This is a genomic window from Lelliottia jeotgali, from assembly GCF_977070485.1.
In genome coordinates this window covers 167,509-281,578 of sequence record NZ_CDRVFO010000006.1, presented here as the reverse complement: position 1 = coordinate 281,578, position 114,070 = coordinate 167,509, and the positions used below count along the sequence as shown (strand labels likewise).

Annotated in this window: 113 protein-coding genes (2 of these 113 running past the window's edge); 55 read left to right on the top strand and 58 right to left on the bottom strand. The window is 56.9% G+C overall.

What is annotated here, in order from left to right:
• The 3 genes from uvrD to ACW4TB_RS11735 all read left to right on the top strand — a co-directional run.
• Positions 1-190, top strand: the 3' portion of a protein-coding gene (gene uvrD / locus ACW4TB_RS11745) for a DNA helicase II (protein ID WP_012316882.1). It extends 2,000 nt beyond the left edge of the window; only the last 190 of its 2,190 coding nucleotides appear in the window; the start codon falls outside the window, past its left edge; it ends in the stop codon at positions 188-190.
• Positions 191-310: 120 nt separating this feature from the next.
• The gene (locus tag ACW4TB_RS11740; RefSeq protein ID WP_012316883.1) at positions 311-1,165 is read left to right on the top strand and encodes a Tim44 domain-containing protein; all 855 of its coding nucleotides are present in this window, start codon (positions 311-313) and stop codon (positions 1,163-1,165) included.
• Positions 1,166-1,279: 114 nt separating this feature from the next.
• Positions 1,280-1,687 (top strand): SMI1/KNR4 family protein, encoded by a 408-nt coding sequence (locus ACW4TB_RS11735; RefSeq protein WP_012316884.1) that lies wholly within the window; start codon positions 1,280-1,282, stop codon positions 1,685-1,687.
• 92 nt (positions 1,688-1,779) lie between these two features.
• Here the strand turns inward: ACW4TB_RS11735 and ACW4TB_RS11730 are convergent, their stop codons facing one another.
• Complete coding sequence (locus ACW4TB_RS11730; RefSeq protein ID WP_279932390.1) at positions 1,780-3,540, bottom strand: cation:proton antiporter; 1,761 nt, start codon at positions 3,538-3,540, stop codon at positions 1,780-1,782.
• Positions 3,541-3,861: 321 nt separating this feature from the next.
• Between ACW4TB_RS11730 and ACW4TB_RS11725 the strand changes: the two genes are divergently transcribed.
• Entirely contained in the window at positions 3,862-4,347 is a 486-nt protein-coding gene (locus ACW4TB_RS11725) for an acyl-CoA thioesterase (protein ID WP_012316886.1), read from the top strand.
• Here the strand turns inward: ACW4TB_RS11725 and pdxY are convergent.
• Positions 4,344-5,216 (bottom strand): pyridoxal kinase PdxY, encoded by an 873-nt coding sequence (gene pdxY, locus ACW4TB_RS11720; protein WP_012316887.1) that lies wholly within the window; start codon positions 5,214-5,216, stop codon positions 4,344-4,346. The genes ACW4TB_RS11725 and pdxY overlap by 4 nt on opposite strands.
• Positions 5,217-5,336: 120 nt before the next feature.
• Between pdxY and ACW4TB_RS11715 the strand changes: the two genes are divergently transcribed.
• Positions 5,337-5,729 (top strand): DUF3301 domain-containing protein, encoded by a 393-nt coding sequence (locus ACW4TB_RS11715; RefSeq protein WP_012316888.1) that lies wholly within the window; start codon positions 5,337-5,339, stop codon positions 5,727-5,729.
• Here ACW4TB_RS11715 and ACW4TB_RS11710 read toward each other — a convergent pair whose 3' ends face one another.
• The 3 genes from ACW4TB_RS11710 to zigA are packed head-to-tail and all read right to left on the bottom strand — an operon-like array spanning position 5,730 to position 8,572.
• A complete protein-coding gene (locus tag ACW4TB_RS11710; protein ID WP_254466879.1) occupies positions 5,730-6,701 on the bottom strand; it encodes a CobW family GTP-binding protein in 972 nt (323 codons plus the stop codon).
• Positions 6,702-6,740: 39 nt separating this feature from the next.
• Complete coding sequence (locus ACW4TB_RS11705; protein WP_012316890.1) at positions 6,741-7,367, bottom strand: DUF1826 domain-containing protein; 627 nt, start codon at positions 7,365-7,367, stop codon at positions 6,741-6,743.
• The gene (gene zigA, locus ACW4TB_RS11700) at positions 7,364-8,572 is read right to left on the bottom strand and encodes a zinc metallochaperone GTPase ZigA (protein WP_012316891.1); all 1,209 of its coding nucleotides are present in this window, start codon (positions 8,570-8,572) and stop codon (positions 7,364-7,366) included. The genes ACW4TB_RS11705 and zigA overlap by 4 nt, the downstream gene beginning before the upstream one ends.
• A gap of 111 nt (positions 8,573-8,683) precedes the next feature.
• Between zigA and ACW4TB_RS11695 the strand changes: the two genes are divergently transcribed.
• Both ACW4TB_RS11695 and folE2 read left to right on the top strand, forming a co-directional pair.
• Positions 8,684-9,064 (top strand): glutamine synthetase, encoded by a 381-nt coding sequence (locus ACW4TB_RS11695; protein ID WP_254466880.1) that lies wholly within the window; start codon positions 8,684-8,686, stop codon positions 9,062-9,064.
• Positions 9,065-9,088: 24 nt separating this feature from the next.
• A complete protein-coding gene (gene folE2, locus ACW4TB_RS11690; protein WP_279932396.1) occupies positions 9,089-9,976 on the top strand; it encodes a GTP cyclohydrolase FolE2 in 888 nt (295 codons plus the stop codon).
• A 4-nt stretch (positions 9,977-9,980) separates the two neighbouring features.
• Here the strand turns inward: folE2 and ACW4TB_RS11685 are convergent, their stop codons facing one another.
• Complete coding sequence (locus ACW4TB_RS11685) at positions 9,981-10,508, bottom strand: DUF3617 domain-containing protein (protein ID WP_012316894.1); 528 nt, start codon at positions 10,506-10,508, stop codon at positions 9,981-9,983.
• 130 nt (positions 10,509-10,638) lie between these two features.
• Here ACW4TB_RS11685 and cls point away from each other — a divergent pair, with 130 nt between their 5' ends.
• Positions 10,639-12,078, top strand: a complete 1,440-nt coding sequence (gene cls / locus ACW4TB_RS11680) for a cardiolipin synthase (protein ID WP_279932398.1) — start codon at positions 10,639-10,641, stop codon at positions 12,076-12,078.
• Between the two features lie 35 nt (positions 12,079-12,113).
• On the opposite strand, the gene cfaB is transcribed toward cls, so the two are convergent.
• Positions 12,114-13,298, bottom strand: a complete 1,185-nt coding sequence (cfaB, locus tag ACW4TB_RS11675; RefSeq protein ID WP_012316896.1) for a C17 cyclopropane fatty acid synthase CfaB — start codon at positions 13,296-13,298, stop codon at positions 12,114-12,116.
• Positions 13,299-13,497: 199 nt separating this feature from the next.
• On the opposite strand from cfaB, the gene lpdA reads away from it, so the two are divergent.
• The 7 genes from lpdA (at position 13,498) to arsJ (ending at position 20,488) form a co-directional block, all read left to right on the top strand.
• Positions 13,498-14,898, top strand: a complete 1,401-nt coding sequence (lpdA, locus tag ACW4TB_RS11670; protein ID WP_012316897.1) for a dihydrolipoyl dehydrogenase — start codon at positions 13,498-13,500, stop codon at positions 14,896-14,898.
• Positions 14,899-15,435: 537 nt separating this feature from the next.
• Entirely contained in the window at positions 15,436-15,792 is a 357-nt protein-coding gene (locus ACW4TB_RS11665; RefSeq protein ID WP_012316898.1) for a metalloregulator ArsR/SmtB family transcription factor, read from the top strand.
• A 19-nt stretch (positions 15,793-15,811) separates the two neighbouring features.
• Positions 15,812-16,282 (top strand): arsenate reductase ArsC, encoded by a 471-nt coding sequence (locus ACW4TB_RS11660; protein ID WP_012316899.1) that lies wholly within the window; start codon positions 15,812-15,814, stop codon positions 16,280-16,282.
• Between the two features lie 18 nt (positions 16,283-16,300).
• Complete coding sequence (gene arsB / locus ACW4TB_RS11655; protein WP_279932402.1) at positions 16,301-17,362, top strand: ACR3 family arsenite efflux transporter; 1,062 nt, start codon at positions 16,301-16,303, stop codon at positions 17,360-17,362.
• A 3-nt stretch (positions 17,363-17,365) separates the two neighbouring features.
• Entirely contained in the window at positions 17,366-18,082 is a 717-nt protein-coding gene (arsH, locus tag ACW4TB_RS11650) for an arsenical resistance protein ArsH (protein WP_012316901.1), read from the top strand.
• 159 nt (positions 18,083-18,241) lie between these two features.
• Positions 18,242-19,246, top strand: coding sequence for an ArsJ-associated glyceraldehyde-3-phosphate dehydrogenase (locus ACW4TB_RS11645; RefSeq protein ID WP_279932405.1), 1,005 nt, complete (start codon positions 18,242-18,244; stop codon positions 19,244-19,246).
• 9 nt (positions 19,247-19,255) lie between these two features.
• The gene (gene arsJ, locus ACW4TB_RS11640; protein ID WP_279932407.1) at positions 19,256-20,488 is read left to right on the top strand and encodes an organoarsenical effux MFS transporter ArsJ; all 1,233 of its coding nucleotides are present in this window, start codon (positions 19,256-19,258) and stop codon (positions 20,486-20,488) included.
• A 57-nt stretch (positions 20,489-20,545) separates the two neighbouring features.
• Here the strand turns inward: arsJ and ACW4TB_RS11635 are convergent, their stop codons facing one another.
• The 3 genes from ACW4TB_RS11635 to ACW4TB_RS11625 all read right to left on the bottom strand — a co-directional run bounded on the left by ACW4TB_RS11635 (position 20,546) and on the right by ACW4TB_RS11625 (position 24,151).
• A complete protein-coding gene (locus tag ACW4TB_RS11635) occupies positions 20,546-21,454 on the bottom strand; it encodes an isocitrate lyase/PEP mutase family protein (protein WP_279932409.1) in 909 nt (302 codons plus the stop codon).
• Positions 21,455-21,571: 117 nt separating this feature from the next.
• Complete coding sequence (gene dctA / locus ACW4TB_RS11630) at positions 21,572-22,879, bottom strand: C4-dicarboxylate transporter DctA (protein ID WP_012316905.1); 1,308 nt, start codon at positions 22,877-22,879, stop codon at positions 21,572-21,574.
• A 102-nt stretch (positions 22,880-22,981) separates the two neighbouring features.
• Positions 22,982-24,151 (bottom strand): mandelate racemase/muconate lactonizing enzyme family protein, encoded by a 1,170-nt coding sequence (locus ACW4TB_RS11625; protein WP_012316906.1) that lies wholly within the window; start codon positions 24,149-24,151, stop codon positions 22,982-22,984.
• Between the two features lie 99 nt (positions 24,152-24,250).
• Here ACW4TB_RS11625 and ACW4TB_RS11620 point away from each other — a divergent pair, with 99 nt between their 5' ends.
• A complete protein-coding gene (locus ACW4TB_RS11620) occupies positions 24,251-25,144 on the top strand; it encodes a LysR family transcriptional regulator (protein WP_012316907.1) in 894 nt (297 codons plus the stop codon).
• Positions 25,145-25,862: 718 nt separating this feature from the next.
• On the opposite strand, the gene arsN2 is transcribed toward ACW4TB_RS11620, so the two are convergent.
• Positions 25,863-26,312 (bottom strand): arsenic resistance N-acetyltransferase ArsN2, encoded by a 450-nt coding sequence (arsN2, locus tag ACW4TB_RS11615; protein ID WP_023048556.1) that lies wholly within the window; start codon positions 26,310-26,312, stop codon positions 25,863-25,865.
• A 177-nt stretch (positions 26,313-26,489) separates the two neighbouring features.
• On the opposite strand from arsN2, the gene ACW4TB_RS11610 reads away from it, so the two are divergent.
• Genes ACW4TB_RS11610 through ACW4TB_RS11580 form a run of 7 tightly spaced genes read left to right on the top strand, consistent with a single transcriptional unit; the run spans position 26,490 to position 31,532 of the window.
• Positions 26,490-26,846, top strand: a complete 357-nt coding sequence (locus ACW4TB_RS11610) for a metalloregulator ArsR/SmtB family transcription factor (RefSeq protein WP_049695271.1) — start codon at positions 26,490-26,492, stop codon at positions 26,844-26,846.
• A 29-nt stretch (positions 26,847-26,875) separates the two neighbouring features.
• Positions 26,876-28,159: an arsenic transporter gene (locus ACW4TB_RS11605; RefSeq protein ID WP_049695270.1), complete on the top strand. Its 1,284-nt coding sequence runs from the start codon at positions 26,876-26,878 to the stop codon at positions 28,157-28,159.
• Positions 28,160-28,173: 14 nt separating this feature from the next.
• Positions 28,174-28,644, top strand: a complete 471-nt coding sequence (locus tag ACW4TB_RS11600) for an arsenate reductase ArsC (RefSeq protein ID WP_023048558.1) — start codon at positions 28,174-28,176, stop codon at positions 28,642-28,644.
• A gap of 23 nt (positions 28,645-28,667) precedes the next feature.
• Positions 28,668-29,381, top strand: a complete 714-nt coding sequence (gene arsH, locus ACW4TB_RS11595) for an arsenical resistance protein ArsH (protein WP_023048559.1) — start codon at positions 28,668-28,670, stop codon at positions 29,379-29,381.
• Between the two features lie 10 nt (positions 29,382-29,391).
• Positions 29,392-29,889 carry a phosphatase domain-containing putative toxin gene (locus ACW4TB_RS11590; protein WP_031312160.1) on the top strand — a complete coding sequence of 166 codons (498 nt, stop codon included), beginning with the start codon at positions 29,392-29,394 and terminating at the stop codon, positions 29,887-29,889.
• Between the two features lie 25 nt (positions 29,890-29,914).
• The gene (locus ACW4TB_RS11585) at positions 29,915-30,997 is read left to right on the top strand and encodes an ArsO family NAD(P)H-dependent flavin-containing monooxygenase (protein ID WP_023048561.1); all 1,083 of its coding nucleotides are present in this window, start codon (positions 29,915-29,917) and stop codon (positions 30,995-30,997) included.
• Positions 30,990-31,532, top strand: a complete 543-nt coding sequence (locus ACW4TB_RS11580; protein ID WP_125924296.1) for an arsinothricin resistance N-acetyltransferase ArsN1 family B — start codon at positions 30,990-30,992, stop codon at positions 31,530-31,532. Before ACW4TB_RS11585 ends, ACW4TB_RS11580 begins: the two co-directional genes overlap by 8 nt.
• A gap of 166 nt (positions 31,533-31,698) precedes the next feature.
• Here the strand turns inward: ACW4TB_RS11580 and ACW4TB_RS11575 are convergent, their stop codons facing one another.
• The 9 genes from ACW4TB_RS11575 to ACW4TB_RS11535 form a co-directional block, all read right to left on the bottom strand.
• A complete protein-coding gene (locus tag ACW4TB_RS11575) occupies positions 31,699-32,382 on the bottom strand; it encodes a hypothetical protein (RefSeq protein WP_172439589.1) in 684 nt (227 codons plus the stop codon).
• A 657-nt stretch (positions 32,383-33,039) separates the two neighbouring features.
• Complete coding sequence (locus ACW4TB_RS11570; RefSeq protein WP_371263243.1) at positions 33,040-33,366, bottom strand: four-helix bundle copper-binding protein; 327 nt, start codon at positions 33,364-33,366, stop codon at positions 33,040-33,042.
• A gap of 160 nt (positions 33,367-33,526) precedes the next feature.
• Positions 33,527-33,880: a copper-binding protein gene (locus ACW4TB_RS11565; RefSeq protein WP_023048565.1), complete on the bottom strand. Its 354-nt coding sequence runs from the start codon at positions 33,878-33,880 to the stop codon at positions 33,527-33,529.
• Entirely contained in the window at positions 33,877-37,035 is a 3,159-nt protein-coding gene (locus ACW4TB_RS11560; RefSeq protein WP_125924297.1) for an efflux RND transporter permease subunit, read from the bottom strand. Before ACW4TB_RS11560 ends, ACW4TB_RS11565 begins: the two co-directional genes overlap by 4 nt.
• Positions 37,032-38,492: an efflux RND transporter periplasmic adaptor subunit gene (locus ACW4TB_RS11555; RefSeq protein ID WP_023048567.1), complete on the bottom strand. Its 1,461-nt coding sequence runs from the start codon at positions 38,490-38,492 to the stop codon at positions 37,032-37,034. The genes ACW4TB_RS11560 and ACW4TB_RS11555 overlap by 4 nt, the downstream gene beginning before the upstream one ends.
• A complete protein-coding gene (locus tag ACW4TB_RS11550) occupies positions 38,489-39,739 on the bottom strand; it encodes a TolC family protein (protein WP_023048568.1) in 1,251 nt (416 codons plus the stop codon). Before ACW4TB_RS11550 ends, ACW4TB_RS11555 begins: the two co-directional genes overlap by 4 nt.
• An 86-nt stretch (positions 39,740-39,825) precedes the next feature.
• On the bottom strand, positions 39,826-40,173 hold the full coding sequence (locus ACW4TB_RS11545; protein ID WP_023048569.1) for a hypothetical protein: 348 nt from the start codon (positions 40,171-40,173) through the stop codon (positions 39,826-39,828).
• 36 nt (positions 40,174-40,209) lie between these two features.
• Entirely contained in the window at positions 40,210-41,610 is a 1,401-nt protein-coding gene (locus ACW4TB_RS11540; protein ID WP_125924308.1) for a heavy metal sensor histidine kinase, read from the bottom strand.
• Positions 41,610-42,287 carry a heavy metal response regulator transcription factor gene (locus tag ACW4TB_RS11535; protein WP_012316925.1) on the bottom strand — a complete coding sequence of 226 codons (678 nt, stop codon included), beginning with the start codon at positions 42,285-42,287 and terminating at the stop codon, positions 41,610-41,612. Before ACW4TB_RS11535 ends, ACW4TB_RS11540 begins: the two co-directional genes overlap by 1 nt.
• A 165-nt stretch (positions 42,288-42,452) precedes the next feature.
• On the opposite strand from ACW4TB_RS11535, the gene ACW4TB_RS11530 reads away from it, so the two are divergent.
• The 6 genes from ACW4TB_RS11530 to ACW4TB_RS11505 all read left to right on the top strand — a co-directional run bounded on the left by ACW4TB_RS11530 (position 42,453) and on the right by ACW4TB_RS11505 (position 47,363).
• Positions 42,453-42,659 carry a co-regulatory protein PtrA N-terminal domain-containing protein gene (locus ACW4TB_RS11530; RefSeq protein WP_053868003.1) on the top strand — a complete coding sequence of 69 codons (207 nt, stop codon included), beginning with the start codon at positions 42,453-42,455 and terminating at the stop codon, positions 42,657-42,659.
• A gap of 181 nt (positions 42,660-42,840) precedes the next feature.
• Complete coding sequence (locus ACW4TB_RS11525; protein WP_279932427.1) at positions 42,841-44,682, top strand: copper resistance system multicopper oxidase; 1,842 nt, start codon at positions 42,841-42,843, stop codon at positions 44,680-44,682.
• A gap of 14 nt (positions 44,683-44,696) precedes the next feature.
• The gene (locus ACW4TB_RS11520; RefSeq protein ID WP_125924299.1) at positions 44,697-45,020 is read left to right on the top strand and encodes a hypothetical protein; all 324 of its coding nucleotides are present in this window, start codon (positions 44,697-44,699) and stop codon (positions 45,018-45,020) included.
• The gene (locus ACW4TB_RS11515; protein WP_012316929.1) at positions 45,010-46,125 is read left to right on the top strand and encodes a copper resistance protein B; all 1,116 of its coding nucleotides are present in this window, start codon (positions 45,010-45,012) and stop codon (positions 46,123-46,125) included. Before ACW4TB_RS11520 ends, ACW4TB_RS11515 begins: the two co-directional genes overlap by 11 nt.
• A 10-nt stretch (positions 46,126-46,135) precedes the next feature.
• On the top strand, positions 46,136-46,918 hold the full coding sequence (locus tag ACW4TB_RS11510; protein WP_012316930.1) for a c-type cytochrome: 783 nt from the start codon (positions 46,136-46,138) through the stop codon (positions 46,916-46,918).
• Positions 46,908-47,363: a DUF411 domain-containing protein gene (locus tag ACW4TB_RS11505; protein ID WP_023048571.1), complete on the top strand. Its 456-nt coding sequence runs from the start codon at positions 46,908-46,910 to the stop codon at positions 47,361-47,363. Before ACW4TB_RS11510 ends, ACW4TB_RS11505 begins: the two co-directional genes overlap by 11 nt.
• A gap of 105 nt (positions 47,364-47,468) precedes the next feature.
• On the opposite strand, the gene ACW4TB_RS11500 is transcribed toward ACW4TB_RS11505, so the two are convergent.
• The 3 genes from ACW4TB_RS11500 to ACW4TB_RS11490 all read right to left on the bottom strand — a co-directional run bounded on the left by ACW4TB_RS11500 (position 47,469) and on the right by ACW4TB_RS11490 (position 48,785).
• Positions 47,469-47,657: an AbrB/MazE/SpoVT family DNA-binding domain-containing protein gene (locus ACW4TB_RS11500; protein ID WP_016489899.1), complete on the bottom strand. Its 189-nt coding sequence runs from the start codon at positions 47,655-47,657 to the stop codon at positions 47,469-47,471.
• Between the two features lie 137 nt (positions 47,658-47,794).
• On the bottom strand, positions 47,795-48,127 hold the full coding sequence (locus ACW4TB_RS11495) for a DUF2790 domain-containing protein (protein ID WP_012316932.1): 333 nt from the start codon (positions 48,125-48,127) through the stop codon (positions 47,795-47,797).
• Between the two features lie 145 nt (positions 48,128-48,272).
• The gene (locus ACW4TB_RS11490) at positions 48,273-48,785 is read right to left on the bottom strand and encodes an antitoxin Xre/MbcA/ParS toxin-binding domain-containing protein (RefSeq protein ID WP_023048572.1); all 513 of its coding nucleotides are present in this window, start codon (positions 48,783-48,785) and stop codon (positions 48,273-48,275) included.
• Positions 48,786-48,922: 137 nt separating this feature from the next.
• Here ACW4TB_RS11490 and ACW4TB_RS11485 point away from each other — a divergent pair, with 137 nt between their 5' ends.
• A complete protein-coding gene (locus ACW4TB_RS11485) occupies positions 48,923-49,846 on the top strand; it encodes a TniQ family protein (RefSeq protein WP_125924300.1) in 924 nt (307 codons plus the stop codon).
• On the opposite strand, the gene ACW4TB_RS11480 is transcribed toward ACW4TB_RS11485, so the two are convergent.
• The 25 genes from ACW4TB_RS11480 to rpmH all read right to left on the bottom strand — a co-directional run bounded on the left by ACW4TB_RS11480 (position 49,818) and on the right by rpmH (position 76,352).
• Positions 49,818-51,296 carry a TnsD family Tn7-like transposition protein gene (locus tag ACW4TB_RS11480; protein ID WP_031312166.1) on the bottom strand — a complete coding sequence of 493 codons (1,479 nt, stop codon included), beginning with the start codon at positions 51,294-51,296 and terminating at the stop codon, positions 49,818-49,820. The genes ACW4TB_RS11485 and ACW4TB_RS11480 overlap by 29 nt on opposite strands.
• 24 nt (positions 51,297-51,320) lie before the next feature.
• Positions 51,321-52,769, bottom strand: a complete 1,449-nt coding sequence (locus tag ACW4TB_RS11475) for an ATP-binding protein (RefSeq protein WP_023048574.1) — start codon at positions 52,767-52,769, stop codon at positions 51,321-51,323.
• Positions 52,766-54,934: a Mu transposase C-terminal domain-containing protein gene (locus ACW4TB_RS11470; protein WP_103435499.1), complete on the bottom strand. Its 2,169-nt coding sequence runs from the start codon at positions 54,932-54,934 to the stop codon at positions 52,766-52,768. Before ACW4TB_RS11470 ends, ACW4TB_RS11475 begins: the two co-directional genes overlap by 4 nt.
• Positions 54,927-55,841: a TnsA endonuclease N-terminal domain-containing protein gene (locus ACW4TB_RS11465; protein WP_455842973.1), complete on the bottom strand. Its 915-nt coding sequence runs from the start codon at positions 55,839-55,841 to the stop codon at positions 54,927-54,929. Before ACW4TB_RS11465 ends, ACW4TB_RS11470 begins: the two co-directional genes overlap by 8 nt.
• 254 nt (positions 55,842-56,095) lie before the next feature.
• Positions 56,096-57,931 carry a glutamine--fructose-6-phosphate transaminase (isomerizing) gene (gene glmS, locus ACW4TB_RS11460; protein WP_012316942.1) on the bottom strand — a complete coding sequence of 612 codons (1,836 nt, stop codon included), beginning with the start codon at positions 57,929-57,931 and terminating at the stop codon, positions 56,096-56,098.
• A gap of 2 nt (positions 57,932-57,933) precedes the next feature.
• Entirely contained in the window at positions 57,934-58,710 is a 777-nt protein-coding gene (locus tag ACW4TB_RS11455) for a DeoR/GlpR family DNA-binding transcription regulator (RefSeq protein ID WP_012316943.1), read from the bottom strand.
• Positions 58,711-58,922: 212 nt separating this feature from the next.
• On the bottom strand, positions 58,923-60,290 hold the full coding sequence (gene glmU, locus ACW4TB_RS11450; RefSeq protein ID WP_042111845.1) for a bifunctional UDP-N-acetylglucosamine diphosphorylase/glucosamine-1-phosphate N-acetyltransferase GlmU: 1,368 nt from the start codon (positions 60,288-60,290) through the stop codon (positions 58,923-58,925).
• A gap of 120 nt (positions 60,291-60,410) precedes the next feature.
• On the bottom strand, positions 60,411-60,830 hold the full coding sequence (locus tag ACW4TB_RS11445; RefSeq protein WP_012316945.1) for a F0F1 ATP synthase subunit epsilon: 420 nt from the start codon (positions 60,828-60,830) through the stop codon (positions 60,411-60,413).
• Between the two features lie 44 nt (positions 60,831-60,874).
• Positions 60,875-62,251, bottom strand: coding sequence for a F0F1 ATP synthase subunit beta (gene atpD, locus ACW4TB_RS11440; protein ID WP_012316946.1), 1,377 nt, complete (start codon positions 62,249-62,251; stop codon positions 60,875-60,877).
• A gap of 27 nt (positions 62,252-62,278) precedes the next feature.
• Complete coding sequence (gene atpG / locus ACW4TB_RS11435) at positions 62,279-63,139, bottom strand: F0F1 ATP synthase subunit gamma (RefSeq protein ID WP_012316947.1); 861 nt, start codon at positions 63,137-63,139, stop codon at positions 62,279-62,281.
• 48 nt (positions 63,140-63,187) lie between these two features.
• Positions 63,188-64,732 (bottom strand): F0F1 ATP synthase subunit alpha, encoded by a 1,545-nt coding sequence (gene atpA / locus ACW4TB_RS11430; RefSeq protein ID WP_012316948.1) that lies wholly within the window; start codon positions 64,730-64,732, stop codon positions 63,188-63,190.
• Between the two features lie 21 nt (positions 64,733-64,753).
• Positions 64,754-65,290 (bottom strand): F0F1 ATP synthase subunit delta, encoded by a 537-nt coding sequence (locus tag ACW4TB_RS11425; protein ID WP_012316949.1) that lies wholly within the window; start codon positions 65,288-65,290, stop codon positions 64,754-64,756.
• 12 nt (positions 65,291-65,302) lie between these two features.
• A complete protein-coding gene (locus tag ACW4TB_RS11420) occupies positions 65,303-65,773 on the bottom strand; it encodes a F0F1 ATP synthase subunit B (RefSeq protein WP_003260032.1) in 471 nt (156 codons plus the stop codon).
• 56 nt (positions 65,774-65,829) lie between these two features.
• On the bottom strand, positions 65,830-66,087 hold the full coding sequence (gene atpE / locus ACW4TB_RS11415; RefSeq protein ID WP_003097235.1) for a F0F1 ATP synthase subunit C: 258 nt from the start codon (positions 66,085-66,087) through the stop codon (positions 65,830-65,832).
• 143 nt (positions 66,088-66,230) lie between these two features.
• Positions 66,231-67,100, bottom strand: a complete 870-nt coding sequence (gene atpB, locus ACW4TB_RS11410) for a F0F1 ATP synthase subunit A (RefSeq protein WP_003260030.1) — start codon at positions 67,098-67,100, stop codon at positions 66,231-66,233.
• A 16-nt stretch (positions 67,101-67,116) separates the two neighbouring features.
• On the bottom strand, positions 67,117-67,524 hold the full coding sequence (locus ACW4TB_RS11405; protein ID WP_012316950.1) for a F0F1 ATP synthase subunit I: 408 nt from the start codon (positions 67,522-67,524) through the stop codon (positions 67,117-67,119).
• A gap of 149 nt (positions 67,525-67,673) precedes the next feature.
• A complete protein-coding gene (locus ACW4TB_RS11400; RefSeq protein ID WP_012316951.1) occupies positions 67,674-68,546 on the bottom strand; it encodes a ParB/RepB/Spo0J family partition protein in 873 nt (290 codons plus the stop codon).
• Positions 68,547-68,555: 9 nt separating this feature from the next.
• Positions 68,556-69,347, bottom strand: coding sequence for a ParA family protein (locus ACW4TB_RS11395; RefSeq protein ID WP_012316952.1), 792 nt, complete (start codon positions 69,345-69,347; stop codon positions 68,556-68,558).
• Between the two features lie 18 nt (positions 69,348-69,365).
• Positions 69,366-70,016, bottom strand: a complete 651-nt coding sequence (rsmG, locus tag ACW4TB_RS11390; protein ID WP_254466893.1) for a 16S rRNA (guanine(527)-N(7))-methyltransferase RsmG — start codon at positions 70,014-70,016, stop codon at positions 69,366-69,368.
• Entirely contained in the window at positions 70,013-71,905 is a 1,893-nt protein-coding gene (gene mnmG / locus ACW4TB_RS11385) for a tRNA uridine-5-carboxymethylaminomethyl(34) synthesis enzyme MnmG (protein ID WP_012316954.1), read from the bottom strand. Before mnmG ends, rsmG begins: the two co-directional genes overlap by 4 nt.
• Before the next feature lie 514 nt (positions 71,906-72,419).
• A complete protein-coding gene (mnmE, locus tag ACW4TB_RS11380) occupies positions 72,420-73,790 on the bottom strand; it encodes a tRNA uridine-5-carboxymethylaminomethyl(34) synthesis GTPase MnmE (protein ID WP_115273205.1) in 1,371 nt (456 codons plus the stop codon).
• A gap of 86 nt (positions 73,791-73,876) precedes the next feature.
• Entirely contained in the window at positions 73,877-75,559 is a 1,683-nt protein-coding gene (gene yidC / locus ACW4TB_RS11375) for a membrane protein insertase YidC (RefSeq protein WP_012316956.1), read from the bottom strand.
• A 2-nt stretch (positions 75,560-75,561) separates the two neighbouring features.
• Positions 75,562-75,807, bottom strand: coding sequence for a membrane protein insertion efficiency factor YidD (gene yidD, locus ACW4TB_RS11370; protein WP_080516506.1), 246 nt, complete (start codon positions 75,805-75,807; stop codon positions 75,562-75,564).
• A complete protein-coding gene (rnpA, locus tag ACW4TB_RS11365; protein WP_196997242.1) occupies positions 75,800-76,201 on the bottom strand; it encodes a ribonuclease P protein component in 402 nt (133 codons plus the stop codon). The genes yidD and rnpA overlap by 8 nt, the downstream gene beginning before the upstream one ends.
• A gap of 16 nt (positions 76,202-76,217) precedes the next feature.
• Positions 76,218-76,352: a 50S ribosomal protein L34 gene (gene rpmH / locus ACW4TB_RS11360; protein ID WP_003253163.1), complete on the bottom strand. Its 135-nt coding sequence runs from the start codon at positions 76,350-76,352 to the stop codon at positions 76,218-76,220.
• A gap of 582 nt (positions 76,353-76,934) precedes the next feature.
• Here rpmH and dnaA point away from each other — a divergent pair.
• From dnaA to ACW4TB_RS11285, 15 genes are all read left to right on the top strand, one after another.
• The gene (dnaA, locus tag ACW4TB_RS11355; protein ID WP_279932453.1) at positions 76,935-78,470 is read left to right on the top strand and encodes a chromosomal replication initiator protein DnaA; all 1,536 of its coding nucleotides are present in this window, start codon (positions 76,935-76,937) and stop codon (positions 78,468-78,470) included.
• A gap of 40 nt (positions 78,471-78,510) precedes the next feature.
• Entirely contained in the window at positions 78,511-79,614 is a 1,104-nt protein-coding gene (gene dnaN, locus ACW4TB_RS11350; RefSeq protein WP_012312006.1) for a DNA polymerase III subunit beta, read from the top strand.
• Between the two features lie 33 nt (positions 79,615-79,647).
• Positions 79,648-80,733 carry a DNA replication/repair protein RecF gene (recF, locus tag ACW4TB_RS11345; protein WP_455842972.1) on the top strand — a complete coding sequence of 362 codons (1,086 nt, stop codon included), beginning with the start codon at positions 79,648-79,650 and terminating at the stop codon, positions 80,731-80,733.
• A gap of 4 nt (positions 80,734-80,737) precedes the next feature.
• A complete protein-coding gene (gene gyrB / locus ACW4TB_RS11340) occupies positions 80,738-83,158 on the top strand; it encodes a DNA topoisomerase (ATP-hydrolyzing) subunit B (RefSeq protein ID WP_046786790.1) in 2,421 nt (806 codons plus the stop codon).
• A gap of 837 nt (positions 83,159-83,995) precedes the next feature.
• Complete coding sequence (locus ACW4TB_RS11335) at positions 83,996-84,634, top strand: TnsA endonuclease N-terminal domain-containing protein (RefSeq protein ID WP_011953077.1); 639 nt, start codon at positions 83,996-83,998, stop codon at positions 84,632-84,634.
• Complete coding sequence (locus tag ACW4TB_RS11330; RefSeq protein WP_016497347.1) at positions 84,615-86,573, top strand: DDE-type integrase/transposase/recombinase; 1,959 nt, start codon at positions 84,615-84,617, stop codon at positions 86,571-86,573. The genes ACW4TB_RS11335 and ACW4TB_RS11330 overlap by 20 nt, the downstream gene beginning before the upstream one ends.
• Entirely contained in the window at positions 86,570-87,529 is a 960-nt protein-coding gene (locus ACW4TB_RS11325) for a TniB family NTP-binding protein (RefSeq protein ID WP_010951429.1), read from the top strand. Before ACW4TB_RS11330 ends, ACW4TB_RS11325 begins: the two co-directional genes overlap by 4 nt.
• A 75-nt stretch (positions 87,530-87,604) precedes the next feature.
• On the top strand, positions 87,605-89,521 hold the full coding sequence (locus ACW4TB_RS11320) for a TniQ family protein (protein ID WP_010951430.1): 1,917 nt from the start codon (positions 87,605-87,607) through the stop codon (positions 89,519-89,521).
• Positions 89,522-89,577: 56 nt separating this feature from the next.
• Positions 89,578-89,937 carry a histone-like nucleoid-structuring protein, MvaT/MvaU family gene (locus tag ACW4TB_RS11315; protein WP_010951431.1) on the top strand — a complete coding sequence of 120 codons (360 nt, stop codon included), beginning with the start codon at positions 89,578-89,580 and terminating at the stop codon, positions 89,935-89,937.
• Between the two features lie 645 nt (positions 89,938-90,582).
• Positions 90,583-91,425, top strand: a complete 843-nt coding sequence (locus tag ACW4TB_RS11310; protein ID WP_010951432.1) for a TIGR04255 family protein — start codon at positions 90,583-90,585, stop codon at positions 91,423-91,425.
• Positions 91,422-92,105 (top strand): transcriptional regulator, encoded by a 684-nt coding sequence (locus tag ACW4TB_RS11305; protein WP_126404318.1) that lies wholly within the window; start codon positions 91,422-91,424, stop codon positions 92,103-92,105. The genes ACW4TB_RS11310 and ACW4TB_RS11305 overlap by 4 nt, the downstream gene beginning before the upstream one ends.
• A gap of 2 nt (positions 92,106-92,107) precedes the next feature.
• The gene (locus ACW4TB_RS11300) at positions 92,108-92,977 is read left to right on the top strand and encodes a hypothetical protein (RefSeq protein WP_016497350.1); all 870 of its coding nucleotides are present in this window, start codon (positions 92,108-92,110) and stop codon (positions 92,975-92,977) included.
• 310 nt (positions 92,978-93,287) lie between these two features.
• Positions 93,288-94,211 (top strand): hypothetical protein, encoded by a 924-nt coding sequence (locus ACW4TB_RS11295; RefSeq protein ID WP_010951435.1) that lies wholly within the window; start codon positions 93,288-93,290, stop codon positions 94,209-94,211.
• A 220-nt stretch (positions 94,212-94,431) separates the two neighbouring features.
• Complete coding sequence (locus ACW4TB_RS11290; protein ID WP_003298409.1) at positions 94,432-94,641, top strand: hypothetical protein; 210 nt, start codon at positions 94,432-94,434, stop codon at positions 94,639-94,641.
• A 14-nt stretch (positions 94,642-94,655) separates the two neighbouring features.
• Entirely contained in the window at positions 94,656-94,862 is a 207-nt protein-coding gene (locus ACW4TB_RS11285) for a hypothetical protein (RefSeq protein ID WP_003298411.1), read from the top strand.
• A gap of 143 nt (positions 94,863-95,005) precedes the next feature.
• Here ACW4TB_RS11285 and ACW4TB_RS11280 read toward each other — a convergent pair whose 3' ends face one another.
• Positions 95,006-95,134 carry a hypothetical protein gene (locus tag ACW4TB_RS11280; RefSeq protein ID WP_003253468.1) on the bottom strand — a complete coding sequence of 43 codons (129 nt, stop codon included), beginning with the start codon at positions 95,132-95,134 and terminating at the stop codon, positions 95,006-95,008.
• Positions 95,135-95,256: 122 nt separating this feature from the next.
• Positions 95,257-96,954, bottom strand: coding sequence for a phosphoethanolamine transferase (locus ACW4TB_RS11275; RefSeq protein WP_003298414.1), 1,698 nt, complete (start codon positions 96,952-96,954; stop codon positions 95,257-95,259).
• 490 nt (positions 96,955-97,444) lie between these two features.
• Between ACW4TB_RS11275 and ACW4TB_RS11270 the strand changes: the two genes are divergently transcribed.
• The 3 genes from ACW4TB_RS11270 to ACW4TB_RS11260 all read left to right on the top strand — a co-directional run bounded on the left by ACW4TB_RS11270 (position 97,445) and on the right by ACW4TB_RS11260 (position 99,251).
• On the top strand, positions 97,445-97,783 hold the full coding sequence (locus ACW4TB_RS11270; RefSeq protein WP_079732563.1) for a zinc ribbon domain-containing protein: 339 nt from the start codon (positions 97,445-97,447) through the stop codon (positions 97,781-97,783).
• 54 nt (positions 97,784-97,837) lie between these two features.
• Complete coding sequence (locus tag ACW4TB_RS11265; RefSeq protein WP_010951438.1) at positions 97,838-98,743, top strand: cation diffusion facilitator family transporter; 906 nt, start codon at positions 97,838-97,840, stop codon at positions 98,741-98,743.
• A 157-nt stretch (positions 98,744-98,900) separates the two neighbouring features.
• Positions 98,901-99,251: a DUF3147 family protein gene (locus ACW4TB_RS11260; protein WP_011953105.1), complete on the top strand. Its 351-nt coding sequence runs from the start codon at positions 98,901-98,903 to the stop codon at positions 99,249-99,251.
• Between the two features lie 32 nt (positions 99,252-99,283).
• Here the strand turns inward: ACW4TB_RS11260 and ACW4TB_RS11255 are convergent, their stop codons facing one another.
• Positions 99,284-99,610, bottom strand: coding sequence for a DUF2790 domain-containing protein (locus ACW4TB_RS11255; protein WP_010951440.1), 327 nt, complete (start codon positions 99,608-99,610; stop codon positions 99,284-99,286).
• 689 nt (positions 99,611-100,299) lie between these two features.
• Between ACW4TB_RS11255 and ACW4TB_RS11250 the strand changes: the two genes are divergently transcribed.
• Together ACW4TB_RS11250 and ACW4TB_RS11245 are read left to right on the top strand one after the other, a co-directional pair.
• Positions 100,300-100,974, top strand: coding sequence for a heavy metal response regulator transcription factor (locus ACW4TB_RS11250; RefSeq protein ID WP_003253457.1), 675 nt, complete (start codon positions 100,300-100,302; stop codon positions 100,972-100,974).
• The gene (locus tag ACW4TB_RS11245; RefSeq protein WP_010951441.1) at positions 100,971-102,389 is read left to right on the top strand and encodes a heavy metal sensor histidine kinase; all 1,419 of its coding nucleotides are present in this window, start codon (positions 100,971-100,973) and stop codon (positions 102,387-102,389) included. Before ACW4TB_RS11250 ends, ACW4TB_RS11245 begins: the two co-directional genes overlap by 4 nt.
• 57 nt (positions 102,390-102,446) lie before the next feature.
• Here the strand turns inward: ACW4TB_RS11245 and ACW4TB_RS11240 are convergent, their stop codons facing one another.
• Positions 102,447-103,034 (bottom strand): hypothetical protein, encoded by a 588-nt coding sequence (locus ACW4TB_RS11240; RefSeq protein ID WP_010951442.1) that lies wholly within the window; start codon positions 103,032-103,034, stop codon positions 102,447-102,449.
• A gap of 266 nt (positions 103,035-103,300) precedes the next feature.
• Between ACW4TB_RS11240 and ACW4TB_RS11235 the strand changes: the two genes are divergently transcribed.
• Complete coding sequence (locus ACW4TB_RS11235; RefSeq protein WP_010951443.1) at positions 103,301-103,522, top strand: hypothetical protein; 222 nt, start codon at positions 103,301-103,303, stop codon at positions 103,520-103,522.
• An 82-nt stretch (positions 103,523-103,604) separates the two neighbouring features.
• On the opposite strand, the gene ACW4TB_RS11230 is transcribed toward ACW4TB_RS11235, so the two are convergent.
• Genes ACW4TB_RS11230 through ACW4TB_RS11220 form a run of 3 tightly spaced genes read right to left on the bottom strand, consistent with a single transcriptional unit; the run spans position 103,605 to position 106,421 of the window.
• Positions 103,605-105,059, bottom strand: a complete 1,455-nt coding sequence (locus tag ACW4TB_RS11230; RefSeq protein WP_010951444.1) for a phospholipid carrier-dependent glycosyltransferase — start codon at positions 105,057-105,059, stop codon at positions 103,605-103,607.
• Complete coding sequence (locus tag ACW4TB_RS11225; RefSeq protein WP_010951445.1) at positions 105,053-106,036, bottom strand: glycosyltransferase family 2 protein; 984 nt, start codon at positions 106,034-106,036, stop codon at positions 105,053-105,055. The genes ACW4TB_RS11230 and ACW4TB_RS11225 overlap by 7 nt, the downstream gene beginning before the upstream one ends.
• Positions 106,002-106,421 (bottom strand): GtrA family protein, encoded by a 420-nt coding sequence (locus ACW4TB_RS11220; RefSeq protein WP_010951446.1) that lies wholly within the window; start codon positions 106,419-106,421, stop codon positions 106,002-106,004. Before ACW4TB_RS11220 ends, ACW4TB_RS11225 begins: the two co-directional genes overlap by 35 nt.
• Positions 106,422-106,678: 257 nt before the next feature.
• Between ACW4TB_RS11220 and ACW4TB_RS11215 the strand changes: the two genes are divergently transcribed.
• The 4 genes from ACW4TB_RS11215 to ACW4TB_RS11200 all read left to right on the top strand — a co-directional run bounded on the left by ACW4TB_RS11215 (position 106,679) and on the right by ACW4TB_RS11200 (position 110,841).
• A complete protein-coding gene (locus ACW4TB_RS11215) occupies positions 106,679-107,647 on the top strand; it encodes a LysR family transcriptional regulator (RefSeq protein ID WP_010951447.1) in 969 nt (322 codons plus the stop codon).
• A 210-nt stretch (positions 107,648-107,857) separates the two neighbouring features.
• Positions 107,858-109,165: an OprO/OprP family phosphate-selective porin gene (locus ACW4TB_RS11210; RefSeq protein ID WP_009395904.1), complete on the top strand. Its 1,308-nt coding sequence runs from the start codon at positions 107,858-107,860 to the stop codon at positions 109,163-109,165.
• 298 nt (positions 109,166-109,463) lie between these two features.
• Complete coding sequence (locus ACW4TB_RS11205) at positions 109,464-110,489, top strand: hypothetical protein (RefSeq protein ID WP_010951450.1); 1,026 nt, start codon at positions 109,464-109,466, stop codon at positions 110,487-110,489.
• A gap of 127 nt (positions 110,490-110,616) precedes the next feature.
• On the top strand, positions 110,617-110,841 hold the full coding sequence (locus ACW4TB_RS11200; protein WP_010951451.1) for a hypothetical protein: 225 nt from the start codon (positions 110,617-110,619) through the stop codon (positions 110,839-110,841).
• A gap of 92 nt (positions 110,842-110,933) precedes the next feature.
• Here ACW4TB_RS11200 and ACW4TB_RS11195 read toward each other — a convergent pair whose 3' ends face one another.
• The 3 genes from ACW4TB_RS11195 to ACW4TB_RS11185 form a co-directional block, all read right to left on the bottom strand.
• Positions 110,934-112,931, bottom strand: a complete 1,998-nt coding sequence (locus ACW4TB_RS11195) for a heavy metal translocating P-type ATPase (RefSeq protein ID WP_041476521.1) — start codon at positions 112,929-112,931, stop codon at positions 110,934-110,936.
• Positions 112,932-113,133: 202 nt separating this feature from the next.
• Positions 113,134-113,457, bottom strand: coding sequence for a DUF2790 domain-containing protein (locus ACW4TB_RS11190; RefSeq protein ID WP_003253432.1), 324 nt, complete (start codon positions 113,455-113,457; stop codon positions 113,134-113,136).
• 162 nt (positions 113,458-113,619) lie between these two features.
• On the bottom strand, positions 113,620-114,070 hold the end of the coding sequence (locus ACW4TB_RS11185; protein ID WP_010951454.1) for a CusA/CzcA family heavy metal efflux RND transporter. Its footprint extends 2,711 nt past the window's final position; 451 of the gene's 3,162 nt are visible here — the last part of the coding sequence; its start codon lies off the right edge, out of view; it ends in the stop codon at positions 113,620-113,622.

Sequence of the window (114,070 nt, the reverse complement as noted above, 5' to 3'; positions counted from 1 at the left end):
CAGCCTGTTCGCCAATGCCAACATTCCCCAGACCGCTTTCAATCTGGGCCAGCGGGTACAGCATTCGGTATTCGGTGAAGGTGTGATCCTCAACTTCGAGGGTTCCGGCGCACAGGCGCGCGTGCAGGTGAACTTTGCCGAAGGCAGCAAGTGGCTGATGCTGGGCTATGCCAAGCTCGAAGCTATCTGAAGCCTGCAGGGCACGTTGAAATATTCAGGCAAAAGCTGGAAACATTATGTCGCTGGTCATGTGCACAGGAACCTGTGCAACATGACGCGCGTGCAATCCACAACAGGGGAAATCCCATTTATGCAACGTTTTCTTAGCATCGCACTGGCGCTTTGCGTCGGCTTGACGCTGAGCCTGGACGCCAACGCCAAGCGCTTCGGCGGCGGCAAGAGCTCGGGCTCCGCGCCTATCCACCAGACCCGCCAGGCTACGCCAACCACGCCTGCCGCTGCACCGACCGCTCCTGGCCGTGCACCGGCCGCCGCCAGCGGTGCTTCGCGCTGGCTGGGCCCACTGGCCGGCCTCGCCGCCGGTGGCCTGCTGGCGTCCATGTTCATGGGTGACGGCTTCGAGGGCCTTCAGATCATGGACTTCCTGATCGTCGCCCTGATCGCGTTCCTGGTGTTCCGCTTCATCGCCGCACGGCGCCGCCAGCAGCAGCCGCAGATGGCCGCTCCGGGCCACGCACCGTTCCAGCGTGAAGCCCACGGCCAGCCTGCCCAGCCGTCGATCTTCGGTGGTTCGGCTGCACCTGCAGCGCCAGCCGCACCGGTCATCAACGCCCCGGCCTGGTTCAACGAGCAGAGCTTCCTGGCCGCAGCCCGTAGCCACTTCCAGTCGCTGCAGCAGCACTGGGATGCCAACGAGATGGACAAGATCGCCGAGTTCGTCACCCCGCAGATGCTTGAGTTCCTCAAGCGTGAGCGTGCAGACCTGGGTGATGGTTTCCAGGCCACCTACATCGATAACCTCGACGTGCAACTGGACGGTGTCGACGATCGCGCCGACCGTACCGACGCCACCCTGACCTTCCGTGGCGTGTCGAAGACCTCGCGCTTCGACCAGGGCGAACCTTTCAGCGAAAGCTGGCACATGGTTCGTGCCCCGGGCGAGAACCAGCCTTGGCTGGTCGCCGGTATCCGCCAAAACGGTTAACCGCCGCACGTTGCACAAAAAACCCCGGGCTAGCCCCGGGGTTTTTGCTTTTGCCACACCGCCCTACTAGGGTATAACGCGCAGCGATGTCATCAAGGTTGGAGGAAAAGAACCGTGGAAGAAGTGATCGAACAACTCCGTGAAGCCAATGAGCCGGTACCGGTGCCCCTGGAGCTTCCCGATGAGGACCAACTGGTCGAGATCGAGGAACAACTGTTCATCAACATTCCGTTCGTGTTCAAAGAGTTCCTTTTGACCGTCAGCGACGTGGTGTACGGCTCGCTGGAGCCGGTGACCGTCACCGATCCGCAGTCACACACCTACCTGCCCGACGTGGCAGCCAATGCATGGGACGCGGGCGTACCGCGTGACCTGATCCCGCTGTGCCAGGACGGTGACAACTTCTACTGCGTCGAGGAAGACGGCACGGTAGTGCTGTGGGATGGCGACGAGGAAGGGGTTGGCGAAGACAGCTGGGAATCGGTCTGGCACTGGGCACGGGACGTCTGGCTGGAAAGCTGATCACTCGCACAGTCGCCAGGCTTTAAGCGCCTGGCGACATCGTTACCGCCCTTTTTTCTCGCACGTTGACGGAATCTCCCGTAGAGAGCCCCTCAGTGCGTATTTTCCCGGCTGTTTTCCAGCGTCTCCAGCAGGGCGATCTGCATCCGCGAATGCACACGGATGAACCAGCGCCACAACACCGCCACCACTATCGCGGCCACCACGGCGATGATCAGCAGCAATTCGTTGGTCGGCAGGATGCTTGCCGACAACGCCGACAGCAGCAGGAAGATGACCAGCAGTGACAGCAGCGGGATCACTTCGGCCACTACACGGCGAACGCGCTGGGTATGGCGCCCTGCCATTTCCGGTTTGACACCCATCTCCGCCAACAACATCGACAGCGCTTTAAGCTTGCGATAGGCAGCGATAAGGAAGGGCAGCGACAACAACAGCGCCGCGCCCCAGATTATCGCCTTTTGCTGGCTGACATCGCTCACCCACTCACTGAGCCAAGTACCGATGCGTGCGGCGAAATAGCCGCCACTGAAGAAGATCGCGACCACCAGCGCCAGGTTGACACCGACCTGCAACAGGATACGCCGGATCATTGCAGCCAGCATCGCGCTCTCACCTTGTGGCTGGATACTACGCAGCCACTCGCCATACAACGAAAGCACCCGTGACAGCCGATTAGGCATGACTTTGCCAAGCTTCAGCGACAATGGATCGGCCGCGCGGATCAAATAAGGTGTAAGCAGCGTGGTGATAGCCGAAACGGCCACCGCAACCGGATAGAGGAAGTCGCTGGTAACCTGCAGCGTCATACCCAAGGCCGCAATGATGAAAGAGAATTCGCCAATCTGTGACAGTCCCATGCCCACGCGCAGCGAGGTACGGCCGTCGTTGCCGGCAATGAATGCACCCATGCCGCAAGAGAGCATCTTGCCCAGCACCACGGCTACGGTGATCACCATAATCGGCCAGGCGTAGTCGAGCAGCACGTTCGGGTCGATCATCAAGCCAATGGCGACGAAGAAAATGGCGCTGAACAAGTCACGCACCGGCTCTATCAGCCGTTCGATCTTCAGCAACTGGCGGGATTCGGCCATGATCGCACCGATCAGGAAGGCCCCCAGCACCATGCTGTACTCGAGTTTAACCACCAGCAGGCAGAAACCGAAGCACAGGCCCAGCACGGTGATCAGCAACATCTCGTTGCTCTCGAATTTCGCGACGTAGGCCAGCAATCGCGGCACCAGCAAAATGCCGATAACCAGCGCCACGATCATGAACAGCGACAGCTTGCCGACCGTGGAAAAGACCTCTCCGGAACTGACCGTACCACTGACTGCAATCCCTGACAGCAGGGCGATGATGCCGATGCCGAGAATATCCTCGACGATCAGTACGCCAAAGATCAGCTGGGCAAAGCGCTCGTTTTTCATCTTCAGGTCGTTGAGTGCCTTGACGATGATGGTGGTCGAGGAAATCGCCAGGATCGCACCGAGGAACAGCGAGTCCATGGTGCTCCAGCCAAACCAGCGGCCGATCTCGAAACCGATCCAGATCATCAGGACGATTTCCAGAAACGCTGCAATGAACGCCGTGGCCCCCACCTTGAACAGCTTGCGCAGGCTGAACTCAAGGCCCAGGCAGAACATCAGGAAGATCACGCCCAGCTCGGCGAGGGTCTTGATGGTGTCTTCATCATGAATCAGGCCGAAGGGCGGGGTGTGCGGGCCGATGATGAAACCGGCGACGATGTAGCCCAGCACTACTGGCTGCTTGAAGCGATGAAAGAGGATCGTCACTACCCCGGCGACCAGCATGATCACTGCCAGATCCTGGATAAAGCTGATGGCATGCATGGCGCGATACTCCTTTTCGTTGCCCGGGCAAACCGCTCCTCTGCCAAGGCAAACCCGAGCGAGCAGCAAGTACATACTGTATTGAATGCAGGAAGGCCCATGTTGCATGGGCGTACTCAGGGTAACATCGCACCCCGCCGCATAATGCCGACGCAATATGTAGAAACAGATCGGCCGGTCAACGGCCCCTGATGGCATGATCGGCGTGACGACGGAGCGTCTGTCAACGTCCCGTATCAGGAAGGCAAACTTCAAGAGGGGAAACAGAAAGTGTCAGCAGATACCCGCCCCGATTCAGCGCAACCTCACCGTGAGCACACTATGGAACCTGGAAACGCCCAGCTGAGCATGACCGTCCTGATGACCCCGGACATGGCCAACTTTTCTGGCAACGTACATGGCGGCACCTTGCTCAAGTATCTCGATGAAGTGGCCTATGCCTGCGCCAGCCGCTATGCCGGCAGCTATGTGGTAACCCTCTCGGTCGACCAGGTGATTTTCCGCGAGCCGGTGCACGTAGGCGAACTCGTGACGTTCCTGGCCTCGGTCAACTACACCGGCAATACCTCCATGGAGGTGGGCATCAAGGTGGTCACCGAGAACATTCGCGAACGCTCGGTGCGTCATTCCAACAGCTGTTTTTTCACCATGGTCGCGGTCGACGACAACCGCCGCCCGGTCCCTGTCCCTGCCCGTCAGCCGCAGTCCAGTGAAGAAAAGCGACGTTTCCTACAGGGCCAGCAACGCCGGCAGATCCGTCAGGAACTGGAAAAGCGTTACCAGGACTTGAAGACCGACGCCCTTTAAAACGCCAAGCGCTGCGCCTCGAAACGCACACGCGGGTAAGCGATGCGGTCCTGGGCCCGCACCAGCTGCAGTTCGTAGCTGGCGCAGGCCTGGGTTTCCAGCAACACCTCATGCACGGCTGCCGCGGTGTACTCGAAGGCTTGCACCCAGCTGTCGCCCAACAGCACCCGGGCCAGGAACAGCCCTGAGGTCAAGTCCCCTACCCCGACCGGCTGGCGAGGGAATGCCAGCAGCGGGCGGCGCAAGTGCCAGCTGTGGTCACGGGTGACCAGCAACATTTCGAACATGTCTTCGCAACGTCCTGGGTAGGCCAGATGCTTGACCAGCACAACCTGCGGGCCACGCTCGAGCAGGCCGCGAGCCATGCGCACGCAATCTTCCAGGCTTTGCGCGCGCCGGCCGCAAAAGCTGTCCAGCTCCAGCTGGTTGGGACACAGGATGTCAGCCTGGGCAACCGCGTCGTCCAGCAGGAACTCGCTCACCTCCTGGGGCACGATGCAGCCTTTCTCCGCATGCCCCATGACCGGGTCGCACAAGTACAGCGCCTTCGGGTTGACGGCCTTGATCCGCTCAACACCTGCCAATATCGCCCGCCCCTGCTCGGCGCTACCCAGATAGCCCGAGAGCACGGCATCGCAATGCCCCAGTTCGCCAATGTTGGAAATGCCTTCCACCAACGCAGGAATTTGCGCTGGAGCAAGCACTTCGCCCGCCCACTGGCCATACTGAGTGTGGTTGGAGAACTGCACGGTATTGAGCGGCCAGACATTGACCCCGATACGCTGCATTGGGAACACCGCAGCGCTGTTGCCGGCGTGGCCGAACACCACGTGGGACTGAATGGCGAGCAGGTGCGGGGTACGTTTCATGCGGGCGTTTTCCAAAGCTGTTTCAAGGACTGTGCGTCGCGCAGTATGAACTCGATTGCCACCTGTACGACAGACCAGGGACGCAGTTAAGCTGGATCGACCTGTTTGGAGCATACGCAAATGTTGACCCTGGAGAATCTCTTCGTCCTGATGCTGGTGGCCACGGCAGGCGCTTGGTTATGGCACAACCACGGGCTGCGCGAGAAGGCCCTGGAACGGGTCAAACAGCATTGCGCCAAGCTGGATCTGGAGCTGCTCGACGATGCCGTCGCGCTCAAGCGCATCGCATTCCTGCGCGATGCCAATGGCAGAAAGCGCCTGGCCCGTGTGTATGCCTTCGAGTTCACTGTCACCGGCGAACAACGCCACCCGGGCACGGTGACTCAGTTTGGCGCTCATAGCGTGCAGATTGAGCTGGCGCCCTACCCGTTCGAGATCAATACGCCGCCACGGGCCGACAACGTGATCGAGATGAAACAATGGCGCCAGGAACACAATCGCTGGCACAACTGATTACATCACCCGGCAGGCTTCCAGCGCAGCCTGCAGCGCTCGCAGGGTTTGGGGCTGGTCGAAAATCAGCTCAATCCGGGTGTCTTTGCGCCAGTCACTCGGCTGCCAAACCGGCAAGTTGCCGTCAAGGCCGTTGAAAGACTGCCAACCCTGCGGGCTGTGGATAACCCCCTTTGCCCGACGCCATGAGTGAGAGTCAAGTAAGCCACGCAAGGCCTGTGGATCGAATTGCTGACTTGGGTGCCAGCGCCAGCCGACACTCCAGCCACCTTCGCCTTGCTGTGCATGGCAGATTGGCTGTCGAGGATCTATCCACAGGGCGCCTGTAGCCGGCTGGGGATTACCCACAACGGCTTTATCCACAGAACCATCGCCCGCTGAACCTGTGGATGAATGAGGGAGGCTGGAAATTGCTAACAGCCCTTGGTCTGTCCAAACGCCCTGTTTCGCTGTAATTTCCTTGTTTATCAACAACCTACTATTTTCATTCACATCCGCGCTTTTATTGAAAACGACCAGTCCGGCAGCTTCCAGAGCCTGTTGTTGAGCATCGGGCAACGGCTCACCTCGCGCCAGCGCTTGAGCATCCACAACCATCACCATCGGCTGCAGCATCAGAACCCCCGCCCAAGGAGCCTGGTTCAGTTGAGTCAGTAACTGCAAGGGGTGACCAAGACCCGAGGGTTCGATGAACAACCGGTCGGGCCGCGCCTTGCGCAATAGGCGCCCCAGCCCGACCTGGAACGGTGTGCCATTGACGCAGCACAGGCAACCACCCGCCACTTCAGCAATGGCAACACCATCTTCATCACGGCTGAGCAGGGCCGCATCCAGGCCGATCTGGCCAAACTCGTTGACCAGTACGGCCCAACGCTCGCCGGCCGGGCGCTGAGCCATCAGCTGCCGGATGAGGCTGGTTTTACCTGCACCCAAGGGGCCAGCGATCACGTGGGTAGGAATGTTCTGCAGCATGCGCTTACTTCAGGGCGGAGTTCACCCCACTATGCCCCGTCACGCCAACCAGTCAAGGCTGAGTAACAGGCGAGGGTCATGGCCAACGGGCGAGCGATGGATCAGGCCTGCCCCTTCGTTGCCTAACCATTTTTCGCCCTTCAGCAGCGCAACATCACCCGCTTGCAGTCGTTGGATGTTATCCACAGGTGCCGGTGCGAACTGCAATCCGGCTCGTTCAATGGCACCTTCGCGCAGCCATTCGCTGCCGCAGCCCACATAAGTCGTGAGCAGGCGCACAGGCACGTTATCCACATGGAAGCGCGGGCACATGGCGTTGTGCAGCACCCGCACGCGTAGACCGACCCGACGCGCACCCAGCAGGCACGTATAAGCTGAAACCAGCCAGCACACATCTGCGACGAAACCCTCATAGCCCTGCAGATCGGCCGCTTCCCCCAAAAAGCCCGGCAGTAACGGCGGCTCATGCTCATCCACATCGAGCACCCGCTGGTCCGCCAACGGTTGGCCGAGGCTGACCACCAATCCCGCGAAGTCTTCAACCTGGGCAGGCAAACGTCGCTGCCAGACTGCCATGTTCACGCCCTCTTGAAATATGTCGGTGAGTACCCGAGGGGATTCGCCGTGGACTTGGCGGATATCCACATGCTGAGCCGCTGGCGTCATGCAGCCTCCTCGGTGTGCCAGGGCCCGAAGGGATCCGGTAAGCGCAGCCAGCCCGCATGCCCCATTTCCATTTCGTCATCGGTCAACAAGCAGGCATCCAGGTCTGTGGATAACTGGGCGAAGTCGATGTTCTGCCCAATGAACACCAGCTCCTGACGGCAGTCACCACTCTCAGCCACCCAGTGTTTAAGAATTTCTGCAGCGCTCTGTTCGTCCTGCGGCCAGTGCTCCTTTGGCACAAAACGCCACCAGCGGCCGGCCAGTCCATAGCGCATCATGCCGCCAGCCTGCGACCAGCTACCGGCCTCCTGAAACTTGCTGGCCAGCCAGAAGAAGCCTTTGGAGCGCAGTAACCGGCCATTGCTCCATTGCTTGTGGATAAAATCAAAGAAGCGTTGCGGGTGCAGCGGCCTGCGAGCTTGCCAGGTAGTAGCGGCAATGCCGTATTCCTCGGTTTCGGGCACATGCTCCCCGCGAAGTTCCTGAAGCCATCCAGGTGCCTGTGCAGCCTGCTCAAAATCGAAAAGGCCGGTATCGAGGATCTGTGCAAGTGGCACCTGGCCCATCACCATAGGCAAAATCTGCGCTCGGGCATTGAGGCTGCGCAAAATGGCGATGAGCTCCTCGCGCTCATGCTGGCTGATCAGGTCGATCTTGCTCAGCAGCAGCACATCAGCAAACTCCACCTGTTCGATCAGCAGGTCGCTGATGGATCGCTCATCGTCGTCCCCCAAGGTTTCGCCACGGCTCGCCAAGCTGTCCGCCGCCTGATAATCGCGCAGGAAGTTAAGGCCATCGACCACCGTCACCATGGTGTCCAGCCGTGCCATGTCGCTTAGGCTACGGCCCTGCTCATCGCGGAAAGTGAACGTCTCAGCTACAGGCAACGGCTCGGAGATCCCGGTCGACTCGATCAGCAGATAATCGAACCGGCCTTCCTCAGCCAGCCGTGCGACTTCCTCCAGGAGGTCCTCACGCAGGGTGCAGCAGATGCAGCCGTTGCTCATCTCAACCAGCTTTTCTTCAGCCCGATTCAGGCTGACATTACGCTGGACCTCACTGGCATCAATGTTGATTTCGCTCATGTCATTGACGATGACTGCGACACGCAGGTTGTCGCGATTACGCAGGACGTGGTTGAGCAAGGTGCTTTTACCGGCACCCAGGAAGCCGGAAAGCACAGTAACGGGAAGACGATTGGGCATGGCGAAACCTCTACAGGCGGACGCATTCGAAACGATGCATTGCACAATGTTATAAAGTAACAATACAATTTCGCCAAGCCGTACTCGTCGGATGAGTACCCGGAGATGGAAATGAACCTGTCACCTGCCACCCTGTTGCTGCTGCTCGCTGCGCCTACATCCTTGCTTGCGATGCCTCAGCAAAACACGCTGGCGGTATGCACACGCAGCGCGACGCTGTTGGCCTGCAAGGACGCCAATGGCAGTTACTACAGCGTGCGTACGGAGGGCAGCCACTTCTACCTGCGCGGCTTCGACAGTGCGTCGCGCCGCTTATGGGCGCAAACCAACAGCCGCTATGGAGCGCTGACATTCTTCACCGGCCTGGCCAGCGATGGTGAAGCCTGGGTTGGCTACAGCCGCCGAGTTGGCTGGACCTCTCTTAACCGCGTTTCCAGCTCCAACGGCCAACGGTTCAATCTGCATTGCAGCCTGGTCGGTGGCTGCCGCTGACATTTCTTTTATCTGGTATTGCCAATGACTAGCCTGACGCTCCCCGATATCGCCGCACAGAACCATCAGCATGCTACGCCACTGGCCTGGGTGGGCATGTGCGGGATCGCCCTGCCCGTGCACTTCGACGGGCGTAGCGTGGCTGCTATGGCCGATGCAGGTGTAAGCCTGGAGGATGGCTCCTCGCGCGGTATTCATATGTCCCGGCTGTACCTGTCACTGGAACGTCTCGAACGTCAATCACTGACTCCATTGGCAATCCGCCAAATACTCGCAGATTTTCTGGCTAGCCATGAGGGCCTATCCCATGCAGCCTACCTGCGTTTGACCTTCGATCATTTGTTGAAAAGGCCGGCCTTGGTCAGCCCATTGGCAGGATGGAAAAGCTATTCGATCACCGTGGATGCCAAGATTGAAAATGGAATGTTCCACGTGGAACTATCGGTTCGCGTGCCTTATTCGTCGACCTGCCCATGCTCTGCGGCACTTGCACGGCAATTGATTCAGCAACAATTCCAGGCAGACTTTTCCGGGCAGGCAATAAACCGAGAGGCGGTCTTGGAGTGGTTGGGCAGTAGCCACGGCATTGTTGCTACTCCCCACAGCCAACGGAGCCTGGCTGAGGTTAACGTACGCTTGGGCGACAGGCTGGAGGTACTGCCGGTCACGGAGCTGATAGACCGGATTGAGGCAAGCTTGGGCACCGCCGTTCAAACAGCCGTGAAACGCGCAGACGAACAAGCGTTCGCCTTGGCCAACGGACAGAACCTGATGTTTTGCGAAGATGCCGCCCGCCGATTGCATCAGACGCTGCAGCAGATGGATTGGGCCAAGGCATTCAAGCTGCGCGTGGAACATGCAGAAAGCCTGCATGCCCACGACGCAGTAGCGGCCAGCCAATGGCAATGGTGAGTATTCAGGTACGCGGTTTTACTGTTCCACAGTCATTTCCCAGCCATACGGCACGGGTATTCATACTGCCCCGTTGCTGCACGCCCGAAGCATTGAAGGTCCCGTTGACCTGGGTAGTGAACTCCTTATCGCTGAGGAAGGTAGCCTGGCCGGTACCCTGAGCTTTCGGGCAACTGAACTGAAACTTCCAGACATTGCCGGTCCGGTCGGTAATCTTTTGCGTGCAGCCTGACTGAGGGTCCTGCAAGGGAATATCGTTTGTTTTCACCTGCTCCGGCGTCAGGCATGAACGCACGCCATTACCTGCTACTGCGATGCCTTGCTTGGCCAGCGCCCCTTCCATCATGGCCCTCTGCTCGGGCGGCAGGTTCTTCAGTTGGCCAAGCATGAACTGCATGTCCGGCAACGGCTTACCGTCGACCTGCATGTTGCTGGTGGTGAGTTCCCACAGCCCAGGCTGCAACATCTGCGCATGCACCAGTGGGCTGGCCAGGCCAAAAGCCAGGGCCAGCAGTGGCAGACGAATCTTCATGGACGAACGCTCCTCAAAATAACCGACTCAATGGCCGGGCACAGGCTTAGACGGCAAAACCGCTTTCAGGTTGCAAGGAGGCCCTGGAAGTGTTCTGTTATCTGCTGTGTATTTGCCAAGCAGGATGCGTATGGATTACCACAGCCCCTACTTCTTCGGCTATGTGCTCGGGCTCGTTCACTTGCTTGGCATCATCGCCGCGCTGCATGCGGTGTTTACCGTGCGTACTGCCCAAGGGGCCATTGCCTGGGCCATGTCGCTGTTCTTCATTCCCTACTTCACCCTCATCCCCTACCTGGTATTCGGTGCCCGCTCCTTCAATGCCTACATAAAGGCTCGGCGCCAGGCCAACCAGGAAATGCATGTGGCCATGGCCAACCTCAACTGGCGGCCATGGGTGGAGGAAGCCCTCACCGCTCGGGAGTCGCAGAGCTACGCCGCCTTGCGTGCCATGCCGAAACTTGGGCGAATGCCATGCCTGGCCAATAACCAAGTAAAGCTGTTGATCGATGGCAGGGCCACCTTCGACGCCATCTTCGCTGCTATCGAACAAGCGCGAGAAGTGGTGCTGGTACAGTTCTTCATCATCCACAACGACACCATTGGCAAAGCACTGCAGCAACTGTTGCTGCGCAAAGCGGCCGATGGCGTGAAGGTGTTCGTGCTGTATGACAGGGTTGGCAGCCATGCCTTGCCCGCCAGCTATAGCCAGAGCCTCAGAGACGGAGGTGTACAGATCCATGCCTTCGCCACCCGCCGCGGCTGGTTCAATCGCTTCCAGGTGAACTTCCGTAACCACCGCAAGATTGTCGTGGTCGATGGGGTCACCGGTTTCATTGGCGGGCACAACGTCGGTGATGAATACCTTGGCGGCAACCCCCACCTCTCGCCCTGGCGTGATACCCACGTGCAGATCGGCGGCCCGGTGCTGGCCTGCCTGCAGGAGTCTTTCGCCGAAGACTGGTACTGGGCGACGCGTCAGCTACCTCCACTGATCCTGCCAGACGCCTATCCGGACAATGGTGTGCTGTGCCAGGCCTTGGCCAGCGGGCCGGCAGATCCCCAGGAAACCTGCTCACTGTTTTTCATCGAAGCCATCCACTCCGCGACTCGCCGCGTATGGATCACCAGCCCCTACTTCATTCCCGACGAGGCCGTGTTCGCCGCGCTGCGCCTGGCTGTACTGCGCGGCGTGGATGTGCGCATCCTGATTCCGGCTCGCCCCGACCATCGGATCGTTTACGCAGCCTCCAGCCTGTTCGCCTTCGAGGCCGTACGGGCGGGGGTACGTATGTTCCGCTATCAGCCAGGTTTCCTTCATCAGAAGGTGGTGTTGGTGGACGACGAGGTCAGTGCTATCGGTAGTGCCAACCTGGACAACCGCTCATTCCGTCTCAATTTCGAAATCACCCTGCTGACCGTGGATCGGGATTTCGCGGATCAGGTCGAAACGATGTTGACCACTGATTTCGAGCAGGCCAGGGAAATTACGCCTGAGGACAGCAGTAAAACCCACCGCATTCAACAGCTGGGGATGCGTATCGCGCGGTTGATTTCGCCGATACTCTGATATGTGACCGGGGCAGCTAAAGCGCCCCGGGGGAATCAGCGATACAGGTCATCACGCGTCCAGGGCAGGTCATGATGCCCATCGGCGTAGGGTTTGACGGCAAGGATCTGATGCAGGTTGATCCAGCCCTTCTGGAATGCGTAGGCGCAGCCGGCCAGGTACAGACGCCAGATGCGCAGGGTTTTTTCCGGCACCAGCGCCGCAGCCCTGTGCAGCTGGTTCTCCAGGTTATCGCTCCAATGGTGCAAGGTCTTGGCGTAATGCATGCGCAAGCTCTCGACATCGACGACCTCCAGCCCCGCGGCACACAGGCTTGCGCTGATCATCGACAAGTGCGGCAGCTCACCGTTGGGGAATACGTAGTGGTCAATGAACTCACCCGCCCCTCGCCCCACCGGACGACCATCGACATGCTTGGCGGTGATGCCATGGTTCATCACCAAGCCACCCTCTCGCACAGCGCCGAACAACTTCTGGCTGTACAGCGCCAGATTGGCATGCCCGACATGCTCGAACATGCCAACGCTGACCACCTTGTCGAAGCGGCCATCCTGGGGAAGGTCGCGATAGTCGAGGATCTGCAGGTCGACCCTGTCGGCCAGGCCTTCTGCCTTCACCCGCTGCCGCGCCAGCTTGAGCTGCTCCTTGCTCAAGGTTATGCCGAACACCTTCGCACCGTACTCGCGTGCGGCAAAGCGTGACAGCCCACCCCAACCGCAGCCGACGTCCAGCAGGTAGTCATCGGCTTGCAGCCGCAGCTTACGGCACAGGTGGTCAAACTTGTCCTGCTGTGCCTGATCAAGGGTATTGTCCTGCTCACGGAAGTAGGCGCAGGAATACGCCATGTCCTGATCGAGCCAGAGTTGGTAGAACGCGTTGGAGACGTCGTAGTGGTAGGAGATGGACTTGGCGTCTGTGCGCTTGTCGTGAGCCACACGCTGTGGCGGTGCCTCATCTTCCTCCGTCAGCAAGGCTTCGCTCAGCTCATCACACACCCGAATGGCTTCACCGATATCGCCCTCCAGCTCCAGCTTGCCCTCCACGAAAGCAGCGCCCAGCTGGTGCATGCTTGGATGGGTCAACTGAGCGATCAACTGAGGCTCCTTGACGAGGATGGTGACCTGCGGACTGGGCCCCAGATCGAACTGGTTACCGTCCCACAGTTTCAGACGAAGTGGCAAGTGCAGGCTCTGCAGCGCCGGCGGAAGTTGCGCAAGCATGAACGACCCTCCTTCTGGGCTCGATACATGAAATTTCGAACACCACCGAATCAGGGTAGTTCATTCGTGCGAAGTTTCCGCTGAATGAACCAAGGTCTAGAACTAACTGATCTTATGAATACTGCAGATTGTATACAATTTAGCGCTCTCAGCTTAACCTTGTGTCCATCTCGCGCTTCTTCATCTGGAGTAGAAACCCATGAAATCCTATGACGTGGTGATCATCGGCGGTGGTCCCGGCGGCTACAACGCGGCGATTCGTGCTGGGCAACTGGGCCTGAGTGTCGCCTGTGTGGAAGGCCGCTCGACCCTAGGAGGTACCTGCCTGAACGTCGGCTGTATGCCGTCCAAGGCGTTACTGCATGCCTCGGAATTGTATGAGGCAGCCAGCGGTGACGAGTTTGCACACCTCGGCATCGAAGTGAAGCCAACCCTGAACCTCGCCCAGATGATGAAACAAAAGGACGAGAGCGTGACAGGCCTGACAAAAGGCATCGAATACCTGTTTCGCAAGAACAAGGTCGACTGGATCAAAGGCTGGGGCCGCCTGGATGGCGTCGGCAAGGTCATCGTCAAAGCCGAGGACGGCAGCGAGATCTCGCTGCAGGCCAAGGACATCGTCATCGCTACCGGCTCCGAGCCCACTCCCCTTCCAGGCGTGACTATTGATAACCAGCGCATCATCGATTCCACAGGCGCTTTGGCCCTTCCCGAGGTGCCCAAGCACCTGATCGTGATCGGCGCCGGCGTCATCGGCCTGGAGCTGGGTTCGGTGTGGCGTCGCCTGGGCAGCCAGGTCACCGTCATTGAATACCTCGACCGCATCTGCCCCGGCACAGATGAGGAAACCGCAAAGACCCTGCAAAAGGCCCTGGCCAAGCAAGGCATGGCCTTCAAGCTCGGCAGCAAGGTGACTCAGGCAACGGCCTCGCCCGACGGCGTCAGCCTGACGCTGGAGCCGGCCGCCGGCGGCGCTGCAGAAACACTGCAAGCCGACTACGTACTGGTTGCCATCGGCCGTCGTCCTTATACCCAAGGCCTGAATCTGGAAAGTGTCGGGCTGCAGACCGATAAACGCGGCATGCTCACCAACGAGCATCATCGCACCTCGGTACCGGGTGTCTGGGTCATTGGCGACGTCACCTCCGGCCCAATGCTGGCGCACAAGGCCGAAGATGAAGCGGTCGCCTGCATCGAGCGCATCGCCGGAAAACCCCACGAAGTCAATTACAACCTGATCCCCGGCGTGATCTACACCCGCCCCGAGTTGGCCAGCGTCGGCAAGACCGAAGAGCAACTCAAGGCAGAGGGCCGCGCCTACAAAGTGGGCAAGTTCCCCTTCACCGCCAACAGCCGCGCGAAGATCAACCATGAGACCGAAGGCTTCGCCAAGGTCCTCGCTGATGCCAACACCGATGAGGTACTGGGCGTGCATCTGGTCGGCCCAAGCGTCAGCGAGATGATTGGCGAGTTCTGCGTGGCGATGGAATTCTCGGCCTCGGCTGAAGACATCGCCCTCACCTGCCACCCGCACCCCACCCGCTCCGAGGCCTTGCGCCAGGCGGCGATGAATGTGGATGGGATGGCGATGCAGATCTGAGGTTCGAAACCCTGGAACGACGACCCTCCGATGGGGGGGGTTACAGTGAGCTCACATAACTGAAGCTGTTGCGGCAGGCCCCAAATCATGGGGCCTGTGGTCCGGTCCAGTCTTCAAAATATGTCTCCCGGCGCCCAGCCGAGCGGTATCAGCCAGGCTCGGATCAAACCGATGCTGACCTGCGCAAGCTTCCTCAATCGTTTTTCACGCGGGGTGCCACCATCGATGTCTGCTCATCCAAGATGAGTACACCCATCATCGAAGGGTTGCGATACATTCGAAAAAGCGTATATTCGAAAAATCATATACGCAGGGTGCCAAGTGATGACTGGCAAAATCAGCGTTCTGCTTGTTTGTACTGCAAACGCTGCTCACTCTCAGCTCGCCAACCTTTGCGCAGGCACACGGACCCTGTGCATTTCGACGCCTTCAGCGCAGTGACCGGTGACAAACACAATGCCTTCCGACACACCCTTCACGAGATCCATGAGCGCATCAAGATGTTCGTCCTTGTGAAAACCAAACACTGAGTAACCCATGACTGACTCGCTGACCCCTACCAAGGTCTTCAAATGCCTCGCCGACGAAAACCGCATTCGGATGATGCTGCTGATCGCACGCGAGGAAGAACTCTGCGTCTGTGAGCTGACCTGCGCGCTGGAAGAAAGCCAGCCCAAGGTTTCCCGCCACCTGGCGCAGCTGCGCACCTGTGACCTGCTGGAAGACCGCCGTCAGGGCCAGTGGGTTTATTACCGGCTGCATCCATCGCTTCCCGCCTGGGTACGTGAGGTCCTGGCGACGACGCTGGAAGCCAACCGCGAATGGCTGAGTACCAGCACCAAACGTCTGGACTCCATGGGTGACCGTCCACAACGCGTCGCCTCGTGCTGCTGATCCTTGCCGAGAAAAACCGATGAAAGTTCTGTTCCTCTGCACCGCCAATAGCTGCCGCAGCATCCTCTGCGAGGCCGTTTTCAATCACCTGGCCCCGGCCGGCATGAAGGCCTACAGCGCCGGCAGCCAGCCAAAGGGTGAGGTGCACCCGCAGTCCATCACCGCGCTGCAGCGTGCCGGTATCTCCACCAAGGACCTCAGCAGCAAGTCCAGTGACGCGCATGCCGAGCTGGCACCGGACTTTGTCATCACCGTCTGCGACAAGGCCGCTGGCGAAGCCTGCCCCGTTTTCTTCGGACCAGCAGTGAAAGCCCACTGGGGGCTCTCCGACCCTTCGGACCTGCAGGGCAACACCGCCGAGTTGGACGCTGCGTTCGACGTCACGCTTGAGCAGATCAAACGACGCTTCAAGGCATTCCTCGCGCTGCCTTTCGAACAACTGGATGCGGCCCAGCTCAAGGTCGAGCTGGCCCGCATCGGAACGCTCTGACATTCAGGGAGATCCACCATGAGCAAAAGCCGACTTTCATTCCTCGACCGCTATCTGACGGTCTGGATCTTTCTGGCCATGGGCCTGGGCATTGGTCTGGGCAGCCTGTTCCAGGGATTGCCAGCGTGGCTGAACAGCCTGTCGGTAGGCTCGACAAACATCCCCATCGCCATTGGCCTCATCGTCATGATGTACCCCCCTCTGGCAAAGGTGAAATACGAGGAGTTGCCGCAGGTCTTCAAGGACAAACGCATCCTCACGTTGTCGCTGATCCAGAACTGGGTGATCGGCCCGGTCCTGATGTTCGGACTGGCCGTCGTCTTCCTTTCCGACAAGCCCGAGTACATGACTGGCCTGATCCTCATCGGCTTGGCACGCTGCATCGCCATGGTCCTGGTGTGGAACCAGATCGCTGGTGGCAACAACCAGTACGTGGCCGGTCTGGTCGCCTTCAACAGCATTTTCCAGATCCTGTTCTTCAGCGTGTACGCCTGGATCTTCCTGGGCCTGCTGCCGCCGCTGTTTGGCCTTGAGGGAAGCGTCATCGAGACCAGCTTCCTCGAAATCGCCCAATCGGTACTGATCTACCTGGGCATCCCGTTCCTGGCCGGTTTCCTGACCCGCAAGATCCTGATCAGCAGCAAGGGCGAGACCTGGTACCAGGAGCGCTTCATTCCGAAGATCAGCCCGCTGACCCTCTTGGCACTGCTGCTGACCATCATCGCCATGTTCAGCCTGAAAGGCGACATGGTGATGCAACTGCCGCTGGATGTGCTGCGCATCGCTATCCCGCTGACCATCTACTTCGTGGTGATGTTCTTCATCAGCTTCTGGATGGGCAAGCTGCTGGAGGCCGACTACCCGCGTACCACTGCGCTGGCATTCACCGCAGCGAGCAACAACTTTGAACTGGCCATTGCCGTGGCCATCGCCACCTTCGGTCTCGCCTCGCCGGTGGCGTTTGCCACCGTCATCGGGCCTTTGGTGGAAGTGCCGGTACTGATCTCACTGGTAGGCGTGGCCTTGTGGCTCAAGCGCCGCTGGTTCGATCAGCCATCGGGTGACTTGCCTCAGGAGTAAATCATGACCGAACACCACATCCCCAACATCGACAACGACCTGGTCGACCTGCCGACCGCAGACAAACTGGCAGTCGAGCAAAAGTCCACCCATAAGCCTCGCATCCTGTTGCTCTACGGATCGACCCGCGAACGTTCCTTCAGCCGTCTGCTGACAGAAGAAGCAGCCCGCCTGCTGGAACACTTCGGTGCCGAAACGCGAATCTTCAATCCGTCCGGTCTGCCATTGGCGGACGACGCCCCCGATGACCACCCCATGGTCAAGCAGCTGCGCGATCTGGTGCTGTGGTCCGAAGGCATGGTCTGGTGCTCGCCAGAACGCCACGGTGCAATGACCGGCGTGTTCAAGTCGCAGGTCGACTGGATTCCACTGAGCATGGGCGCCGTGCGCCCGACCCAAGGCAAAACCCTAGCGGTGATGCAGGTCTGCGGCGGCTCGCAGTCGTTCAACGTGGTCAACCAGTTGCGTGTCCTCGGCCGCTGGATGCGCATGTTCACCATCCCTAACCAGTCGTCCGTGCCGAAGGCCTATCTGGAATTCGATGAGGCGGGCCGCATGAAGCCCTCTTCGTACTACGACCGTGTCGTCGACGTGATGGAGGAGCTGGTGAAGTTCACCCTGCTGCTTCGTGACCGCTCCGACTACCTGGTCGATCGCTACTCCGAGCGCAAGGAGTCCGCAGAAGAACTATCCAAGCGTGTCAACCAACGATCCATTTGAGGCTTTCTGAGCAGGCAACTGCACCCGTCTTCCGTGCTGGCAACGCTGCAGAAAGCTGTTGCGCCCACGTGCGATCCAGAACGCTGCGCACGATGGGTACATCAACCAGTTCAGCGTCACCCTCTGACCATTCGTTAATCGCGATCCGAGAACAAGAACATGGCTATCAAGGTAGGTATCAATGGGTTTGGCCGTATTGGTCGCCTGGCGCTTCGCGCGTCCTGGGACTGGCCGGAATTCGAGTTTGTGCAGATCAATGACCCGGCCGGTGACGCCGAGACCCATGCCCATCTGATCAACTTCGATTCGATCCACGGACGCTGGCACCGAGAAGCCCGCGCAGAAGGCGACGCGGTAGTGATCGAAGGCAAGCGCCTCAAGGTCACCGCGAACAAGACCATCGCGGACAGTGACTGGTCGGGCTGCGACCTGGTCATCGAGGCCAGCGGCAAGATGAAGTCGGTAGCCGTGCTCCAGGCCTACCTGGATCAGGGCGTCAAACGTGTGGTGGTCTGCGCTCCAGTGAAGGAGAAAGGCGCACTGAACGTGGTGATGGGCGTCAACCAGCACCTGTTCGACCCGGCGCAGCACCGTATCGTCACCGCCGCCTCCTGCACCACCAACTGCCTGGCCCCGGTGGTGAAGGTGATTCACGAGAACCTGGGCATCCGCCACGGCTTGATCACCACCATTCACGACCTCACCAATACCCAGAGCATCCTCGATACACCGCACAAGGACCTGCGCCGTGCCCGTGCCTCAGGCATGAGCCTGATCCCGACCACCACGGGCTCGGCCACCGCAATCGCCGAGATCTTCCCCGAGCTGCGCGGCAAGTTGAATGGTCACGCCGTGCGCGTACCGCTGGCCAACGCCTCGCTGACCGACTGCGTGTTCGAAGTGGAACGCGAGACAACGGCTGAAGAGGTCAACGCGCTGCTGAAGGCCGCGGCCGAAGGTCCGTTGAAAGACATCCTGGGCTACGAAGAGCGCCCCTTGGTGTCCATCGACTACCGCACCGATCCGCGCTCCTCGATCATCGACGCGCTGTCGACCTTGGTGGTCAATGGCACCCAGGTGAAGATCTACGCCTGGTACGACAACGAGTGGGGCTACGCCAACCGTGCAGCTGAGCTGGCACGCCTGGTCGGCGCAGCGGAGTAAACCGCGATCATGAAGGCGTTGTCAGCCCTGTCTGCACAAGTGCGTCAGTACCTGCTGGTTACCGGCAATTACTGGGCCTTCACCCTCACCGACGGTGCATTGCGCATGTTGGTGGTACTGCACTTCCATTCGCTGGGCTACACGCCGCTGCAGATCGCGGCGCTGTTCCTGTTCTACGAAGTGTTCGGCGTGATCACCAACCTCGTGGGCGGCTACCTCGGCGCCCGCCTAGGGCTCAACCGCACCATGAACATCGGCCTTGGCATGCAGGTTGTGGCCCTGCTGATGCTCACGGTACCGGCAGCCGGGCTGACGGTGCCCTGGGTGATGGCCGCCCAAGCGCTGTCCGGCATTGCCAAGGACCTGAACAAGATGAGCGCCAAGAGCTCCATCAAGCTCTTGGTGCCGGACAGCCAGCAAGGCACCCTCTACAAGTGGGTAGCCATCCTGACGGGCTCGAAAAACGCGCTCAAAGGCGTGGGCTTCTTCCTTGGGGGAGCACTGCTTGCGCTGCTCGGCTTCACCCTGGCAGTGCTGGCCATGGCTGCAGTACTGGCTCTGATCTGGATCGGCAGTTTGATGCTGCTGAAAAAGGACTTGGGCAAAGCCAAGGCCAAACCGAAGTTCCGCGACATGCTGTCCAAGAGCCGGGCCATCAACATCCTCTCGGCCGCACGGCTGTTTTTGTTCGGTGCCCGGGACGTCTGGTTCGTCGTGGCGTTGCCGGTGTACCTGAGCACGGCGTTTGGCTGGGACTTCTGGCTGGTCGGTGGTTTCTTGGCCGCGTGGGTGATCGGCTATGGCATCGTCCAGTCGCTTGCTCCTCACATCACCGGCAAGAAGCGCGGTCATGTGCCCGATGGCAGAGCGGCCTTCATCTGGGCAATCGCCCTGGCCGGGCTCCCAGCGCTCATAGCCGTGGGCCTGTCGGCAGGCTGGTCGGCGCAAATAGTGCTGCTTGGTGGGTTGATGCTGTTCGGCGTGCTGTTCGCGGTTAACTCATCGCTGCACAGCTACCTGATCGTCAGCTATGCCAAGGAAGACGGCGTCTCCCTGGATGTAGGCTTCTACTACATGTCCAACGCCCTCGGTCGCTTGGTCGGCACGTTGCTGTCAGGTTGGGTGTTCCAAGCTTATGGGTTAGAGGCTTGTTTGTGGGTCTCCAGCATCTTCGTATTGACTGCCGCACTCATCTCGATCGCACTGCCTAGGCATAGTGAAATTGCACACCAGGCAAACTGATCAGTGAGGAAGGGCGGGGGCCGTCAGGCCTCCGCTTTCACCAAAAACTGCTCGATTTCAGTTGCAGAGCTGCGGGCCGCGTGGGGTGACTCCGCATGGCGAGTCGTGCCCCACCTTCAGATACGTCTTTGTCCACTCTCGATAACTTTCGACGCGCGTGTACTTCGAAATCAGCTCAGGAAGGGAAAGTTCAGGCCCCTGTGAACCGCTTTGCTCACGCAGCGCTTGGTAGATCGACTTGATCGCTGAAAAATAAGGGGCATGCCCATTGACCACGATACGCACATTGGCCGCGCTAAGTTTTTCAACATCGCAGAGGGCTGGATTACCGTAGTTGATAAGCATGATCGGCGTGGTGAGGTGTTCCGTGAGTGCCGCTAGGTGATGGAAGTCTTTGACCCCGACCAAACAGATAGCATCTGCACCCGCTTTCTCATAGGCCGCAGTACGAGCGATAGAATCTTCTAAAGTGGTTGCGGCCACGTTCGTTCTGGCGATGATGCTGAGGCTGTCATCCGAGCGGGAAAATCGAGCTGCGTAGATCTTGGCTGCTGCCTCTTCCTCTCCGATCAGCACCGGCGACTGCTCTTCGTACCTGGCCGGCAGATGAGTGTCTTCCAAGGTTAACGCGGCAACCCCGGCTTTCTGCAACTCACTGACTGTGCGCATGACATTCAGCGCATTCCCAAACCCATGGTCGGCGTCTGCGATGACAGGGATTTGGCTCGCGCGCCCAACTCTGGTGACCTGCTCGACGTATTCATCAAGCGTCAGGAGTGCAATGTCCGGTGCCCCAAGCACTTGAAGCGAGGCGACAGAGCCTCCCTGTATACCCACCTCGAAACCGAGGTCGGATGCCATACGCACCGAGATGGGATCGAATACAGAAGCAGCAAATTTACAGACATGTCCTTGAAGCAGATCACAAAACGCCTTGCGCAATTCATGATGCGATCGCTCGATCATATTCGGCTCCATTAAGTTCATTCCGCTGGTGCAGAGCACGCTTTGCGAGACTATAGAAACAAGATCACGACCGATCACCGCCGACCTCCAAGCGCGATGACCGGAAGTGAGGGCGAGTCACTTATGCGCCAGCAAGGCCTTCCTTGCCGCCTTTTCCTGTTTCATGGCTGCGATTTCTCGTTCACAAGCTTCGACATCAAACGAGTTGTCCCACTTGGCGATCGCGATGGTGCCGATGCCATTACCGATCAGGTTGGTCACCGCCCGCGCTTCGTTGAGGAACCGATCGATGCCCAGCAGCAGCACAAGGCCAACCAGCGGAATGGAATGGATAGTTGTGAGCGTTGCAGCCAGCGTTACAAACCCCGCACCCGCAACGCCAGCCGAGCCTTTGGAGGTCAGCAGGAATACGGCCAGCAGAATCATTTGATCCATGAATGTCAGCGGCGTATTGGTCGCTTGAGCGATGAAGATGGCAGCCATTGTGAGGTAGATGCAGGTGCCGTCCGCGTTAAAGGTGTAGCCCGTAGGCAGCACCATGCCGACCACCGATTTCTTGCAGCCGAGCTTCTCTAGTTTCACCATCATTCTCGGTAGCACGGCTTCGGTTGAACACGTGCCGAGGGTGATGAGAATTTCATCTTTGAAGTAACGAAGGAACTGCATCAGCGGCATTCCGGACCATCTGGCGACGGCACCGAGCACGACCACAATGAATATCAGAGTGGTGATATACAGTGCGACCAGCAATTGGCCGAGTGACAGCAACGTGCCGATACCGTATTTGCCAATGGTGAATGCCATGCCGGCACCCGCGCCGATCGGAGCGAGGCGCATGACCATTGCGACGATTTTGAACAGGCCTTGAAGGAACAAGTCGATGGTATTGATCAGCGGCTTGCTGGTTTCACCCATCTGCACCAGAGCGACGCCCATCAAGACAGAAAGCAGGATCACCTGCAGCATTACGCCGTTGGAGAAAGCGCCGACGAAGGTATGCGGGATGATATTGAGGAAGAATTCGATCGTGCCGCCTTGTTCACTCGCGGCTTGGCTGTATTTGCTGATGGCACTGCCATCGAGGGCGTTGGCATTGATGTTCATGCCTTCGCCGGGTTTAACGATGTTGACCACAATGAGGCCGACGACCAAGGCAATGGTCGACAGTATCTCGAAGTAGATAAGCGCCTTAACGCCAATTCGACCAACCTCTTTGATACTGCCCATCTTGGCGATACCAACAACAACCGTACCGAAGATGATCGGTGCCAAGAGCATCTTGATCAGTTTGATGAAGCCATCGGCGAAGGGTTGGAGCTTGGCACCGATATCGGGTAAGAAGTAACCGATTGCCGCGCCGATCACGATGCCGATCAGCACTTGCACATACAGCTGGCCGTACCAGCGGGATTTGGAAATTTCCACGAAAGCACCTCATTTTATTTTTGTGATGGGCATGTGGGTTGGCGGTGCTGCGCGCCGCCAGGTACTGCGGCCTCTTCTACAGAGACCGCACACCAAGGATGATCAGCCCTCGCCCAGCTCACGCATGACTGCGTACAAGGCGGATTTGGCTTCAAAGCCGACACCCGGGATGTCGGGCAGGCCGACGTAGCCGTTTTCAACTTTGATGCCGTCCGCGAAGCCGCCGAACGGCTGGAACACATCCGGATACGACTCGTTACCACCAAGGTGCAGGCCTGCGGCAATGTTGAGCGACATCTGGTGGCCACCGTGGGGTACAACGCGGCGGGAAGACCAGCCCATTTCTTCCATCACCTTGAGGGTACGCATGTATTCGACAAGGCCGTAAGACAGCGCGCAGTCGAACTGCAGATAGTCACGATCTGGCCGCATGCCGCCGTGGCGCAGCAGGTTGCGGGCGTCCTGATGAGAGAACAGGTTTTCGCCAGTGGCCATAGGCAGTTCATAGTGATTTGCCAGCTCAGCCTGCAGCGCGTAGTCGAGCGGATCACCGATCTCTTCGTACCAGAACAGGTTGTACTGCTTGATGGCTTCGGCGTAGGCGATGCCGGTCTGCAGATCGAAGCGCCCATTGGCATCGACGGCCAGGCGGCGGCCGTCGCCAACCACTTCAAGCACGGCTTCGATACGGCGGATGTCCTCGTCCAGCGGGACCGCGCCGATTTTCATTTTCACGACGTCGTAGCCGCGGTCGAGATAGCTCTGCATCTCGGCTTTGAGCTTGGTTTGATCTTTGCCAGGGTAGTAATAGCCGCCGGCTGCGTACACCCAGACTTTATCGTCGGCGACGCCGTTGCGGTAACGATCAGCGAGCAAGCGGTACAGCGGTTTTCCTTCGATTTTTGCTACGGCATCCCAAACAGCCATGTCGATGGTACCCACGGCGACAGAGCGCTCACCGTGACCTCCTGGTTTCTCGTTGGTCATCAGGGTTTTCCAGATGGCAAACGGGTCCAGGTTGTTGTTTTCGTGGTCGATGAGAGTCTCTGGGTCTGCTTCAGTGATACGTGCCAGGAAGCGGTCACGCATCAAAGCGCCTTGGCCATAGCGACCGTTGGAGTTGAAGCCATAGCCGATGACCGGCTTACCGTCGCGAATCACATCTGTGACAACAGCGACGACCGAGCAGGTCATCTTGGAAAAATCGATATAGGCATTGGCGATTGGCGAGGCAATGGAAACGGTTTTTTCACGGATGTCGACGATACGCATGACGGGTTCCTCTTGTTGTATGTGGCCCCACGTTATGCTTTGAGGTAGCGCTCGCCCAATGCTATTAATGCCGGACCCTATGCACAGGAGGCATGGCCCTTGGAACTTGTTTGGCTAGAAGATCTTTCAGCGCTGGCGGAGTACGGAAGCTTTGTGCGGGCGGCCGAAGCGCGACACGTAACCCAGCCGGCCTTCAGCCGCAGGGTCCGCTCTCTTGAGAACTGGATGGGAGTTGAGCTGTTCGTGCGCTCACCACATGGAGCCACGCTCACCGAGGCTGGCAGGCATATCTTGCCCAGTGCCCAGGAGGCGGCCCGATCCTTGTACCGGATACGCAGCGAAGCTCAAGAGGTCGCAGGGGTAGCCGCCAGGTCACTACAATTCGCAGCGACACACTCCCTCTCGTTTACATTCTTCCCGAAGTGGCTCCGGAGTTCCGAAAGCGGTGCGCCAATCGAGGCAGTTCAACTGCACTCAGATAGCATGGCCGTTTGTGAGCAAATGCTGATTCATGGCCAGGTTCAGTTTTTGCTATGCCACCGCCACCCCGACGTTCCGCCACTACTGGCACCTGAACAGTTCACCAGCAAGAAGGTAGGCGAAGACACTCTCGTTCCGCTTGCCAGTGCTCGCGCTGACTTCGGTACTTCTCCTGCAGCATTGCCTTACCTCGCCTACACCCATGAATCCGGACTGGGCCGTATCGTCGCGCACAGACTGCGCGGCAAAGAAGATTACCTTCACCTCAAGCCCCTGTTCACCAGTCACCTTGCAGCGGTGTTGATGTCCATGGCCTTGGAAAGCAAGGGCGTGGCGTGGCTACCCAAGAGCCTTACGGAGCAGGAGATACTGGACGGGCGTTTGATCCGGGCGCTCGATGAAAGCTGGGACATTCCCCTGGAAATTCATCTGACCCGGCCAAAAGCAACTCTCAGTCAGTCTGCAGAAACGTTCTGGGCCAGGGCGGGATTTGATCAGTCGCCTGCAATGTAAGGCGACGCGGGATGGCGCTTGTCACATTGACGAAGGTGTTTCATCAGCCTGAATTGGGAGGGGTATGAGAAAACGCCAGTACGAGGTAGGGGAGATGCAGGGAGGCTTGAAAACCGCCGGTAAAGGGAAAGCGAACGCTCCCCTCTACCGGCGACAGTTTCAATTGTTCGACGACCGTTTTAATTCAACGAAACCAATTTGTTGCCGATTAATAAACTTTGTCACAAAGTCTCTTGCATTTCGCGGCCTAGCGAGGAGGCTGCTTCTAGGGAAGCAAAAATAAAGGTTGTCACAAAGCATAATTTTTCAAAATTTCTCGGGCTTTTTCGTTTAATAAAGGTTGTCACAGCAAAGGTTCAGCCAGAAAAAATCACAGGAAGGACCCCGTGCTAAAACCCCAAAAAAATTATGATGGTATCTTTTTGGGGCGTGGTAACCGGTGCGAGCGCTCCTGGCTGGGAGCCCCCTACAAATCGTTGGGTTGGGCATGGATTTCTCTGAGATACATCTTGGAGGGGTTGCTGCTTTTCCGAGCGCAGACGCGCCAACCAGACTGACTGTTTTCCGCTACCAGGCAGGTTTAAAACCGTCCAAGGATACGCCTGTATCCTCACTCATGAAGTCGCTCAATCATGCCGGGCCCAGGGCTCGCCATCTTCAGGGCGCCGCAGGACTCAGTGAAATTCGTGGAGGCGAGTTCCCTGAGGTGACACCGAGTTCATGTCGCCAGATCCTTCACCATATAGACCGCAGAGGTCGGACAAAGGCTCTTGAACTCCTCCGAACTGGAAATTGCCTTTGGGGCTTGAGATCGGTCTCTGTGCTCATATCCCCGAGCCTCGAAGAAGTCGGGTGCTGTTGTGGTCAGCAGATGAAGGCTCTGGGCTCCGTCAGCTTCCGCTATTCGCTCAAGTGCTCTGAGCAGCAGGGTACCGATCCCTGACTTTCGCTGGGCCGGTACGACAACCAGTGAGCGAATCAGACGAGTCCGACCAGTTCCTTCAATGCCCCCGTATCCCAGCTCCGTTTCTCCCCGATGAAAGGAATAGAACATTCGGTCGGGCTGCAAAAGGTCTTGGGTCGGCAAGCCCGCTGCAGTCAGATGCGCAGCCAGGCCTTGGATTTGATCGGTACCAAGCAATCGGACAGAGATATCAGACTGGTTCATTGGGGACTCTGGGGATGGTATCGACGGCCAGTATAGGGCCCAAAGCGAGGGCTTTTTCCAGTTTTATGACGTCCCGTAAGGCGAGGCGAGTGTAAATATCTGCTTTACCGTATATTCGAATTGGCATATATTCGGATTTCCAGATATTGGCCGTACACGCATTCCCCAGGAGGTCACATGCGGGAAACACTGACTCCCCCCATCGTTTTCAAATGCCTGGCTGATGACACCCGGGCCCGGATGACCCTGCTGATCGCCCGTGAAGGCGAACTCTGTGTCTGCGAACTTACCCACGCGCTGGAGCTGAGCCAGCCGAAGATCTCCCGGCATCTTGCCCAGTTGCGCGAGGCTGGAATCCTGATGGATCGCCGCAAGGGTCAATGGGTGTACTACCGACTGCACCCCGAACTGCCGCAGTGGGTGGACGCGATGCTGAAGGGAGTGGTCGATGCCAACCAGGAATGGTTGAGCCCCGATGCATTGCGCCTTGCCGAAATGGGCGAGCGGCCGCAGAGCCCTGTTGCTTGTGCTTGAGAATTCCCTTCGCTGATTGAGTTGTAGTCATGCTGATCGCATTTTTGATTTTCCTGGTGACGATCGTTCTCGTCATCTGGCAGCCCAAAGGCCTGGGCGTGGGCTGGAGCGCCGCACTGGGGGCCGTCGTGGCGCTGCTGGCGGGCGTCGTGAGCCTGTCCGATATTCCCGTGGTCTGGCAGATCGTCTGGAACGCTACCGCCACTTTCATCGCCGTCATCATCATCAGCCTGCTGCTGGATGAGGCGGGGTTCTTCGAGTGGGCGGCATTGCACGTGGCCCGCTGGGGCAATGGCAGCAGCCGCAAGCTGTTCGCCTTCATCATCCTGCTGGGCGCCGCCGTCTCGGCGCTGTTCGCTAACGACGGTGCGGCACTGATCCTGACCCCGATCGTCATCGCCATGCTGCTGGCCCTGCGCTTCTCCCCGGCGGCGACGCTGGCATTCGTCATGGCGGCGGGCTTCATCGCCGATACCGCGAGCTTGCCGCTGGTGGTGTCCAACCTGGTGAACATCGTTTCCGCCGACTACTTTGGCATTGGCTTCAGCGAATACGCCTCGGTCATGGTGCCGGTGAACCTGGTCAGCATCGCCGCCACCCTGGGAATGCTGCTGTGGTTCTTCCGCAAGGACCTGCCGCGTACCTATGAACTCGACCAACTGAAGGCTCCCGAAGCCGCTATCCGCGACAAGGCGACGTTCGTTGCCGGCTGGTGGGTGCTTGCGCTGTTGCTGGTTGGCTTCTTCGCCATCGAGCCGCTGGGCGTTCCGATCAGCGCCATCGCTGCTGCCTGTGCGCTGATCCTCTACCTGATCGCCGCGCGTGGGCACGTGATTTCAACCCGCAAGGTGCTCAAGGACGCGCCTTGGCAGGTCGTGGTGTTCTCGCTTGGCATGTACCTCGTGGTGTATGGCCTGCGTAACGCCGGCCTCACCGACTACCTGACGCAGATCCTCAATGTCTTCGCTGGCTACGGAATCTGGGGCGCATCCCTCGGGACGGGGCTGCTCGCCGCTGGCCTGTCGTCGGTCATGAACAACATGCCCACTGTGTTGGTAGGGGCCTTGTCGATCCATTCCGCCGAGGCCACCGGCATCGTGCGCGAGGCCATGATCTACGCCAACGTCATCGGCTGTGACCTCGGTCCGAAAATCACCCCCATCGGCAGCCTGGCCACCTTGCTGTGGCTACACGTGCTGGCCCGCAAGAACATCGTCATCACCTGGGGTTACTACTTCCGCACCGGCATCGTCCTGACGCTGCCGATCCTGCTTGCCACCTTGGCCGCATTGGCCATCCGCCTGAGCTTTTGAACCGGAGATACCTGATGAAAGTCTTGTTCATGTGCACCCACAACAGCTGCCGCAGCATCCTGTCCGAGGCGCTGTTCAATCACCTGGCCCCAGAGGGTATGGAAGCTGTGAGCTCGGGCAGCTTCCCAAGCGGCAAGGTCAATGAGCGGGCACTGAATACCCTGGAAGCCGCCGGTATCCCCACCGCAGGTCTTTCAAGCAAGGCCTCGGATGCCTTCGAGAGCTCTCCTCCCGACATCGTTGTCACCGTGTGCGACCGCGCTGCCGGCGAAGCCTGCCCGATCTTCTTCGGTCCATCGCTCAAAGCCCACTGGGGCCTGGCCGACCCTTCGGCGGTCACCGGGAGTGAGGCAGAAATCGAAGAAGCCTTCCAGACAACACTTGCGAAGATTGATGAGCGCGTGCGCGCCTTCATTGCGCTGCCTTTCTCGCAACTGAGCCAGGACGAACTGAAAGCCGAACTTGCCCGCATCGGCGCGCTGTAGGCCCTGGATCAATGGAGACCGAAATGAACGACCACCTGCCCAATGTCCAACCAGAACTTATTGATCTGCCGTCGCTGGAGCGGCTGGCGCCGAAGGATCCTTCCACACACAAACCGCGCATCCTGCTGCTGTACGGATCGACCCGCGAACGCTCATTCAGCCGCTTGATGGTCCAGGAGGCTGCGCGCCTGCTGGAAGAGTTCGGCGCCGAAACCCGAATCTTTGATCCTTCCGGCCTACCGCTGCCGGATGACGCTCCGGACTCTCACGAGAAGGTGCTGGAACTCCGCGAGCTGATGCAATGGTCCGAGGGCCAGGTGTGGTGCTCGCCCGAGCGTCACGGCTCAATGAGTGCTGTCTTCAAGGCGCAGATCGATTGGGTACCGCTGGCCATGGGCGCGGTTCGCCCAACCCAGGGCAAGACCCTCGCGGTGATGCAGGTATGTGGAGGCTCGCAGTCCTTTAACGTGGTGAACCAACTGCGCGTGCTTGGCCGCTGGATGCGTATGTTTACCATCCCGAACCAGTCGTCGGTGCCGAAAGCCTTCCTGGAGTTCGATGAAGCCGGGCGCATGAAGCCGTCTTCTTTCTACGATCGACTGGTCGACGTGATGGAGGAACTGACCAAGTTCACGCTCCTGCTGCGTGATCGCCAGGATTATTTGGTAGACCGCTACTCCGAGCGCAAAGAGTCGGCGGAAGAACTATCCAAGCGAGTCAATATTCGGTCTATCTGAGGTCATGAGCATGTCGCATCCTTACTCATTGAAATCGTTGCCCCATGCTCCGGGTGTGCTGATTTTTACGCCTTGTCCGGGCACCCAGACCAGCGGTCTCGCTGAAAGCCTGGATACGCTCAAGAAGGCCGGTGCCGTGGCGCTGGTTACGCTGATGTCGGACGCAGAGCTTCAGGAAAACGGAGTTGCCCAGCTTGGCGTCGCGGCCAAGCAGCATGGGTTGGAGTGGTACCAACTGCCGATCAAGGATGATCATGCTCCGGATAAAAACTTCGAGGTCGGGCTGGGAGAGATCCGCCACCAGTTGAACGCTTTGCTCGCATCCAACAAGGCCCTGGCCATCCACTGCAAGGGCGGCTCCGGCCGCACCGGGCTGTTCGCTGCCCGTCTGCTGATCGAGTCCGGAATGCCGCGCCGCGAGGCGATTGCATGGGTGCAGGATCTTCGCCCACGGGCGATTCAGAAGCCTGCGCACATCAACTACATCAACCAGTTCGGCGAAGGCTGAGCGCTCCAGCCAGACAGGAGAAACCATGGCCACCGAAGGCGAGCTACTCGATGTCATCGTGATTGGCGGCGGGCAGTCCGCGCTGACGGTGGCCTATTTTCTCAAGCGGGCCAAGCTCTCGTTCCTGCTGCTTGACGCTGAAGAGGCTGCGGGCGGGGCGTGGCGCCATGGCTGGCACTCGCTGACGCTGTTCTCGCCCTCCGCTTGGAGCTCCATCGCGGGCTGGCCGATGCCGCCAGTCACCGAAGGTAATCCTGATAGGGATCACGTGGTCAGCTACCTGGAGCAGTACGAGGCGCGCTACGGGTTTCCTATCGTTCGCCCCGTCAGCATCACGGCGGTGGAGCGGACCGCACGTGGTCTTCGTGTGCGCTCGAAGGACCGCAACTGGGAAGCCCGTGCCGTCATCAGCGCAACGGGGACCTGGAGCAAGCCCAATGTTCCGGCCTATCCGGGGATAGAGCTGTTCCAGGGGCAGCAGATTCACTCCGCCCAGTACCAGTTACCAGAGGCTTTCCAAGGAAAACGCGTGCTGGTCGTTGGTGGTGGCAACTCGGGGGCGCAAATCTACGCGGAGCTGTCCGAGATCGCCGACGCAACGTGGGTAACCACGAAGGAACCGGCGTTTCTGCCTGATGACGTGGATGGCCGGGTGCTGTTCGAACGGGCTACCGAGCGCCTCAAGGCTCAACAGGAGGGCCGTGTTATCGACGCACAGGTCGGTGGGCTTGGTGATATCGTCATGGTGCCCTCAGTAGTCCGGGCTCGCGAGCGCGGGGCCCTTCGTGCTGTAAGGCCTTTCACCTCATTTACGTCGGATGGGGTCGTCTGGCCCAACGGTGAGAAAACCCAGGTCGATGTGGTGGTCTGGTGTACTGGATTCCGGCCGGCACTGGATCACCTTAAGGCACTGGACGTGCTGGATGACTACGGAAGGGTCGAGGTTGATGGGGGGCGTTCTATTCGCGAGCCGCGCCTCTGGCTGGTCGGATATGGCGACTGGACCGGCTTGGCCTCGGCGACGTTGATTGGCGTCACCCGTACCGCGCGCAGCACAGTTAACGAAGTAGTCGAACACCTGAACAGCTTGGAGCAGTCGGATGCATAGCGGAATCGAAATTCGTGTCGCCAGACCAGAGGATGCAGAAGAGATCCAGATCATCTACGCGCCCATCGTACTCAACACGGCCATCTCATTCGAAGAGGCAGTGCCGAGCGTGGAGCAAATGTGTGAGCGTATCTCCACGACGCTGCAAACCTATCCGTATCTGGTGGCTGTGCGAGAAGGACGGGTAGTCGGCTATGCCTACGCCAGTCAGCACCGGGCGCGTGCGGCGTACCGGTGGACGGTGGATGTGACGGTGTATGTCGCCGAGGGGCAGCGCCGCAGCGGAATTGCTCGGCAGCTCTATGACGTGCTGCTGCCGGTTCTGAAGCGTCTGGGATATCGCTCGGCGTATGCCGGTATCGCCTTGCCGAATGAAGGCAGTGTCGGGCTGCACGAACGACTCGGTTTTCAGCACATCGGTACGTTTCCGCAGGTCGGATTCAAGCTCGATGCTTGGCATGATGTGGGGTATTGGCGGTTTGAGTTCGGTGACGACGGCCTTCGACCCGAGGCTCCAATGAGCTTCGTATCCTAAACCCGAATGCCACGCTAGAGCGTCCCAGCCCGCGCCGTTGCTGGCTGCGACAGCACTAATCCTCCAACACATGTGAGTAAACCTGAATCGTCCCAGTTTTGTAGACACCTCCAAACCTAATAATGATGCCCAAAGATTGGTGAAATGGTGCTTGCACTACAGGGGGCTAGTTGAAAAGGGCCAAGAAACGGCTGAAATTGACAGCGGCAATGGCAAGGCCGCTCAGTACGATAACTGTCGTGTAGATCGGGTGGTCTTTGACGATTTCAATTAACACAACAGGATGCACCCCGTTCCGCTCGTACCATTTGGATTTTGTCTTCAAGGACTTTTCATGTGTACGCTCGAAGAAGTTCGCAAACATATCGAGCTTCCTTAGGGTCGATTGATGCATTTTTATGTACTCAGCGTTCACAAAGGCGGCAGCCTCATCAGCGCCGGGCAGTGCGTCTTGGTCGCTGGCATTATTGAGTTCAGCCAATGCCATGATCCTGCCTTTCCTTCCCCTACTATCGGCATGCGGGGCATAGTTTCTTCCATATAACGCAACCAGCTCACGCGCAAGGTCAACCTTCTTGTCATCCGGCAGCTCTACGGGTTTGCCCCCGAGCACCCGAAAGCGATGCTCAAGCGCAAAGAACCCGAAATTTTCGTCTCGCATGTTCCAATGCAGGAACCGACAATCCTTGTGCTTATCAAGCCATTGGAAAAAACCTTTCAGCATCGACTTTTCGAATTTATTGAGCTCTGCTTGCATGCTGGAGAGCTGTTTGCTGAGCTCTGCTTCTTTATGGATGGACCACGATTTGGTTTGGCCGGTTTTTAGGTTCCGTGTGGCGATGGATGTCACACGTTTCGACTCCCCCGTATCATTTTCATAAAACGATTCGCAGGAGTAGTGAATTACGTAAACTCGGTTCGCGTCCAGGTAGAGGTCTTCGATTAACGCTCTGCTCCTTTTGCGATCCTTTACCCGATCTAGCTCTGCTCCCACACCTTTCCCCTCAACCCAATGCACTGTAGGCGAAGCTGGTGATTTTGCCCTCAAATGTGGGTACCCGCTAGATTCACCCCTAGCTTTGCCTTTGACTCTTCCTGAGGGTATACCGCTTGGGGATAATCAGCCGGCTTTGTCTTGGTGGATTGCCCTACAAATCGACGTGGCCTTCACCAAGCCGCTCCCAATGCCGGCCGTCAGAACGTAGGACCATTCGCTTCCGCCGAAGCGGGCTGGTGGGCGTGAGCCAACAGGCGTATCCTACAAGTGCTTGCTCCGAGACTTGTTGGCCTACAGCCTCCCCTTGGAGACATCTGATAGCCCGCCGCTGAGGCGGGCTTCTTTGCTATCGGGTCGCAGCGCCTTTGGTTTGCTAGCTTCCCAAGCTAGGCTCTGCCAGGGCGCATGCCCATCAGCGGTCTACCCGCCTCCCTAAGCACGACGATTATCGACGTACCCAAATCCTTAATCAGGCGCATGGAAAGCAGGCGGAGGTTTGGCGAAATTCGCTTACGCAGCCATTGCTTCGCAGGATTCTGCGCAGGTCATGCAGGCCTGGGCGCATTGCTGACAGTGGTCTGCCTTATGCTTACCGCACTCCTCCCCGCAGGCCCGGCAAATTTTGGCGCATAGGGCACAAAGCTCTTTGGCCAGCATGCTTTCTCGTGCCATCAAGGTAGCCGCAAGGTTGCACATATCTGCGCAATCTCTGTCCAGCTTGATGCAGTCAGCCATCATTTTTACATCTTGTTCTTGTAGGCAGGCTGACGCACAGCCTTCACAGGCCAGCGCACAGCGCAGGCATTCCGAGATGCATTCTTCAAAGCGACTGTTCATGGTCATATCTCCGGTATCGGGTCGATTTGATGCCAGTGCACCGTCTCATGACGGTATGTAGCGTTCGACCTGACGGGGTCCTGAAGATTGATTACATTTCTGTAAGCTTGTCCGAATCCTCTCGGTGTGAAGGCGTGCCCGATCATTTAAGGCTGGAACATCACTGCTTATGAATGCTCACGATCTTCGCGACGCTTCCTTCCATACGGAACCCAAATTTCACCTTGTCTCCTACGTTCAAGCCCTTCAGCTGTGCAGGCTCAGCATGGAAACCCATGGTCATCGCCGGCCATTTGAGCTCTGCTACCGGGCCGTGGGCCAATGTGATTTTTCCGCTTTGAGGATCCAGCGCCTTTATTGCCCCTTCAGCATGCGCGGTGGGTGCCGCCTGGGTGCCTTGGCCTCCTTCGGCGGAAGCTGGCATGTTCTTCATGTCCATACCATCCATGTCCTGGGCATGCACACTGGCGGCGAAAGCTGTGACCAGGGCTGCGATGACGATTAGCTTTTTCATTGGTTTTCTCCTGAGGGGTTGGGGGTAGTGACAGTAAGTTCGCGGCGACGGATCAGCCAGTACGCCGCAGGTATTACAAACAGGGAGAGCAACGGAGCGGTTAGCATGCCGCCGACCATGGGCACCGCGATGCGACTCATGACCTCGCTGCCGGTACCGCTGCTCCAGAGGATGGGCAGCAGGCCTGCAACGATGACCGCCACGGTCATTGCCTTGGGTCTGATGCGCTGCACCGCACCCTCACGGATTGCGCCGAGCAGCGCTGCTCGTGTGGTTTCGCCACTGGCCTGACGCTCAGCCCAAGCGTTATTCAGGTAAATGAGCATAATCACGCCAAACTCCGCCGCTACGCCGGCCAAGGCAATGAAACCAACGCCTGTGGCCACCGACAGGTTGTAGCCCAGCAAGTACAGCAGCCAAACGCCTCCGGTTAGCGCGAACGGTAGCGTGCCCATGATGAGTAGCGCCTCACCGAGGCGCCCAAAAGTCAGGTAGAGCAGCACGAAGATGATGGCCAGCGTCGCCGGCACCACCCAGGCCAGGCGTGCGTTAGCGCGCTCCAAGTATTCGAACTGCCCGGAGTAACTCAAGCTCATGCCCGGATCTAGCTTTACCTCGGTGTCGATCACCTGCCGCAGGTCTGCCACAACAGACGATAGGTCTCTGCCGCGCACATCGACGTACACCCAGCCCGAGGGGCGAGCATTTTCGCTCTTGAGCATGGGCGGGCCATCGGCAATACGTATGCGGGCCACGGTGCCAAGCGTCAGCTGGCCCCCCTGCGACGTGTAGATCGGCAGCTGACGCAACGCCTCCACGGAATCACGCCATTCACGTGGATAGCGCACGCTAATGGGAAAGCGAGCTAACCCTTCAACCGTTTCCCCAATGGTTTCGCCACCTATGGCACCGGCTACAATAGCCTGTACGTCGGTAATGTTCAGGCCATAACGCGCAGCGGCATGGCGGTCGATGTCCAAATCAATGTAGCGACCGCCAGTCAAACGCTCTGCCAGGGCCGAAGTCACTCCAGGCACCTTTATCGCTGCCCGCTCTACAGCAAGGGTAGCCCGGTCTATCTGGTTCAGATCGCTGCCGGCAACCTTGACGCCGATCGGACTCTTGATGCCGGTGGCCAGCATGTCAATCCGATTGCGGATAGGCGGAATCCAGATATTGGTGAGCCCAGGCACACGCACGATACGGTCAAGCTCTTCGATTAGCTTCTCAGTGGTCATACCTGGACGCCATTCACTCTTGGGCTTGAGCCGCACGGTGGTCTCGAACATCTCCAGCGGTGCAGGGTCAGTGGCCGATTCGGCGCGGCCGGCCTTACCAAAGACGCTGGCTACCTCGGGGACTGTACGAATCAAGCGATCCGTTCGCTGCAACAGCTCTGAAGCTTTCTGCGCGGAGAGTCCAGGCAAGGCTGAAGGCATGTAGAGCAGATCACCTTCATCAAGTGGGGGAAGAAACTCGCCACCCAGATGGTTCAAGGGCCACAGACTGCTGAGCAGGATGAGCAATGCTCCAGCGAGGGTAAGCAAGGGCCGGCGCAGGACGACCTCCAATGCCGGACGGTACAGCCGGATGAGGCCCCGGTTGAGCGGGTTGCGCTGTTCCGCAGGCAGTGGCCCTCTGATCCAGTACCCCATCAGCACCGGTATCAGGGTCACCGATAGCGCAGCCGCCGCTGCCATCGCGTAGGTCTTGGTAAAGGCCAGGGGGGCAAAGAGGCGGCCCTCCTGGGCTTGCAGCGTGAACACCGGGATGAACGAGAGCGTGATGATCATGAGGCTGAAGAACAGCGCTGGTCCAACCTCGACGGCCGCCTCCGTCATTACGTTCCAATGCGCTTCGCCCCGCAAAGGTTGACCAGGATGCTGGGCATGCCAGGCCTCTACACGTTTGTGGGCGTTCTCGATCATGACCACGGCAGCGTCCACCATTGCACCGATGGCAATAGCGATTCCGCCAAGGGACATGATGTTGGCGTTGATGCCCTGATGACGCATGACGATCAGCGCAATCAGGATTCCCACGGGCAGCGACACGATGGCCACCAGCGACGAGCGCAGGTGCCAGAGAAACGCTGCGCATACCAACGCCACTACCACAAACTCCTCGACCAGTTTGTGACTGAGGTTCTCCACAGCACGGTCGATCAGCTGGCTGCGGTCGTAGACGGTGACAAGCTCCACCCCGGCAGGCAGGCCTTTCTTCAGGGTTTCGAGCTTGGCCTTGACGTGCGCGATGGCCTCACGAGCATTCTTGCCGCTGCGCAGGATAACCACTCCACCTACGGCTTCACCGAGGCCGTCCAGTTCACCTATGCCTCTGCGGGCTTCCGGACCTATCTGCACCGTAGCGACATCGCCTAAGTTCACCGGCACGCCCTTGGTAGCCAGTCGCAGAGGGATCGCTCTGAAATCGTCCAGCGATCCTAGGTAGCCGGCCGCACGAACCATGAATTCTGCTTCGCCTTGCTCCAGCACACCACCGCCGGTCTCCTGGTTGGCCTTACCTATAGCCTCTATCACCTCAGCTTGGGTGATACCGAGGCTGGCCATGCGAAGCGGATCGAGGAGGACTTGGTATTGCTTGACCATACCGCCGATGGTGGCCACCTCAGCGACATCCGGCAGGGTCTTGAGCTCATAGCGCAGGAACCAGTCCTGCAGGCTGCGCAGTTGCGACAGGTCATGGCCACCGTTGCGATCGACCAGCGCATACTGAAAAATCCACCCGACTCCGGTGGCGTCCGGTCCGAGTACCGGCTTGGCTGCCGCAGGTAATCGCGATTGTGCCTGGCTCAGGTACTCAAGAACCCGAGAGCGCGCCCAATACAGATCGGTGCCGTCCTCGAACAGCACGTAGACGAAGCTGTCACCGAAGGCGGAGAAGCCGCGTACCGTTTTGGCCTCCGGAACCGAGAGCATTGTGGTGGTCAGCGGATAGGTCACCTGATTCTCAACGATCTGAGGAGCCTGACCTGGGTGGGACGTGCGGATGATCACCTGTACATCCGACAGGTCGGGCAAGGCGTCGATTGGCAGACTGCGCACCGAGACGAAGCCCCATGCCACCAGAAACAGCGTAGCGAGCAGCACCAGTACCCGGTTGCCTACCGACCAGCGGATCAGTTTGGCAATCATGGTTGGCCCTCCAACACTTTGATCTGCTCAACCACCATGCCCTCGTCGCGTTCGCGTATCCCAAAGCGAATCTGTGCACCGACCTTGAGGCCATCAAGGAGCGACTGATCAGCCACCGGGAAGGTCATGGTCATCCCAGGCATACCCAGGGTGAGGAAGGGACCATGGTCAACGGTGAGCTGGGCTCCGTCTATCTGCACGATACGGCCGTTCGCTTCATGTAAGGCGGGCCCCGCTTTTGGCTGAGCGTCTTGCGCCGTCGCCGCTTCGATGCCTTTCAAATTAGCTTCGGAGTCCAGTAGGAATTGCCCCGACGCTACGATGCGCTGACCTGCCTGAAGGCCCTGCAACACCGCAACTTGCCCCTTGCTCTCCTGACCCAACACGACTTCCACCGGTCGGAAGCGACCACCTTCTTCAGCCAGCATCACCAGATCCCGCTTGCCGGTACGTATGACCGCCTCGGCAGGCACCAAGAGGCTCTGCTCGGCAGACACGCCGGGATTGAGAGCCACTTGAGCGGTCATCCCAGGACGAAGCCGTCCATCCGGGTTGGGCAACTCGATACGCAGGCGCAACGTGCGGCTTTGCAAATCGGCATCAGCCAACAGCGCGGTCAACTTGCCCGGTACCGGATCGCCTGGGAAAGCTGGCAATTGCGCTTGCACAGGCTGGCCTTCGCGCAGGCCTTGAGCCTGGGCTTCTGGCACAGCGGCTTCCAGCCAGACGTTGGCCACTCCGTTGATCCTTGCCAAGGTAGTCCCCGGCGTCAGCGTCATGCCGGGTCGCAGATCGAGAACCTGGATGACACCGGCAGTGGGCGCGGAAAGTGTGACCGAGAGCTGTACCTTTCCAGTGCTCGCGACCCGGTTGATCAGGTAGACCGGCATGCCGGAGAGCAGGAGCCGCTGTCGTGCCGCCGCTGTCAGTTGAGCGTCGCCGGAATGCCGCAACGCCAGATATTCCTCCTGCAAACCAGCCCACTCCGGGGTCAGCACATCGGCTAGGGGAGCCCCTTTAGCAACTATATCCCCCGCCGCCCGGCCATATACGCGTTCGACGTAACCGCCAGTACGGGCCTGCAACACGCTGAAGTCGCGTTCGTCGAACGCCAGAACGCCGCTCACGCTCAGGGATCGTTCAAGCCTGCCAGCCATCACCGTTGCCAATCGCATCCCGAGATTTTGCTGGAGCCCAGCCGAGACCTGAACCGCAGGCTGCCCCTTGTCATCCGTCTCGCCTGAATACTTGGGCACGAGCGGCATGTCCATGAACGGCGACTTTCCGGGTGCCGGGAAATGCTGCTGGGGATACATCGGGTCGTACCAATACAGCGCTTTTTGCTCACCTACTGGCTGCGATGGGGTAACCGTGCCCCGTCCACCTAGCCAGAAGCCCGCGCCTGCTCCAATAGCAAGGGCAGCAGCCACAACCAACCCAATCGACCTATTCCTCATGCCCGCACCTCTCCATATACGAAATGCAGACGCGCTGCTGTTGCAGCCAACTGTCCTTGCAGATCCACATCCTGTAACAGCGCTTCCACGCGTTGCCGACGTGCCGACAGCACTTCACTCAACGGCGACTTACCGGCGCGGTAGTCCGCCAGAGCGAGGCGTACCCGGTCCTCGGCCAGAGGTAGAAGCGTCTCGCGACTGCGCCGCACCGCCCGCTGCAAACGTTGGTACTCGGCAAGGTCTGTTTCAAGCTGGGCTTGATGCTCGCGCAGGGCTGCATCCTGCTCATCCTCCAACTGACGAACTTGCGCGCGTCGTGCCGCAATCATCGGGTCTTGCCGGGAGCCGGTGAACAACGGCAGCTGGAAGCTGACTTGCAAGCTGACCATGTTGCTGAAGTCCGGGCCACGACGCTGATAATCCACCCCCCAAGACCAATCCGACTTCTTTTCTGCCTGGGCCTGGTGTACCTGGGCTTGCGCCTCGCGTGTCATGGCGTTGTAGGTATTGAGCTCCGGGTGGGCATGTACGGAGTGCAGGTATTCAGCTGCGTCTACAGGCCAGAGTGGGAACGTCGGCGCCCCTACTTCGGCGTCCTGCCCAATCCAGCGCTTCAGCGCGGATCGCGCTTGAGCTGCCTGACTCAATAAAACATCCTTCTGCTCGTCCAGCTGCGCCAATTCCTGTTTCGGAGCCAGCGTATCGGTCGTCGAGCCTGCGCCACCGGCCAGGCGCGCCCGCACCGTAGAAGCCAGCAGCTGGTTTTCTTTGTAGAAAGCGTCGAACTGTTCAAGTTTTCGCTGCACGGTGTACGCATTAACCCAAGCCTGCGCGGTTGCCGCTCGAATCTTCAGGCGCTCGAAGACCGCCTCAGCATCGGCTCGCTCGACCGTGGCCTGAGCTGTCTCTACGCGAGCTTTACGTTTGTCCCGGTTCGGTACGTCCTGGGACAGGCCAACCACCTGCATGGTCATGAAGTCTCTGTTCAAGCTCCAGCGATCAGCGCCTTCAATCGGCAGGTTTTGTACTCCAAGATTCAGGCGCGGATCGGGTAGTTCGCCCGCTGGAATGACCAAGTTGCGCGCAGCTGATGCCTGCTCTTGGCGGGCTTGTAGAGAGGGAGCGTTGCGTTCAGCCAGTTGCAGCGCTTCATCCAGCGGCAGCGTTGTCGCCTGTGCTGAGACAGCCGGCAGCAGTATGAAAAGGACGGCAGTGGGAGTTCGTCCCTGAAAACGTTGGGGAGTCATGAGAATGATTCCTCGAAAGATCAGCGCCCAGGCGCGTGCCATCGGCCCGCTGCTAGGCAGAACGATGGTGTGAAATTAAGAGGGAGTCAGACGCGGGGAGGACGCCATGGATCGGGGGGAGAACCTGTTGCTATGCCTACAGCGTAGGTATCGGCAGGTCGTGGCTTGGCATAGGTCAGTCCAGGCGTCAGGAAGCTGAGCTGCACTGTGCTGGCAGTTCTGCACTCCTGGCCTACCTTGCAGGATTTGGCATGGTCACCAGTCTTGCCCGGCTCTTGGTCCTGGCAGCAGTCATGGTCCATGCCCGCCATCATTTCCATGCCCATGGTCTGCATTGGGCAAGGTTCAGTCGCCGAATCGATGCCCGCCATCCCGTTAAGCGGAAGCGCCACGATAAGCATCAGGATGGTGAGCAGTCGAATGAAGCGTTTCATGATGGGCGAATATAGGTTACCGGGATGAATTCAGCATTAAGAGGCTTCACCAAACAACCGCTTGGAGGCTGGAAGGCTGATGTAAAAGGTTGTGAATCCCTCCGCTGAAGTACACCAAATTCGTCCGCTGTGAGCCTCGATGATGGAGCGTGTTATCGACAGGCCCAGGCCTGCATTGCTTGGTCCGCCTTCGCGTCTGGCTGGATCAGCCCGATAGAACCGGTCGAAGATCTTGCCAATGTGCTGAGGATCGATGGTTACTCCGCTGTTACGTATGGACAACGTCACGTTTTCACGTGTTTGCTCGATCTGCACTGATATCTCGTTGCCTTCCGGGGTGTAGCGCAACGCGTTCGATAAAAGGTTGGAAAGCGCTCGGTCAATCATCAAGAGATCGCCACGAACCTTGCCACGACCTTGGAGGGTCAGCTGGATGCCTTGATCCTCAGCCAGAAACTGGTAGTACTCGAACAGCTTGGATACGAGTTCGGAGAGCTCCACATCAATCTGCTCAGGCACGATCAGACCGTTATCCGCCTTCGCGAGGAAAAGCATGTCGTCGATCATGCGCGACATGCGCTTGAGGTCTTCAAGGTTCGAATAGAGGTTTTCCTCATAGGCATCCAGGTCACGCTTCTTGGTGAGCACCACTTCGGTATGGGTAAGTAGGTTGCTGACCGGCGTTCTCAACTCATGAGCGATATCGGCAGAGAAGTTGGACAACCGAACGAATGCATCCTCCAACCGTCCCAGCATCCCGTTGAAAGACAGGATGAGCTCCTGAAGCTCTAGCGGTACGGGCTCCAGCGGAATGCGCTCGCGGAGCGATCTTGCCGACATCCCGGTGGCCACTTTGGTGATTTGCCCGACAGGCCGAAGCCCACTCTTGGCAACGACCCAGCCCAAGCCTGCGCTCACAATCGCGCTGATCACCAAGCCGATGCCGAACCACCATTGCAGGGTGACAAAGAAATGCGCGTGAGTGGTGACATCGAGCATCAGCACGGCCGTCACCGGTTCCGGCTCGCCCGCGATGGTCATCTGGGCGGTGATACCGCGGAAGTTCTGCGCTTCATCCTGCCATTCCCAAACTGCGCCCCGGTGCGCCTGCTCGAACTGCTTAGGAATTTGCGAAGCCTTGGGATCTGAAAAAAGGACCGTTCCGTCAGCCTTGGTGATTTTCGCCGACAGATCCTGATGTGCGCCGAGCAATGCCCGCAGCTGCTGCTTCTGATCGTCGAGCCCGCCTCGCGCTACTGAAATGGACAGAATATGACGCGTTGACTCCAGCTTTTCGGAGAGCGCCTGCTCATCCAGCATCCGGAAATGGTGCTGGCTGAGCCCGTAGAAAGCCACGCCGGCAACGACCAAGACAGCAGTCACCGCGAACATGAACATCAGGGTCAGTCGCTTGACGAGCGATGATTGCGGGCGCATCACTCGGCCACATCCATCATGTAGCCCATGCCTCGGGCGGTATGGATGAGCTTTGGCGCGAAGTCGTCATCAATCTTGGCCCGCAGTCGGCGAATCGCGACCTCGATCACGTTGGTGTCACTGTCGAAGTTCATGTCCCAGACCTGAGAAGCGATCAGCGACTTGGGGAGCACCTCCCCGCGTCGGCGCATGAGCAGCTCCAAAAGGGCAAACTCCTTGGCAGTAAGGTCGATCCGCTTGCCGTTTCGCGTAGCCCGGCGCTTGAGCAGGTCAACCTCAAGGTCCGCCATCTTCATGGTGGTTTGAGCAGAACCACCGTTGCCTCTGCGCAGCAGTGTGCGGACCCGAGCCAACAGCTCAGAGAACGCAAAGGGCTTCACAAGGTAGTCATCAGCACCCAGCTCCAAGCCTTTAACGCGATCATCTACGCCATCACGGGCCGTGAGAAAGAGGACCGGCACGTCTTTCCCCGCTGCCCGGATCTTGCGCAGGACCTCCCAGCCATCGAGCCCCGGCATCATTACGTCCAAGATCAGCAAGTCATACGCTTCGCTCTGCGCCTGTTGCAGGGCGTCAGTGCCTGTCATCACCCGGTCTACAGTGAAGCCAGCCTCTGTTAGGCCTTGCTGGAGGTAGACACCGGTTTTCGGCTCATCTTCGGCTACGAGTAATTTCATCTGCTCTCATCCACGCGGAGTGCATCTCCAGTTTGCAGGAAAAAAGACGCCCAACCAGAAGCTGACGGAAAAGTAATGTCGCGATCAGTTTTCTGACAGCACCGCGAGGCTAATTTGACCCTGTACCTGACGCCATGAGGCGCAGAACCCACTGAGGATCTCCAGATGAACATGGTCAAAGCAATTGTGATGGTCGTTACCTTCGGCATGGCAGGCATCGCCCTGGCAGAGGGCGGCGCGGACCGGACCTTTGCGCGGATGGAAGCGGCTCGCCAAAACTCCATGCAGGCCTATCAGGTTGCGCAGCAGGAGAAAGAGCAGCCGCCGGTCGCCGCACAGTCCAGCAAGCATGTCGGCCACGAGAGCTGCTGATCCGAGCTTACAGAAATGTAATCACTCCGGAATCTGAACTATGGCAGTTTCAGACTACGGCCTCTCATCAGCCTCGCGCAGTAGCGAAAGTCTACGAGACTGGTGAGAGCTCCAACGAACCCAAGGGCTGCGCCATCGAGCAGCCTGGATATCAGCGATCTACCTGACTGGACGCAACGGCATGCAAAGCAAAACCACGAGACGATCATTCGTCAAAGGCCTGGCCGCTACCGGACTTCTGGGTGGGCTCGGCATGTGGCGCGCGCCGGTCTGGGCTGTGACCAGCCCTGGCCAACCGAACGTGCTCAGCGGCAATGAATTCGACCTGTATATCGGTGAACTGCCCGTCAACATTACGGGGGCAGCTCGTACGGCCATGGCCATCAACGGCTCCGTGCCAGGGCCGATCCTGCGATGGCGCGAAGGCGACACCGTGACGCTGCGCGTACGCAACCAGTTGAAACAGGACACCTCCATTCACTGGCACGGCATAATCCTGCCCGCCAATATGGACGGTGTGCCGGGCTTGAGCTTTCACGGCATCGCTCCCGATGGCATGTACGAATACAAGTTCAAGGTCCATCAGAACGGCACTTACTGGTATCACAGCCACTCAGGCCTCCAAGAGCAGTCTGGGGTCTATGGCGCACTGGTGATCGATGCTAAGGATCCCGAGCCGTTTGTATATGACCGCGATTACGTCGTCATGCTCAGCGATTGGACGGATGAGGACCCGGCGCGGGTGCTCTCCAAACTCAAGAAGCAGTCCGACTATTACAACTTCCACAAGCGCACGGTCAGCGACTTCGTTGACGACGTGAGCGAGAAAGGCTGGTCGGCCGCTGTAGCGGATCGGAAGATGTGGGCTGAAATGAAGATGAGCCCCACCGACCTCGCAGATGTGAGCGGGTATACCTACACCTACCTCATGAACGGCCAAGCTCCGAACGGCAACTGGACGGGTATCTTCAAGCCCGGCGAGAAGATCCGCCTGCGATTCATCAACGGCTCGGCCATGACCTATTTCGATGTCCGGATTCCTGGGCTCAAGATGACGGTTGTGGCTGCCGACGGCCAGTACGTCAAACCCGTATCGGTCGATGAGTTCCGGATCGCCGTTGCTGAAACCTACGATGTCATCGTCGAGCCTGAAAACGAACAGGCCTATACGATTTTCGCGCAATCCATGGACCGTACCGGGTATTCCCGAGGCACCCTGGCAGTTCGCGAAGGCTTGCAAGCGCCCGTACCGGCGGTAGATCCACGCCCGATCATCGCCATGAGCGATATGGGCATGGACCACGGCAGCATGGGCGGAATGGATCATGGCAGCATGGCTGGCATGGACCAGGGCAGCATGGCCGGAATGGATCAGGGCAGCATGGCCGGCATGGATCACAGCAAGATGGCTGGAATGGACCACGGCAGCATGGCCGGTATGGACCACAGCAAGATGACTGGGATGGGCAATGAAGGCATGGCCGGCATGAGCGGCGCAATGCAAAGCCATCCGGCTTCCGAGACCAACAACCCACTGGTCGATATGCAGACTATGTCGCCAACGCCAAAGCTGAACGATCCGGGAATTGGCCTACGCAACAACGGGCGTCGAGTGCTGACGTACGCCGATCTGCGGAGCACCTTCATCGATCCCGATGGTCGAGAGCCTGGACGGACAATCGAACTGCACCTTACCGGCCACATGGAGAAGTTCGCGTGGTCGTTCGACGGTATCAAATTCTCCGACGCTGAACCGCTGCGGTTGAAATATGGCGAGCGTCTTCGCATCACCTTGGTCAACGACACCATGATGACTCACCCCATCCACCTCCACGGTATGTGGAGTGATCTGGAGGACGAGAACGGCAACTTCATGGTTCGCAAGCACACCATCGACATGCCACCTGGCTCAAAACGAAGCTATCGCGTCACCGCAGATGCCTTGGGACGTTGGGCCTATCACTGTCACCTACTGTTCCACATGGAAATGGGCATGTTCCGAGAAGTACGTGTGGACGAATGAACTGGAGATTTGAGATGAGCAAACCAATGAAACGAAGCGCCTTTTTCCTTTCTGCTGCGATGGTAGGCATTCTGGCTGTTTATGCCCCGTCGTCGTGGTCCAGCGACAATCATGATCAGCATTCCCAGAAAACCACAGAGGCCGGCAAAGCCAAAGGCTCGCAGGACAAGCAGGGCCGGGGGATGAACCATGAAGGCATGGACCATGGTTCCATGGAAGGTATGGACCACGGCTCGATGAAGGGAATGGACCATGGCTCGATGGAAGGCATGGACCACGACAAAATGATGAAATCGCATGGCAGCGACAAAGCTAAGGCAGGGAAAGATGGCCAATAGCCTCGGGCGGCCTTCGCTGCTGGCTCTGACCGTTTCGATCAGCATGCTGGGCGTAACGCCCAGCTTCGCTGCTGAAGAAATGGATCACTCGGGCATGGATCATTCGAAAATGGGGCACGGCTCCATGCAAATGGATGCTGCTCCATCCGAATCGATGCCGGCGATGGATCACAGCAAGATGGGGATGGGCAAACAGCAGAAAAAGCCTGCCCCTGTTGATCACAGCCAGATGGGGCATGCTCAAAGCAAGAGTAAATCCAGCCCGGTGGACCACAACAAGATGGACCACAGCAAAATGAACCATGGAAACATGCAGGGCATGGATCACGGCTCTATGAAGGGCATGGACCATTCCCAGATGAACCATAGCTCAGCGACTTCTCCGACCACGACGAGCCGCACGCCGATTCCAGTGCTCACTGATGCGGATCGCGAGTCGGCCTTTCCGCCCCTGGGTGGCCACCAAGTGCACGACAGCGGAATCAACAGCTTCTTCCTGTTGGACCAGCTCGAATACCAGGACGCCGATGAGGGCAGCACCCTGGCCTGGGACGCATCAGGCTGGATAGGCGGCGACATTAATCGCCTCTGGGTTCGTTCGGAAGGCGAGCGCACCAATGGGGTAACCGAAGATGCTGAGCTGCAACTCCTGTACGGGCGCTCGGTCAGCCCTTGGTGGGATGTGGTCGCCGGGGTCCGCCAGGATTTCAAACCGGAATCCCCACAGACCTGGGCAGCCTTTGGTATTCAGGGCATGGCTCTGTATGACTTCGAGGCCGAAGCCACGGCGTTTATAGGCGAGAACGGTCAGACTGCTGCGCGTCTTGAGGGCGAATACGACATCCTGCTGACCAATCGCTTGATTTTGCAGCCCACGGCCGAGGTCAATTTCTATGGCAAGAACGATCCTGAGCGCGGCGTTGGCTCGGGCCTTGCCAATACCGAAGTCGGGCTGCGCCTACGGTATGAAATTGTCCGCCAGTTTGCTCCATACATAGGCGTTACCTGGAGCCGCTCCTACGGCAACACCGCTGACTTCATCCGAGACGAGGGTGGAGATGTTGATGAGGCACGCTTCGTTGCCGGTATCCGGATGTGGTTCTGAGAATTCCAACATGAAAAAAACAATTACAACGCTGCTTGGGGCCGGTGCTGTCGGAAGTGCTGCGGTATTGGGCACAGCCTATTTCGGTCTGGTGAATGTCGGCGCTGATGATCCTCACTTCCCGGCAGTCCATTCCTTTCTCGCCATGGCTCGTGATCGGTCTATTGAGGTTCGAGCGCGAGACATCGAAGTCCCTGATCTGAAGGAAGCCGCGTTGATCAAAGCGGGGGCGGGCAACTACAACGCCATGTGTATAGGCTGTCACCTTGCCCCTGGCGTTGGGAAGACTGAGCTAAGCCAAGCGCTATACCCGTCGCCACCCGACCTCACCAAGGTGGGTGTCGGAGGCGATCCAGCCGCCGCATTCTGGACAATCAAGCACGGTATCAAAGCCACGGGCATGCCCGCCTGGGGCAAGAGCATGGGCGATGAGTACATCTGGGGAATCGTCGCGTTCCTGGATCAACTGCCCCAGATGAATGCCGAGCAGTACAAGGCCTTGGTGGCCACGAGCGGCGGCCACCAGCACGGCGGCGGTGAAAGCGATATGCACAACCATGAGGGCCAGCACGGCGGGAGCGGTCGTGCCGAGCATGGTGATCACGATGAAGCGGCAGACGACGATCATGCCCAGGCAGCTCACGACCATGGAGCTGCACCCGCAGGCTCCGCTCAAGCGGCAGATCATCACGGTGACCACAATGCGGCCGAGGCCCATTCGGATGCCCACCCGACATCGTCGCCAAAGACGCATGTTCACAAAGACGGTAAGGAGCACACTCATGCCAACTAACCGGATATTCGTTCGGCTAGCCGCTATCGCTGGGCTTCTGGTGACCTCGGCGGCCTATGCTGCCGAGCCATTGTCCATCGACGTTCACCGAGACGCGAACTGCGGTTGCTGCAAGAAGTGGATCGCGCACCTGGAAGCCAATGGTTTCAAAGTGACCGACCATGTTGAGACGGACATGAGCGCAGTGAAACAGAAGCTGGGCGTAGCGCCACGGTTAGCGTCCTGCCACACAGCTGTGATCGACGGAAAGTTTGTTGAAGGTCACGTGCCAGCTGAGCAGATTCGAGAACTCAGGGGGCGGAACGATCTAGTCGGGATCGCCGTACCAGGAATGCCAGCTGGGTCCCCAGGCATGGAGGTTGATGGCGTAAGCCATGCCTACCAAGTCATTGGTTTAATCAAAAGCGGCGAGGACCAAGTAGTCGCCAACTATCCAGCCAAATAACGCACCTACCAGGAGGACGGCGGTAGGCTGACTGCCGTCCCTTATTCCCCCGCTAGAAAGCTTCATCAGCTCAACAGGACGACAGAGAGGGGCTACAAAGGGTAGCTAGTCAGATTCACGGCGCTCGCGGACTGGCTTGAGTACGATATCGCCGTTGATGAGCTCGATGGAGAGTCTGTCGCCCGTCGTGACCCCGAGCTCGCGCAAAATGTCATCGGGTAATTCCACAATCACATCGCCGGAGCCGTCGCCGGGATCTAGGCACTTTACCGTGGTGCGCGCTGATTGAGTCATTGGACTCTCCTGCCTGAGCTACCAGTCCTCATCGTACTCCACCAGTCATGAAAGCCGGTAACCAGGCGATCTATTGCCGGAATTGACGCTTCAACCCGGCGTTTTATCAGAGTAAGTCCTGTCCACTCGCTCAGTGCTCAGTTCTGGCCCCGGCAACCGACTCCAGCGGTCCGGTATTCAAGGATTTTCACGTCTCCGTTGGAATCCTCGTAATTCATCTGTGCCGGCATCACGTCACAGCTCGCCTTGGTCGACGTCATGCTGATCACCTTCGCCACGTCGAGCCGCATCCCGTAGCGATAGTGGATCACCTCCGGTGGGTTCTTTCCCTTGGCAGCGGCATAAGCTCGCATAGCTTGCTCATTGGCCTGAATCATCTTTCCATGCAGACGGTCGGATCCTCCTTCGGCGAGTACGGCTGACGAAGCCACTAGGGCCAGGATAGCGGTGATACTTTTGATGACTTTCATTTCAATCACTCCAATAAACGTGACTGAAGATTAGGGGTTGATCGCTGTCAATTGAGTGATACGGGAATTACAAGGTTGTAAGTCCCGCATGTAAAAAGAGGTAGCGTTGCCTCCTCGCCGCATACCAACCTCGCCCTCAGGCAAGCTACTGGTAGACACCCAAGCGTATACGCTCAAGATAGTCCGCTACGACGCTGAACCCGAGCGACGTGTCGAGCATCTCGAAGGGTACAAACCCCAACAAACGGCCGCACGGCCGACAAAGCCACTGCTCCGCGAGCATCTGAGAGCCAAATACCTTCGATGCAAGCTCCAGTCCTTTCGCATACTGGAACGCCACCGCGCTCTGCTGGGCATCCAGACGATGGGCCTGAGCGGGATGGCTCAGACGGTGAATGCTTCTGGTCGATCTTCCTGTGATTCGCCCGACGAGGTTACGAGCCTTGAACAGGCTCGATGACTCGACCATGCACTTCACGTCGCTGAAAAAGAATCCTGTTTGGACTAGACTCAGGAGCTCCAGCTGGCTCAACCCGTCGGGGTGGGTATGAACCAGGTGGAACGTTGGTGGAAAGGCCTGCGATTCAACAGGTGGGCGAGTGCTTGTAGGATTCACTGCATCGACCTCCTCTTGTGCGTTGGCTGCCAGACTAGCCATTTTGATTCCCAAGCACGTCCGGCGCCCTTCCACCTTCACAATAGCCCAATACGGTCACCAATGTGGATGCGATACCGGTGACTTCTAACTAAAATGGCATACCGCCCGTCTAGCAACGTGTACAAGCACTTCAATTAATGAGAATTTTCGCACCATTACCTGGAGAATATGTCGCATCAGCGCTTAAGCGAGGCAATGAGCTTCTAGGTATTAAATCTCTAAAAACTGAAGATTTCTATATAAAACCGATACCTCGTGTTGGCTTCGGGATTAGTAAAACCTTAAGCACCGTGCAAGCAGAGTGGCGGCCGCATCAAGAATTTTATTACCCAAAACTGCTAGACGACCACAAAATTTCCGAACTAGTCCTAAACGACCACACTTTGTATCCTATGATAGCTGCGCTTGGTCGTCATCGAGCGACCGCAATCGTCACACCAAAGACTTGGCAGAAAGTTTGTCCAGATTGCGTTCTCGAAGACTTGAATAACTGCGGAAGCCCCTATATTCATTGCAGGCACGTGTTGGGTTCCGTACAGGTTTGCAGTACTCATGCTTGCACTCTAATCGAAACATGTCCGGCCTGCTCAATGCCACTGAAAAAGCACGAGATTGGTCACCTAGCCAAGTGCAGCAAGCAGGGCAAATGGTCAAGACGTCAAAAGCGAGAATTCGGATCAACCCGTCATATGTACGCCAAATTTGTCGCAGATCTTCTGGGCTACCGCGGTCCGATGATACATGATGGAACGGCAGACTTTATCGCATATGCAAGCCTCATGATTAATCGCACTAGAGAATTCGAACGCACCGAGCTGGATATTTCCAAACTGATTTACAAAGAAATGGGGATTACGTCGAGACTTACCACGAGCAGTATCTCCACCAGTGACAAATTTCCTATGTATGTATTTTTAGGATGTCACACCGCTGAGAATTATTTAAATTTGCTAGCGAACCAAGATGAGCAAGACCTCCTGCGAGAGAAGAAAAAATCCATATTCAATAAACTCTTGCACGAAGCCAATAGAACTAGTCCATATCGTCACGTATCTGCATGAGGATTTCATCTTCGGATACGCGAGATATCCGTATTCCGGCATAACGGTAGAGAACACTCATGGCACAGTGTTCAGTCAGAGAGTATTCTCGGATTGCCCACCGGATTTTACGCAGCTGGTGGTCATGAGTAGACTCAAGCAAATCCGCCATCAACCTTATGCTCCTCGGAAAATGTTCCGGCATTTTAAGGAAAGCGTGGGCGTTTACCACAAGCCTGCATAGAGCAGCGCGGGTGACCTGCTGAGGCTTTCCGTGTACAGAAAGTAAGATCGCCCTAGCTTTAGCGAGCTCTGACGCAAGGGTGAAGTCCCTGGATTGCCAGTCGATTCGAATCTTTCGATCTCTGAGGTAGGGGTTTGCAGCAACATAGTTGACCAACCATTCCCTGTCGTGGCGGTACAACCACTGATAGCCCGGCTTGTCATGACATTTGGGGTTAGCACTGTTTGCAAAGGCTAACCGGCGGGCTTGGAGGTCATTGTCATCAGTAAGGTTATTCGGCCTATCACGACAGACCATAACACCAGCGGATATATCGGCCTCTGGACAGTAGGTCTTGAGGTGTTCCAGCTCCAGATCGAGGAGCCAGCAGAGGAAATAGAACTTGAAGGGCTGCACGATTCGCTCTCGTCGCCGTATGATCTGCAAAACCCAGTCACAGGACCGAACCATTTCTTCAAACTCGGCAGCGCTAGGACTGCACCGAAGTCGCCTGGTTAAGAACTCTCTCAGCATTCCCTCTCTAATTCGACCAGACCTAATAAAACTCATCTCGTCCAAACGGGTCCTGAAAAAATTTCCAGCCTGGATCGCTTTGATCTCATCGGGGTGGTCGAGCCCCCATAGCTGCATACGGGCAATCGCAATGGCCGCGCTGTGTTCTCCACAGTCCATAACCGGCGTTCCACCTGATTCGCCCGGTAGCAACATGCAACGCCAATCTGCCCCTTTGGGAAATCTCATCGCCTGTAGCACTTCGCTGTGGCGCGGACAGACGCAAATGCCCGAAGCTTGATGAATACGATGCCAGTAGGCTAAGCCGCACTCCAGCATGTCCTGTCCGACGCAGCTCTCGCAATATCTAAACGAGGCGTGTTGGAGGAAACGCGACGCTGTTATGCCCAAGGCCATCTTGAGTCCTGTACCCCGATTACCTCCCATTAGAACAACGGCATCGCGGCCCTTCTGTTCATTCAAAAACGGCAAATAAAGCGGTAAAAGTGTGAAGCGATTGATCAACTCTCCTACGGGAATGGCGCCTCCCAGACGCTCAGACAGAGCCCCTAAGCAGCATGGCAAAATGGAACCACAGGTACGCGAGTAGCTACCGAAGAGCTCGTGGCTTGACACGCGGTATCCTGGATTGGCCGCTAGCTTGTGATAGCGCACGGCCAGGCTGTAGAGCGACTCATCCGGGAACGGCTGGGGGAAGAACAGAAGGTTAGCCACTGCCTTGAGCTCCCGATCCTCATGTCACCAGGAGGAATCCCTATCCACCCAGCCGCGCTGTTCGAGCTGAGCCTGAAGGTCTTCGTCCTTCGAAAAATGCACGTTAGCTAATGCTCCGTCAGCAACCGGGACCACGGTACGACCCGTAGCCTTCGATGCCGATTTATCCTTGGCTTGAGGTGGAGGAGTGATCGCGGCCTGGGTAAGTAGCGAAAGATGAGCTCTGTCGGCCCGGCGAGCCAAGTCGTAGTTCATCATCTGGGCGATCTGGTCTTTTGTAGGCATCATGTCCTCGAAGTCAGCAATCTGAAGAGGATCACCGCTTCGTAGAGCCTCGATGGGCTTGTGTAGAAGCCTCATTTGATTGTCATACACCTGCTGAAGCACCGCTGGCGTAATAGCGTCGAGGCCCTCCCAAATTACATGACGCTGCGCAAGCATAAGCAGTTTCGCTAGGAAATCAGTATTGCCTTGGGCGAGATCATAGATCTTGGACAAGAGCTCCTTCGTCAGGGGGGCGCATGATGCCGTCCAGTCATAGGCCCAGAGTTGGGACACCAAGTGCTCCCAAAACGGATCGTCTTCGCTGAATCGGTCAAAAGCGATGGGTCCCATCCCCGCCGCTCTTCGGGCGTTGCGCAGCACACCAGAAAACAGCGGGAGCATTGCGTTGGTCCCTACATACACCAGCGGAACGCCTGCATCGTTGGATAAAGTTACGAAGAAATTCAGCAACTTTTCCCGATCCTGTCCCCCCCGCGAGGAGCAAAGATGCTGCATTTCATCAATGATCAAAGCACCAATGAAAAAGGTTTTGCACAGCTGACTGATGTGCTGGAGCATTACGCTGATGCTGTTGCCAGAACCGCCCCTGCGCGAGTATTTGTCGACTCCTAACGCAGCATCCAACGCTGAGAAGAATGCTGCACAGAAACCGCGCAACGAGCCGTCATGAGGGCACTCAATCTTTAGCCACACGACCTGGGTTTCGATGAGAATGGCGTCTTTATATCTGCTGTGGCTGATCACCTGCGGATAAAGCCTTGCGATGGAATTGAGCGCTGTGGTCTTACCCATACCACTCAAGCCGATGAGCGTCATCGTCTCAGCGGTGGACATGAATCCGTGGCCCTTGGCCTCCGCTGAGGAAGGCAGCCGATGCCTAACAGATGAGGCCAACAGCGGATTGCGTCCCATATATCCGTAGCGAATCAGCTGGCTGAAAAGGTCTTCAAGGCGCAGGTGAATTTCGAATGGAACAACAACATCTTTCAGCCGGTTGATCCCATGACCGCGAAGCTTCGGTGGCAACGCTCGTTCGGCCTCGTCGGGCTTCGGCGGAAGGTTCCCAACGCGCCTGACCACATCTACATCCGACAGAATTCTAGGCAAGCATTCGATCAGCGGGTTGCCATCGTACTGAGGCATGCCTGTAGGAATGTATTCTGCGGGGGAGAACGTCAAATCGTTCATGTCTCAGCCTCGCTTCCCTCGCTGACGACTAGTTTCAGAAACGCCGCGCTTCTCGCGGAACTGGGCCTGCCGGTGACTAGCTTAGAATTTTCTGCCACAGGAGGTATGTTATCCACAACGCGTAGCTGATTCAGATCAGCGGTATGGGAATCGCGCTCGGTCTGAGCTTCGGTAGCACGCTTGGCACGTTTGTCCCGCTTGAAATCTGCATTCGATTTCGGGTCACCCTGAGCGACACGTTTGGATTTGGCCCGGTCAAAGATTTCCTCTTGCCGCCCCCTTACCAGCGCCGCAGTATTATCACTGTCATAACGGGCATCCGGCGAAACTTGGTTCAGGACATGGATCATATCAAGAACCTCCTCCATACGGAGTCCACCATATTTCTGCCGTTGCTGCGGTACAATAGTTAAAGCCTCAAAACCTGCTTCTGACTTGATCCAACAATTTTCAATAGAGTTAGGATCATAGAATACTCGAACATATTTCGTCCGCAGGTTGTGCGAGCGCTCCAACCACTCCTCGCGTAACGCTGTTTGACATGTATACTGTACGCCTTGGAAAACAATACCGCCTCGACTTATACGACACTGCTGAGAGGGCAATAGAGCGATTTTCAACTCAGCCGGCGATACTACTTTTGAATTTATAGGGCTATTATCCTTCGACCAATTCCAAATCGCTATAGGCGTTGCTTCCACTCCGCCGGCAATCATCTCGCGATTTAAAAGGTGTGGTATCCGCAGGCTCTTATTGTGAGCCAAGACTCCTACAATAACCATTTCGGTGAACTCGTCGATATCCAAAATGGCATCGAGTTGGTAGTCCCTATCGCCGCGCTCCATTTTACGAGCATCCACTCCGCCTGGAACGAACTTCAAGTCGAGGTGTTCATTGATCAGACGGAAACGGCTTTCGATGATCCCTTTCCAATCAGGCCTGAAAGGAGGCAAAATTTGCACCCCAAGCCCCAAGCTTTGGGAGAGCGTTGCCCCCGCCTCGCTTAGAAGTTCAGCCCGGTCAGCCACAATTTCGACTGGCAAATGCGAGCATGGCCAGTCAGCTTCCTCAATGTCTACGTTGTATCGTTTGCAAAACTCAACCTTTGAGGTGCAAGCGTTGTATATCGCGTGTCTAGCCCCATTCCAGCTGGGCCCCTCAAGGCCCACGTGAATTCCTACAATCATTCTGGTGTAGGTATCGACGACTACATAAAGTATCGGACGCCCAATGAGCCACAGCCTATTAACGCGATGCACTAAATAGACATCAGCGATGGTGGAATCTATCTCATATCGCTGCGTTGCGCCTATCAGGCCTTGGGATGCTGAGCCAACGATAGCCCGATGGTCTTTGTTGTACCTGATAGAACCGCCACGCACCTTGAGCTTATACAGGTCATCGAAAAATAATTTACCGTGATATCTAAGCTGTGCAGTAGTCGGGTAACTGCCGCGTACAATATTTCCTTTCGATCCGTCAGGGAGAGTCGCTCTATAAAATTTGTTTAACATCCACTTATGTGCATCTTTCAGGGTGCCACACTTGCCGCTAGCGACTCGCCCGTAAGCCAAACGGATATGAGAGAGATGGCGCTGTTCGAGCGGGATGGCACCACCATCATTGACAACGACACCAAGATACTTACGCGGCCGACCGGGGATAATACCTGAGGACCGATCCTTTTTCTTCCCACGTCCGCCGCAAGCGCTTGTGTTCCAAAGAAACGCGTTAGGTGTCTGACCCATACTCCAATAGCGGTATAGAAGCCGGTATATCTGCTTACGCTCTACCCCTGTCTCTATGGCATGCGTCGCAACAAGCTTCCCAAAATCAGGACCAAGAATATCCAAGGCAGAGCGATCTTCTACTAAACTTCTTATAAGACTCCAATTTCGATTTCGGCTCGCCTTTTCATTTTCACTAATTTCATCGTCGCTTCTGAGCAGATGTAAAGGAACCATTTCTGGACTTAAGACCGCGCGCCCTGAATCAATTTCGTCAATTAAAACTGACTTATCAATCTGCCAAGGCTTGCCTGGATTCATATTCAGCTCAATCACGATAACAGTATCATTATTTATGCCTAAGACCCTAACTGCCTTTTTTAGTAAGCTCGGTTCTTCGCCGGGAGAAACAATGCTGTTAATTTGAAAATCAAGCATGATGAGAAACCTCGGTTGGCGGAGACAAAGCCGCTGACCGATGGCTCGGCCATACGTGCAACGGCTGCGACAAGCTTATTATTTTCGAGGTAAGATCAGACTCTAAACGGCCGATCCATAGCAGGTGATGGAAGAGCCGCTTCACGCTCATATAGTCAATATAGATATCACGTGACGCCTTTTCCAAAAGAGCTTTTAAGGGTATTTGATCCGTCTTTGACCCCGCGATGTATTCAAGTAAGTTCCCTATATTTTTCTCAGTCGGCAACGAGGGATGGATATTGGCATAAGTCCTGAGAACTCTGAGGTTCGCTAATCTAATCTTCGAGAGGTTTTCGTGCAGGACCAGCTTCCAGTCCACGCCCCTCATTGACCAGTATTTTTCCTCAATAGCGAGCTTTTCAGCTATTCGATTCCGCACATGAAGATCAGCCTGCTCAAATTCCTTTCTATATTTTACTGAGCGAGCAGCTAACCTCGTTTCACCAGAGGGATCCAAGAAGGTGATGAGAAAGTCCGTCGTCATAACGACAGGTATCTGCGTACCAGGATATACAGGGTGACGACAATTTATGCTTGAGGCAATTGCTTGAGTCTCAGCTTGTGTAAGCAGGGGGTACTGCTCTCGGATATCAATGATCGAGGCGTCGTGCTCAAGTACAGTGAGGTAATCTCGCTCCGCATTGGACAGCAGGTGATGAGTGCGGAAAATCTTAACTCCCGCAATCATATGGGAGACACCCTTTGATTTGATTTCCCACACCTTGATCCATGGTTTATAGGAATCTCTCACTCCACTTCCACGGCCTGATTTAATTTTTTTATCTATTTTTGATTGGGTCATCAGCTGGCGGTGGGCAGCCTTGACCGGAGCTACGGGCGCAGATGCCATGTTCAAGTCGCTCATGATTGGGCGACCCACTCGAACGGAACGAGGCTGGTGTGTCGTGTAAAGAGGACACGCCAGCGAGCGGGCTCAGCCAGGACAATAGTCACAGCGGTGCGTAGAGGATTGTCACCCAAATCTCCAAGGCCTGGCTCCGGCCTGATGTGCGGTCGGGGCCAGCCTTGTGACAACCTTTATTACGTTGTGACAACCTTTATTGTTTTGTGACAACCTTTATTAATCAAAAACACAATTGGCCCCTTAGCCGCCGATGCTTATTCCACCGTCACCGACTTCGCCAAGTTACGCGGCTGGTCAACATCAGTGCCTTTGAGCACCGCCACGTAGTACGACAGCAACTGCAGTGGAATGGTGTACAGGATCGGCGCCAGCGCGTCAGCGATGTGCGGTACCTTGATTACATGGGTACCTTCGCCGTTGCTCATACCGGCGTGCTCATCGGCGAACACCACCAGCTCACCACCCCGGGCGCGGACTTCCTGCAGGTTCGACTTGAGTTTCTCCAGCAGCTCGTTGTTCGGCGCTACAGTAACCACCGGCATGTCGTTATCCACAAGCGCCAGCGGGCCATGCTTGAGCTCACCCGCCGGGTACGCTTCAGCGTGGATGTAGGAAATCTCCTTGAGCTTGAGCGCACCCTCCATCGCAACCGGGTACTGCGCACCACGGCCCAGGAACAGGGTGTGGTGCTTGTCGGCAAACAGCTCGGCGATCTTTTCGACGGTGTGGTCCATGGCCAGGGCTTCGCCCAGGCGTGCCGGCAGGCGACGCAGCTCTTCGACCAGCTCCCCTTCCACGCCAGCCTCGAGGGTGCCACGCACCTGGCCCAGGGCCAGGGTCAGCAGCATCAGCGATACCAGCTGGGTAGTGAACGCCTTGGTCGATGCCACGCCGATTTCCGGGCCGGCCAGTGTCAGCAGGGTAAGGTCGGATTCGCGTACCAGCGAGCTGATACCCACGTTGCAGATGGCCAGGCTGCCCAGGAAGCCCAGTTCCTTGGCATTGCGCAGGGCAGCGAGGGTGTCGGCAGTTTCGCCAGACTGGGAAATCGAAACGAACAGGGTGTCCGGCTGGACCACCACCTTGCGGTAGCGGAACTCACTGGCTACTTCAACTTGGCAAGGGATACCGGCCAAGCTTTCCAGCCAGTAACGGGCAACCATGCCGGCGTGGTAGCTGGTACCACAGGCCACGATCTGCACGTTGCGCACCTTGGCGAACAGTTCAGCAGCCTGCGGGCCAAAGGCCTGGACCAGCACATGGTCCTTGCCCAGGCGGCCTTCCAGAGTGCGCTGAACCACGGTCGGCTGCTCGTGAATCTCCTTGAGCATGAAGTGGCGGTATGCGCCCTTGTCAGCGGCTTCGGCGCCTTCGTGATACTGCACGGTTTCACGCTGGACTGCGTTGCCGGCCTGATCCCAGACCTTCACCTGGTCACGGCGGATCTCGGCGATGTCGCCCTCTTCCAGGTACATGAAGCGGTCAGTGACCTGGCGCAGCGCCAACTGGTCGGAGGCCAGGAAATTCTCACCATGGCCAAGGCCAATCACCAACGGGCTGCCACTGCGCGCGGCAACCAGACGATCGGGTTGTTTCACGCTGATCAGCGCCAGGCCATAGGCACCGTGCAGGCGCTTGACCGCTGACTTCAGTGCGTCCGCCAGGTCCGGGATGGTCTTGAGGGTATGGTGGATCAGGTGGACGATAACCTCGGTATCGGTTTGCGAAACGAACACATAGCCCAGGCCTTTGAGCTCTTCGCGCAGCTCTTCATGGTTTTCGATGATGCCGTTGTGTACCACTGCCACTTCTTCACCCGAGAAATGCGGGTGCGCATTGCCCTCGGTCGGTGCGCCGTGGGTAGCCCAACGGGTGTGGGCAATGCCCAACTGACCGTTCAGCGGGTCGGCAGCGTTGGCAGCTTCCAGTTCAGCTACCTTGCCGATGCGGCGTCGGCGCTGCAGTTCACCCTGCTGGGTGTAAACGGCAAGGCCAGCGCTGTCGTAGCCGCGGTACTCAAGCCGCTTGAGGCCTTCGATGAGAATGGCGGTGATATTGCGTTCGGCTACGGCTCCAACGATTCCACACATGATTATTTCTCCTGGCTGATCGCGGCGCAGATCAGGTTGACGCCGCGGGCTTGAATTTGTTCGCGTGCCGCTGCTGGCAGGCGTTCGTCTGTAATGAGGGTGCTGACACTGCCCCAGGGCAGCTCAAGATTGGGGATCTTGCGCCCGACCTTGTCGGATTCGACCATCACGATCACCTCGCGGGCCACCTCAGCCATGACTCGGCTCAGGCCCAGCAGCTCATTGAAAGTCGTGGTGCCGCGGTTGAGGTCGATGCCATCGGCGCCGATGAACAGTTGGTCGAAATCGTATGAACGCAGTACCTGCTCAGCGACCTGGCCTTGGAACGACTCGGAGTGCGGGTCCCAGGTGCCGCCGGTCATCAGCAGTACGGGTTCATGCTCAAGCTCGCTAATGGCGCGGGCCACGTTCAAAGAGTTGGTCATCACCACCAGGCCTGGCTGGCGGCCGAGCTCGGGGATCATGGCGGCGGTAGTGCTGCCACTGTCGATGATGATGCGGGCATGTTCACGTATGCGGCCGACAGCAGCACGGGCGATGGCTTTCTTATAGGCAGACACCGGCTGTGCGGCTTCCCCAAGCATCTCCTGCGGAACCGGTACGGCGCCGCCGTAGCGACGCAGAAGCAAGCCATTGGCCTCAAGGGCCGCGAGGTCCTTGCGTATGGTGACTTCCGACGTTTCAAAGCGCTTGGCCAATGCGTCCACACTGACCTCACCTTGCTCGCTGAGCATGGCCAGGATGTTGTGACGGCGCTGGGGGGTGTTTCGTTTCGACATGGGCGCTTAAGTTTCGATTCGAAAGATAATAATTGCAATCAAAACCTATCAGAGGGTATTCGTCAAGGCTGTGGATCTGAAAATCAGCGGCCTGTGGATAAATAAATGCTTCCGATCGCGGTTCAGCGACTTGGCCTCTGATGCCGTTAAAGCCAATAAAAAAGCCGACTTATTCACATAAGTCGGCTTTCGATCGAAAGGGCTGTGGATAATCAGCTCTTCTTGATCTTCTCCGGGCGGTTCCAGCCATCGATGTTGCGTTGACGCGCACGTCCCACGGCAAGTTGCCCAGCCTCGACAGTCTGAGTAATCGTCGACCCCGCCGCAGTGGTAGCACCCGCCTTGATATCCACAGGCGCCACCAACGAGTTGTTCGAACCGATGAACACATCCTCGCCCATCACAGTCTTGAACTTGTTGGCACCATCGTAATTGCACGTGATGGTGCCAGCACCAATATTGGTGCGTGCCCCGATCTCGGCATCACCCAGGTAGCTCAAGTGACCCGCTTTGGCGCCTTCACCCAGGTGGGCATTCTTCAGTTCGACAAAGTTACCCACATGGGCCTTGGCATCCAGCACGCTGCCCGGGCGCAGACGCGCGAACGGACCGGCATCACTACCCTCGCCCAGCACAGCGCCTTCAATATGGCTGTTGGCCTTGACCACCACACCTTTGCGCAGGGTGCTGTCCTTGATCACGCAGTTAGGGCCAATCTGGACGTCGTCCTCGATCACGACCTTGCCTTCGAGGATGACGTTGATGTCGATCAGCACATCGCGACCAACGGTCACTTCACCACGCACGTCGAAGCGAGCCGGGTCACGCAGGGTCACACCCTGTGCCATCAATCGTCGGCCTTCGCGCAATTGATAGTGGCGCTCGAGTTCGGATAGCTGGCGCCGGTCGTTGGCACCCTGCACTTCCATCGGGTCGTGCGGTTGCTCGGTAGCCACCACCAGGCCATCAGCGACTGCCATGGCGATGACGTCGGTCAGGTAATACTCGCCCTGGGCGTTGTTGTTCGACAAACGCCCCATCCAGTCGGCAAGGCGAGCGGCTGGCAGGGCCAGGATGCCGGTATTGCCTTCCTTGATCGCTTTCTGCACATCGCTGGCGTCCTTGTGCTCGACGATCGCAGTCACCTTGCCTTGGGCATCACGCACAATGCGCCCGTAGCCGGTCGGGTCTTGCAGGTTAACGGTGAGCAAGGCCAGCTGCTGGTCACTGGCCTTGGCCAGCAGGCGTTGCAGGGTTTCCACTTCAATCAGCGGTACGTCCCCATACAACACCAGCACCGTGTCGGCAGTGATCGCCGGCAGGGCTTGGGCCACGGCATGCCCGGTACCCAGTTGCTTGTCCTGCATAACGAAATTCAGATCGTCGGCTGCCAGGCGCTCACGCACCTGCTCCGCACCATGGCCAATCACTACGTGAATGCCTTGAGGCTGAAGCTGCCGTGCGCTGTGGATAACATGACCGAGCATGGAATTGCCGGCCACCGGATGCAGCACCTTGGGCAGCGCCGAGCGCATGCGGGTACCTTGGCCGGCGGCGAGAATAACGATATCGAGTGACATTGACTGGCTACCAATCCTGGGCGGTCAGAGAAATGACCGAGGGGGAATTCGGAAAAAGAAAAAGGGTAGCCGAGGCTACCCTTTTACTCAATCGCAACAGCAGTTATCAGCCGGGGCCGATTACTTGCCTTTGCGCATTTGCTGGACGGTACGCAGCTGAGCTGCGGCCTCGGCCAGACGTGCGGCGGCGGCGCCGTAATCGAAGTCCGCGCCTTTCAGACTCAGGGCATTCTCGGCAGCCTTGAGGGCTTCCTGTGCCTGAGCTTCGTCCAGGTCTGTAGCACGTTGCACGGTATCGGCAAGCACCTTGACCATGTTCGGCTGAACCTCGAGGAAACCACCAGAGATGTAATACACCTCTTGGGCGCCACCCTGCTTGGTCAGCGTGATCGGACCTGGCTTCAGATTGGTGATCAGCGGCGCGTGGCCTGGAGCGATACCAAGATCACCCAGGTTACCGTGCGCAACCACCATCTCGACCAGACCGGAGAAAATCTCTCCTTCCGCGCTGACGATATCGCAATGGACTGTCATAGCCATCTGCTTGCCTCAACCTGATTAGCGCCCCTTTCGGGGCGCCGGGATTACAGTTTCTTGGCTTTCTCGACGGCTTCTTCGATGCTGCCGACCATGTAGAACGCTTGTTCTGGCAGGTGGTCGTAGTCACCTTTGAGGATGCCGCTGAAGCCAGCAATGGTGTCTTTCAGGGAAACGTATTTACCTGGGGAACCAGTGAAGACTTCTGCCACGAAGAACGGCTGGGACAGGAAGCGCTGAATCTTACGAGCGCGGGATACCAGCTGCTTGTCGGATTCGGACAGTTCGTCCATACCCAGGATCGCAATGATGTCCTTCAGCTCTTTGTAGCGCTGCAGCACGTACTGAACACCGCGAGCGGTTTCGTAGTGCTCGTTGCCGATGACGTTCGGGTCCAGCTGGCGCGAAGTCGAGTCCAGTGGGTCGACCGCTGGGTAGATACCCAGGGAGGCGATGTCACGGGACAGAACGACGGTGGCGTCCAAGTGGGCGAAGGTGGTCGCTGGCGACGGGTCGGTCAGGTCGTCCGCAGGTACGTATACGGCCTGGATCGAGGTGATCGAACCTTCCTTGGTGGAGGTGATGCGCTCTTGCAGAACGCCCATCTCTTCAGCCAGGGTCGGCTGGTAACCTACTGCCGAAGGCATACGGCCCAGCAGTGCGGATACTTCGGTACCGGCCAGGGTGTAACGATAGATGTTGTCGACGAACAGCAGAACGTCGTTACCTTCGTCACGGAACTTCTCAGCCATGGTCAGGCCGGTCAGCGCTACGCGCAGACGGTTTCCTGGTGGCTCGTTCATCTGACCGTAGACCAAGGCTACCTTGTCGAGAACGTTGGAGTCCTTCATCTCGTGGTAGAAGTCGTTACCCTCACGAGTACGCTCACCCACACCGGCGAACACGGAATAACCGCTGTGCTCGATGGCGATGTTACGGATCAGTTCCATCATGTTTACGGTCTTGCCGACGCCGGCACCACCGAACAGACCAACCTTACCACCCTTGGCGAACGGGCAAACCAGGTCGATAACCTTGATGCCGGTTTCCAGCAGGTCGTTGCCGCCTGCCTGGTCAGCGAAGGAAGGTGCGTCGCGGTGAATGCCCCAACGCTCTTCTTCGCCGATCGGGCCAGCTTCGTCGATCGGGTTGCCGAGCACGTCCATGATACGGCCCAGGGTCGCTTTACCGACCGGGACGGAAATGGCTGCGCCGCTGTCGATGACGTTCAGACCACGCTTCAAGCCTTCGGTCGAGCCCATCGCAATAGTACGAACCACGCCGTCGCCCAGCTGCTGCTGAACTTCCAGAGTGGTTTCCGCGCCTTCCACTTTCAGCGCGTTGTAAACACTCGGTACGCCGTCACGTGGGAATTCCACGTCGATGACGGCGCCGATGATTTGAACGATACGTCCGCTACTCATAGCTGGATCCTCTGAATATTTGAACCGTTAAACCGCGGCAGCGCCGCCGACGATTTCCGAGATCTCCTGGGTGATCGCAGCCTGACGCGCCTTGTTGTAGATCAGCTGGAGTTCGCTGATCAGGTCACCGGCGTTGTCTGTGGCGTTCTTCATGGCGATCATCCGGGCTGCTTGTTCAGCAGCGTTGTTCTCGACCACCGCCTGGTACACCTGCGACTCCACGTAACGCACCATCAAGCCGTCAAGCAGCTCTTTGGCGTCGGGTTCGTACAGGTAATCCCAGTGGTGCTTGAGTTCCTGATCCGGGGTTGCAACCAACGGTACCAACTGCTCGACCGTCGGAGTTTGGGTCATGGTATTGACGAACTTGTTCGACACCACGGAGAGGCGATCGATACGGCCGTCCAGGTAGGCGTCCAGCATCACTTTGACGGAGCCGATCAGATCATTGATCGATGGCTCTTCGCCCAGGTGGCTGATCGCTGCTACGACGTTGCCGCCAAAGATGCGGAAGAAAGTCGCACCCTTGCTGCCGATCACGCACAGGTCGATTTCAACGCCCTGTTCGCGGTTGACGTTCATGTCCTTGACCAAGGCCTTGAACAGGTTGGTGTTCAAGCCACCGCACAGACCACGGTCACTACTCACCACGATATAACCGGCACGCTTTACAGGGCGCTCGATCATGAAGGGGTGGCGGTACTCCGGGTTGGCGTTGGCCAGATGACCGATCACCTGGCGGATACGCTCCGCATAAGGACGGCTAGCAGCCATGCGCATTTGAGCCTTGCGCATTTTGCTGACCGCCACTTTTTCCATGGCGCTGGTAATCTTTTGCGTGCTTTTGATGCTCGCAATCTTACTGCGAATCTCTTTTGCGCCTGCCATGTATCACCTATCAGGTTAGCAAGCGGGGGCCAAAGCCCCCGCCGCGGCTTACCAGGTTTGGGTGGCCTTGAACTTCTCGATACCGGCTTTGATACCAGCGTCGATTTCGTCGTTGAAGTCACCCTTCACGTTGATCTTGGCCATCAGTTCGGCGTGATCACGGTTGAAGTAGGCAATCAGCGCTTGTTCGAAGCTACCGATCTTGGCGATTTCAACGTCGGTCAGGAACCCACGCTCAGCGGCATACAGCGACAGCGCCATGTCCGCGATGGACATCGGAGCGTATTGCTTCTGCTTCATCAGCTCGGTAACACGTTGACCGTGCTCCAGCTGCTTACGGGTGGCTTCGTCCAGGTCAGAAGCGAACTGGGCGAATGCCGCCAGTTCACGGTACTGAGCCAGAGCGGTACGGATACCACCGGAGAGCTTTTTGATGATCTTGGTCTGAGCGGCACCACCTACGCGGGATACCGAAACACCGGCGTTCACTGCAGGGCGGATGCCCGAGTTGAACATGGCCGATTCCAGGAAGATCTGACCGTCGGTGATGGAAATCACGTTGGTCGGAACGAACGCGGAAACGTCGCCAGCCTGAGTTTCGATGATCGGCAGCGCGGTCAGGGAACCGGTTTTGCCAGTTACAGCACCGTTGGTGAACTTCTCGACGTACTCTTCCGAAACGCGCGATGCACGCTCCAGCAGACGGGAGTGGAGATAGAACACGTCGCCTGGGTACGCTTCACGTCCTGGCGGACGGCGCAGCAGCAGGGAGATCTGACGGTAGGCAACGGCCTGCTTGGACAGGTCATCGTAAACGATCAGTGCGTCTTCGCCGCGGTCACGGAAGAATTCGCCCATGGTGCAACCGGCGTATGGCGCCAGGAATTGCAGTGCGGCGGATTCCGAAGCACTGGCAACCACCACGATGGTGTTGGCCAGGGCGCCGTTTTCTTCCAGCTTGCGAACGATGTTGGCAACGGTGGAACGCTTCTGGCCGACAGCAACATAAACGCAGAAAATACCGGAGTCTTTCTGGTTGATGATGGCGTCGATGGCCATGGCGGTCTTGCCGATCTGACGGTCACCGATGATCAGCTCACGCTGGCCACGGCCGACCGGGATCATGGCGTCGACGGACTTGTAGCCAGTCTGTACAGGCTGGTCTACCGACTTACGCCAGATCACGCCTGGAGCAACTTTCTCGACCGCGTCGGTCTCGGTGTTGCCCAGAGGACCTTTGCCGTCGATCGGGTTGCCCAGTGCGTCGACGACGCGACCCAGCAGTTCCTTACCAACCGGAACCTCCAGGATGCGGCCGGTGCACTTGGCGCTCATGCCTTCGGCGAGGGTGTCATAGGCACCCAGGACCACTGCACCTACGGAGTCTTGCTCCAGGTTCAGGGCCATGCCGTAGACGCCGCCAGGGAACTCGATCATTTCGCCGTACATGACGTCGGCCAGACCGTGGATCCGCACGATACCGTCGGAAACCGAAACGACGGTACCTTCGTTACGGGCTTGGGAGCTCACATCGAGGTTGTCGATGCGGCCCTTGATGATTTCACTAATTTCGGAAGGATTGAGTTGCTGCATTGCTCTGCTGCCCCTTCAAACTCAAGATTTCAAGGCTTCGGCCAGTTTCGCGATTTTGCCGCGAACAGAGCCATCGATTACCAGGTCACCAGCGCGGATGACGACGCCACCAATCAGGTTGGCATCCTCCGACGCGTGCAGGCGCACTTCCTGGCCTAACCGTGCACTGAGAACCTTGGCGAGTTTGTCTTGCTGTTCTTGGTTCAACGCAAAAGCACTGGTGACTTCCACGTCCACGGATTTCTCTTGCTCGGCCTTGTACAGGTCGAACAGAGCGGCAATCTCCGGCAGAAGCAGGAGACGGTCGTTTTCCGCGGCAACACGAATGAAATTCTGTGCCTGTGCATTGAACTTGTCACCGCACACGTCAATGAACGTGGCGGCCTTTTCTGCGCTCGTCAGTCGCGGGGCCTTGAGCAGGCGCTGCATGGTGTCGTCTTGCGACACCGCAGCAGCCAGGCCGAGCATGGCTGACCAATTGGCCAGTTGCTGATGGGCCTGGGCATGCTCGAAGGCAGCCTTAGCGTAAGGTCGGGCCAACGTGGTCAGTTCTGCCATGATCGCCCTCGCTTAAATTTCAGCGGCCAGTTTGTTAACCAGCTCCGCATGCGCGTTTTGATCGATTGTGGCGCCAAGGATCTTTTCAGCACCGCCAACGGCCAGAGCACCCACTTGGGCACGCAGGGCGTCTTTAGCACTGTTCAGTTCCTGCTCGATCTCGGCCAGAGCCTGAGCCTTTACACGGTCAGCTTCGACGCGGGCCTGGTCACGGGCTTCCTCGACAAGCTGAGCAGCGCGTTTCTTGCTTTGCTCAATGATTTCGGCTGCCTGTGCTTTAGCTTCACGCAGTTGCTGACCCGCTTTCTCTTGGGCCAGCTCCAGGTCGCGAGCTGCGCGGTTGGCAGCGTCCAAGCCGTCGGCAATCTTCTTTTGGCGCTCTTGCAGAGCAGTGATGACCGGAGGCCATACATACTTCATGCAGAAGAGTACAAAAATCAGGAAAGCAACGGATTGGCCAATCAGGGTTGCATTAATGTTCACGCCAACACCTCGCTCGGTCTTAATTCATACAGCCATCAACTCGTGGATACGAGTGATTAGCCGGCGATCTGACCAACGAACGGATTCGCGAAGGTGAAGAACAGAGCGATACCAACACCGATCATGGTTACGGCGTCGAGCAGACCGGCAACGATGAACATTTTGACCTGCAGCATCGGAACCATCTCAGGCTGACGAGCAGCGCCTTCCAGGAATTTGCCGCCCAGCAGGCCGAAACCAATGGCGGTACCCAGAGCACCCAGGCCGATCAGCAGAGCAACAGCGATAGCGGTCAGACCAACTACAGTTTCCATCTTTCCTCCCGACTTTTACGTCGTATTGGTTAGGTTTTTAGTTTGAAGCGGTAAAACAAATCGTTTGGTACAGCTGCCCTTGCGGACTTTTAAAGCCCTCCCCCCAAACGAGCGGGGAAGGCTATCAGACACGCCAGGCGGTCTTAATGGTTATCTTCGTGAGCCATCGACAGGTAGACGATGGTAAGCATCATGAAGATGAAAGCTTGCAGGGTGATGATCAGGATGTGGAACACAGCCCACGCCCACTGCAGCACCACACCCAGGCCGCTCAGCCACAGAAGGCCGGAGCCGAACATCACGGCGATCAGGATGAACACCAGCTCACCGGCGTACATGTTGCCGAACAGTCGCAGCGCCAGCGAGATCGGCTTGGCGATCAGGGTGACGAACTCGAGCAGGAAGTTGACCGGAATCAGCAGGATCTGCACGAAGATGTTCTTGCTGCCGAACGGGTGCAGGGTCAGCTCACCGATGAAGCCGCCCAGGCCCTTGACCTTGATGCTGTAGAAGATGATCAGGGCGAACACGCAGAAGGCCATGGCCAGAGTCGCGTTCGGGTCGGTGGTCGACACTGCGCGGAACGGAATGTGCGGATCACCGGAAATCAGGATGGCCAGCTGAGGAATCCAGTCGACCGGTACCAGGTCGACGGCGTTCATCAGGAATACCCAGACGAAGATGGTCAGTGCCAGCGGCGCAATCACCGGGCTACGGCCGTGGAAGGAGTCCTTCACGCTGCCGTTGACGAAATCGACCATCACTTCGACGAAGTTCTGCAGACCGCCAGGCTGGCCGGAGGTCGCCTTCTTCGCCGCCATGCGGAAGATGAACAGGAAGATCAGACCCAGCGCGACGGACCAACCCAGGGTGTCCAGGTGGAACGCCCAGAAGCCCATTGCCTTGGCTTCTGCAGCCGAATGGGCGAAGCCCCAGCTGCCGTCTGGTAGTTGACCGTAGGTCAGGTTCTGCAAGTGGTGCTGGATATAGCCCGAAGCGGTTTCTGCTGCCATGGTTGCCTCAAACGCCCTAAGGTCTCGAAAGTCTTTTATTCATCAGCAGGGGCGCAAACCAGCTGACCAAAAGGGTCAACACGAAGACGCCGAAGACTGCTAACGGCGCCAGTGGCTTCACTCCTGCGAAGGTCAGTGCGAACAGCACTGCCGTCAAAATCATCTTGCCGGCCTCGCCTGCGTAAAACGACTTGACGATGGCCTGCGCCGCCCGGGCTCCGCTAAAGCGAAAAGCCTTCCAGGCGAAATACATATTGGGCAGCCAGGCAATCAAACCTCCGCAGAGACCTGAATATCCACTGACTGCCCCTTTCCACTGCCACAACACCAATGTTGCCAGCAGCAGCACGACAAATTGAGCCAGCAGTACCGGAAAAACCGCCCAGCGATGGAAAGGCAGGCGGTTTGGCGTGCGGATTTCCATCACAACTGCTCCTCAGAAGTCGACCAACAAGTCAGTAACGACTTGGCATAAATTGTGCCGACAAAATGCGCGCAGAGTATAGGGGTGGATTAACCCCTATTCAACTCTTGGGTAGTGATTTCCGACTGCGCGCTACAACTGGAATTGTTTCAGCGGATGTGAGCAAGGACGCCCTGCAACTCGTCGAGCGAGTTATAGCGAATAACCAACTGGCCTTTTCCCTTGTTTCCGTGACGAATCTGCACCGGGGAGCCCAGGCGCTCTGCGAGCCGCTGTTCAAGGCGCTCGATATCCGGATCAGGTTTGTTCGGTTCTACCGGGTCAGGTTTGCCATTGAGCCACTGGCGCACCAGTGCCTCGGTTTGGCGCACAGTGAGCCCACGTGCGACAACATGACGCGCCCCCTCTTCCTGGCGATCTTCTTCAAGACCGAGCAAAGCACGTGCGTGCCCCATCTCCAGATCACCATGGGCAAGCATGGTCTTGATCGCTTCAGGCAGCGAGATCAGGCGCAGCAGGTTGGCCACGGTAACCCGCGACTTGCCCACGGCATCGGCCACCTGCTGTTGGGTCAGCTCGAACTCCTGTTGCAGGCGTTGCAGGGCCAGGGCCTCTTCCAACGGGTTGAGGTCCTCTCGCTGGATGTTCTCGATGAGGGCCATGGCGATGGCCGCTTCATCAGGCACTTCCCGCACCATCGCCGGGACGGTGTCCAGGCCAGCCTGCTGCGTGGCCCTCCAGCGGCGCTCACCGGCAATGATCTCGTAGCGGTTGCCATCGATCGGGCGCACCACGATCGGCTGCATCACACCGTGCGTGCGAATCGAGTGCGCCAGTTCTTCCAGCGCCTGCGGATCCATGTCACGGCGCGGCTGGTATTTACCGCGCTGGATCAACTCGACCGGCAGGTGTTGCAGTTCTTTCTGGTCGATCTTGACAGCCTGCTCTTCGAGCGCGCTGACGGAAGGACCACTGAGCAGTGCATCCAACCCACGTCCGAGACCCCGTTTCTTAACGGCCATGCGGATTCCTTAAGTTGTTTGTGCAGTGCGTGATTGACGGCGTTGACGGCGAACCAGTTCCCCGGCCAGGGCCAGATAGGCCAGTGCGCCACGCGATTGCTTGTCGTAGGCCAGCGCCGGCATGCCAAAGCTCGGTGCCTCGGCCAAGCGGATGTTGCGCGGAATGACGGTATCGTAAAGCTGCTCGCCGAAGTGCTCCTTGAGCTGCGCCGATACATCGTTGTTCAGGCTAAGACGCGGGTCGTACATGGTGCGCAGCAGCCCTTCGATCTTCAGCTCCGGGTTCAGACGGGCGGCAATGCGCTTGATGTTATCCACAAGGTCGCTGAGACCTTCCAGTGCGTAATACTCGCACTGCATCGGGATGATCACGCCATCGGAGGCGACCAGGGCATTGAGCGTCAGCATCGACAGCGACGGTGGGCAATCGATGAGGATGAAGTCGTAATTCTCGCGGATCGGCGCCAGGGCGTTGCGCAGGCGGCTCTCCTTGACCTGCATTTCCAGCAGCACCACTTCCGCGGCAGTCAGGTCGCGGTTGGCAGGCAGCAACTGGAAGCCACCATGCTCGGAGTAGTGCATGGCCTGGGCAAGGTCGCATTCCCCGATCAGCAGGTCGTAGACCGAGTGTTCGAGTTCGTGTTTGTCCACACCGCTGCCCATGGTGGCGTTGCCCTGCGGATCGAGGTCGATCAGCAGCACACGACGCTTGGTCGCAGCCAGCGATGCGGCGAGATTGATACAGGTGGTGGTTTTACCCACTCCACCTTTCTGGTTCGCGATTGCGAATACCTTAGCCATTGTTGCGTGTGTTCCCAGTCATGCCTTGCGGCGCAGTATCAGCAGATGGCGCTGGCCCTGGCAACCTGGAACGGTCAGGGCCTGCTCGCTTTCCACTGTGAAGTCTGCGGGCAATGCTACCAGTTCATCGGCAGGATGCAGCCCCTTCATTGCAAGCCATTGCGTCCCGGTGTCGCCCAAGTGGCGGGTCCAGTTGGTGAAGTTCTCCATGCTGCTGAAGGCGCGAGAGATGATGCCGCTGAACGGCTGTGCTGGCTGGAAGGCTTCTACCCGGCTGTGGATAACCGTGAGGTTGTCCAGTTTCAGCTCCATCTTCACCTGGGTGAGGAAGCGGGTTTTCTTGCCGTTGGCGTCCAGCACAGTTACGCGTTTTTGCGGATGCAGGATAGCCAACGGAATCCCGGGCATGCCACCGCCGCTGCCGACATCAAGCCAGCTGTCGCGATCGGGGTGGATAAAACCCATGACGCTGAGGCTGTCGAGCAGATGGCGCGAAACCATCTCGTCCGGGTCGCGCACGGCGGTCAAGTTGTAGGCCTTGTTCCATTTGATCAACAGGGCCAGGTAGCCAAGCAGCCTTTCGTGCTGCTCGGCGCTCAGCTCGACACCGAGCTGGCGTGCACCTGTGGACAACTCTTCAGCGTGTTGCGGGGTGACCAGGGAACTCAAGCGCTTTGCTCCAATTCGCGGCCAGCGCCGCGTTTTTTCAGATGAATCAACAACAGGGAAATTGCCGCTGGAGTCACGCCAGGGATACGCGAAGCCTGGCCTAGCGTCTGCGGCCGAGTCTGGCCGAGCTTGCCCTGGATTTCCTTGGACAGGCCGGAAATCGAGGTGTAGTCGATATCCACAGGCAGGCAGGTGTCTTCGCTGGCGCGCAGGCGAGCGATCTCGTCCTGCTGACGATCGATGTAGCCAGCGTACTTGGTCTTGATTTCGACCTGTTCGGCAACCTGTGGATCGATCTGTTCGCCGCCGGTCGCTTCGATCAGCCCGGCGTAGTCCACTTCTGGTCGCGCCAGCAGGTTGAGCAGGCTGTATTCGTGGCTCAGCGGAGTACCAAACTTATCCACAACGGCCTGGCCCTGCGGTGTATTCGGGCGTACCCAGGTCGATTTCAAGCGCTGTTCCTCACGCTCGATGCCGTCACGCTTGGCGCAGAACGCGGCCCAGCGCTGGTCGTCGATCAGACCAAGCTCACGACCTTTCTCGGTCAGGCGCAGGTCGGCGTTGTCTTCGCGCAGGATCAACCGGTATTCGGCCCGCGAAGTGAACATGCGGTACGGCTCCTGGGTACCCAGGGTAATCAGGTCGTCGACCAACACTCCGATGTACGCCTCGTCACGGCGCGGGCACCAGCTTTCCCGGCCCTGCGCGCGCAGTGCGGCGTTGGTACCGGCCAGCAGGCCTTGGGCGCCGGCTTCTTCGTAACCGGTAGTGCCGTTGATCTGGCCAGCGAAGAACAAGCCACCGATGACCTTGGTCTCGAGGCTGTACTTGAGGTCACGCGGATCGAAGTAGTCGTATTCGATGGCATAGCCCGGGCGCACGATGTGGGCGTTTTCCATGCCGCGAATCGAGCGCACCAGCTCCAGCTGCACGTCAAACGGCAGCGAGGTGGAAATACCGTTGGGGTACAGCTCATGGGTGGTCAGGCCTTCCGGCTCGATGAACACCTGATGGCTTTCCTTGTCGGCAAAGCGATGGATCTTGTCTTCGATCGACGGGCAGTAACGCGGGCCGACACCTTCGATGACGCCCGAGTACATCGGCGAACGGTCGAGGTTCGAAGCGATGATTTCGTGGGTACGCGCATTGGTGTGGGTAATCCAGCAGCTGACCTGACGCGGGTGCATCGCGGCGTTGCCCATGAACGACATGACCGGGATTGGTGTGTCGCCCGGCTGCTCGGTCATCACCGAAAAGTCCACCGAACGACCGTCGATACGCGGAGGTGTACCGGTTTTCAGACGACCGACGCGCAGCGGGAGTTCACGCATGCGGTGGGCCAGGGCGATCGACGGTGGATCGCCAGCGCGGCCGCCGGAATGGTTCTGCAGGCCGATGTGGATAAGGCCACCCAGGAAAGTGCCGGTAGTGAGCACCACGGAATCGGCGAAGAACCGCAGCCCCATTTGGGTAACCACGCCTTTGACCTGGTCTTGCTCGACGATCAGGTCATCACAGGACTGCTGGAATATCCACAGGTTTGGCTGGTTTTCCAGGATTTCGCGAACCACGGCCTTGTAGATGGCGCGGTCGGCCTGTGCTCGGGTGGCGCGAACAGCCGGGCCCTTGCGGTTGTTCAACACGCGGAACTGGATGCCGCTCTTGTCAGTGGCCAGTGCCATGGCACCGCCGAGCGCATCGATCTCTTTGACCAGATGGCTTTTACCGATGCCACCGATGGCCGGGTTGCAGCTCATGTGACCGAGGGTTTCCACGTTATGGGTCAGCAGCAGGGTTTTCACACCCATGCGTGCAGACGCAAGCGCAGCCTCGGTACCGGCATGGCCGCCGCCGATGACGATCACTTCAAAACGGGAAGGGAAATCCACCACGCACCTCGTGCCTGTTTTTGCGAATAGAGAAGGTAAGCGGACAAGTATAGGGACTTCACCCCCTCTAAAGAAACCTTTTGCGCAAATTTTGACCAGGCTGTGGATGAATGGCTGATAACAGAAATTAGAGAGAAGAAATTTAAAAAAGCTTTGTTTTTATGTTTATTCTTATACACCAACGAATCTGTGGATAACGTTCTGTATCCCTCTAGATTCAATGTGTAGAAGGAAATTAAACCCTGTGGCTGGAGTGCCATGAGGGCTATGGATAACCGGCTTTAGCCTGTGGATTAAATGCCTATTTACCCACAGGGCAGGTTGTCCTCAGAAAAAAAGGCTGGTTATCAACGGAGCTGAAGCCGACTTTTCCACAGGGCTCATGAGTGATTTTTTCAGGCTGTTGATTAAAAATCTGCACCTACGAGCCCTGTCTGAGAAGCCCGAAACTCAAATCTCAGGCAAAAAAAAGCCGCTCGATGAAGAGCGGCGTCGTGAATGGTTTAGCTAAAAACTACTTACCGATGCAGAAACTCGAGAAGATTCGCCCCAGCAGGTCATCCGAACTGAACGCGCCCGTGATCTCCCCCAGCGCGTGCTGAGCCTGGCGCAGGTCCTCAGCCAAAAGCTCTCCAGCCCCCGCCAAGGTCAACTGCGCACGACCGTGCTCCAGATGAGCACTGGCCTGGCGCAGGGCATCAAGGTGCCGCCGGCGTGCGCTGAAGCCACTCTCTGCAGTCTGTTCATAACCCATGCAGGCTTTGAGGTGATCGCGTAACAGCAGCAGGCCCTGATCGTCGCCTTTGGCGCTCAAGGTGATGGTTACATGACCGTCATCGCACTGTTCCAGCCCTACGGGTTCGCCGCTGAGGTCGGCTTTGTTGCGAATCAGTGTGACCTTGCCCGGATCAGGCCTTTGATCAAGAAACTCCGGCCACAGGGCGAACGGATCACTGGCCTCAGGGGCGGTGGAGTCGACCACCAACAACACTCTGTCGGCTTCGCCTATGGCCTTGAGTGCGCGCTCGACGCCTATCTTTTCCACATGGTCGTCGGTGTCGCGCAAACCGGCCGTATCGACGACGTGCAGCGGCATACCATCGATGTGGATATGTTCACGCAGGATATCCCGCGTCGTACCTGCGATGTCGGTGACGATTGCCGCCTCACGACCGGCCAGTTGATTCAACAGGCTCGATTTGCCTGCATTCGGCCTGCCGGCGATCACTACCGTCATGCCATCACGAAGCAGCGCACCCTGCCCGGCCTCACGCTGCACTGTGGACAACTCGGCACGCACTGAGTCGAGCATCGACAGGACGTGGCCATCGGCAAGAAAGTCGATTTCCTCCTCCGGGAAGTCGATCGCTGCCTCGACATAGATCCGCAGTGCGATCAGTGCTTCAGTCAGGCTGTGCACACGTTTGGAGAACTCCCCTTGCAACGAGCGCAGGGCGTTGCGTGCTGCCTGGCTGGAGCTGGCTTCGATCAGGTCGGCAATCGCTTCGGCCTGGGCCAGGTCGAGCTTGTCGTTGAGGAACGCCCGCTCACTGAACTCACCCGGGCGGGCCAGGCGGCAACCCACCTGCACGCAGCGTTGCAACAGCATGTCCAGTACGACCGGGCCACCATGCCCCTGCAATTCGAGCACGTCCTCACCGGTGAACGAGTTGGGTCCGGGGAAGAACAGCGCAATACCTTCATCCAGCACCAGCCCTTCCTGGTCGCGGAATGGGCCGTAATGGGCATGGCGCGGCGTCAGTGTGCGCCCGGTGATGAGCTGGCCAGCCTTGGCCGCCAGAGGGCCGGACAACCTGACAATGCCCACCCCCCCACGTCCTTGTGCGGTTGCGATGGCAGCGATGGTTTCACGCACAGTGTTCATGCTCGAAAGCCTCTACGACAAAAACGACAGATAGCAAAAACGCCCCCGAAGGGGCGTTTTTATTCACAGGCTAGCGCAGTAGCCCGTCAAGCAGCAGCTTTTTTGGTCGCTGCTTCGATACGGCGGGTGATGTACCACTGCTGCGAAATCGACAGGCAGTTGTTCACAACCCAGTACAGCACCAGGCCAGCCGGGAACCACAGGAAGAAGAAGGTGAAGATGATCGGCATCATTTTCATCACCTTGGCCTGCATCGGATCCGGCGGCGTCGGGTTCAGGCGCTGCTGGATGAACATGGTCGCGCCCATGATGATCGGCAGGATGAAGAAAGGATCCTTGATCGACAGGTCGGTAATCCACAACATCCATGGGGCCTGGCGCATTTCTACGCTTTCCAGCAGCACCCAGTACAGGGCCAGGAACACAGGCATCTGTACCAGGATAGGCAAGCATCCACCCAGCGGGTTGATCTTCTCTTTCTTGTACAGCTCCATCATCGCCTGGGACATCTTCTGGCGATCGTCACCGAAGCGTTCCTTCAGCGCGGCGAGCTTCGGCGCTACGGCACGCATGCGCGCCATCGAGCGGTAGCTGGCGGCCGACAGCGGGAAGAACAGGCCCTTGATGAGCATGGTCAGGACAATGATCGACCAGCCCCAGTTACCCAGCAGGCTGTGGATATGTTGCAGCAACCAGAAGATCGGCTGGGCGATGAACCACAGGAAGCCGTAATCGACGGTCAGTTCCAGGCCTGGGGACAGTTCCTTGAGCTTGGACTGGATCTTCGGGCCGGCGTACAGCATGGCGCTGGTTTCGGCCTTGCCGCCAGCCGGTACGCTGATGGCCGGGCCGGTGTAGCCGATGATGTAGTTGCCCTGGCTGTCCTTGCGGGTCTGGACGACATTGTTGTCCGACTTGGCAGGGATCCAGGCAGTTACGAAGTAGTGCTGCAGCCAGGCAACCCAGCCGCCAGACACATTTTCTTTCAAACTACCTTTGTCGATGTCCTTCATCGACACTTTCTTGTACGGCTCGCCAGCTGTCCACAGGGCAGCACCCAGGTAGGTGGCAGTACCGGTGGCGGTGCTCGAGGACGGATCACCACTGGCGTCACGCTTGAGCTGGGCAAACATGTTGCCGCTCCAGGCCTGGCCGCTCTGGTTGTCGATCAGGTAGCTGACGGACAGGTCGTACTCACCGCGCTTGAAGCTGAAGCGCTTGATGTAGTTCACACCGTTGTCGCTGAACTTCAGGTCGACCACCAGTTGTTCCTGGCCATCAGCCAGCTGGAAGGACTTCTGCTCTGCGGCGTACAGCGGCCGGCCAGTGGAGCGCGCATCCGGGCCGTTGGCACCGGTCAGGCCGCTCTGGGCCAGATATACGCGCTCGCCACCGTTGTCGAACAGCTGGAACGGAATGTCCGGATGATCCTGACGACGCGGGTACTTCGGCAGGTTCAGCTGGACGATGTCACCGCCGACTGGATCGATAGCCAGTTCCAGGACATCGGTCTTGACCCGGATGAGATCCTTGCTGAGCGCAACAGGTGCCAGTTCGGCAGGGCTCGACTCGGCGTTGGCGCTCGGTACATCGGCGCTGGCGCCGTTGTTAGCGGCCGGTACGCCATCGGGCAGGCCCGGAGCAACAGTGCTGGCAGCAGTATTCTGAGTCGGCAAGGCAGCCTGGCCGTAGTCATCGTTCCACTTCAGGACCATGACGTAGGACACGATTGCCAGGGCGGCGATCAGGATCGTGCGTTTAATATCCATGATTACTCGGCTATCGAAGAAGTTCGGGAGGAAGGCGCGGGGGGAACGGGATCGAAACCGCCGTCGTTCCACGGATGACAACGCCCCAGGCGACGAACGGTTAGCCACCCGCCACGCAAGAGGCCATGGGTTTCTATGGCTTCCAACGCATAACAGGAGCAACTGGGGTAGAAACGACAGTGGCTGGCCATCAGAGGACTGATGGCGTAACGGTAAAACTGGATCGGAACGAGTGCCAGTTTACGCATCTTGACTGTCTACCCCTGCGGAATCGGCGTTAGCCGCTGGAGTGGGCCGGCTGCGCGCCAGGCGTTTCCAGAGCTTGCCAAAGTGTTGGTGCAATTCCGGGTTTTCTATCTCACCCAATCCCTTGCGCGCGACGATCACTATGTCCAGGCCAGCGAGCATTTGCTGGTGCAGACGAAAGGAATCGCGCATCAAGCGCTTGAGGCGATTGCGTTGAACGGCAAGCTTGACGCTCTTCTTGCCAATCACCAAGCCAAGGCGTGGATGATCGAGACCGTTCTCGCGAGCAAGGATCAGCAGGTTTTTCCCTGGAACCTTGCCGGTTGGGGAGTCGAAGACCGCTTTGAAATGCCGGGGTGTAAGCAGTCGCTTTTCCCGACTGAAGTCCTGACTCACCACCTTTGCCGAAAGATCAAATGGCCAGACGCTTACGGCCTTTGGCACGACGACGCGACAGAACAGCACGGCCGTTCTTGGTAGCCATACGGGCACGGAAGCCGTGGGTGCGAGCGCGCTTGATGGTGCTTGGTTGGAAAGTACGTTTCATGGCGTGTTACCTGGTTTGTCGACAACGGGCCGGAATGGCCCCCTTTTTAAGAGATCGGCGATTCTAGAGAAAGCAAGCCAATAGGTCAATTTCCAACCAGCCTTTCCTTATGGAAGGTGCTTTGAGCGATCGAGCGGGGGGGGCCTGATCGGGAAGGCAAACGGATGACAAAAACTAAAAAAAGAAGAGACATATAAAAAGCTTTTCTAAATAACTTATAAATCTTAGGTGGATAAGTATCTGTGGATAACCTCCTAGAGGCTAATAATCACGGGCTGTTCAGCGTTCTGAAACATTGTCCACAACCCGTGCTGCGCTTGTGCTGGGCCTGCGTACAGCCTGTGGATGAAAAGGCCTATTATCCACAGGTGACTTATCAACAGGGTTCAGCCCAGGGTTGTGCATAGCCCTTATGGGTGGTTATCCACAGAGCTTATTCACAGCTCGCCAGCGTCGTTTTGGTCGCTAAATGGCTGTTTTGCCATGGCTCATAATGTTTCCACATGTGGATAAGTGATCGCTTGACCGGTACAATGGCCGTTTGTTTTTGCCTCATCCGGCTTTCAAACTCAGGGGATATCCGTGTCAGTGGAACTTTGGCAGCAGTGCGTGGAGCTTCTGCGCGATGAACTGCCTGCCCAGCAATTCAACACCTGGATCCGTCCGCTACAGGTCGAAGCCGAAGGCGACGAGTTGCGCGTGTATGCGCCTAACCGTTTCGTTCTCGATTGGGTGAATGAAAAGTACCTCGGCCGTCTGCTCGAACTGTTGGGTGAGAACGGTAGCGGCATCGCGCCTGCCCTTTCCTTATTAATAGGTAGCCGTCGCAGCTCCGCACCGCGGGCCGCGCCCAATGCCCCGGTCAGCGCTGCAATGGCTGCGTCCCTTGCGCAGACCCACGCGCAGCCAGCAGCCGCGCCAGTCATGGCTGTTGCTGACCCGGTCTCGGTGCCCACTGCTGAACCTGCGCAGGCCTCCGACATGGCCGAGGCGTCGTCGCGAGACAGCTATGATTCGATGGCTGACAGCGCTCCTGCACCTGTCGCGGCGGGTCGTACCGAACAGCGCAACGTTCAGGTGGAGGGTGCGCTCAAGCACACCAGTTATCTGAACCGTACGTTCACCTTCGAAACCTTTGTCGAAGGTAAATCGAACCAGTTGGCCCGGGCAGCAGCCTGGCAGGTTGCCGACAACCCGAAGCATGGCTACAACCCACTGTTCCTTTACGGTGGCGTGGGCCTGGGTAAAACGCACTTGATGCATGCTGTGGGTAACCATCTGCTGAAGAAGAACCCGAATGCCAAGGTGGTGTACTTGCATTCCGAGCGCTTCGTCGCGGACATGGTCAAGGCGTTGCAGCTCAACGCGATCAATGAGTTCAAGCGCTTCTACCGTTCGGTCGATGCGTTGCTCATCGACGATATCCAGTTCTTCGCCCGCAAGGAGCGTTCTCAGGAGGAGTTTTTCCACACCTTCAACGCATTGCTCGAAGGTGGCCAGCAGGTGATTCTCACCAGTGACCGCTACCCGAAGGAAATCGAAGGTCTGGAAGAGCGACTGAAGTCGCGTTTCGGCTGGGGGCTGACGGTGGCTGTCGAACCGCCAGAGCTGGAGACTCGCGTGGCGATCCTGATGAAGAAGGCGGACCAGGCCAAGGTCGAGTTGCCGCACGATGCCGCTTTCTTCATCGCTCAGCGTATTCGTTCCAACGTACGTGAGCTTGAAGGGGCATTGAAGCGCGTCATCGCCCACTCGCACTTCATGGGCCGCGACATCACCATCGAGCTGATTCGCGAGTCGCTGAAGGACCTGCTGGCGCTGCAAGACAAGCTGGTGAGTGTGGATAACATTCAGCGCACCGTTGCCGAGTACTACAAGATCAAGATCTCCGATCTGTTGTCCAAGCGCCGTTCGCGCTCTGTAGCGCGCCCGCGTCAGGTGGCCATGGCGTTGTCCAAAGAGCTGACCAACCACAGTCTGCCGGAGATCGGCGACATGTTTGGCGGCCGTGACCACACCACCGTGCTGCACGCTTGCCGCAAGATCAACGAACTGAAGGAATCCGACGCGGACATCCGCGAGGACTACAAGAACCTGCTGCGCACGCTCACCACCTGATGGCCGCCAGCGCAGCTAATTGAAGGCAAGGGACTAGACCATGCATTTCACCATTCAACGCGAAGCCCTGTTGAAACCCCTGCAACTGGTCGCCGGTGTCGTCGAGCGCCGTCAGACCTTGCCGGTCCTGTCCAACGTACTGCTGGTCGTGCAAGGCCAGCAGCTGTCGTTGACCGGTACCGACCTGGAAGTCGAACTGGTAGGCCGCGTCCAACTGGAAGAGCCGGCCGAGCCTGGCGAAATCACTGTCCCGGCGCGCAAGCTGATGGACATCTGCAAAAGCCTGCCGAACGACGTTCTGATCGATATCAAGGTCGACGAACAGAAGCTGTTGGTCAAGGCCGGCCGTAGCCGTTTCACCCTGTCGACCCTGCCAGCCAACGACTTCCCCACTGTGGAAGAAGGCCCAGGTTCGCTGACCTGCAACCTTGAGCAGAGCAAACTGCGTCGTTTGATCGAGCGCACCAGCTTCGCCATGGCTCAGCAGGACGTACGTTACTACCTCAACGGTATGCTGTTGGAAGTGTCGCGTAATACCCTGCGTGCCGTTTCTACCGATGGGCATCGTCTGGCGCTGTGCTCCATGAGCGCAGCCATCGAGCAGGATGAGCGTCATCAGGTCATCGTCCCACGTAAAGGTATCCTCGAACTGGCGCGCCTGCTAACCGACCCGGAAGGCATGGTCAGCATCGTCCTGGGCCAGCACCACATCCGTGCGAACACAGGCGAGTTCACCTTCACATCCAAGCTGGTCGATGGCAAGTTCCCTGACTATGAGCGTGTACTGCCCAAGGGTGGTGACAAGTTGGTCATCGGCGATCGCCAGGCCTTGCGCGAAGCGTTCAGCCGTACCGCAATCCTTTCCAACGAGAAGTACCGCGGTATTCGTCTGCAGTTGGCTGCCGGCCAGTTGAAAATTCAGGCAAACAACCCTGAACAGGAAGAGGCGGAAGAAGAGATCAGCGTGGACTATGACGGCGCATCGCTGGAGATCGGCTTCAACGTCAGCTACTTGCTAGACGTATTGGGCGTGATGACAACGGAACAGGTTCGCCTGATTCTCTCCGATTCCAATAGCAGTGCTCTGCTGCAGGAAGCCGGCAATGACGACTCGTCTTACGTTGTCATGCCGATGCGCCTGTAACCTGTAGCAGGCCAAATGTCCCTTCGACGTATCATGGTCACCGCGGTGCGCAACCTGCACCCGGTGACCCTCTCACCCTCCCCCCGCATCAATATCCTCTACGGCGCCAACGGCAGCGGCAAGACCAGTGTGCTGGAAGCCGTGCATTTGCTCGGGTTGGCCAGATCGTTTCGCAGTACCCGTCTGAATCCGGTCATTCAATACGAGCAGGCAGCGTGCACGGTTTTTGGCGAAGTACAGTTGAGCGAGGGTGGCACCAGCAACTTGGGTGTGTCGCGTGAGCGGGCGGGCGACTTCACTATCCGTATCGATGGGCAGAATGCCAAGAGCGCCGCGCAGCTTGCAGAACTGCTGCCCCTGCAGCTCATCAACCCAGACAGTTTCAGGTTGCTTGAAGGCGCACCGAAGATCCGTCGCCAGTTTCTGGATTGGGGAGTGTTCCACGTGGAACCTCGCTTCATGCCAGCTTGGCAGCGTCTGCAGAAGGCGTTGCGGCAGCGGAACTCATGGTTGCGGCATGGTACACTTGACCCAGCTTCGCAAGCCGCCTGGGACCGGGAATTGTGCCTGGCCAGCGCGGAAATAGATGAATACCGTCGCAACTACATCAAGGCCTTGAAGCCCGTCTTCGAGCAAACCCTGAGCGAACTGGTCGAGCTGGACGGGTTGACCCTTAGCTACTACCGAGGCTGGGACAAGGACCGGGAACTCAACGAAGTACTCGCCTCCTCTCTCCTTCGCGATCAGCAGATGGGCCATACCCAGGCCGGTCCGCAGCGTGCTGATCTGCGTCTTCGTTTGGCTGCCAATAACGCAGCCGACATCCTGTCGCGTGGTCAGCAAAAGCTGGTGGTCTGTGCTCTGCGCATTGCCCAAGGCCATCTCGTTAGCCAGGCTCGCCGCGGCCACTGTATTTATCTCGTGGATGACTTGCCGTCCGAGTTGGACGACCAGCATCGCCGTGCACTGTGCCGCTTGCTAGAAGAATTACGCTGCCAGGTGTTCATCACCTGTGTAGATCACGAATTACTGAGGGAAGGCTGGCAGACGGAAACGCCAGTTGCTTTGTTCCACGTGGAACAAGGCCGTATCACCCAGACCCACGACCATCGGGAGTGAAGGCATGAGCGAAAATCAAACGTACGACTCTTCAAGCATCAAGGTGCTGAAAGGTTTGGATGCCGTGCGCAAGCGTCCCGGCATGTACATTGGCGACACCGATGACGGTAGCGGCCTGCACCACATGGTCTTCGAAGTGGTCGACAACTCGATCGACGAAGCCCTCGCCGGGCACTGCGATGACATCACCGTCATTATCCACACGGATGAATCCATCAGTGTGCGCGACAACGGTCGCGGCATTCCGGTCGACGTGCATAAAGAAGAAGGCGTTTCTGCGGCTGAGGTCATCATGACCGTACTGCACGCGGGCGGTAAATTTGATGATAACTCCTACAAAGTTTCCGGCGGTCTGCACGGTGTAGGTGTTTCGGTAGTAAACGCCCTTTCGGAAAAGCTGGTGCTTACCGTTCGCCGTAGCGGCAAGATCTGGGAGCAGACCTACGTTCATGGTGTTCCACAGGCGCCGATGGCCGTTGTGGGCGAAAGCGAAACCACCGGTACCCATATTCATTTCAAGCCTTCGGCTGAGACCTTCAAGAATATTCACTTCAGCTGGGACATCCTGGCCAAGCGTATTCGTGAACTGTCCTTCCTGAACTCTGGCGTTGGCATCCTGCTGAAAGACGAGCGCTCGGGCAAAGAAGAGTTCTTCAAATATGAAGGCGGCCTGCGTGCATTCGTTGAATACCTGAACACCAACAAGACTCCGGTCAACTCCCAGGTGTTCCATTTCAACGTTCAGCGTGAAGATGGCGTGGGTGTTGAAGTTGCCCTGCAGTGGAACGACAGCTTCAACGAAAACCTGCTGTGCTTCACCAACAACATTCCGCAGCGCGATGGCGGTACCCACCTGGTTGGTTTCCGCTCTTCGCTGACCCGTAGCCTGAACAGCTACATCGAGCAGGAAGGCCTGGCCAAGAAGAACAAGGTTTCCACCACCGGTGACGATGCTCGTGAAGGCCTGACCGCGATCATTTCGGTCAAGGTGCCGGATCCGAAGTTCAGTTCGCAGACCAAGGACAAGCTGGTTTCCTCGGAGGTGAAAACCGCCGTGGAACAGGAGATGAACAAGTACTTCGCCGACTTCCTGTTGGAAAACCCCAACGAAGCCAAAGCGGTAGTCGGCAAGATGATCGACGCTGCCCGTGCCCGTGAAGCGGCGCGCAAAGCGCGTGAAATGACTCGCCGTAAAGGCGCGCTAGATATCGCGGGCTTGCCGGGCAAACTGGCGGACTGCCAGGAGAAGGACCCTGCTCTTTCCGAACTGTACCTGGTGGAGGGTGACTCCGCAGGTGGCTCGGCCAAGCAAGGTCGTAACCGTCGTACCCAGGCGATCCTGCCGCTGAAGGGCAAGATTCTCAACGTCGAGAAAGCACGTTTCGACAAGATGATCTCTTCCCAGGAAGTGGGCACACTGATCACCGCGCTGGGCTGTGGCATCGGCCGCGAAGAGTACAACATCGACAAGCTGCGCTATCACAACATCATCATCATGACCGATGCTGACGTTGATGGTTCGCACATCCGTACCCTGCTGCTGACCTTCTTCTTCCGTCAGCTGCCAGAGCTGGTCGAGCGTGGCTACATCTACATTGCCCAGCCACCGCTGTACAAGGTGAAGAAAGGCAAACAGGAGCAGTACATCAAGGACGACGAGGCCATGGAAGAATACATGACCCAGTCGGCCCTCGAAGATGCCAGCCTGCACCTGGATGAGTCTGCGCCAGCCGTTTCCGGCGTTCAGCTGGAGGTTTTGGTCAACGAGTTCCGCGGTGTGATGAAGACCCTCAAGCGCTTGTCTCGCTTGTACCCGGAAGAGTTGACCGAGCACTTCATCTACCTGCCGGAAGTTACCCTGGAGCAATTGGGCGACCATGCCGTCATGGAGAACTGGTTGGCCAAACTGCAGGAGCGCCTGAGCAACAGCCAGAAGTCTGGCCTGATGTACAAGGCCACTCTGCGCGAGGACAAAGAGCGCAATGTGTGGCTGCCTGAAGTGGAAATCACCTCGCACGGCCTGGCCAGCTACATCACCTTCAACCGCGATTTCTTCGGCAGCAACGACTATCGCACGGTGGTCAACATTGGCTCCAAGTTGTCGAGCCTGCTGGGTGAAGGTGCTTACGTACAGCGCGGTGAGCGTCGCAAGGCGATCGTCGAGTTCAAGGAAGGCCTGGATTGGCTGATGAACGAGACCACCAAGCGTCACACCATCCAGCGATACAAAGGGCTGGGTGAGATGAACCCGGACCAGTTGTGGGAAACCACCATGGACCCAACTGTACGTCGCATGCTCAAGGTCACCATCGAAGACGCCATTGCCGCCGATCAGATCTTCAACACCTTGATGGGTGATGCGGTTGAACCTCGCCGTGACTTTATCGAAAGCAACGCGCTGTCGGTTTCTAACCTGGACTTCTGATCAGGTTGTAGGTTCACAGAAAAGCTGCACGCTTTCACAAATAGATGACCGGCCGGGCTTCAACCATGGCCCCTGTCGGTCACCATCAAGCCCGCCTTCGCGGGCTTTTTTTTGCCTGGAATTCCTGCCGGGGCGCCCTACTCCGCTCATTGGAAAATGATGCAGATGGGGGGATTTGAGGAAGTGATTTGATGGGGCGCTGGAAGTGCTGAGAGGGTCGGCGGGCGGATCTGAGCAGCAGAGAGATTGAGAGGACTTTAAAACTAATATTTGAACACCTTAATAGTTAATTAAGCGTACGTGTTAAGTATTAATTTGAACAATTTAGTATGGAAATGGAATTTGGTGGAAGTTGCCATTTTGGATTTTTTGTAGATTTCGAAGGGATGTTGGAATAAGATCTATGACCAACTTTTCCGCTTTGCACTGAAGATTTTCAGCCAAATCAGCTGTTTGAAGCGAGAGCTTCAGACCTGATCCAAATTGCTCCAGCGATCACGAAGTGGCCGTTTAGAAATAAAGAGAGCAAGCCGATTGCTTTAGATTCTGATCAGTCATGAGAGTCATGACCAATGAGAGAAAAGGAGACCTGAAAATGTAGAAAAACGCGATCAATCCCGAGAGGACTGACCGCGCTTAGCGAAGCAGACTTGCGTCCTCAGAACCCGCAATGTCTGCTTTTTCGAAGCGACTGTCAATCCTCTCCCATTTTTTCGACCTTAGCGAGGTTACTCGACGGCACAGTGTTGCCTGTCGAAAGGCCTCACTTCGCCCGCCCTGCGCCTTGATTTTTTGGCGCAGCGTCGGCGCTCGTTTCGAGATTTTCGGAGGTGTTTCATGACAGTACGAAAGGTGGTCACGCGGCGGTCCAACCATTACCGCGGCTACTTCCCATCGCTCAAAAATAAAAAGCCTGTGCCCTGGGAGTCCCAGCTCGAAGGCGCTCTTTTTCGGCTTCTTGAGCTGTCTCCTGCGGTCATCGGCTACGTCCCGCAGCCCAGTGAGGAACGTGTTCCATCGCTCCAGGGCTACTTCAAATATTACCCAGACGTACAGGTTTTCCTCGCGGATGGGCGCGAGTGGTGGTTTGAAGTGAAGCCTCACGACCGACTGAAGATTGCCAGCGTCAGGCAGCGACTGGATGCCGCTGAGCGCTACTTCAACGCCACTGCCCGTAACTTTTCGGTGATCACTGAAAAGTTAATTGAAGCTGAACCCCTGGCTACCAATCTTAGAAGGCTGATGTATCACCGGCGCGGTCCAGAGCTTTCGCATCAGGCGTTGGAGGAGGTAATGGCGACCTTCAACGAATGGCCGCCTATGACCGTTGCAGATCTGCTCTACGTGGTTGGTGAGGGGAAAGCCTGGCGCTTGTTAGGCCTTGGGGTGGTGGGCATTGACCTTGATAGGTCAATTGACACTGACTCCCCGGTCTTCCTGCAAGGGGGGCACCGTCATGCAAACCTTTTCCCTTAGGGTGAAATTGGTCGTCATCGTTCGTGGCGTACTGATGGTGCTTGAGAAGAGGCTTATTGACCGGAAGCTGCTCTTTTTCGATGAGCTTGGTGAGCCCACGAAGCTATCCGAGAAGGAGTTCTATGAGGCCTACGAGAAGCGCGAGATCGAGATCTCCGCTGATCAGCCATACCTTGGGAAGGTTCCGTATGTGCGGAACGTCCCTCCAGATATTTCATGCTTCCCCAAAAAACATGGAGATGAGGCATTGCGTCGACGCAAGTATCTGGACGACCTAACTAAGCGCGGTAAATACAAGCTACCGGGTGACGAAGACATGATCAAGAAACTTAGAGATATCGCCAAAAAGATTGGGGATGCGTGCGCACCCTCGGTTTCCACTATTCGACGTTGGGCAGCCAAATACATTGGCCAGAACGTAGTAAAGCTTATCCCTCAGCATGCCAAAAAGGGTCGGGCTGCCGCGATACAGGGAGAGCTCGAAGTTATTCTTGAAGGGGTGATTAATAAAACCTACCTGCAGGATACGATTCCAGCGGTCAGCGTGGTCGTTTCAGAATTCGAAGATCAGATAAAAGAGAGGAACAAAAGTCGTTTGCCTTCGGATCAGCTCAAGATCCCAAGCGGAATGACTGTCCGAAGGTACATCGCCAAGCTGGATCCGTACCTTGTGGATAAGGAGAGGCTCGGAAAACACGCAGCAGACAAGAAGCACCGTGTTGCGGCGGGTGTCCTACGTGTCCATGAGATTTTGGAACGTTGGGAAATTGATCACACCTTGTTGGACGTCCAGCTTGTGGATGAAACCTCGGGGCTGTGCATTGGGCGCCCCTATCTGACGATCGTCCTCGACCGCTTCTCTCGAATGGTGATGGGATATTTGCTCCACCTGTCGGCGCCAAATACGGAAACCGTGCTTCGTGTGATCGAACGCTCAATCCGTCCAAAAGCCGAATTGCTGAAGCGCTTTCCGAAAGTGAGAAATGAATGGTGGGCACGTGGGCTGCCGGCTCGAATAGTCCCAGACAACGCAGCGGAATTTCACGCGGGCGATCTCATCATGGGATTCAACGAGTTGGGTATCGAGATCATGTATCCCGCTTCAAGGGCCCCTCAAAGGAAAGGTGCCGTCGAACGCTTTTTCAGCACACAGAACCTGGGGCTTATCCACAACCTCCCGGGTACCACCTTCTCGAATATCCAGCAGCGTGGCGATTACGACTCGGAGAAGAATGCATGTTTCACGCTCCCTCAATTGGAGGCGGTGGTAGTGAAATGGATCGTCGATGGTTACCACCAGACTCCTCATCGGGGGCTGGACAACAGAACACCGGCTCAAGTCTGGGGGACTAGCGAGGCGAACCATGTCATCAGCCTTCCCGTCGACCTGGACTCGTTGGAGTGCATTCTGGCCAAGCGGGCCTCGGTGAAGGTTCACCATTACGGCATCGAGGTTGCCAAAGTGGGCTACCACTCTACGGAACTTGCTGAGCTCCGTATGCGTTTGGCAGACGGAGAAAAGGTAAACGTCCGCTATCGAGACGAAGCCGGGCACGTTTGGGTTCACGACCGCTTCAGAAACTTGTTCTTCAAAGTGCCCGCCAAAGATGAGCGAATGGCCGGTAAGAGCAGGGAGGTGTGGAAGGCTGCCGAGAAAGCGCTGCGAGAAAAATATAATGAGCAGCCTAGCTTCGAGGCTACGCACAGGTGCTACCAGGAAATTATGGAAGATGCAGACGAGGCCCGCCGTTCGCAGACGCTCAGAAAACGACGCGCAGCTGCCATAGCGAAAATCGACAAGGAGGGTCGAGTGACCGAAAGCACGCCTCCACCCAAGGTACTCGCTGAAGTGGAATGGACCGGTGACTCTATTCCTAACATTCCGCCAGCAGCCTTCAAGGTCTCGGTTCGTCGCCCTGCTGGGAGTTCTAAGCCATGAACGCCATCAATCTGTACGAATGCTACGAGCATGGTGAATACAGCTTTACGCTCCGCGATCGTTTTATTCACAGCCCTCAAGTCGAGCGAGCGTTGACGCGACTAGGCGATATCCACGGCGATAGTCGGCGTACCAGAGCAAGTAAAGGGTTGCTGATCCAAGGTCCAAGCGGAGTGGGCAAGAGCACATTGGTCAAGGAGTACATTCGGTCATTGGAGGAATTGGAGAGCCATGACCCACAGAAGCGGACAGTTCTGTTCGTCGAGATGCCTTCGTCTCCAACCAAAAAGAACCTGGCAGCAGCCATTTTGGCAGAGCTGAAGGATCCCTTCGCAGAGGCACGAGGACATTCGGCAGAGGTTAAATTTGCGCGAGTAGTCCTGCTGCTGAAGAACCTTGGCGTGGAGATGTTGGTCCTCGATGAGGCGCAGCACCTGGTCGATTATCGTCGTAATGGTGCGTATGAGGCAGCAGACTGGATCAAGAGTCTGATGAATGAAACCAGTATCGCGTTTGTTCTGATTGGGCTGAAGCGCACCGAAAATCTCCTGCTAGCAAACGAGCAACTGCGACGCAGGTTTTCGGCCACGGTGGCATACGATCGCTTCACCTTCTCCGCTAATACGTCTCTTCATTTCGTGATGTTGTTGCAGGCAATCGAGGGCGAACTGCCTGTTCAAACCATCAGTTTTGTAGAGCCAGCGATGATTAAACGCTTCTACCTGGCTTCCTATGGATTGATCGACTACCTCATCAAGATTGTGGACAGGGCTGTTTGGCTGGTTCAAGTCCAGGACCTTGTCGGGATTGAACTTCCTGTGCTGGCCCAGGCTTTTGAAGACGAGGTTTGGAGCTACGCCACCGAGGATCGAAACCCCTTCAGTGCGAGCTTCAATTTCCAGCCTCTGTTCGGGAAGCGGGAGCCGTTTGAGACGTTCGAAGAGAGCAGTACCTGACGGCCAAGGGCCGGGCTTATCGGCCCGGCTCTACTCCCCTGATTTTTATGTCTTCGATTTCATGGATGTGTAGGAATGTTTGGTCTTTTAATCAACCCACGACCACACCAAGACGAAAGTCTTTTGGGGTACCTGCAGCGCCTGGCGAAAGCCAACGGATTACCCAGAAAGGAACTGCTCACCGCCTTTGCACGAGCCGACGAGACCGATGTTGCGGACTGGCTGCAGATGATGGAAGGACCACTGAGCTGGCCTGCGGTATCTGCTGAGTTTCGTGATCCAAGGCCCAAGGGGGTCAAGTTATGGACGACTCATCACGCTCGTTACTGTCCGATCTGTTTGGGCGAAGCCGGTTATTGGAGAGAAAGCTGGGGCTTGACCCTGGTTACGACGTGTTCTGTCCACGGCACTGAACTCCACGGGCGGTGCCCCAACTGTCTGAAGGAAACCGATCCAAGCGCAATGAGTGCGAATAGTTGCCAAGCGTGTGGCACCTCATTGAGTGGGACCAATTTTGAGATCGCGCCGGCGAGTGATACGGCCGCCTGGCTCACCTCTGGCTTTGAAGATAGGTTTTACGCCGACTCGTTGCCAGCTGACGCGGGATTGGCGGCCCTCACCTACGAACAGTTTCACGAGTTGTCATCGCGTCTCGCTGTCAGAAGTTTGCCTACGGAAAGAACCCAGCCGCTGAAGGTTGCTGATTCGGGTTCGCTAGAGATATCGCGGCTTATGGCAAACGCGGCGGGCGTGGTTCTCATGAACTGGCCTCTCGCATTCAGAGAACTGCTGAGTGGCCTCAAGGCAGTCCATTCCGATAACGAACATTGGACGCTCAGCAGATCGTTCGGCCCGATATACCACGACATCCACCGTGATCTGGATGACTCTTGTTTTGACTTTCTTCGTCGAGAGTTCGAATCATTTCTGCAGCATGCGTGGGAAGCACCGTTAGCGAAGCGAAATCGCAATTTGAGTGAGGAGACGATTGAGAGACATCGTTGGGTGTCGTTCGATTCTGCTGCTGAAGCTTGTGGTCTCGGGGTATCAGTCATAAAACGCCTTCATCAGGAGGGACAAATCGCCTATCGGGAGAAGGTCCATGAAGATCGAGTCTTTACGGTCGTGGACCTGGATCATTTGAAGGCAATCTCGCAGCATCTCCAGGGCGTGGCTGATATGAAAGAAACCTCGACTTTGCTAAGCCTCTGTCGCAATCGGGTTAGGCAGCTGCTAGCTGGTGGTACCCTCCAGTTCTTTGGTGGAGAACCGCGCCCAGGCGAAAGGTGGCTGATTGACTGCCGCTCGATCAACGAATTGATTGATGAGAAGCTGCCTACCAGCTCTGACCAGAGCCTGGTGTCGATCAACTACTTGGCCAAGCATTCTCTGCCCAAGGGGGGTGGGTTGGTCGAGTTGGTTCAGGCAATACGTGCAGGTGAACTTCGCGCTTACGGCCCAGCTGAGAATGGCTCGGTTGCGGTAGGGGCGTGGTTACTCAAGCCGCAAGATTTTGCAGCGTGGCAACAAGCCCGAGCTGAGAACAAGAGTCCGGTCTTTCCCGGCCTGTCGGTAGTCAAGGCTGCTGCGCTGTTAGGCGTCAAAGAACAATGCGCATACGCGTTCGTTCGACTGGGTCTGCTATGGAGCACTGCTGTCGAACGAGGCCGGCGTACGCAATTGATGGTTAAGCCTCAAGCCATCGACAGATTCAGGCGTGGCTATATCTTGGGACCGGAGATTGCGGTGTATTTGGGGAAGTCGACCAGGGAGGCGTTCAAGCACCTTTGGGAGGCCAGGTTTCGCCCCGTTGCGGGGCCATCCATTCCAAACGCGGCTTGCCGGCAGTACGTTTGGGTAAGAAGCAAAAAGCTGATCGATTACCTCGCAAGTGAAGCCGCCCAGATCGACGATCCTGAAGCCATCACGTTTTTATCCACACCGATCGCTCAGCCTCGTGATTGCCGATTCAGGCATGTGGGATCAAGATAGTTAGCACGCTTTCTTTCTTGATTGCTAAAATCATCGAACCCATTTTGGAGAATCTTATGTCCCGTCTCGCTGAATTCCGCCTGCTCGAACAACAGCTCGCAGCCCAACTGGCGGAGCTGGAAGCGCTGAAAAATGACTCTGCCCTGAAGCAGGAAATGGAATTTGAAACGAAGCTGCGCAGTTTGCTCAACGAGTATGGCTACGGCCTGCGCCAAGTGGTGCTGATCCTCGATCCGCAAGCGGTGGCTTCCACTGATATGGCCCCAAAAACCTCTCGGAAACCACGCGAAGTAAAGGTCTACAAGAATCCACACAGCGGAGAGGTTGTTGAGACCAAGGGTGGTAATCAGCGTACGCTTAAGGCCTGGAAAAACGAGTATGGCGCTGAGGTAGTCGAGTCTTGGCTCGCCAATTGATTGCACTGCAGGCGGCTTCTGGCACGAGATGAATCGTGGTGCGCCCCGAATGCAAATTCCCATTCTGGGGCGTGACGAAATTTTCTGCGGGTGGTGGTGACACACAGTTTATGCGCATTAAATAGAGGTCCACTTCAAAAAATGGACTCTCCAAAATGCGGAATGCTCTCGTCTCAATCTCAGTGAACACCATCGCAAGCTTCCTGACTGCGCTTGTGCTTCACTGGATCACCCGTCCTCTTTCCGACCTCTCCATTCAGCCAATCACGGCCTCAAACTCTGGATCCAAGAGCTCTTCGTGCTCTTCGTAGATGAGAAATCTGGACCAGACAGCACGTTTCTGAACCACCCCATCAGAGCAAGCGTTCCCCTGGATTGAGCTATCTGGTGACGATTCGTTGAGTTTCTTCTCACTGCTAGGAAGAGCTCTGATTAAAAATTCGTGCTTCCTCAGAGGCTTAGCGATGGTGTCTGTAGAGGCTTTTCTGGAATGACGAGTAAGCTCCTGATGGAGGCGTTTTCTGCACTCCATCCCTCACGGGGACCGCTTGTCAAATCGAAAGGCCCTGCTATACAGTTCTTGTCAAAGGATTTGTCAAATGATGTAGAATCCGGTCCCTCGTTGGGCGCGGTGGAGGAGTTAACATGTCAGAACGCGAAGGGGTCTTAGCAAGGGCGCCGCTTATCTATGCGTTGAGCGTAATCAGATTTGCCCCGATTCTTAAGCTGCCAAAGCTGATCCCAGACATTCAGCACACGATCCGTCAGAGCCTCCCGGGCTTCTTCCAGATGGTCAAGGGCGTGCCGCCTGGGGTGATGCACAGCGGAGAACCGAATTCTTGGGCGTTCCTTAATCGGGATGCTGACTACGCGTGCGTGCTGGCCATGGATCACATGATCCTGCAAAGCACAAATTATCTTCATTTTGATAACCACTTAGCGCTTTTCCGTGAGTGCATTGAGGCGCTGGTAGGGCAAGCAGGTGCATTGGATATCACCGCTATCGGGATGCGGTACGTCGATAAAATTGAACCAGCTGAAGGTGAGACCCTAGCCGACTACCTTCCGGAAGCCATGCTCCCACTTAAATGCGATGAGCTAGCGGCGCATGGGAAAGTCCCCAAGGAGCAGCTTGGAATCTCTACTACCACCTACCATCTAGATCCGGAGTATCTGCACATCAGATGCTGGCGGCAGACTGGTATGTGGATACCGGAAGATTTGGTCGAGCCGGCCATGGTTTTCGAAATTGCTAAGCAATCGAGGAATTCATCCAAGCATGGTGCTCCTCTGCAAGGTGCATTTGTGCCTGTTAGCGAAAATGGTGCTCTTCTCGATACGGATGCGCATTGGCCGCTGCAGTTAGCCGAACGACTGGGAACCGAGGAGATCTGCACGAGACTCGACGGTTTGCATAAGACTGCTAACTTTGCTTTTAGGACAGTCGCGAAAGATCATGCCTTTGAGGTTTGGGGGAAGGCGAAATGACTACAGCAATGAATGGGCAATGGATTGATCCTACCGGGGCTGCTGTAAGCAGATCTTCTACTTGGGAAAACCCTGAAATTGCTCCGCGTGTAGGTAGCACGACAGCAAACCCTGTATTGGCGATTGCTTTCACAGCGATGCTGGCCGTTTCGGTAGTAGTCGCTCCTGGGACTGCCTCCCTGCCCTATCCACAACTTATCGGCTCAGCAGGCATGAGCTTTCATGGCGTGCATGCTGGTGCCTGGACCGAGGTGGACACCAGCCAGGATGCCAATGTTACCGAAGACGTAGCGCCGGCCTTAATCGAGGAGCTTAGGAGCGACTTCAAGTTGTCAGATAGCTCCATCGCGCAGATCTTCAACGTGTCTCGTCAGACCGTGTACAATTGGCGGACTGGAAAAACCGCCACTGGTTTTCCCGAGAGGCTTGCGGCTTTAACTGAGGCGTTGCGCCAAGTTAACGCCGAAGAAGCGCAGTATCTGCATCGGGTGCTTTTCTATCCAACCGCCGATGGCCGCCTGATTCAGGATGCGCTTTCGGATGAAGCGTGGAATCGAAATGGCGCTAAAGGTGTGTACGGAATGGTTGCGGAGTTGGCTGGCAAGGCGCAGCAGCTACGTGATAGGGACCTCAAAACCATCGCCAGGTTAGAAAAATCGGGCGGTTCGAATTTGGTTTGATTATGGCTGATACACCTGAGCAAGAGATCGTAAGTGCCATTAGCGCTGCTGGTTGGCTGCAAGGAGATACCGTCTCAGGTGACGCCTTGATTGAACACATATCCGAGGAGGTCCTGAAAGGCCAATTCGAGGGGGTGGCTCCAGCTTATTGGATGTTGGCCTCCCATTCCTGCACGGTGCATGCACGCAACCTTTGTGATGCGCCGTGGATAGAGTGGATTGCCGTTAAGGTAAAGAAAAAGGCCTTTGATAAGCAGCTGCACGCCCTCAATCCACGTACGCTGCACCTGCAGCACGCGGAAAAGCAGGTTTTGGAGCTCAAGATTCACAAGCGTGTGTGGACCAAGAGAGCCGTGCTTCCGACGCTCCACCGAAATCCGGTAATCACGCTGAGCGAAGAAAACGGTCAGTATTTCTCATACTGGATGTCCCACCATTACAACCGTATTGCGATGCCGGACGAGTTGGTCAACCGCCTGAAGGCAGACCAAGGTGACGACGGCATGAAGGGCATCGCCGTGCTTGTCGACGATTTCCTCCATCAGAACAACCAATTTTTCGCTAGTGCTTGGGTTTCCTTCAACCCCAAGGGCGAGATTCGCGACCCGGCTGAGCCCTACGAGGTGGTGTTCCGGTTTTTGACCAAACGAGAGCACGCCAGGCGCGCAAATGAGCTGCACGACCAGCTGAATGAATTGCTCGGGGTGGCCAGAAATCTCAACGATGGGCTGTACTTCGGTGGAGCAGACGTCACGGTGCTCCAAGACTTTACCATGCTCGATGCGGAAGACTTCGTGCGGTACAACCTTCACGACTGGCTCAGTGTTGGGGATACCGATGAAGATGAAGAAGGTGCCGATGATGCTGACTGAGCTGCTATCGGCCTCCCCTTTAGGATCTGGGTTTGACCTTAGCTGACCGGCTGCTCTACAAACCAATTGATTTTCTCCGGAGCCGGTGTCACTGTCGCTCCAAGAATAGCCCCCACGCCTCGGGCAGGTCCCAGACCTGTACTGCGCACCAGGGGGTTAGTTGTTTCTAGGGCCCGCCCAGGTCGATCAGGCATGCTTTGGGCGGGCCTCAAACCAGTGGGTGACCACCAAAAGGGTCAGTTAGGCCTACTGCTGCCTATCCTCGCTCGTTACCATCCAGAGACCCTCTATTGATACGGTTTCAGCAAAGATGGATGTCTATAAGGTCCGCATCGAAGACACAGAAAGCAAGATCATCGACAAGGAAGGTTTCGAGGCCGAGACCTTCCGCAGAGATCCATGGTACCAGCCTGGAAGTGCCGGCAAGCTAGCTCAGTTTGCTGTATGCCCGGCATGCGACAACCCTGTCCAGCTGGTTGGGCTGTATGAGCTACCGCCTAACGTGAAGAACCCATTCGGGAAACATGCTACTAAGAGCATTCGCGGCATCGCTCCATTTGATAGTGAGGCCCGTAACGATTGCCCGTACTTCCAGCCTCGCCAGCACAAGAAAACAGAACGAAAAACCAGGTTTGACGGCGTCCCACGGAAGATTCTCAAGCTATTGATCGAACAGTTCGATCGCGTGGTTTACATCCTGGAGAAAGAGACCCAACTGGTCCTTTCCGAGAACGCGTTGAGAGGCATGCTGCAGCGTTACAAGGGAGAGCGTGGCTACCTCTATACCGGCGCGACGCTTCGCAATGTGCCATGGATCTTTGCTTACATGTCGGACGCCACCCGCCTGTTTGGCCAGAAGGTCATTGGAAATGCTGAGCTGGTGAAAGCTATTGCCGCTGAGGTGCCAGGGGCGGAAATCAGCAGCACTGGTCGGCTGGAATCGAAGAAGGTGCCTGGTTCGAAGGCGGCATATTTTGATCTCAAAATGAGTTTCATCCGCCATCGAATCGTCAAAGACAGTGAAGCGTCCGGCTTGGTTGAAAGCATGGAGTTTGTAGTGTCACAGCCTCGCGGAGGTGAGCTTGAGCACATTCACAAGGAAGTCATCAAATTCGATTCGGCTTGGTTCGAATCCCTTATCCGGATGCCGGTTGATCATCCTTATCGCAGAATGGATAGAGTGAAGATGGCCCGGGAGGAACTGGGCGATCTGCTGGAGCTGACTCAGGCCTGAGGAGGCCTGTTGTAAACCACTTTTTTTCACTGTAACCACAGTGGTTTACAGTGAAAAAAAGTGGTTTACAACGTAGCTACGACACGCGCCCTGGCCACTCCCCAGGCCAGCGCGCTCCTCATTGATTCGTTCAGTCGGGCGTCGAACACCTATGCTGCTCGGGGCCTTGCCACGCCGCGGTGTCCTATAATTCATCTTCAGCTGAATGGAGCAAAATGTTGTGAAGCGCACATTCATTGGAATGGTCGAGGCTGGTGAGCCACTGATGAGGCAAGCGCTTGAAGCTATCCGACAGGCCCACGAAGCGGAGGCTGCTGGATTGCCAGACCTTGAGGTACAGCGTCTTCACCCATTGGCAGATTCGCTCTATCAGGCGGTCATTGATTTTCAGCTCCTCAAAGCAGGTAAACCACCGTCGACTATCCAGTGAGGACCTGCCGCTACATGACGAAAAAGATGCCAGCTCTTCTCCCCGACCACCCCATGTATACCGACGCAGTGGATGCGATGAAGCAATACCACGAGGCGCAGGCTTCTGGCTCATCTGCCGAAGAGGTTGAGCGCCTGCGTCAAATCGCAGAATCACAATTTCGGGCTGTCAGCGAGTATCAGCTCAACGCTCTGGGATATCAGTCTCGTCGTCCGCACTGAAGGGATAACCGATCCGGAGGTAGCTTCAGAATCCATCAAGCCAAGCGGAAGACTCACGACGCGGTCCGATTGATCAGCGAGACGGTCGGGAGGGTTTGCACACAGCCCCAAAAAAAAAGCAGCTCCCGAGAGCTGCTTTTTTCTTACTCCCCCTTTTTGTGCTTGTGGGGTTTCAGGTCCGGATGGTCCTTCTGCTTTTCAGGGGTGACTCGCTGCCTTTTGTCCGGAGTGCCATCTTCATTGGTGCGCTTTGGGCCTGGCTTGATGCTCATGCAAAACTTCCTTTTCCGCTTGGGTTGTTGAATGCAGCTATGTAATTAGTCCAGCTTCTCTCAGCTGTCAAAGCAGGCTGGTGCAGAACCGCCTGGCCGATGATCCGGTCCACATCGAACATTCAGAGGCCAGAATAAGAGCCTCCGACAAAGGGCTTACAAGGGGCAGTGAAATCCAGCGCTGAGCGATACGAAGACGTCTGGACGTTCATCATGCCGAGCACGGTGTGGAACAGGTTGTCGTGGCTCAGCGGTGACGTGGTTTGAGCTTTCAAACAACCCACGTTGACCTTTTCGCTCTTCGCGAGCGAGTCAGACATCCAAAGTACCAACGGCACCTTTGTTTGCTCGTCAGGAGCCATCGCGTAAGGCAGCCCGTGTAGATAGAGCCCACCCTCCCCCAGCGATTCGCCGTGGTCCGAAACGTACATCAGCGCAGTGTCGAACTTGGTGTTGGCCGCCAGGATATCGATGAGATTTGCAGTCACATAATCGGTGTAGAGGATTGAGTTGTCGTAGGCATTGACCACCTCCTCCTGCTTACATTTGTCGAGCTCGTTGGTCTCGCACACCGGTGCGAATTTCTTGAATTGCGAGGGGTAGCGCTTGTAGTAGGCCGGGCCGTGACTGCCTTTGTAGTGGAGCACCAGGACAGCATCGCCTTCCTGGCGCTTGATGAAGTCTTGCATCTCCGTGAGCAGCACCCCGTCCTTACACTCCTCGCTGGTGCACAGTTGGGAATCCGCGTGAGAGGCAGCCTTGTGGTTGGGAACCCTGTCGCAGACCCCTTTGCACCCCGAGTTGTTGTCAGTCCACATGACACTGATGCCAGCGCGTTGAAGCACGTCGAGCAGCCCTTCTCGGCTCTTGGCCAAGCCATCTTTGTACTGGGCCTTACCCACGTCCAGGAACATGCATGGCAGCGAGACCGCGGTAGCGGTACCGCAGGAGCTCACGTTCGTGAAGCTAATGACATTTCGCTTTTCTAGTTCCGGATTCGTTTCACGGGAGTAGCCGTTGAGGGAGAAGTTGGCGGAGCGAGCGGTCTCTCCTACTGCCAGTACCAGCAGCCTGGGTTTACGAGCCGCACCCTGTCGATTAACTACCGCATCAGTACCAATGGCCGTCAGCGTTTTAGGTGAGGCCAGCTGACGCTTCAGGTACCCATGGCCAGCCGCAAACAAGTTGGTAGGTACCAGAATCAGCCGGATCTCCCGATTGTTGCGCAGCAAGGAGGCATACGACTGGTACTGACTCAACGCGATGCCAGATAAGGTCAACAGAGCGAGCGACAGAGCAATGAACCTGCTGACCAAAGCTTTGGCCCAAGGCTTGCGCCGGAGGGGAACCCGGGCAATCAGGTAGACGGGCAACACCCCAACCATTGCGACCCAAAGACCGAGCTTCCAATTCAGCAGCTCGGTTGCCTCAGCGACGTCGGTCTCCACAACGTTGGTGAACATTGTGTAATCGATCACGATGCCGTAGGCATTCATGAAGTAACTCGCAAAAGACGCGCTGATCAGTACCAGGCACAGTATGGGTTTGGCCAGCCGCCCCCATGACAGCAAGCTCAGAACGGTAAACACCCATGCGAATACTATGACTGGGAGGCTAGCCGCTAGCTGCCAGTTCACTTCATCGGTTTTGAATACCAGCTTCCAGAGCACGTTCCAGAGCTCAGCGTTCGCGAATAGCAGTAACCAAAAAGTCACCAGGCCGATTAGCAAATTAGTACTGATGCCTTTCTGCCGCGCATTGCGAATAGCAAAGATCCATTTGCTTAACAGGGTGTGAACAATGGATTTGGAAGGTGTCATTATCAAACTCTGGAAGCTGCTTATCCATGGCGGTAGCTATGGAGTTAGCGGGAGCTACAAGGCAAACCGTCGACAGATGCTGAGCGATTGCGCAATGTGCGGAGCGTCAGAGGCCTTAGGCCCCTAGGCGTTGGGGACGCTTAGTATGTGTGAGGCATAGGGATAAAAAGAGAAATGAATCTCGCTGAGCGCATTATTTCCGGGACCTGATAACGACACGATGACCTCGGGATTACAATGCTGACAGAAATCCAATTACTGCTGTTTTGATTGTCATTGATCACGCTATGATCAAAATTAGGGGAATACTACCCACCAAAAGCAATGCTCCGCTCAGCTAGATAAATTTAATTTCACAAACAAAACGGTTTCGTTTTGTCGTAGGCTAATTTTGAACTTTCAATTCAACTTACAAGTCTTTCTCGCGAGCAGAACATAATTTTCAACTTTTGCTCGTTAATATGTCACCCATCAATGAGGGGCGAATACCATGAGCTTTTTCAAAAACATCCTGGGCGGGCACCATGGCCGTGGAAACCACGGTGGAGGCAAGCACCACAGCGGGGGACATGGGGCCGAGCAATATGATCGCCATGGCCGGCAGCAGGGCTGCGACGGCGGTAATCAGGTGTATGACGGCGGGCGCCCTCCCACTCCTGCCCCCATCAAAGATCTGCAGGGCTGCAGGCAGTGCCGGACGGCCAACGATCCGTCAGCACGCTTTTGTCTAAACTGCGGAACACCGCTATCGAGTGGTTGCACCGCCTGCGGCTCGCTGCTGAGTGCAGGAGCAAGATTTTGCAGTCAGTGTGGCCAAGCGACGCTCTAAGGCTAGGTAGACAGGAAGGCCAACGAGACCACAACCCTGCGCAAGGAGAAATACGTGGGTTCAAATCATGACCATGGCAGCGCTGCAGTACGCGAGGGGCATCAGAAGAAGCTAATCATGGCGCTCGGCTTGACTGGCAGCTTCATGATTGCAGAAGTGATCGGTGCGTGGATTACCGGCAGCCTGGCGCTGCTGTCGGACGCATCTCACATGTTCACAGATACTGCCGCCTTGGCGATCTCACTGATTGCACTTCAGATAGCCAAGCGGCCGGCGGATCAGAAAAGAACCTTCGGCTATGCGCGCCTGGAAATTCTGGCTTCGACGTTCAACGCCGTGCTGCTCTTCCTGGTGGCGATGTACATCTTGTATGAGGCCTACCAGCGCTTCTTCATGCCGGCGGAGATCGCTACCGGAGCGATGATGTGGATCGCAATCGCCGGCCTGATCATCAACCTAATTTCGATGCGCCTTCTGGCATCTGCGAGCAACGAAAGCCTCAACGTCAAAGGAGCCTACCTCGAAGTTTGGAGCGACATGCTCGGCTCGCTTGGCGTAATCATCGCGGCACTTATCATCCGCTTCACCGGCTGGACCTGGGTCGACACGATTGTCGCTGTGGCGATCGGCCTTTGGGTTCTGCCGCGGACGTGGCAGTTGCTTCGCGAAAGCCTGGGGATCCTCATGGAGGGTGTCCCGAGGGGGCTCGACGTTACGGCAATCGAGGCCACCATCCTCGGAGTAGATGGCGTGACGGACGTTCATGACTTGCACGTGTGGGCTGTCAGCAGTGGCAGTAACGTGATGACGTCGCACGTAGTGGTTCGGGATTCTGCAGATGGGGATGCTGTGTTGGCGGCCGTCGTGGATGCTGTCAGCGATGCATTCGAAATCCATCACTGCACCATCCAGATCGAGCGGGCAGCTTTCCACGAGAGCGTTCCCTCACCCTCGCACTGACCGATCGGTAAACACCATGCAAACACATCACCCTCCTGGCTGAGGGTGATGTTGCAAAAAAAATGCGGTGAGGGATGCCGTAAACGGCAGGAGCGCTTCAAGGGGGTTGGTGAATGGCTTCGCCTGCCCTCGTCAACAACCTCCAGAAGGCTCAGCGATGGCCTGGATCATCACGAAGTACCTACTCACTGCCGGTATAGTGATTCTCGTGTCAGAGCTGGCGAAACGCAGCGACAAGCTGGGCGGCTTGGTCGCCGCCCTACCCTTGGTCACGGTCGTGACGTTGGTCTGGCTCTATTTAGAGAACCAGAGCATGGAGAAGATCTCCAACCATGCTTGGTACACGTTCTGGTACGTGCTTCCGACCCTGCCGATGTTTATTGCTTTTCCATTGCTGCTACCTAAGCTCGGCTTTTGGCCGACACTGATCAGCAGCATCCTCATCACAATGGCCAGCTTCGGAGGCTTCGCCATACTGCTGCGCCGGTTCGGCATTGAGCTTCTATGATCCGGTGGCCGCAGGGATCATCTTGATGAGTCTTAACGGCTATTAACACACTCGCCCTTCACCAGGTAGCGAACCATGTGCAGTTCGCCTTTCGAGTCTTCGTAGGTCATCATGCTTCTTACATTACCGCAGTACCGCACATTGGGTGATACATACACCAACTTACCAACGTCCAGGTCCATGCCATAGGCGTAGTCTTCTAGTTGAGGCATGGGCTTTTTTACGCGTTGAGCATAATCCGCTGTAGCCTCTCTAGCAGTACGCTCGATGTGTTTATTGATCTCCATACCGCTTTGGGCATTGGCTGTTAGTGATGTAAAGAGCATAAACACGGCGATCGCTGATACAGTAGTGTTCATAAGAAGTCCCTTAATAAAAAAGCGCCCGTAGGGGGGCGCTAAAATTCACCTACCAAAGGAGCGTATGGTTTACAGGTGAATGCACTGGCGCGAACAACTGCTCGGTGCTCTTGCCAAGCTGCTTTGAAATGAGACAATTTCCAAAGCAGCGATGCCTCTTCCGCTGCCCTTAAACTAGCAAAGGAGGCTAACACCAAGATGATCGTGCAATTACAATTTGGACATGTAATAGATTGTAAGATAATTATTCGAGAGAATATCGAGCCGCCACGTGAACTAATTTGCAGAAAGGCGCTGCGGTTTGCGGCCGTGCATGGGGTCTGCCTGCGTGGCGCCCTCGATCCAAGGCCAGTACCAGTCCTTGCAAGCTAACGACCGAAATGCTGCCTGTCCTGGCCGATTCCACCTGCCAGGCGAATCTGTCATACACCGCCGCAGGCCCCAGAATCCGCTATGCTTAGGGGTGGAGCCTGCATGACTGTCAGAAATCTTGCGGCTACATTACAAATTTGTAGGATTTCGCCGCGGCCAGCTTCTTCGCGTTAAGATTCAAGCGTCCTCAGGTGACCCGGCGTATGGACAGAGGTAGCGACTACCACATGCCATACCCTCAGCCAAACTTTCGAACAGCCTGCAACCATAATCTTGGCGGATTAGGCCAACTCCTTCCTCACACCTTGAGATAAGTTATGCGCGTTCTAGTTGTGGAAGACGAAATTAAAACTGCCGAATATCTTCAGCAGGGCCTATCCGAAAGCGGGTATGTCGTAGATATCGTGCACAACGGTGTAGATGCTCTGCACTTGTTCAACACTAATGTCTATTCGTTGGTCCTCCTGGACGTGAACCTCCCGGGTATCGACGGCTGGGACCTGCTGGAAACCATCCGTAAGACCAGCCGGGTCCGCATCATCATGCTGACCGCCCGCGGACGCATCAATGACAAGCTCAAGGGCTTGGACGGCGGCGCGGATGACTACCTTGTGAAGCCATTCGAATTCCCTGAGCTGCTTGCTCGCATCCGTTCGCTGCAACGCCGTGGTGATGAGTTAGTCGAGAAGAGCTCGCTGAAAATTGCCGATCTGGAACTCGACTCCGTCCGCCATCGCGTCTTCCGCGGTGGCACACGCATCGATCTCACCACCAAGGAATTTGCGCTTCTGCACCTGCTCATGAGCCGAACGGGCGAAGCGCTGACTCGCTCTCAGATCATCTCGTTGGTCTGGGATATGAATTTCGATTGCGACACCAATGTCATCGATGTAGCCATCCGGCGCTTGCGCTCGAAGATCGATGACCCGTTTGAAACCAAGCTCATTCACACGCTTCGTGGCGTTGGGTACGTTTTTGAGGAACGCGCATGAGGCCATTCAGCCTGGCTGCAAAGCTGGGGTTAAAAGTTGGGTTGATGAGCGCAGCGTTGCTGCTTCTGTTCGCCACCTTTGGCTATCTGATGGTAGGCAAGGCTCTGGAAAGAAATGCCAGAGCAGACCTGGAAGTAAAGATGGCGGGGATGGCTCACAACCTGTCCACCATCCCGGACATCTCCGGCGTCAACGCGGATGCGCATCAGCTTGTCGATTTGGTCATGGGCCACAACAACCTGTATGTGAGCATATTCGATACCTCACAGAATCAGACTCCCCTGCTCTCGATTGGCTCGAAACAGGTCAATCTGGAGGTGCACAAGTTTCAGCCGGCGGCCCAGCCCAAAGAGCACGAATGGCGTGATACGCAGGACCGTCCTCTGCTGAGTGCTTCTCGAATCATGCGTTTGGGCGATGGAACAGAGGTCAGCGTCTATATGACCATGGACCAGTCATCCAGTGAGGCGCTGCTCGATGCGTTGCTGACCTGGGCCTTGATGATGTCCCCCGTCATCCTCGCACTGATCTTGGCCATTGGCTGGTGGACTGTGCGCAGAGGCCTGCTACCACTGACCAAGTTCCTCAAGATCGCCTCGAAAATCTCAACCGAGAGCCTCGACCATCGCCTTCCAACTGATGGGATGCCGGCAGAACTCAAAATGCTCGCCGACGGCATCAACATCATGCTGGCTCGCCTGGATGATGGGGTTCAGCAGCTCTCGCAGTTTTCTGACGACCTTGCTCACGAACTTCGAGCACCGCTTTCCAACCTGATGGGCAAGGCCCAGGTTGCCTTGACCAGAGAACGATCGCTTTCCGAGTACCGGGAGGTTCTGGAGTCGTGCACAGAAGAGCTGGACCGCATGAGCCGCATGGTTTCCGACATGCTGTTCTTGGCCCAGGTCAGTCATCCAGCATCAATGGTGGAGTTCGAATCCGTCTCCTTGGTCGACGAGGTTCAGCGAGTGTGCGATCTCTTCAGCATTTCAGCAGAAGAAGGCGAGATTCAGCTGCAGATCTCCGGCAGTGATGACGTGGTGCGCGGGAATCGCCTGATGGTTCAACGTGCCGTCTCGAATCTGGTCTCGAACGCGATCCGTTACTGCCCTCGCGGCCGCACGGTCTACGTTAAGGTGCAGCATAGTGCGAGCGGTACGACGTTGAGTGTCGGCAACCCCGGCCGTGGTATTGCCAAGGAACACCACGCGCACTTGTTTGAGCGGTTCTACCGTGTGGACAAGAGCCGAGCACGGAGCGAAGGCGGTACCGGTCTTGGCTTGGCCATTGTGCAGTCGATCATGAGTCTGCACCAGGGATCGGCGAGCGTGGAGGTGACCGAAGAAAACTTCACCTGGTTCCACCTTCACTTTCCGGAAGCCCAGCAAATGCAGCCGGCAATGACCGCCGCTTAAATTGCGCAGACACGATTAGGCCCGTCAATCGACGGGCCTTTTGTTTGCCTCAATGCATCAGTGCCGAAGGACCACAGGGTCCATGGGCGACCGCAGAATCACCGACTTAATAATCTTCTGTTCGTCAGGATTGGCGTTTTTCCACAGGTGTGAGAAGTACTGAGCATTCACTTTCTCTTGAGCACTTACGCTGCCGGCGGCATCGATCAGGCGCATGGTCGAGTAGACACAGATCAGCGCCAGAATGAAGAACGCCGTGGCGACCACCATCACATAACGCTTGGCCAGCACCGGTGCCCGCTTGAGCTCCTGGATAGAGGCGTCCGCCGCCTTTGTCGCTGCTGTAAGCTCCGAGATCAGTGGCTGGATGGCGGTGTCGACTCCGCGGCATGCAGCTGAATACGCTGATGCAGCGGCGCGCAAGGCAACCTCCTCCGCGTTCGACCAAGCCTTCTCCGCCTTTCGCACCTCCTCCTGAATCTGCCGGCCGACAGCGTCCACCTGCTCCACCAGTTCGTTCGACCTCTCCAGAACAGCGCTGGAGGTGCGCGTCTGCGAGGTCAGCTCATCGAGCTGGACAGTGAGTTTTTCAGTGCAGCGGCGAAAGTCACCGATAGCAACTGCCCAGGGCTCTATGTCATTCATGGCTATCTCCTAGGGCGGCCAACAACGCCGCGCTGAATTAACGCGCTAGATATCAAAATTGTAATTTAAGAGAAAATTCGAAGTCGCCCTCGACAGTGCCGAGATAGACATGATCCTTCCAGATTTGAAGATTTAACGCATCCTATCTGCAGCCAAAATTACGGAATTGTAATTATTGACTCACCTTGTCGTTAGCTTCGCGTTCCTAAACTACAAACCAACAAAGGCCGCTAATCAGGTTGGCCTAGTATGAACCGAGGTTCACAATGAAATTTGTCAAATCTATCGCTATTGGCAGCCTGCTGCTGGGTCTCATGGGTACCGCTTACGCTGAAGGCGGCTTCGAGCGAACGAAACAGTTCAACGAGAACTTCCGAACCGAACAGGCTCGCCTATGGAGCGATGACTCTTCGGACCAGAACAAACAACAAGTCGCTCAAGAGCAAAAGAAAGAAAGCAAGGATGGTAAGGAACAAGCCGACAATTAATCGGCGGTTAAATAGGACTTCAAATGACGAAAGAAATCGACAAAAAAGCCAGGGTAAAACCTGGCTTTTTTGTGCTTGGAATTTAGCCTTCGTTCTTGCGAGGCGTTTCCGCATTGCTTTCTCCGGCCAGACCCTCGGCACCTTGTGCGGGGCGTTTCCAATGGCACAGCAGGAGCTGGCTGGCGTTCGCTTCGGTGATCGATGTGCAAGCTAGATCAGCGGGCAGACCATCCTTGCTGTCTCGCAAGCGCCTGGACAGATAGAACGAGCCATCCCGCGGCCACTTGGCAGGATCCTTGATGTTCTCGGACTTCCCGCTGCTGTAAAACTCCGACGAGTATGAGCGGCGGCCAGGATAGATCAGGGGAGCGGAATGAGCAGACTGCACATTGAGCCAGGCTTGAACCACATCCCGCTGATTCTGAGGGCGCTCCTCTAGTACCCCGGCGTAGATGATGCCCGCACCGATGATTGGCAACACCAATGCGCTCGCAGCGGCAGCCCAGGTGGTCTTCGGGCCAACTTCGCTGACCCGTGCAGACAGCAGCAATGCCCACGCTGGCAGCGCGGGTAGCAGGTAGGTCCACAGAATGTTGCCTGCAAATGTGAAGAAGACCGGTGTCGCCAAGGCCCACAGCCAGAGGTAGGCTTTGAAGCGCTGCATCGATCCACGCTTGCGGATCAACAGTGGTAGAAACAAGGCCCATGGCAGTAGCGACAATCCGAGCTGGATCCAGATGCTGCCGTACGGCTTGGCATGAGCACTACCATAGAGGTCCCCTGCCCAGTTACTGACGACGTAGCGGCTCCAGTGCTCACCAACGAAGAAGTACTCCATGAAGCCGGGCGTTTTCATCTCGGCCGCGACATACCATGGCACGGATATACCGAACATGAGTACAAGGCCGCTAATCCAGGGAAGCCTCAGTACCCGTCCCCATTCCTTGTAGATAACGAACCAGGCGAATGCCGGCGCCCCCATAAGCACCAGGGTCAGCGGCCCTTTGGCAAGCAAGCCCAGCCCGAGACCTGCGAACATCAGGTAGGCATCCGCCTTGCTGGCGCACTTCATCCAACGCCAGAAACCGTAGCTGGCCAGCAGAATCGAGAACGACAAAACAGGGTCAGTCAGCACAACACCGCTGGAGACCAGGCCAAGTGTGGTGCTGGAAAAAATAATGGCAGCCCAGATGCCGGCGTTACGAGAAATCTGCTGCGTGCCGAGTTTGATGATGATGAAACAGCTTGCCAGGTGGAGTAGCCACGCTGGGAAGCGCGCAGCGAACTCGTTAACGCCGAAGACCGTCATGCTCGCGGCCTGGGTCCAGAAGGACAACGGAGGCTTGCCCCAGAACGGTACCCCGTAGTCGAACATGGGCGTGATCCAGTCATTCAACTCGACCATCTTGCGAGCCATTTCAGCGTAACGGGCCTCAGATGTGTCCATCAGCGGGTAGATGCCCAGCCCCACCAAACGCAATAGCAAAATCGAACCCAGGACCCACCACAGCGTCCTCTCGTTCTTCAGGTTCAGCATTTCTTACCCTCGATCGAAGCCATCGAAGGGTGGAGTGACACGGGATCTGCCTTGTTGCTGTGCTTCAGGAAATAGAGAGGCCGGCGCTTCACTTCCGCGAGTGTCACGCCCAGGTACTCCCCCACCATGGCGACACCGACGCACATGAATGAAGCCATTCCGACGATCAGGTGATGGATGTCGAAACTGCCTGCCACAAGCGACGCAAGCATGTAGCAGATGCTGGAGACGAAAAGACCGAAACTGATGAGGCTGAAAATGCGCAGTGGTTTGCGAGAGAAGCTGACGATGCTCTCGATGGCCAGATTGAACAGGCCAGCTGCATTCCATTTGGTGCTCCCGGCATGGCGAACAGTGCGATTGTAGGGCAGTTCGATGGTACGAAAGCCTACCCAGCCGATCATGCCTTTGAGAATCCTGGAGCGTTCATCCAGGGCCCGCAGGGCTGCCAGCGGCGCAGGCCCAATCAATCGGAAATCGCTGACATCGGCCGGCATGTCCACCTTCTCCACCAGGCGCTGCATGACCCAGTAGTAAGCCCGGGCACTCATGCGCTTGAACCACGAATCACCGATTCTCAGGTTGCGCTGCATGTTCACCACGTCGTAGCCGCGTTGCCAGTAGTCCACCATGGCCGCGATGAGCTCTGGTGGATCCTGCAGGTCGACATCAATGAAGATCAGCGCACTGCCACGGGCATGGTCTATCCCGGCGCTCAGTGCAGCCTCTTTGCCGAAGTTGCGACTCAGGGACAGGCAACGTACAGATGACCCATCCTGATAGTGGCGAAGAATGTCGGCCGTCCGGTCATTACTGCCGTCGTCGACATAGAGGATTTCGCAGGAGACGGGTAAGCGCTTCACCACGCGGGTGATTCGCTGGTGGAACTCGGGGATGGTTTCCTCTTCCTGGAAGCAAGGGACCACGATGGTTAACAAGGGATCAGGGCGCTCGGGAAAGCGATGTAATGTCTGCATGATTGAATGTCCAAAAACGATGTGCAATGAATCCAAGTGCAGTGAGGCTTAAGGTCACTACGACTTGGGAGATGAGCGGTGACAGATTCGACTTGATGAGGAACCACATACCCACGCCATTGCCGAAGTTTGTGGTTAACGCGACCAGTGCAAACCTGACAGGCTGAAACTTACGAGAGCCATCTGCCACAAAACAGAGCGCCCTATTTCCAATGAAGCTCGCGATTGCGCCAACCATGCCGCCACAGATACTGGCCAGTAACGGAGTAACGAATTCTGTCGTAACCAGCAATAGGAACACCGCATAATGGACTCCCGTTGCTATGAAGCCGATCCCCAGATAACGAATCAGTAAGGTAGTAAGAGGTGGGGTTTGATTTTCCATGCCCAAAGCCTATGGAGGCAAAGGTGAAAAAATAGTGAACTAAATGTAAATGCGTAATTAGCCGAATCTATATATGGTAAGTAACAAGTCGGCGCACTAGGCTAGCACGCTACAATATCAGAGGGATTGCCTGAAAATTACGCTTTCGAAATAAAAGCCTTCCGATAACGCATGCATGACCCGTGGATTACAATGTTGACAAGATAAGGAAACACCGGGTGGCATTGAGATAGATTCCCCGAATTAAGGGGGACCTAATGGTTACACAAAATGAAACATATACAAGCACCGTTGTTCCTTACAGCCCTGACATATTGGATGATTTGCCAATTGATGATCAGCTGGCCGTAGAGTTTTTCGCAACAGCACGTTGTGCCAGTTTCAAACAGGCTGCCCGAGGGCTCAATGTGCCAGTGGTAGGCCTGCGGAAACGCTTGGAGAAACTGGAAGAGCACATTGGTGCTCCCGTGTTTGTCTACAAACACAACAAGCTTGCCCTGACCCGCACAGGCGAGAGGGTCAGCCATTACCTGTGCCAGCTCTTCGGCCCAGACGGCCTTGGCAAGTCCGGTGAAAAGGAAGTCCCCAGGCTTACCATCGCGATCACAGAGCCAGTGCTGAACGACATCGTAAACCGCGATCTAGTCGCCTACGTGCGTGATCATGCCGAAATGCAGCTGGAAATCCATTCAGAATGCACAACGCAGATGCTTTCTGAGTGTGAAGTCGATGTGGGTATCGCTTTGGTGAGCCCAGATGATAAAGGCGCGCTTGATCGCCATCCTACGTATAGGTTTGAACGGCTTGGCCGGATTGGGCACGCCCTGTTCATTTCCAGCCGCTATTCAAGAAGCGTCACCCTTCCAGTGGAGAGCTTGGATTTGCACAACTTCATGCTCGTTGTCCCTTGGGATGAAGAGATCTTGGCGGGCTCACGAAAGTGGGCATCGATAATGGCTGAGCATCAGGGCGGTACCACTCGGGTCAAGAGCTACAACCTATCACGAGGCCTTGTCGTTGGCGGTGCGTGTATTGGAGTGCTGCCCGACTACAGCCGAAAACTGGAGAGAAATATCCTACCCGTGCCGGGTTTCCTGGACGACCTGGAGGAGAAAGATGTCTATCTTGTTATCAAAACGAAGCTTGTCCGCAATCCGCAGGTTTTGGAAATTCGAAGATTGATCAAGAAGAGCTTCTTTGATAAGAAGGACTGGCTTGTTCGGTAACAGTTTTGTTAGGTTTGAAACTCCTCCGTTAACACTACAGAAACACAACTGTCATATTCGCTTGCAACCTAGTCAGAGTGCTTAGAACAAAGGCATCTTGTTACAGCAGGTGACAACCGTGGCCTGCTCCCATCTGCAAGATAAATTTAGGCCGGCGCAGGGCGAAATATAACGTCGGTAGCTAAGCACTTAACATACGAGAGGCAAGCAATGATCCGTTCTTCGAACATGCGGGAAAAGCTGTTGGCTGCCGCAATAATAGGCACATTTTCCTCGCAAGCATTCTCCGGAACAGTAACCACTGACGGAGCTGACATCGTTCTGAAGACCAAGGGCGGTCTTGAAGTATCGACTTCTGACAAGGAATTCAGTTTCAAACTGGGCGGCCGAGTTCAGGCCGACTACGGCCGTTTCGATGGTGTCTTCACCAAGAATGGCGATACCGCTGACGCAGGCTACTTCCGTCGCGCCTACCTTGAGCTCGGTGGCGTGCTGTACCGCGACTGGAAGTATCAGCTCAACTACGACCTTTCCCGCAACACGGGCAACGACTCCGACGGCTACTTCGACGAAGCCAGCCTGACCTACACGGGTTTCAAGCCGGTGCAACTGCGCTTTGGCCGTTTCTACACCGACTTCGGTCTTGAGAAAGCCACCAGTTCGAAGTGGACCACCGCCATGGAGCGGAACCTCTCGTACGACCTGGCGGACTGGATCAACGACAACGCCGGCATGGGTGTTCAAGCCACCAGCACCATCGCTGACATGGCTTATGTTTCCGGTAGCGTTTTCAGCGAAACCAATAACAACTCGGATGGCGACAGCACCAAGCGCTACAACGTACGTGGCGTGTTCGCACCGCTGCACAGTGATGGCAACGTCCTGCACGTCGGTGCTCAGTACGCTTACCGCGACCTCAAAAACAGTGCGGTCGATACCCGGATTCGTTCGCGTCTGGGCGTCCGCGGTGTAGATACCAATGGCGGCGGCGATGCCGGCACCAACGGCAACCGCATGCTGTTTGGCGGTGCTGCTGCACAAGATGGCCTGTGGAAGGACGACTCGGTCTGGGGTCTCGAAGGTGCCTGGGCCACCGGCCCGTTCTCGGTTCAAGCGGAATACCTTCGCCGCAAGCTGAAAGCTGACCAGGCCAACAACGACATGAAGGCCTCCGGTTACTACGCCCAGATGGCTTACACCCTGACCGGCGAGCCGCGTATCTACAAGCTCGATGGTGCCAAGTTCGACACTATCAAACCAGAGAACAAGGAACTGGGGGCCTGGGAAGTCTTCTACCGCTTTGACGATATCAAGGTCGAAGACGGCAACCTGGTCACCGCGGCGGACCAATCGAACGAGCGCAAGGCCAAGAGCCACACGGTGGGTGTGAACTGGTACGTCAACGAGGCGGTGAAAGTCAGTGCCAACTACATCAACGTGCGCACCGACAACAACGAGAACACCGTGGGCGACGACAGCGGCAATGCCATCGTGACCCGCCTGCAATACGTCTTCTGATCCCTCTCATCAGTCTGACGTGAGAAAGCCGGAAGCGCTCAACGTGCTTCCGGCTTTCCTGTTTCTGGAGGTGATCAAGCATGGAGCGCCCTCCTCCTACCTGCTTTCGCTTACCGATGACCGCTCTTGCCAAAGCTCGGCGAATCTGATGTGATTGCCGCGTCGGGCTTTGCATGGTGGCCGTGCAAGCAAATCAAACCTGACTCCTATTCATGATTGAACCTGATTCGACGTCCAGCTTCGCGTCTAACGGCCCTACAAGCGCAGCTACCCCAACGTCGCTCATTAGGGGATAGTCATGCCTGCAAAAAAGCTGCTTCAACCTCTCGCTGCTCAGCTGCACGCCTCGTTCTCGGCTTCTGGCCGCCCGTACTCTCATCTGCACCTCCACCAGCTGTTCCACGCGGCCATCGGCTCCGTTGCACCGCAAGTTGCCATCCAAGACAAGCTGCCAATTCAGGTCTGTCGTGACAACGAGACACGGCAGTACAACCTCTACGCGGCGGTCGAGCGGGCGAAAACGTGCTTAGGATTGACCGATCTTCAAGCAGTCGGTGTGGCTGAAGAAGTCATTGAGGTGCTACGAACTGCGGGAATCGGCGTGAACCAGGTTCGCCTGCTCCTTGACCCCTCCTTCAGCTCGAAGACTCGCAAAAAGGCCTTCAAGGCTCTCTGCAAGAACCTGGATCTGAACGAGCTAGGCGATCGCTTCGTCCCCAAGACTGCCACGTTGGCCATCGCTGCTGGTATTGCGCCGCCTCCCAAAATGTCGTGGAAGGATCGCTTCGCCCTGGCTGCAAATTCCCCCATGCGGGGGCCAAGCGAGCTCATCAGCATGGTCAACCGGGATGAGTGTTATCTGTGGGTATTCCCACCGACTGACCATCATGCGACGGCTCCAGCGACGCATGACCGTTTCTTTGGTGAAAAGACCCACCCGAGCGCAGAAATGGGCATGGGGTTCAGCATCATCGATTCCGGCTGGACCCGCCCCAAGTACCCGCTATCCAGGCAGTCACAAGAGACCTTCATCCAGTATTCGCTTTCTGCGCCGATGTGGTCCTGGCGCGCACAAAGTGACACCTGGCGCCTGGGAAACATCCTGCGTTCAAGAATCCTTGACGGGGCTCCTTGGCATAACGAGCCTCTGAGTGACGTGCTTCCGAGCGGCCTTAAATCCCTGCCCCGGATCTATGGGTGCGAAACCTGCCGAACGCTGTTCATTGAGAATCACAGCGACTACCCGGATGTACCCACTCAGTGCCAATGCGGTGAGGCGAGCAGCACGGGTGACCAAAACGAGTCATCTGCTCTCAATAGCTGATTTTCCTTACGGTGGCGGGCTGAGCCCCCCGTTAGGGATTGGCTATGGGAGCGGGATTCGCTCACCCCAAACCTGAAGGCGCCGCCACCTAACCGAGCGATATGAGCTGAATGCTCGCGGAGTAGATATGCAAAAGAGTAAAAACAAACAGGACACCCTGGCGGCGATCAATGCGCTTGTCGAGATTGCGTATGATCAGGGATTTGCGGACGGACACGGAGTCGGCAATCAAGTCGGTTTCGTAGCCGGTGTCATGAGCCTCAAAGCTGCATTGGCCTGCGGCTTACGGCATGGCTCACCTGAGTGCGGAAAGGCCCTTGAAAGCCTCAAGCGCATCGGGATCGACGAGTGAGAGAAAAGTACGGGTCGTGCGCTGATCGCGCACGACCCGTACTTCTACTTCAGGTCATTTCCCTGCTTAGCTTCATGATTGAAGCTCAGGGATCAGGTGCTTCTGCGGTAGGCCAACAGGCGCAAGGCGTTGAAGACGACCAACAGTGTGGAGCCCTCATGGATCGCAACAGCGGCACCAATGCTCAAGCCCATGATGGTGGACGGAACCAGGATGGCCACAATCCCCAAGCTGACGAACAGATTCTGGTGGATGATCGATCGCGTGTGACGGCTCAGCCCCACCGCAAATGGGAGTTGCCTGATGTCGTCAGCCATAAGCGCGATATCAGCCGTTTCCAGGGCAACATCAGATCCAGCAGCCCCCATTGCGATACCAACGCTCGAACTGGCCATGGCAGGGGCATCATTGACGCCGTCACCCACCATGGCCACCTTGGCGCTAAGGCGCAGGTTTTTGATGGCCTTGACCTTGTCTTCCGGCATCAGGTCTCCCCACGCTTCATCTAAGCCAACTTGTTTGGCTACAGCCTCTGCAACGCGGTTGTGGTCTCCAGAAATCATGACCATGCGTTCGATGCCCATCTCTCTAAGCTTCTGGAGTGCCTCTTTGGCCCCCTCCCGGGGTGTGTCCAATAGCCCGATAGCGCCCAGATCCTTGTCAGCACGCCGTACCACCATGGTGGTACGGCCTGACTGACGTAGACGCTCCGCAGCCTCCAGGGCTGCCTTGCTGAGTGCGGGAATACCATTGGTACCGAACATCTCGACCTTGCCAATCCAGACGAACTGCCCATCAAGCTCAGCACGCACGCCGCGGCCAATCATGTTGCTCATGTTCTTGGCTTGGAATCGGCACCGTGTGCCAATCATCTCTTCACCGTCACGCACAATTGCCGCAGCCAGCGGATGGTCGCTCATCGACTCCACAGCGATGGCGACGTTTAGCAGATCCTCGATCTGCGTGCCGCCTATGGGTATTACATCGGTGATACGTGGGCGCCCTTCGGTCAGGGTACCGGTCTTGTCGAATGCCATGGCATTCAATGATCCAAGCTCTTCAAGTGGCGCACCGCCCTTGATCAGCACGCCACCTCGGGCTGCCCTGGCGATGCCAGAGAGAATGGCGCTTGGTGTAGCGATCGCGAGCGCGCAGGGGCTGGCTGCAACCAGTACGGCCATCGCCCGGTAGAACGAGTCACGGAACGGCTCGTCAAGGAAAATGCCGGCAAATAGCAGCCCGACTACCAGCAGTAAAACCAACGGGACGAATATGCGTTGGAAGCGGTCCGTGAATCGCTGGGTCGGTGACTTCCTGACTTCGGCTTCACTGACCATCTTGATGACCCGCGCCAAGGTACTCTCCGTAGAGCGCCGGGTTACCTCAACCTCGATGAGCGTTTCGCCATTGATGGTACCGGCGAAGACTTTCGAGGCTGCATCCACTGCATCTGGCTTGCTGCGTGCGAGTTCGGCATCAGGAACAGGTTGCTTGTCCACGGGGACGCTCTCACCGGTTACTGGCGCCTGGTTGATACTTGAGGAGCCTACGACTACAAAACCATCGGCCGGCAGGCGGTCATTGGGGCGCACGATGACAACGTCACCGGGAACCAGCAGCTCCACGGGCATCTCCACCGTGCCATTTGCTCTGCGTACGATCGCGGTGGCTGGTGCGAGCTTGGACAGTGCCTCAATCGCTTTCTTGGCCCGCCCCATCGCGTAGCTTTCAAGGGAATGCCCCAGACTGAACAGGAACAGCAGCAGAGCCCCCTCCGCCCAGGCGCCGATGCTCGCGGCACCGACTGCGGCGAGAAGCATCAGCGAGTCGATCTCGAAGCGTTTCTGACGGATGTTGGTAACCGCTTCCTTAGTGGTGAACCATCCACCGAACACGTAGGCCGACACGTACAGAATCAGAGGCAGACGATCAATCAGGCCAAGTTTTCCTGCGAGAGCTCCGGCACCCAGGAGAGCACCACAGATCAGCGCGAAAATCAGCTCTGTGTTCATTCCAAAAATGCCGCCATGCTCATGGCTATGACCTTCATGCCCGGCTTGGTCATCAGGGCGTTCAAGCAAACTCTTCATAACTCGTCCCTTCTGGGGTCAAGGCTTCCAATTGCCCTCTGCAGTTGGGGAGCCGTCTCTGTTGGTTGGCTAAGATCTATTGCACGGTTTGCCCGAGCCCAGGCGTTAACATTTCGAAGCTATGGGGTATCGGGCGTAATAAAAAATGCCAGGCACTGCCTGGCATTTATGAATTCTCTAATTGTTCTGTTCAAATCGTTTACTACTTGTTGTTGATGCATTGCGAATACATCGAGTAACGAACAGTCTTGAGCGTGCCCTGGGAGTCCTCGAAGGTCATCAACCGTGGATAGACCTGGCAGGTACGGGGGTCCTGCGACTGACGTACGAATTTCGCAACGTCTATCTTCATGCCATATTTGTAATCCTGAATCTCTGGCATTGGCTTGCCATTTTTCTCCGCGTACTTGGCCACTGCGGTCTGGTGTTCCTTGGTGTATTGAAGCTGCTTGCTCTCGGAGAAAGTGTTGGCCTGCGAAGCCACCGAGAAAACAACAAGTGCAGCAGCGATAATTAGCTTTTTCATAAAACCCTCTCAATTTCAAAACTTCTCGGGCGTAACCTTAGCAATGCATAGGCATCACCGGCATGACGAGAAACTTACAATTTTGAAAGGTAAGTGCATCTACTTCACTTTAAACAAAAAAGCCCACAACACGTGTTGTGGGCTTCTCTTTAGCGGAGGCTGTTAGCTAACCACTTCGGCCTCGTCGCCGTCTTCATCCTTGCGGTGTGCCCAGTGATACAGGGCAGGCAGTACCAGCAAGGTCAGTGCGGTGGAGGACAGGATCCCGCCAATCACCACCGTCGCCAATGGCCGCTGAACTTCGGCACCGGTGCCGGTGGCCAAAGCCATCGGGATGAAGCCCAGGGACGCTACCAAGGCTGTCATCAGAACAGGTCGCAGACGGGTCAATGCACCTTCATCGACTGCCTGTCTGAGCGTTCGTCCCTCCTCCCTTAGCCCGCGGATGAAGGCAATCATCACCAGGCCGTTCAGTACTGCAACGCCGGACAGTGCAATGAAGCCGACACCTGCCGAGATCGACAGTGGGATGTCCCGCAGCCACAACGCCACAACACCACCGGTGAGTGCGAATGGAATACCGGTGAAGACCAGCATGCCGTCCTTCAGGTTG

Coding starts and splice junctions, on each gene's coding strand:
- ACW4TB_RS11485 (WP_125924300.1), top strand. CDS start 48,923: ATGAGAATTTTCGCACCATTACCTGGAGAATATGTCGCATCAGCGCTT.
- arsH (WP_012316901.1), top strand. CDS start 17,366: ATGACCGAACACCACATCCCCAACATCGACAACGACCTGGTCGACCTG.
- ACW4TB_RS11740 (WP_012316883.1), top strand. CDS start 311: ATGCAACGTTTTCTTAGCATCGCACTGGCGCTTTGCGTCGGCTTGACG.
- ACW4TB_RS11580 (WP_125924296.1), top strand. CDS start 30,990: ATGCATAGCGGAATCGAAATTCGTGTCGCCAGACCAGAGGATGCAGAA.
- ACW4TB_RS11235 (WP_010951443.1), top strand. CDS start 103,301: ATGAAATTTGTCAAATCTATCGCTATTGGCAGCCTGCTGCTGGGTCTC.
- mnmE (WP_115273205.1), bottom strand. CDS start 73,790: ATGAACACTGTGCGTGAAACCATCGCTGCCATCGCAACCGCACAAGGA.
- ACW4TB_RS11245 (WP_010951441.1), top strand. CDS start 100,971: ATGAGGCCATTCAGCCTGGCTGCAAAGCTGGGGTTAAAAGTTGGGTTG.
- rpmH (WP_003253163.1), bottom strand. CDS start 76,352: ATGAAACGTACTTTCCAACCAAGCACCATCAAGCGCGCTCGCACCCAC.
- ACW4TB_RS11455 (WP_012316943.1), bottom strand. CDS start 58,710: ATGTCGAAACGAAACACCCCCCAGCGCCGTCACAACATCCTGGCCATG.
- ACW4TB_RS11250 (WP_003253457.1), top strand. CDS start 100,300: ATGCGCGTTCTAGTTGTGGAAGACGAAATTAAAACTGCCGAATATCTT.
- ACW4TB_RS11555 (WP_023048567.1), bottom strand. CDS start 38,492: ATGAGGAATAGGTCGATTGGGTTGGTTGTGGCTGCTGCCCTTGCTATT.
- ACW4TB_RS11275 (WP_003298414.1), bottom strand. CDS start 96,954: ATGACACCTTCCAAATCCATTGTTCACACCCTGTTAAGCAAATGGATC.
- folE2 (WP_279932396.1), top strand. CDS start 9,089: ATGACTAGCCTGACGCTCCCCGATATCGCCGCACAGAACCATCAGCAT.
- ACW4TB_RS11215 (WP_010951447.1), top strand. CDS start 106,679: ATGGTTACACAAAATGAAACATATACAAGCACCGTTGTTCCTTACAGC.
- ACW4TB_RS11405 (WP_012316950.1), bottom strand. CDS start 67,524: ATGGAAATCCGCACGCCAAACCGCCTGCCTTTCCATCGCTGGGCGGTT.
- ACW4TB_RS11730 (WP_279932390.1), bottom strand. CDS start 3,540: ATGCATGCCATCAGCTTTATCCAGGATCTGGCAGTGATCATGCTGGTC.
- arsB (WP_279932402.1), top strand. CDS start 16,301: ATGAGCAAAAGCCGACTTTCATTCCTCGACCGCTATCTGACGGTCTGG.
- ACW4TB_RS11270 (WP_079732563.1), top strand. CDS start 97,445: ATGAGCTTTTTCAAAAACATCCTGGGCGGGCACCATGGCCGTGGAAAC.
- ACW4TB_RS11510 (WP_012316930.1), top strand. CDS start 46,136: ATGAAAAAAACAATTACAACGCTGCTTGGGGCCGGTGCTGTCGGAAGT.
- ACW4TB_RS11590 (WP_031312160.1), top strand. CDS start 29,392: ATGTCGCATCCTTACTCATTGAAATCGTTGCCCCATGCTCCGGGTGTG.
- arsN2 (WP_023048556.1), bottom strand. CDS start 26,312: ATGAACCAGTCTGATATCTCTGTCCGATTGCTTGGTACCGATCAAATC.
- yidC (WP_012316956.1), bottom strand. CDS start 75,559: ATGGATATTAAACGCACGATCCTGATCGCCGCCCTGGCAATCGTGTCC.
- ACW4TB_RS11685 (WP_012316894.1), bottom strand. CDS start 10,508: ATGAAGATTCGTCTGCCACTGCTGGCCCTGGCTTTTGGCCTGGCCAGC.
- pdxY (WP_012316887.1), bottom strand. CDS start 5,216: ATGAAACGTACCCCGCACCTGCTCGCCATTCAGTCCCACGTGGTGTTC.
- dnaN (WP_012312006.1), top strand. CDS start 78,511: ATGCATTTCACCATTCAACGCGAAGCCCTGTTGAAACCCCTGCAACTG.
- ACW4TB_RS11490 (WP_023048572.1), bottom strand. CDS start 48,785: ATGGCTAGTCTGGCAGCCAACGCACAAGAGGAGGTCGATGCAGTGAAT.
- ACW4TB_RS11515 (WP_012316929.1), top strand. CDS start 45,010: ATGGCCAATAGCCTCGGGCGGCCTTCGCTGCTGGCTCTGACCGTTTCG.
- cls (WP_279932398.1), top strand. CDS start 10,639: ATGGATTACCACAGCCCCTACTTCTTCGGCTATGTGCTCGGGCTCGTT.
- ACW4TB_RS11255 (WP_010951440.1), bottom strand. CDS start 99,610: ATGAACACTACTGTATCAGCGATCGCCGTGTTTATGCTCTTTACATCA.
- ACW4TB_RS11200 (WP_010951451.1), top strand. CDS start 110,617: ATGCAAAAGAGTAAAAACAAACAGGACACCCTGGCGGCGATCAATGCG.
- zigA (WP_012316891.1), bottom strand. CDS start 8,572: ATGCCCAATCGTCTTCCCGTTACTGTGCTTTCCGGCTTCCTGGGTGCC.
- ACW4TB_RS11500 (WP_016489899.1), bottom strand. CDS start 47,657: ATGACTCAATCAGCGCGCACCACGGTAAAGTGCCTAGATCCCGGCGAC.
- atpE (WP_003097235.1), bottom strand. CDS start 66,087: ATGGAAACTGTAGTTGGTCTGACCGCTATCGCTGTTGCTCTGCTGATC.
- ACW4TB_RS11465 (WP_455842973.1), bottom strand. CDS start 55,841: ATGAGCGACTTGAACATGGCATCTGCGCCCGTAGCTCCGGTCAAGGCT.
- gyrB (WP_046786790.1), top strand. CDS start 80,738: ATGAGCGAAAATCAAACGTACGACTCTTCAAGCATCAAGGTGCTGAAA.
- ACW4TB_RS11305 (WP_126404318.1), top strand. CDS start 91,422: ATGACTACAGCAATGAATGGGCAATGGATTGATCCTACCGGGGCTGCT.
- ACW4TB_RS11715 (WP_012316888.1), top strand. CDS start 5,337: ATGTTGACCCTGGAGAATCTCTTCGTCCTGATGCTGGTGGCCACGGCA.
- ACW4TB_RS11195 (WP_041476521.1), bottom strand. CDS start 112,931: ATGAAGAGTTTGCTTGAACGCCCTGATGACCAAGCCGGGCATGAAGGT.
- recF (WP_455842972.1), top strand. CDS start 79,648: ATGGTCACCGCGGTGCGCAACCTGCACCCGGTGACCCTCTCACCCTCC.
- ACW4TB_RS11230 (WP_010951444.1), bottom strand. CDS start 105,059: ATGCTGAACCTGAAGAACGAGAGGACGCTGTGGTGGGTCCTGGGTTCG.
- ACW4TB_RS11475 (WP_023048574.1), bottom strand. CDS start 52,769: ATGAACGATTTGACGTTCTCCCCCGCAGAATACATTCCTACAGGCATG.
- ACW4TB_RS11535 (WP_012316925.1), bottom strand. CDS start 42,287: ATGAAATTACTCGTAGCCGAAGATGAGCCGAAAACCGGTGTCTACCTC.
- ACW4TB_RS11540 (WP_125924308.1), bottom strand. CDS start 41,610: ATGCGCCCGCAATCATCGCTCGTCAAGCGACTGACCCTGATGTTCATG.
- ACW4TB_RS11605 (WP_049695270.1), top strand. CDS start 26,876: ATGCTGATCGCATTTTTGATTTTCCTGGTGACGATCGTTCTCGTCATC.
- ACW4TB_RS11395 (WP_012316952.1), bottom strand. CDS start 69,347: ATGGCTAAGGTATTCGCAATCGCGAACCAGAAAGGTGGAGTGGGTAAA.
- ACW4TB_RS11525 (WP_279932427.1), top strand. CDS start 42,841: ATGCAAAGCAAAACCACGAGACGATCATTCGTCAAAGGCCTGGCCGCT.
- ACW4TB_RS11635 (WP_279932409.1), bottom strand. CDS start 21,454: ATGATCGAGCGATCGCATCATGAATTGCGCAAGGCGTTTTGTGATCTG.
- ACW4TB_RS11240 (WP_010951442.1), bottom strand. CDS start 103,034: ATGAATGACATAGAGCCCTGGGCAGTTGCTATCGGTGACTTTCGCCGC.
- lpdA (WP_012316897.1), top strand. CDS start 13,498: ATGAAATCCTATGACGTGGTGATCATCGGCGGTGGTCCCGGCGGCTAC.
- atpG (WP_012316947.1), bottom strand. CDS start 63,139: ATGGCAGGCGCAAAAGAGATTCGCAGTAAGATTGCGAGCATCAAAAGC.
- ACW4TB_RS11710 (WP_254466879.1), bottom strand. CDS start 6,701: ATGCTGCAGAACATTCCTACCCACGTGATCGCTGGCCCCTTGGGTGCA.
- ACW4TB_RS11585 (WP_023048561.1), top strand. CDS start 29,915: ATGGCCACCGAAGGCGAGCTACTCGATGTCATCGTGATTGGCGGCGGG.
- ACW4TB_RS11545 (WP_023048569.1), bottom strand. CDS start 40,173: ATGAAACGCTTCATTCGACTGCTCACCATCCTGATGCTTATCGTGGCG.
- ACW4TB_RS11560 (WP_125924297.1), bottom strand. CDS start 37,035: ATGATTGCCAAACTGATCCGCTGGTCGGTAGGCAACCGGGTACTGGTG.
- ACW4TB_RS11505 (WP_023048571.1), top strand. CDS start 46,908: ATGCCAACTAACCGGATATTCGTTCGGCTAGCCGCTATCGCTGGGCTT.
- atpB (WP_003260030.1), bottom strand. CDS start 67,100: ATGGCAGCAGAAACCGCTTCGGGCTATATCCAGCACCACTTGCAGAAC.
- atpA (WP_012316948.1), bottom strand. CDS start 64,732: ATGCAGCAACTCAATCCTTCCGAAATTAGTGAAATCATCAAGGGCCGC.
- ACW4TB_RS11295 (WP_010951435.1), top strand. CDS start 93,288: ATGGATGTCTATAAGGTCCGCATCGAAGACACAGAAAGCAAGATCATC.
- arsJ (WP_279932407.1), top strand. CDS start 19,256: ATGAAGGCGTTGTCAGCCCTGTCTGCACAAGTGCGTCAGTACCTGCTG.
- ACW4TB_RS11225 (WP_010951445.1), bottom strand. CDS start 106,036: ATGCAGACATTACATCGCTTTCCCGAGCGCCCTGATCCCTTGTTAACC.
- arsH (WP_023048559.1), top strand. CDS start 28,668: ATGAACGACCACCTGCCCAATGTCCAACCAGAACTTATTGATCTGCCG.
- ACW4TB_RS11335 (WP_011953077.1), top strand. CDS start 83,996: ATGACAGTACGAAAGGTGGTCACGCGGCGGTCCAACCATTACCGCGGC.
- cfaB (WP_012316896.1), bottom strand. CDS start 13,298: ATGCTTGCGCAACTTCCGCCGGCGCTGCAGAGCCTGCACTTGCCACTT.
- yidD (WP_080516506.1), bottom strand. CDS start 75,807: ATGCGTAAACTGGCACTCGTTCCGATCCAGTTTTACCGTTACGCCATC.
- ACW4TB_RS11495 (WP_012316932.1), bottom strand. CDS start 48,127: ATGAAAGTCATCAAAAGTATCACCGCTATCCTGGCCCTAGTGGCTTCG.
- ACW4TB_RS11325 (WP_010951429.1), top strand. CDS start 86,570: ATGAACGCCATCAATCTGTACGAATGCTACGAGCATGGTGAATACAGC.
- ACW4TB_RS11210 (WP_009395904.1), top strand. CDS start 107,858: ATGATCCGTTCTTCGAACATGCGGGAAAAGCTGTTGGCTGCCGCAATA.
- ACW4TB_RS11520 (WP_125924299.1), top strand. CDS start 44,697: ATGAGCAAACCAATGAAACGAAGCGCCTTTTTCCTTTCTGCTGCGATG.
- ACW4TB_RS11565 (WP_023048565.1), bottom strand. CDS start 33,880: ATGAAAAAGCTAATCGTCATCGCAGCCCTGGTCACAGCTTTCGCCGCC.
- ACW4TB_RS11600 (WP_023048558.1), top strand. CDS start 28,174: ATGAAAGTCTTGTTCATGTGCACCCACAACAGCTGCCGCAGCATCCTG.
- ACW4TB_RS11400 (WP_012316951.1), bottom strand. CDS start 68,546: ATGGCCGTTAAGAAACGGGGTCTCGGACGTGGGTTGGATGCACTGCTC.
- atpD (WP_012316946.1), bottom strand. CDS start 62,251: ATGAGTAGCGGACGTATCGTTCAAATCATCGGCGCCGTCATCGACGTG.
- ACW4TB_RS11190 (WP_003253432.1), bottom strand. CDS start 113,457: ATGAAAAAGCTAATTATCGCTGCTGCACTTGTTGTTTTCTCGGTGGCT.
- ACW4TB_RS11285 (WP_003298411.1), top strand. CDS start 94,656: ATGACGAAAAAGATGCCAGCTCTTCTCCCCGACCACCCCATGTATACC.
- ACW4TB_RS11530 (WP_053868003.1), top strand. CDS start 42,453: ATGAACATGGTCAAAGCAATTGTGATGGTCGTTACCTTCGGCATGGCA.
- ACW4TB_RS11425 (WP_012316949.1), bottom strand. CDS start 65,290: ATGGCAGAACTGACCACGTTGGCCCGACCTTACGCTAAGGCTGCCTTC.
- ACW4TB_RS11260 (WP_011953105.1), top strand. CDS start 98,901: ATGGCCTGGATCATCACGAAGTACCTACTCACTGCCGGTATAGTGATT.
- ACW4TB_RS11310 (WP_010951432.1), top strand. CDS start 90,583: ATGTCAGAACGCGAAGGGGTCTTAGCAAGGGCGCCGCTTATCTATGCG.
- ACW4TB_RS11625 (WP_012316906.1), bottom strand. CDS start 24,151: ATGCGTATCGTCGACATCCGTGAAAAAACCGTTTCCATTGCCTCGCCA.
- ACW4TB_RS11660 (WP_012316899.1), top strand. CDS start 15,812: ATGAAAGTTCTGTTCCTCTGCACCGCCAATAGCTGCCGCAGCATCCTC.
- ACW4TB_RS11300 (WP_016497350.1), top strand. CDS start 92,108: ATGGCTGATACACCTGAGCAAGAGATCGTAAGTGCCATTAGCGCTGCT.
- ACW4TB_RS11705 (WP_012316890.1), bottom strand. CDS start 7,367: ATGACGCCAGCGGCTCAGCATGTGGATATCCGCCAAGTCCACGGCGAA.
- ACW4TB_RS11695 (WP_254466880.1), top strand. CDS start 8,684: ATGAACCTGTCACCTGCCACCCTGTTGCTGCTGCTCGCTGCGCCTACA.
- ACW4TB_RS11220 (WP_010951446.1), bottom strand. CDS start 106,421: ATGGAAAATCAAACCCCACCTCTTACTACCTTACTGATTCGTTATCTG.
- ACW4TB_RS11610 (WP_049695271.1), top strand. CDS start 26,490: ATGCGGGAAACACTGACTCCCCCCATCGTTTTCAAATGCCTGGCTGAT.
- ACW4TB_RS11470 (WP_103435499.1), bottom strand. CDS start 54,934: ATGCTTGATTTTCAAATTAACAGCATTGTTTCTCCCGGCGAAGAACCG.
- ACW4TB_RS11330 (WP_016497347.1), top strand. CDS start 84,615: ATGCAAACCTTTTCCCTTAGGGTGAAATTGGTCGTCATCGTTCGTGGC.
- glmS (WP_012316942.1), bottom strand. CDS start 57,931: ATGTGTGGAATCGTTGGAGCCGTAGCCGAACGCAATATCACCGCCATT.
- ACW4TB_RS11445 (WP_012316945.1), bottom strand. CDS start 60,830: ATGGCTATGACAGTCCATTGCGATATCGTCAGCGCGGAAGGAGAGATT.
- ACW4TB_RS11570 (WP_371263243.1), bottom strand. CDS start 33,366: ATGAACAGTCGCTTTGAAGAATGCATCTCGGAATGCCTGCGCTGTGCG.
- ACW4TB_RS11725 (WP_012316886.1), top strand. CDS start 3,862: ATGGAACCTGGAAACGCCCAGCTGAGCATGACCGTCCTGATGACCCCG.
- ACW4TB_RS11205 (WP_010951450.1), top strand. CDS start 109,464: ATGCCTGCAAAAAAGCTGCTTCAACCTCTCGCTGCTCAGCTGCACGCC.
- ACW4TB_RS11320 (WP_010951430.1), top strand. CDS start 87,605: ATGTTTGGTCTTTTAATCAACCCACGACCACACCAAGACGAAAGTCTT.
- ACW4TB_RS11665 (WP_012316898.1), top strand. CDS start 15,436: ATGACTGACTCGCTGACCCCTACCAAGGTCTTCAAATGCCTCGCCGAC.
- ACW4TB_RS11280 (WP_003253468.1), bottom strand. CDS start 95,134: ATGAGCATCAAGCCAGGCCCAAAGCGCACCAATGAAGATGGCACTCCG.
- ACW4TB_RS11550 (WP_023048568.1), bottom strand. CDS start 39,739: ATGACTCCCCAACGTTTTCAGGGACGAACTCCCACTGCCGTCCTTTTC.
- ACW4TB_RS11315 (WP_010951431.1), top strand. CDS start 89,578: ATGTCCCGTCTCGCTGAATTCCGCCTGCTCGAACAACAGCTCGCAGCC.
- glmU (WP_042111845.1), bottom strand. CDS start 60,290: ATGTCACTCGATATCGTTATTCTCGCCGCCGGCCAAGGTACCCGCATG.
- ACW4TB_RS11645 (WP_279932405.1), top strand. CDS start 18,242: ATGGCTATCAAGGTAGGTATCAATGGGTTTGGCCGTATTGGTCGCCTG.